The sequence below is a fragment of the Nocardiopsis coralliicola genome, from assembly GCF_054779695.1.
In genome coordinates this window covers 1-113,259 of sequence record NZ_BAAGXT010000012.1, presented here as the reverse complement: position 1 = coordinate 113,259, position 113,259 = coordinate 1, and the positions used below count along the sequence as shown (strand labels likewise).

The 113,259-nt window shown below is 73.4% G+C and carries 100 protein-coding genes, 5 tRNA genes, 1 pseudogene and 1 riboswitch (1 of these 107 only partly in view); of the genes and pseudogenes, 64 read left to right on the top strand and 42 right to left on the bottom strand.

The features are described from left to right. Positions 1-964, bottom strand: partial view of a PH domain-containing protein gene (locus ACYVGT_RS11720; protein WP_460857070.1) — the 5' portion only. The gene continues 734 nt to the left of window position 1, outside the view; only the first 964 of its 1,698 coding nucleotides appear in the window; the start codon lies at positions 962-964; its stop codon lies beyond the left edge, outside the window. A gap of 14 nt (positions 965-978) precedes the next feature. Further along, a complete protein-coding gene (locus ACYVGT_RS11715) occupies positions 979-1,437 on the bottom strand; it encodes a PH domain-containing protein (protein WP_460857183.1) in 459 nt (152 codons plus the stop codon). A gap of 282 nt (positions 1,438-1,719) precedes the next feature. On the opposite strand from ACYVGT_RS11715, the gene ACYVGT_RS11710 reads away from it, so the two are divergent. Genes ACYVGT_RS11710 through ACYVGT_RS11700 form a run of 3 tightly spaced genes read left to right on the top strand, consistent with a single transcriptional unit; the run spans position 1,720 to position 3,894 of the window. After that, positions 1,720-2,652, top strand: coding sequence for an SPFH domain-containing protein (locus tag ACYVGT_RS11710; RefSeq protein WP_460857068.1), 933 nt, complete (start codon positions 1,720-1,722; stop codon positions 2,650-2,652). A 31-nt stretch (positions 2,653-2,683) separates the two neighbouring features. Beyond that, positions 2,684-3,022, top strand: a complete 339-nt coding sequence (locus ACYVGT_RS11705) for a type II toxin-antitoxin system antitoxin (RefSeq protein ID WP_460857066.1) — start codon at positions 2,684-2,686, stop codon at positions 3,020-3,022. Next, positions 3,019-3,894: a class I SAM-dependent methyltransferase gene (locus ACYVGT_RS11700; RefSeq protein ID WP_460857064.1), complete on the top strand. Its 876-nt coding sequence runs from the start codon at positions 3,019-3,021 to the stop codon at positions 3,892-3,894. Before ACYVGT_RS11705 ends, ACYVGT_RS11700 begins: the two co-directional genes overlap by 4 nt. A gap of 122 nt (positions 3,895-4,016) precedes the next feature. Here ACYVGT_RS11700 and ACYVGT_RS11695 read toward each other — a convergent pair whose 3' ends face one another. From ACYVGT_RS11695 to ACYVGT_RS11675, 5 genes are all read right to left on the bottom strand, one after another. Continuing rightward, the gene (locus tag ACYVGT_RS11695; RefSeq protein WP_460857061.1) at positions 4,017-4,469 is read right to left on the bottom strand and encodes a hypothetical protein; all 453 of its coding nucleotides are present in this window, start codon (positions 4,467-4,469) and stop codon (positions 4,017-4,019) included. Positions 4,470-4,641: 172 nt separating this feature from the next. Continuing rightward, positions 4,642-5,394, bottom strand: coding sequence for a putative protein N(5)-glutamine methyltransferase (locus ACYVGT_RS11690; RefSeq protein ID WP_460857181.1), 753 nt, complete (start codon positions 5,392-5,394; stop codon positions 4,642-4,644). A gap of 912 nt (positions 5,395-6,306) precedes the next feature. Then, the gene (gene ku / locus ACYVGT_RS11685) at positions 6,307-7,263 is read right to left on the bottom strand and encodes a non-homologous end joining protein Ku (RefSeq protein WP_460857059.1); all 957 of its coding nucleotides are present in this window, start codon (positions 7,261-7,263) and stop codon (positions 6,307-6,309) included. Positions 7,264-7,365: 102 nt separating this feature from the next. After that, on the bottom strand, positions 7,366-7,737 hold the full coding sequence (locus tag ACYVGT_RS11680) for a copper chaperone PCu(A)C (protein ID WP_460857057.1): 372 nt from the start codon (positions 7,735-7,737) through the stop codon (positions 7,366-7,368). Positions 7,738-7,789: 52 nt separating this feature from the next. Then, complete coding sequence (locus ACYVGT_RS11675; protein ID WP_460857055.1) at positions 7,790-8,293, bottom strand: hypothetical protein; 504 nt, start codon at positions 8,291-8,293, stop codon at positions 7,790-7,792. A gap of 169 nt (positions 8,294-8,462) precedes the next feature. Here ACYVGT_RS11675 and ACYVGT_RS11670 point away from each other — a divergent pair, with 169 nt between their 5' ends. Together ACYVGT_RS11670 and ACYVGT_RS11665 are read left to right on the top strand one after the other, a co-directional pair. Beyond that, a complete protein-coding gene (locus tag ACYVGT_RS11670) occupies positions 8,463-9,938 on the top strand; it encodes an amidohydrolase (RefSeq protein ID WP_460857053.1) in 1,476 nt (491 codons plus the stop codon). Between the two features lie 164 nt (positions 9,939-10,102). After that, complete coding sequence (locus tag ACYVGT_RS11665; protein WP_460857178.1) at positions 10,103-10,483, top strand: VOC family protein; 381 nt, start codon at positions 10,103-10,105, stop codon at positions 10,481-10,483. Between the two features lie 73 nt (positions 10,484-10,556). Here the strand turns inward: ACYVGT_RS11665 and ACYVGT_RS11660 are convergent, their stop codons facing one another. Then, positions 10,557-11,471, bottom strand: a complete 915-nt coding sequence (locus ACYVGT_RS11660; protein ID WP_460857051.1) for a TetR/AcrR family transcriptional regulator — start codon at positions 11,469-11,471, stop codon at positions 10,557-10,559. Positions 11,472-11,678: 207 nt separating this feature from the next. Between ACYVGT_RS11660 and ACYVGT_RS11655 the strand changes: the two genes are divergently transcribed. From ACYVGT_RS11655 to ACYVGT_RS11630, 6 genes are all read left to right on the top strand, one after another. Beyond that, entirely contained in the window at positions 11,679-12,122 is a 444-nt protein-coding gene (locus tag ACYVGT_RS11655) for a hypothetical protein (RefSeq protein WP_460857049.1), read from the top strand. 492 nt (positions 12,123-12,614) lie between these two features. Further along, positions 12,615-14,279: a sensor histidine kinase gene (locus ACYVGT_RS11650; protein WP_460857048.1), complete on the top strand. Its 1,665-nt coding sequence runs from the start codon at positions 12,615-12,617 to the stop codon at positions 14,277-14,279. 93 nt (positions 14,280-14,372) lie between these two features. After that, positions 14,373-14,795: a roadblock/LC7 domain-containing protein gene (locus tag ACYVGT_RS11645; RefSeq protein WP_460857046.1), complete on the top strand. Its 423-nt coding sequence runs from the start codon at positions 14,373-14,375 to the stop codon at positions 14,793-14,795. Next, a complete protein-coding gene (locus ACYVGT_RS11640) occupies positions 14,792-15,151 on the top strand; it encodes a DUF742 domain-containing protein (RefSeq protein ID WP_460857043.1) in 360 nt (119 codons plus the stop codon). The genes ACYVGT_RS11645 and ACYVGT_RS11640 overlap by 4 nt, the downstream gene beginning before the upstream one ends. Further along, on the top strand, positions 15,132-15,773 hold the full coding sequence (locus tag ACYVGT_RS11635; protein ID WP_460857040.1) for a GTP-binding protein: 642 nt from the start codon (positions 15,132-15,134) through the stop codon (positions 15,771-15,773). Before ACYVGT_RS11640 ends, ACYVGT_RS11635 begins: the two co-directional genes overlap by 20 nt. Further along, entirely contained in the window at positions 15,770-17,011 is a 1,242-nt protein-coding gene (locus tag ACYVGT_RS11630) for a cytochrome P450 (RefSeq protein ID WP_460857038.1), read from the top strand. The genes ACYVGT_RS11635 and ACYVGT_RS11630 overlap by 4 nt, the downstream gene beginning before the upstream one ends. A 212-nt stretch (positions 17,012-17,223) precedes the next feature. On the opposite strand, the gene ACYVGT_RS11625 is transcribed toward ACYVGT_RS11630, so the two are convergent. After that, positions 17,224-18,444: a cytochrome P450 gene (locus tag ACYVGT_RS11625; protein ID WP_460857036.1), complete on the bottom strand. Its 1,221-nt coding sequence runs from the start codon at positions 18,442-18,444 to the stop codon at positions 17,224-17,226. Positions 18,445-18,977: 533 nt separating this feature from the next. Here ACYVGT_RS11625 and ACYVGT_RS11620 point away from each other — a divergent pair. Next, positions 18,978-19,997 (top strand): SDR family NAD(P)-dependent oxidoreductase, encoded by a 1,020-nt coding sequence (locus ACYVGT_RS11620; protein WP_460857035.1) that lies wholly within the window; start codon positions 18,978-18,980, stop codon positions 19,995-19,997. Between the two features lie 128 nt (positions 19,998-20,125). Beyond that, entirely contained in the window at positions 20,126-20,656 is a 531-nt protein-coding gene (locus ACYVGT_RS11615) for a hypothetical protein (RefSeq protein ID WP_460857033.1), read from the top strand. 67 nt (positions 20,657-20,723) lie between these two features. Here ACYVGT_RS11615 and ACYVGT_RS11610 read toward each other — a convergent pair whose 3' ends face one another. The 5 genes from ACYVGT_RS11610 to ACYVGT_RS11590 form a co-directional block, all read right to left on the bottom strand. Then, entirely contained in the window at positions 20,724-21,353 is a 630-nt protein-coding gene (locus tag ACYVGT_RS11610; protein ID WP_460857031.1) for a response regulator, read from the bottom strand. Continuing rightward, a complete protein-coding gene (locus tag ACYVGT_RS11605) occupies positions 21,350-22,636 on the bottom strand; it encodes a sensor histidine kinase (RefSeq protein WP_460857029.1) in 1,287 nt (428 codons plus the stop codon). The genes ACYVGT_RS11610 and ACYVGT_RS11605 overlap by 4 nt, the downstream gene beginning before the upstream one ends. 152 nt (positions 22,637-22,788) lie before the next feature. Further along, positions 22,789-24,378: a TRAP transporter large permease gene (locus ACYVGT_RS11600; RefSeq protein ID WP_460857026.1), complete on the bottom strand. Its 1,590-nt coding sequence runs from the start codon at positions 24,376-24,378 to the stop codon at positions 22,789-22,791. Then, complete coding sequence (locus ACYVGT_RS11595) at positions 24,365-24,949, bottom strand: TRAP transporter small permease (protein ID WP_460857023.1); 585 nt, start codon at positions 24,947-24,949, stop codon at positions 24,365-24,367. Before ACYVGT_RS11595 ends, ACYVGT_RS11600 begins: the two co-directional genes overlap by 14 nt. A gap of 8 nt (positions 24,950-24,957) precedes the next feature. Beyond that, on the bottom strand, positions 24,958-26,274 hold the full coding sequence (locus tag ACYVGT_RS11590) for a type 2 periplasmic-binding domain-containing protein (protein WP_460857021.1): 1,317 nt from the start codon (positions 26,272-26,274) through the stop codon (positions 24,958-24,960). 258 nt (positions 26,275-26,532) lie between these two features. Between ACYVGT_RS11590 and ACYVGT_RS11585 the strand changes: the two genes are divergently transcribed. After that, positions 26,533-27,198, top strand: coding sequence for a TVP38/TMEM64 family protein (locus ACYVGT_RS11585; RefSeq protein ID WP_460857020.1), 666 nt, complete (start codon positions 26,533-26,535; stop codon positions 27,196-27,198). A gap of 74 nt (positions 27,199-27,272) precedes the next feature. Here ACYVGT_RS11585 and ACYVGT_RS11580 read toward each other — a convergent pair whose 3' ends face one another. Further along, on the bottom strand, positions 27,273-28,040 hold the full coding sequence (locus ACYVGT_RS11580) for a phosphatase PAP2 family protein (protein ID WP_460857018.1): 768 nt from the start codon (positions 28,038-28,040) through the stop codon (positions 27,273-27,275). 810 nt (positions 28,041-28,850) lie between these two features. After that, positions 28,851-29,837: an NAD(P)/FAD-dependent oxidoreductase gene (locus tag ACYVGT_RS11575; protein ID WP_460857016.1), complete on the bottom strand. Its 987-nt coding sequence runs from the start codon at positions 29,835-29,837 to the stop codon at positions 28,851-28,853. A 93-nt stretch (positions 29,838-29,930) separates the two neighbouring features. Between ACYVGT_RS11575 and ACYVGT_RS11570 the strand changes: the two genes are divergently transcribed. From ACYVGT_RS11570 to ACYVGT_RS11560, 3 genes are all read left to right on the top strand, one after another. Next, a complete protein-coding gene (locus tag ACYVGT_RS11570; RefSeq protein WP_460857014.1) occupies positions 29,931-30,512 on the top strand; it encodes a helix-turn-helix domain-containing protein in 582 nt (193 codons plus the stop codon). A 108-nt stretch (positions 30,513-30,620) separates the two neighbouring features. Next, positions 30,621-31,457, top strand: coding sequence for a class I SAM-dependent methyltransferase (locus tag ACYVGT_RS11565; protein WP_460857012.1), 837 nt, complete (start codon positions 30,621-30,623; stop codon positions 31,455-31,457). A 70-nt stretch (positions 31,458-31,527) separates the two neighbouring features. Beyond that, positions 31,528-32,292: a maleylpyruvate isomerase family mycothiol-dependent enzyme gene (locus ACYVGT_RS11560; protein ID WP_460857010.1), complete on the top strand. Its 765-nt coding sequence runs from the start codon at positions 31,528-31,530 to the stop codon at positions 32,290-32,292. Positions 32,293-32,419: 127 nt separating this feature from the next. Here the strand turns inward: ACYVGT_RS11560 and ACYVGT_RS11555 are convergent, their stop codons facing one another. The 3 genes from ACYVGT_RS11555 to ACYVGT_RS11545 all read right to left on the bottom strand — a co-directional run bounded on the left by ACYVGT_RS11555 (position 32,420) and on the right by ACYVGT_RS11545 (position 35,414). Continuing rightward, positions 32,420-33,289 carry a hypothetical protein gene (locus tag ACYVGT_RS11555; RefSeq protein ID WP_460857008.1) on the bottom strand — a complete coding sequence of 290 codons (870 nt, stop codon included), beginning with the start codon at positions 33,287-33,289 and terminating at the stop codon, positions 32,420-32,422. A gap of 179 nt (positions 33,290-33,468) precedes the next feature. Then, a complete protein-coding gene (locus tag ACYVGT_RS11550; RefSeq protein ID WP_460857005.1) occupies positions 33,469-33,996 on the bottom strand; it encodes a hypothetical protein in 528 nt (175 codons plus the stop codon). Between the two features lie 494 nt (positions 33,997-34,490). After that, on the bottom strand, positions 34,491-35,414 hold the full coding sequence (locus ACYVGT_RS11545) for an NmrA family NAD(P)-binding protein (protein ID WP_460857003.1): 924 nt from the start codon (positions 35,412-35,414) through the stop codon (positions 34,491-34,493). A gap of 115 nt (positions 35,415-35,529) precedes the next feature. Between ACYVGT_RS11545 and ACYVGT_RS11540 the strand changes: the two genes are divergently transcribed. The 6 genes from ACYVGT_RS11540 (at position 35,530) to ACYVGT_RS11515 (ending at position 42,269) form a co-directional block, all read left to right on the top strand. Next, complete coding sequence (locus ACYVGT_RS11540) at positions 35,530-36,096, top strand: TetR/AcrR family transcriptional regulator (protein WP_460857000.1); 567 nt, start codon at positions 35,530-35,532, stop codon at positions 36,094-36,096. A 158-nt stretch (positions 36,097-36,254) separates the two neighbouring features. Beyond that, on the top strand, positions 36,255-36,398 hold the full coding sequence (locus ACYVGT_RS11535; protein ID WP_460856998.1) for a hypothetical protein: 144 nt from the start codon (positions 36,255-36,257) through the stop codon (positions 36,396-36,398). 371 nt (positions 36,399-36,769) lie between these two features. Next, entirely contained in the window at positions 36,770-37,066 is a 297-nt protein-coding gene (locus ACYVGT_RS11530) for a hypothetical protein (RefSeq protein WP_460856996.1), read from the top strand. A gap of 693 nt (positions 37,067-37,759) precedes the next feature. After that, the gene (locus ACYVGT_RS11525) at positions 37,760-38,425 is read left to right on the top strand and encodes a TetR/AcrR family transcriptional regulator (RefSeq protein WP_460856994.1); all 666 of its coding nucleotides are present in this window, start codon (positions 37,760-37,762) and stop codon (positions 38,423-38,425) included. 618 nt (positions 38,426-39,043) lie between these two features. Further along, positions 39,044-40,459 (top strand): OmpA family protein, encoded by a 1,416-nt coding sequence (locus ACYVGT_RS11520; protein WP_460856993.1) that lies wholly within the window; start codon positions 39,044-39,046, stop codon positions 40,457-40,459. A 436-nt stretch (positions 40,460-40,895) separates the two neighbouring features. Beyond that, on the top strand, positions 40,896-42,269 hold the full coding sequence (locus tag ACYVGT_RS11515) for an OmpA family protein (protein ID WP_460856991.1): 1,374 nt from the start codon (positions 40,896-40,898) through the stop codon (positions 42,267-42,269). A gap of 200 nt (positions 42,270-42,469) precedes the next feature. On the opposite strand, the gene ACYVGT_RS11510 is transcribed toward ACYVGT_RS11515, so the two are convergent. Next, a tRNA-Lys gene (locus ACYVGT_RS11510) sits at positions 42,470-42,542 on the bottom strand. Between the two features lie 73 nt (positions 42,543-42,615). Next, positions 42,616-43,335 carry a DedA family protein gene (locus ACYVGT_RS11505; protein WP_460856989.1) on the bottom strand — a complete coding sequence of 240 codons (720 nt, stop codon included), beginning with the start codon at positions 43,333-43,335 and terminating at the stop codon, positions 42,616-42,618. 310 nt (positions 43,336-43,645) lie between these two features. Between ACYVGT_RS11505 and ACYVGT_RS11500 the strand changes: the two genes are divergently transcribed. Next, positions 43,646-43,906, top strand: coding sequence for a PspC domain-containing protein (locus ACYVGT_RS11500; protein ID WP_460856987.1), 261 nt, complete (start codon positions 43,646-43,648; stop codon positions 43,904-43,906). Between the two features lie 96 nt (positions 43,907-44,002). Here ACYVGT_RS11500 and ACYVGT_RS11495 read toward each other — a convergent pair whose 3' ends face one another. Together ACYVGT_RS11495 and ACYVGT_RS11490 are read right to left on the bottom strand one after the other, a co-directional pair. Continuing rightward, positions 44,003-45,385 (bottom strand): MFS transporter, encoded by a 1,383-nt coding sequence (locus ACYVGT_RS11495; protein ID WP_460856986.1) that lies wholly within the window; start codon positions 45,383-45,385, stop codon positions 44,003-44,005. A 334-nt stretch (positions 45,386-45,719) separates the two neighbouring features. Further along, a complete protein-coding gene (locus ACYVGT_RS11490; RefSeq protein WP_460856983.1) occupies positions 45,720-46,064 on the bottom strand; it encodes a metallopeptidase family protein in 345 nt (114 codons plus the stop codon). Positions 46,065-46,284: 220 nt separating this feature from the next. On the opposite strand from ACYVGT_RS11490, the gene ACYVGT_RS11485 reads away from it, so the two are divergent. The 4 genes from ACYVGT_RS11485 to ACYVGT_RS11470 all read left to right on the top strand — a co-directional run bounded on the left by ACYVGT_RS11485 (position 46,285) and on the right by ACYVGT_RS11470 (position 48,290). Beyond that, entirely contained in the window at positions 46,285-47,856 is a 1,572-nt protein-coding gene (locus ACYVGT_RS11485; protein ID WP_460857176.1) for a metallophosphoesterase family protein, read from the top strand. Between the two features lie 109 nt (positions 47,857-47,965). Next, positions 47,966-48,038 (top strand) — tRNA-Glu (locus tag ACYVGT_RS11480). A gap of 83 nt (positions 48,039-48,121) precedes the next feature. Further along, a tRNA-Asp gene (locus ACYVGT_RS11475) sits at positions 48,122-48,196 on the top strand. 20 nt (positions 48,197-48,216) lie between these two features. Beyond that, positions 48,217-48,290, top strand: a tRNA-Phe gene (locus ACYVGT_RS11470). 84 nt (positions 48,291-48,374) lie between these two features. Here ACYVGT_RS11470 and ACYVGT_RS11465 read toward each other — a convergent pair. Continuing rightward, entirely contained in the window at positions 48,375-49,220 is an 846-nt protein-coding gene (locus ACYVGT_RS11465) for an NmrA family NAD(P)-binding protein (RefSeq protein ID WP_460856981.1), read from the bottom strand. 115 nt (positions 49,221-49,335) lie between these two features. After that, on the bottom strand, positions 49,336-50,244 hold the full coding sequence (locus ACYVGT_RS11460; protein WP_460856978.1) for an SDR family NAD(P)-dependent oxidoreductase: 909 nt from the start codon (positions 50,242-50,244) through the stop codon (positions 49,336-49,338). A gap of 74 nt (positions 50,245-50,318) precedes the next feature. Here ACYVGT_RS11460 and ACYVGT_RS11455 point away from each other — a divergent pair, with 74 nt between their 5' ends. From ACYVGT_RS11455 to ACYVGT_RS11445, 3 genes are all read left to right on the top strand, one after another. Further along, positions 50,319-50,753 (top strand): winged helix-turn-helix transcriptional regulator, encoded by a 435-nt coding sequence (locus ACYVGT_RS11455; RefSeq protein WP_460856976.1) that lies wholly within the window; start codon positions 50,319-50,321, stop codon positions 50,751-50,753. A 39-nt stretch (positions 50,754-50,792) separates the two neighbouring features. Further along, positions 50,793-51,584, top strand: coding sequence for an LLM class flavin-dependent oxidoreductase (locus tag ACYVGT_RS11450; RefSeq protein WP_460856974.1), 792 nt, complete (start codon positions 50,793-50,795; stop codon positions 51,582-51,584). Between the two features lie 96 nt (positions 51,585-51,680). Next, positions 51,681-52,031 (top strand): DoxX family protein, encoded by a 351-nt coding sequence (locus ACYVGT_RS11445; protein ID WP_460856971.1) that lies wholly within the window; start codon positions 51,681-51,683, stop codon positions 52,029-52,031. A 523-nt stretch (positions 52,032-52,554) separates the two neighbouring features. Here ACYVGT_RS11445 and ACYVGT_RS11440 read toward each other — a convergent pair. Continuing rightward, positions 52,555-53,292, bottom strand: a complete 738-nt coding sequence (locus tag ACYVGT_RS11440; protein ID WP_460856969.1) for a (2Fe-2S)-binding protein — start codon at positions 53,290-53,292, stop codon at positions 52,555-52,557. A 186-nt stretch (positions 53,293-53,478) separates the two neighbouring features. Continuing rightward, positions 53,479-53,649: riboswitch (cobalamin riboswitch) on the bottom strand. Positions 53,650-53,855: 206 nt separating this feature from the next. On the opposite strand from ACYVGT_RS11440, the gene ACYVGT_RS11435 reads away from it, so the two are divergent. Beyond that, positions 53,856-54,815 carry a TIGR03557 family F420-dependent LLM class oxidoreductase gene (locus ACYVGT_RS11435; protein WP_460856967.1) on the top strand — a complete coding sequence of 320 codons (960 nt, stop codon included), beginning with the start codon at positions 53,856-53,858 and terminating at the stop codon, positions 54,813-54,815. A gap of 205 nt (positions 54,816-55,020) precedes the next feature. Here ACYVGT_RS11435 and ACYVGT_RS11430 read toward each other — a convergent pair whose 3' ends face one another. Further along, positions 55,021-55,737 carry an exonuclease domain-containing protein gene (locus ACYVGT_RS11430; protein WP_460856965.1) on the bottom strand — a complete coding sequence of 239 codons (717 nt, stop codon included), beginning with the start codon at positions 55,735-55,737 and terminating at the stop codon, positions 55,021-55,023. 165 nt (positions 55,738-55,902) lie between these two features. Here ACYVGT_RS11430 and ACYVGT_RS11425 point away from each other — a divergent pair, with 165 nt between their 5' ends. Continuing rightward, the gene (locus ACYVGT_RS11425; protein WP_460856962.1) at positions 55,903-58,047 is read left to right on the top strand and encodes a phosphodiester glycosidase family protein; all 2,145 of its coding nucleotides are present in this window, start codon (positions 55,903-55,905) and stop codon (positions 58,045-58,047) included. A gap of 222 nt (positions 58,048-58,269) precedes the next feature. On the opposite strand, the gene ACYVGT_RS11420 is transcribed toward ACYVGT_RS11425, so the two are convergent. After that, positions 58,270-59,778 (bottom strand): hypothetical protein, encoded by a 1,509-nt coding sequence (locus tag ACYVGT_RS11420; protein ID WP_460856960.1) that lies wholly within the window; start codon positions 59,776-59,778, stop codon positions 58,270-58,272. A gap of 366 nt (positions 59,779-60,144) precedes the next feature. On the opposite strand from ACYVGT_RS11420, the gene ACYVGT_RS11415 reads away from it, so the two are divergent. Both ACYVGT_RS11415 and hemC read left to right on the top strand, forming a co-directional pair. Continuing rightward, positions 60,145-61,092 (top strand): SDR family oxidoreductase, encoded by a 948-nt coding sequence (locus ACYVGT_RS11415; RefSeq protein WP_460856957.1) that lies wholly within the window; start codon positions 60,145-60,147, stop codon positions 61,090-61,092. Positions 61,093-61,305: 213 nt separating this feature from the next. Continuing rightward, entirely contained in the window at positions 61,306-62,217 is a 912-nt protein-coding gene (gene hemC, locus ACYVGT_RS11410; RefSeq protein ID WP_460856955.1) for a hydroxymethylbilane synthase, read from the top strand. A gap of 268 nt (positions 62,218-62,485) precedes the next feature. Here the strand turns inward: hemC and ACYVGT_RS11405 are convergent, their stop codons facing one another. Next, positions 62,486-63,550 carry a GlxA family transcriptional regulator gene (locus ACYVGT_RS11405; RefSeq protein ID WP_460856953.1) on the bottom strand — a complete coding sequence of 355 codons (1,065 nt, stop codon included), beginning with the start codon at positions 63,548-63,550 and terminating at the stop codon, positions 62,486-62,488. Positions 63,551-63,663: 113 nt separating this feature from the next. Here ACYVGT_RS11405 and ACYVGT_RS11400 point away from each other — a divergent pair, with 113 nt between their 5' ends. Further along, positions 63,664-64,605 (top strand): NAD(P)H-dependent oxidoreductase, encoded by a 942-nt coding sequence (locus ACYVGT_RS11400; protein ID WP_460856951.1) that lies wholly within the window; start codon positions 63,664-63,666, stop codon positions 64,603-64,605. A 180-nt stretch (positions 64,606-64,785) separates the two neighbouring features. Beyond that, positions 64,786-65,934, top strand: coding sequence for an epoxide hydrolase family protein (locus ACYVGT_RS11395; RefSeq protein WP_460856948.1), 1,149 nt, complete (start codon positions 64,786-64,788; stop codon positions 65,932-65,934). 31 nt (positions 65,935-65,965) lie between these two features. On the opposite strand, the gene ACYVGT_RS11390 is transcribed toward ACYVGT_RS11395, so the two are convergent. The 6 genes from ACYVGT_RS11390 to ACYVGT_RS11365 form a co-directional block, all read right to left on the bottom strand. Continuing rightward, complete coding sequence (locus ACYVGT_RS11390; RefSeq protein ID WP_460856946.1) at positions 65,966-66,397, bottom strand: RNA-binding S4 domain-containing protein; 432 nt, start codon at positions 66,395-66,397, stop codon at positions 65,966-65,968. A gap of 100 nt (positions 66,398-66,497) precedes the next feature. Next, on the bottom strand, positions 66,498-66,800 hold the full coding sequence (locus ACYVGT_RS11385) for a putative quinol monooxygenase (protein WP_460856944.1): 303 nt from the start codon (positions 66,798-66,800) through the stop codon (positions 66,498-66,500). A 127-nt stretch (positions 66,801-66,927) separates the two neighbouring features. Further along, a complete protein-coding gene (locus ACYVGT_RS11380) occupies positions 66,928-67,704 on the bottom strand; it encodes an rRNA methyltransferase (protein ID WP_460856942.1) in 777 nt (258 codons plus the stop codon). A gap of 96 nt (positions 67,705-67,800) precedes the next feature. Beyond that, a tRNA-Asp gene (locus ACYVGT_RS11375) sits at positions 67,801-67,875 on the bottom strand. A 76-nt stretch (positions 67,876-67,951) separates the two neighbouring features. Then, positions 67,952-69,595, bottom strand: coding sequence for an ABC-F family ATP-binding cassette domain-containing protein (locus tag ACYVGT_RS11370; protein ID WP_460856939.1), 1,644 nt, complete (start codon positions 69,593-69,595; stop codon positions 67,952-67,954). A 76-nt stretch (positions 69,596-69,671) separates the two neighbouring features. After that, entirely contained in the window at positions 69,672-70,880 is a 1,209-nt protein-coding gene (locus ACYVGT_RS11365; RefSeq protein WP_460856937.1) for an MFS transporter, read from the bottom strand. A 218-nt stretch (positions 70,881-71,098) separates the two neighbouring features. Between ACYVGT_RS11365 and ACYVGT_RS11360 the strand changes: the two genes are divergently transcribed. From ACYVGT_RS11360 to ACYVGT_RS11325, 8 genes are all read left to right on the top strand, one after another. Beyond that, entirely contained in the window at positions 71,099-74,791 is a 3,693-nt protein-coding gene (locus tag ACYVGT_RS11360) for a nitrate reductase subunit alpha (RefSeq protein WP_460856935.1), read from the top strand. Beyond that, positions 74,791-76,542, top strand: coding sequence for a nitrate reductase subunit beta (narH, locus tag ACYVGT_RS11355; protein WP_460856933.1), 1,752 nt, complete (start codon positions 74,791-74,793; stop codon positions 76,540-76,542). Before ACYVGT_RS11360 ends, narH begins: the two co-directional genes overlap by 1 nt. Beyond that, a complete protein-coding gene (gene narJ, locus ACYVGT_RS11350) occupies positions 76,539-77,357 on the top strand; it encodes a nitrate reductase molybdenum cofactor assembly chaperone (protein WP_460856930.1) in 819 nt (272 codons plus the stop codon). Before narH ends, narJ begins: the two co-directional genes overlap by 4 nt. Then, positions 77,354-78,091, top strand: a complete 738-nt coding sequence (gene narI / locus ACYVGT_RS11345) for a respiratory nitrate reductase subunit gamma (protein WP_460856929.1) — start codon at positions 77,354-77,356, stop codon at positions 78,089-78,091. The genes narJ and narI overlap by 4 nt, the downstream gene beginning before the upstream one ends. A 137-nt stretch (positions 78,092-78,228) precedes the next feature. Further along, positions 78,229-79,182: a DUF5996 family protein gene (locus ACYVGT_RS11340; RefSeq protein ID WP_460856925.1), complete on the top strand. Its 954-nt coding sequence runs from the start codon at positions 78,229-78,231 to the stop codon at positions 79,180-79,182. Continuing rightward, positions 79,170-79,490, top strand: a complete 321-nt coding sequence (locus ACYVGT_RS11335; RefSeq protein ID WP_460856923.1) for a GNAT family N-acetyltransferase — start codon at positions 79,170-79,172, stop codon at positions 79,488-79,490. Before ACYVGT_RS11340 ends, ACYVGT_RS11335 begins: the two co-directional genes overlap by 13 nt. Before the next feature lie 283 nt (positions 79,491-79,773). Further along, positions 79,774-81,249, top strand: a complete 1,476-nt coding sequence (locus tag ACYVGT_RS11330; RefSeq protein WP_460856921.1) for an alanine/glycine:cation symporter family protein — start codon at positions 79,774-79,776, stop codon at positions 81,247-81,249. 212 nt (positions 81,250-81,461) lie between these two features. Further along, complete coding sequence (locus ACYVGT_RS11325; RefSeq protein ID WP_460856920.1) at positions 81,462-82,061, top strand: GNAT family N-acetyltransferase; 600 nt, start codon at positions 81,462-81,464, stop codon at positions 82,059-82,061. 40 nt (positions 82,062-82,101) lie between these two features. On the opposite strand, the gene ACYVGT_RS11320 is transcribed toward ACYVGT_RS11325, so the two are convergent. The 3 genes from ACYVGT_RS11320 to ACYVGT_RS11310 all read right to left on the bottom strand — a co-directional run bounded on the left by ACYVGT_RS11320 (position 82,102) and on the right by ACYVGT_RS11310 (position 84,658). Beyond that, on the bottom strand, positions 82,102-82,335 hold the full coding sequence (locus ACYVGT_RS11320) for a hypothetical protein (protein WP_460856917.1): 234 nt from the start codon (positions 82,333-82,335) through the stop codon (positions 82,102-82,104). Between the two features lie 357 nt (positions 82,336-82,692). Continuing rightward, positions 82,693-84,000 carry a sensor histidine kinase gene (locus tag ACYVGT_RS11315; RefSeq protein WP_460856915.1) on the bottom strand — a complete coding sequence of 436 codons (1,308 nt, stop codon included), beginning with the start codon at positions 83,998-84,000 and terminating at the stop codon, positions 82,693-82,695. Position 84,001: 1 nt separating this feature from the next. Beyond that, positions 84,002-84,658, bottom strand: coding sequence for a response regulator transcription factor (locus ACYVGT_RS11310; protein ID WP_460856912.1), 657 nt, complete (start codon positions 84,656-84,658; stop codon positions 84,002-84,004). 163 nt (positions 84,659-84,821) lie between these two features. On the opposite strand from ACYVGT_RS11310, the gene ACYVGT_RS11305 reads away from it, so the two are divergent. Genes ACYVGT_RS11305 through ACYVGT_RS11290 form a run of 4 tightly spaced genes read left to right on the top strand, consistent with a single transcriptional unit; the run spans position 84,822 to position 88,295 of the window. Continuing rightward, positions 84,822-85,310 carry a hypothetical protein gene (locus tag ACYVGT_RS11305; protein WP_460856910.1) on the top strand — a complete coding sequence of 163 codons (489 nt, stop codon included), beginning with the start codon at positions 84,822-84,824 and terminating at the stop codon, positions 85,308-85,310. Continuing rightward, positions 85,307-86,398, top strand: a complete 1,092-nt coding sequence (locus ACYVGT_RS11300) for a peptidoglycan-binding protein (RefSeq protein ID WP_460856907.1) — start codon at positions 85,307-85,309, stop codon at positions 86,396-86,398. The genes ACYVGT_RS11305 and ACYVGT_RS11300 overlap by 4 nt, the downstream gene beginning before the upstream one ends. Beyond that, positions 86,395-87,102 carry an ABC transporter ATP-binding protein gene (locus ACYVGT_RS11295; RefSeq protein ID WP_460856905.1) on the top strand — a complete coding sequence of 236 codons (708 nt, stop codon included), beginning with the start codon at positions 86,395-86,397 and terminating at the stop codon, positions 87,100-87,102. Before ACYVGT_RS11300 ends, ACYVGT_RS11295 begins: the two co-directional genes overlap by 4 nt. After that, entirely contained in the window at positions 87,099-88,295 is a 1,197-nt protein-coding gene (locus tag ACYVGT_RS11290) for an ABC transporter permease (RefSeq protein WP_460856903.1), read from the top strand. Before ACYVGT_RS11295 ends, ACYVGT_RS11290 begins: the two co-directional genes overlap by 4 nt. Before the next feature lie 424 nt (positions 88,296-88,719). Here ACYVGT_RS11290 and ACYVGT_RS11285 read toward each other — a convergent pair whose 3' ends face one another. Continuing rightward, entirely contained in the window at positions 88,720-89,364 is a 645-nt protein-coding gene (locus ACYVGT_RS11285; RefSeq protein WP_460856900.1) for an AAA family ATPase, read from the bottom strand. After that, positions 89,361-89,705: a TFIIB-type zinc ribbon-containing protein gene (locus ACYVGT_RS11280; protein ID WP_460856896.1), complete on the bottom strand. Its 345-nt coding sequence runs from the start codon at positions 89,703-89,705 to the stop codon at positions 89,361-89,363. Before ACYVGT_RS11280 ends, ACYVGT_RS11285 begins: the two co-directional genes overlap by 4 nt. A 143-nt stretch (positions 89,706-89,848) precedes the next feature. Between ACYVGT_RS11280 and ACYVGT_RS11275 the strand changes: the two genes are divergently transcribed. The 6 genes from ACYVGT_RS11275 (at position 89,849) to ACYVGT_RS11250 (ending at position 97,880) form a co-directional block, all read left to right on the top strand. Further along, on the top strand, positions 89,849-91,492 hold the full coding sequence (locus ACYVGT_RS11275) for a serine/threonine-protein kinase (RefSeq protein WP_460856894.1): 1,644 nt from the start codon (positions 89,849-89,851) through the stop codon (positions 91,490-91,492). Positions 91,493-91,904: 412 nt separating this feature from the next. Continuing rightward, positions 91,905-93,713: a hypothetical protein gene (locus tag ACYVGT_RS11270; RefSeq protein WP_460856892.1), complete on the top strand. Its 1,809-nt coding sequence runs from the start codon at positions 91,905-91,907 to the stop codon at positions 93,711-93,713. Positions 93,714-94,015: 302 nt separating this feature from the next. Beyond that, complete coding sequence (locus tag ACYVGT_RS11265) at positions 94,016-94,843, top strand: hypothetical protein (protein ID WP_460856890.1); 828 nt, start codon at positions 94,016-94,018, stop codon at positions 94,841-94,843. A 52-nt stretch (positions 94,844-94,895) separates the two neighbouring features. Next, positions 94,896-95,279, top strand: coding sequence for a hypothetical protein (locus tag ACYVGT_RS11260; RefSeq protein WP_460856888.1), 384 nt, complete (start codon positions 94,896-94,898; stop codon positions 95,277-95,279). Positions 95,280-95,371: 92 nt separating this feature from the next. Further along, entirely contained in the window at positions 95,372-96,550 is a 1,179-nt protein-coding gene (locus ACYVGT_RS11255) for an FUSC family protein (protein WP_460856886.1), read from the top strand. 520 nt (positions 96,551-97,070) lie between these two features. Next, a complete protein-coding gene (locus ACYVGT_RS11250) occupies positions 97,071-97,880 on the top strand; it encodes a hypothetical protein (protein WP_460856883.1) in 810 nt (269 codons plus the stop codon). A 489-nt stretch (positions 97,881-98,369) separates the two neighbouring features. Here ACYVGT_RS11250 and ACYVGT_RS11245 read toward each other — a convergent pair whose 3' ends face one another. Together ACYVGT_RS11245 and ACYVGT_RS11240 are read right to left on the bottom strand one after the other, a co-directional pair. Next, complete coding sequence (locus tag ACYVGT_RS11245; RefSeq protein WP_460856880.1) at positions 98,370-99,200, bottom strand: hypothetical protein; 831 nt, start codon at positions 99,198-99,200, stop codon at positions 98,370-98,372. Positions 99,201-99,715: 515 nt separating this feature from the next. After that, positions 99,716-100,867, bottom strand: coding sequence for an acyl-CoA dehydrogenase family protein (locus ACYVGT_RS11240; RefSeq protein WP_460856876.1), 1,152 nt, complete (start codon positions 100,865-100,867; stop codon positions 99,716-99,718). Positions 100,868-100,976: 109 nt separating this feature from the next. Between ACYVGT_RS11240 and ACYVGT_RS11235 the strand changes: the two genes are divergently transcribed. The 9 genes and pseudogenes from ACYVGT_RS11235 to ACYVGT_RS11195 all read left to right on the top strand — a co-directional run. Continuing rightward, on the top strand, positions 100,977-101,753 hold the full coding sequence (locus ACYVGT_RS11235) for a TetR/AcrR family transcriptional regulator (RefSeq protein ID WP_460856873.1): 777 nt from the start codon (positions 100,977-100,979) through the stop codon (positions 101,751-101,753). Positions 101,754-101,973: 220 nt separating this feature from the next. Beyond that, entirely contained in the window at positions 101,974-103,605 is a 1,632-nt protein-coding gene (locus tag ACYVGT_RS11230) for a peptide chain release factor 3 (RefSeq protein WP_460857174.1), read from the top strand. A 499-nt stretch (positions 103,606-104,104) separates the two neighbouring features. Continuing rightward, on the top strand, positions 104,105-105,403 hold the full coding sequence (locus tag ACYVGT_RS11225) for a citrate synthase (RefSeq protein WP_460856870.1): 1,299 nt from the start codon (positions 104,105-104,107) through the stop codon (positions 105,401-105,403). Between the two features lie 188 nt (positions 105,404-105,591). Then, entirely contained in the window at positions 105,592-106,158 is a 567-nt protein-coding gene (locus tag ACYVGT_RS11220; RefSeq protein WP_460856868.1) for an HdeD family acid-resistance protein, read from the top strand. A 333-nt stretch (positions 106,159-106,491) separates the two neighbouring features. Beyond that, positions 106,492-107,754 (top strand): hypothetical protein, encoded by a 1,263-nt coding sequence (locus tag ACYVGT_RS11215; protein WP_460856865.1) that lies wholly within the window; start codon positions 106,492-106,494, stop codon positions 107,752-107,754. A 317-nt stretch (positions 107,755-108,071) separates the two neighbouring features. After that, entirely contained in the window at positions 108,072-110,240 is a 2,169-nt protein-coding gene (locus tag ACYVGT_RS11210) for a serine/threonine-protein kinase (RefSeq protein WP_460856862.1), read from the top strand. A 112-nt stretch (positions 110,241-110,352) separates the two neighbouring features. Beyond that, positions 110,353-111,501: a PP2C family protein-serine/threonine phosphatase gene (locus ACYVGT_RS11205; RefSeq protein WP_460856859.1), complete on the top strand. Its 1,149-nt coding sequence runs from the start codon at positions 110,353-110,355 to the stop codon at positions 111,499-111,501. A gap of 1 nt (position 111,502) precedes the next feature. Then, positions 111,503-112,825 carry a vWA domain-containing protein gene (locus tag ACYVGT_RS11200; RefSeq protein WP_460856857.1) on the top strand — a complete coding sequence of 441 codons (1,323 nt, stop codon included), beginning with the start codon at positions 111,503-111,505 and terminating at the stop codon, positions 112,823-112,825. Positions 112,826-112,838: 13 nt separating this feature from the next. Beyond that, a pseudogene (locus ACYVGT_RS11195) lies at positions 112,839-113,259 on the top strand (hypothetical protein); the annotation flags it as partial.

Below are 113,259 nucleotides of genomic sequence, written 5' to 3'. Positions count from 1 at the left end.
GAGTGCCGTCGGGCTCGCGGGTGAGCCGGTAGTCCCACCACGCCTCGGTGTGCAGGGCGAGCGCGCCGAGCACGCCCAGCGCGAGCGCGCCCAGCACGGCCGCGGCGATGGCGGGGACGGCCCGGGCGGTCAGCGAGCCGACGGCGCCGACGGCCTGCTGGGTGAACCCCTCGAAGGCGACCTGGGCGGCGACGCCGAGCACGGCGAGGAGGATCGCGTATCCGGCGGCCAGGGACGCGGGCGAGAGCGCACCGTAGGCTAGCCACGGCTTGTGCAGCGAGGCGAGGACGGGCGCCTCCGCCGAGGTGCCCCCCTGCTCCGCCGCGCCGGGGTCCGCGGCCGCGTGCCCGGCAGAGCTGGTGCGCTGGAGCAGGGTGCGGCGCAGGCGCTCGGACTCGTCGGCGGTGACCAGCTCCAGCACGGCCTCGTCGCCGTCGCCGGCGTCCTGGCCGGTGCCGACCGTGACCTTGCGCAGCCCGAACGGGCGCGCCCAGAGCGGTGCGGCGGCGTCGACGCTGCGCACCCGGTCGCGGCGGAGCGAGCGGTGGGTGCGGGCCAGGACGCCCGACTCCATCTCGACCCGGTCCGGTGTGACCCGGTAGCGGGTGAGCCGGTGGCGCACTGCTGCGTCGCCGATCAGGACGCCGGCGAGCAGCGTCCCGGCCAGGAATGTGAGCGCGCCCCACGGCCAGAGCAGGCCGAAGAACCCGAGCACGGCGGTGCCGGCCACCGCCGGAACGGCCACGACCAGCACCACCACGGCGGCGCTGGCGGCCACGGTGAGCGGGCTGAGCCGGAGCCAGCCGCCGTCCGGGCTGTCTGCGCCGGGCGGTGCGGAGCCGGGCGCAGAGCGGGCGGATACCGCTCGGGCGGGCGCCGGGCCCGCCGTGCCCGCCGGGGCCGCGCCGGCGCGCCCGCCGCCTGCGGTTCCGGGTGCGGTTCGGGGTGCAGTGGTGTCGCGCATGCTCGTCACGTCCTTCAGGTGGCATCGCCGGGGACGGCCCCGGCGGAGTCGGACAGGCGGTGCGCCAGGTCGGCGGCGTGCCGGGCGTCGAGCCCGGAGACCCGGAGCGGCCCGGCTGCCGACGCCGTGGTCACGGTGAGCGTGGCCAGTCCGAAGAGGCGCTGCAGCGGCCCGCGGTCGGTGTCGACGGTCTGGATGCGGCTGAGCGGGGCGATGCGCCACTCCTGCCACAGCCAGCCGGTCGCCGTGTAGACCGCGCCGCCGGTGGCCTCCCACCGGTGCACGCGGAAGCGCCAGAGCGGCATGACCGCGGTGGTGAGCAGGCCTGCCGCGCCGATCGCGGCGGCGGCAAGCCAGAGCCACGGAGCGGCCGCCGGGAGGATGCCGAAGCCCTCGGCGGCCGCGGCGAGCCCAGCGGGCAGGGCCGCCGCCGGCACCGCGATCGCGGCGGAGACCGCAGCCCAGTGGGCCATGGCGCGCCGCTCCACCCGGTGCCGCGGCGGACGGAGCCGTACGTCGTCCCGGAGCGCCGGAGCGGCGGCGCCCACCGCCGCTTCCGCTGCGCCCGGGGCGCCTTCCGGCGCTGCCCGGCGCGGTTCCGGACGGGCGTCCTGGGTGCCGCCGGTTCGGGTGTCGGTGCGCTGCCCGGCCATGGCTCCTCCTCGTGCTGGTCGATCAGGCGTTCTTTTAAAGTGATATCACAAAGCTATGCTAGAGTCATCATGTAATTCACGCCGGACGCCGGGAGGGACCCCATGACAGCGCCGCAGCCCCAGCCGCACCCCGACACCGCCCCTCCAGTGGAGATGCCGGCCCCGCAGTACCGCGAGCGGACCGCGTTCGGCACCGCCGGCGTGCCGGTCGCCCTGGTCTGCATCGTCGGCCTGCTCGCCGGAGCGGCGCTGATCATCGCCGGGATCCCGGGGCCCGGCTTCCTGCTGCTGGCGGCCGGTGTCGTGCTCGTGCTGGCCGCCTCCGTGGTCGCGATCGGGCTCACACCTGTCGCGCCGAACGAGGCGCGCGTCGTGCAGTTCCTCGGCCGCTACACCGGCACCGTCCGCCAGGACGGTCTGCGCTGGGTCAACCCGCTGTCGACCCGTACGGCCGTTTCCACCCGGATCCGCAACCACGAGACGTCGGTGATGAAGGTCAACGACGCTGACGGCAGCCCGATCGACATCGCCGCCGTCGTCGTGTGGCAGGTGGAGGACACCGCCCGGGCCGCGTTCGAGGTCGACGACTTCGTCCAGTTCGTCTCCACCCAGACCGAGGCGGGCGTCCGGCACATCGCCGGCCGCTACCCCTACGACGCGCACGACGGCCGCGCCCTCTCGCTGCGCGACAACGCCGAGGAGATCACCGAGCAGCTCTCCCGCGAACTCACCGAGCGCGTCGAGTCCGCCGGCGTGCGTATCGTGGAAGCGCGCTTCACCCACCTCGCCTACGCCCAGGAGATCGCGCAGGCCATGCTGCAGCGGCAGCAGGCGGGGGCGGTCGTGGCAGCGCGGCGCCAGATCGTCGAGGGCGCCGTCGGCATGGTCGACGAGGCCCTGCAGAAGCTCTCCGAGCAGGAGGTCGTGGAGCTCGACGAGGAGCGCAAGGCCACCATGGTCAGCAACCTGCTCGTGGTGCTGTGCTCGGACCGGCCGGCGAACCCCGTCGTCAACACGGGGTCGCTCTACCAGTAGCCGCCAACGATCGGAGGAGCGGCGCACCACCGTGGCTGAGCGGAAGAAGATCCTGCTGCGACTGGACCCGGCCGTGCACGACGCACTGGCCCGCTGGGCCGGCGACGAGCTGCGCAGCACCAACGCCCAGATCGAGTTCGTGCTCCGCCGCGCCCTGAACGACTCCGGGCGGATGCCCCGCGGCGCCGGCGCGATCCCGCGCCGCGGCCGGCCGCGCAAGACCGCCGAAGAGGCTGCGGACACGGCTGACACCGCGGCCGCGGACCGCGGCGAGCCCGGTTCCGCCCCCAGCGGCGGCGCGGAAGGCGCCGGGCCCGGCACGAGCGGCAGCGGAGGCACGGCGCGCGGCGGCGGGGCGGAGGAGCAGTGACCGGCGGCCGGCACAGCGCGGCCCCCGGTGAGCGCGCCGGGGGCCGCGGCTCAGCAGAGCCCGACCCCGCAGCGCGCTTCACCGGACTCGCCAGCGGCTACGCCCGCTACCGGCCCGACTACCCGGCCGAGGCAATGGAGCGCCTGCGTGCCGCGGTGGCGGACGGGGGCGGCGGTAGGGCAGCCCCCCTGCTGGTCGACGTGGGATGCGGCACCGGTGTCTCGACCCGCGCACTGCGCGCCGCCTTCGGCCCCGAGCCGCGCATCGCCGGCGTCGAACCGAACGCCGATATGCGCGCGCAGGGCCTCGCCTCGGCGGCTGAACCGGGGGCCCGGCCCGGCGAGGGCGTCAGGTACGTGGCCGGCCGGGCGGAGCAGCTGCCCTTCGGCGCCGGTACCGCGTCGCTGGTGCTCGCGGCGCAGGCGCTGCACTGGTTCGACAGGCCCGTGTTCTACCGGGAGGCGGTGCGGGTGCTCGCTCCGGGCGGCGTCGCGGCAGTGCTGTCCAACGACCGGCAGCTGCACGAATCGGCGCTCCTCGACGCCTACGAGTCCTTCCTTGAGGCCTATGCGGAGGGCTACCGGCGCGACTTCCGCTCGTACGACGCCGCCGGCGAGCTTGGCGCTGTGCCGGGGGTCGGCGCCGTGGCCGAGTTCCGCGTCCCGTGGACCCGGCACCTGGACCGGGACGGCTTCCTCGGCCTCGCTTTCTCTTCCTCGCGCACCGCTGACGCGGTCCGCGCGATCGGGCGCGAAGCCGTCCGATCCGGGATCGCCGCCCTCCTCAACTGCCACCACCCGGACGGCCGCGTGCCCATGCCCATGGCCACGCGCCTGGTGATCGCCCGCAAAGAGGGCGGCGCGAAGGATTGACCGGGGGGCGCGTACCCGGTGGCAGTGCGGCGCTTCCCAGACCGGTCACCAGCAATCCTGCACGCGCAGCAGCGCCGGGCAGAGCCGTGATTCCCGAAGGGGAGCGATTCGGCGTGCGGGTGTCAGCTGCCGGTGGGGGCGCGGGCCGGGAGGGCACGGACGAGGAGCCAGGCGACCGCGGCGCAGACCGCGCCGACGAGGAGGCCCGTGGCGATACTGCTGATCAGCGCGGCCGAGCGCAGTACCAGCTCCTCCGCGCCCGCGGAGAGCGTCCCCGCGAGCGCGCCGCCGAGCGACGGCGCGCCGGCCGCGAAGACCGTGCTCCACAGCAGCTGGTGAACGGCGCCCAGCAGCACTCCGTACGCGGCGCCCACCAGCAGCAGCGACGCGACCGGCCGCGCGGGCCGGAGCGCGGCGACGACGGCCACCCAGACCACCGGCGGCAGAAAGACCAGTACGGCGTTGACGGCCGGGCCGACGAGTTCGAGGTCGTGCGCGACTACGCGCGGCACCCCCAGCAGGGCCAGCCCGATAACGCCCCACCACGGCAGCAGCCGCATCCCCTGTGCCTTCATGCCGCTCCCTCGGTGCTGCGGATCAGTTCGGCGCTCACCGTAGGCGGCCGCTCCGGGGAAGCGCGTCCCCCAGGGGGCGGCTCTTCTCGTGCTCCGCCGGGAGTAGCCGGGCACGGGTTCTCCGCCGGAAGGAGGGGCGGGCTGCCGGCCGCCGCACGTGTGCGGGCGCCGGTCAGCCTCGCTGGCGGCCCGCAGCGACGACCGCGCCGTACTCCTCCGAGGCCAGCGTGTGCGCGGCGAGCCCGGCCTCCGACATCGCCCGGGAGACCGCCGGCGCCTGGCCTCCGGCCACTTCGGCGAGGAGGGTGCCGCCGGGCGCGAGCCAGTCCGGCGCGGCGGCGATGATGCGCCGGTGGACGTCGAGGCCGTCCGGCCCGCCGTCGAGCGCGTGCGGCGGCTCGTGGTCGCGCGCCTCGGCGGGAAGCGTCGGCAGTGAGCGCGTCGGGACGTAGGGCGCGTTGGCCACGAGCACGTCGATCCGCCCGCGCAGCGTGGCAGGCAGCGCATCGAACAGGTCGCCCGTGTACACCGCGCCCGCACCGGAGAGGGTGGCGCCGGCCAGGGCGGTCGCGGCAGGGTCGATGTCGGAGGCGTGCAGTTCGATGCCGGGCACCGCCGCCGCGAGCGAGGCGGCCAGGTTGCCCGCGCCGCAGCACAGATCGGCGGCAACGGATCCGGGGCGGCAGCGGGCGATCGCCTGCGCGGCGAGGAACTCGGTGCGGCGCCGCGGCACGAAGACACCGGGACCGACGGCGATCCGCAGGTCGCAGAACGCGGCCCAACCGAGTACGTGCTCCAGCGGTTCACCCGCCGCGCGGCGGGCGGCCAGCGCGGTGCGCCCGGCGGTATCGGGCGCAGCGGCGGAGATGAGCCGCGCCTCGTCCTCGGCGAAGACGCAGCCGGCGGCGCGCAGCAGCGCGGTCAGCTGGTCGGGGGCGGCGCCGGCCGGAGCGTCCGGACCGGGCCGGGAAGCGGCCGCAGACGCTGCGCGGGTCGGGGCATCCGAATGGGGGAGAGCGGAGTGGGGAGATGGCACGGAGACCTCCGGGTCGTCCGGGCGCTTGGCGCGCACCCGCTACCGGGCCGGCGGCGCGCGATGCTGAAGGAGCGCCGGTTCTGTCGGGACGGGAACGGGACTCACCTCCTCGGTCGCAGTCGGGCGTGCAGCCTATCCCAGCGCCGCAGCGCCGAGGGGAGGCGCGGCGGTGGCTCTGCGGCCGGCGCGCGCCGTCCGCCGCGCGCCTCCACCAGGACCCTTTGCGGTCCCGTGGCGGCCTCTCCAGACAACGTCCGGAACTGCTCTCCCGGAGGAGGTCCACTCGCCGGTCCGGGACCCGTCCCCGACCGCCCCGCACGCACCACCGGCCCCAGCGCCCACGGCGCGTCGGCAGGCCGGAGACGCCCGGCGCGGTCGCGAGCCGCCCCGCCCGCGCCATCGGCCGGTTCCGGCTGGTGCGCCCAGCCGCCCGGCTTCAGCGTCCGGCTCCAGCGGGCGCTGCGGCAGAGCCGCCGATGCGGTGCCGGCAGGGCGCGGCGTCGCTGCCGCCGGATGACCCGGGGCCTTCTGCCCCTCCGCGCAGCGCGGTCGCGGACCGACGGCCGATGCCCGGCTCCAGGGGCCTCCGGCGGCGCGCGGGCAAGGCGCTCCGGCCCTGCGCAGCGGTACCGGTCCGGCGGGTACGCCGTGCGCACCGCCGCTGTCCGGCGGGCCCTGTGCTCGCCCGCTGGGACGAGAGCACCCGCCGCGCTGCCCGCCGGTCCGGAGGCGGGAGCGGCAGCGCGGCCGCCTAGCCGCACCCGGGCATGGGCGGTGCCCCCGCCGGCAGCCGGTTCCGCTTCAGGACGCCTCGCGGGCCTCGGAGACGGCGGCGGCGAGCTCGTCGCGGGTCATCGAGGAGCGGCCGCGGACGCCCAGTTCGGCGGCCTCCGCCTGGAGCTCCTTCTTGGTGCGGTGGCCGCTGCCCTCCGGGGACCGGCGCGGGGACGGCGCTCCCTTCCCGCTGCCCTTGCCGCGCTTGGCGCGCCGCTTCTGCAGGCTCTCCCGCAGCGCGTCGCTCAACTCCACGACCGTGCCCTTCGGCGCGGGCTTCTCCGCGCGGTAGTGCACGGTCCGGCCCTTCGCCTTGGCGTCGATGAGCTCCTCAAGCCGCTCCTCGTAGGTGTCGGAGTAGTCCTCCGGGCGGAAGTCGACCGCCATCGCCTCGATCAGCTGCGCGGCCAGGTCCAGTTCCGCCTTCTTCGCCTGGCCCTCGGCCGGCGGGTCGAGCACCGCCGACGGCGGGCGCACCTCGTCGTGCCACCACAGTGTCGACGCCGACAGCACCCCCTGCTGCGGCCCGACCAGCACCAGGTGCTCGCGGTCGCGCATCACCACCGTGGCGATGCCGAGGCGGCCGGTCTGCTCCAGCGCAGAGCAGAGCAGCCGGTAGGGCTTTGCCGCTCCCTCGTCGGCGCCCACGTAGTAGGTGTTGGAGTACCAGAGCGGGTCGACGGAGCCGGCCGGCACGAAGCCGGTGATCTCCATCGCCTTGGACCGCTCCGGCATGATGTCCTTCAGTTCCGGCTTCTCCAGCAGCACGTAGTCGCCGCCGCCGGTCTTGGCGCCGCGCACGATGTCGTCCGCGTCCACCGTCTTGCCGGTCCGCTCGTTCACCCGCTGGTAGCGGATGCGGTCGGAAGTGCCGCGTTCGAACTGGTGCATCGTCGGCCCGTGCCGCTCGCGGGCCGCAAACAGCTTCACCGCCAGGGAGACCATCCCGAAGGACAGCGTTCCCGTCCACACCGGATTGGGCATTTCGGACACCCCCCTGCGTCCATGATGGGCGCGGGCGGGCAAAGGCCGGGTCGATGGCGGCCCAGTGAATCCCGTGGCGGCCGGCTTCCGGGCGGGCGCTCCTCAGGTGCTCGCGCGCAGCGGCACCGTCACCGTGGAGCCGTCCGAGAAGTGCAGGTCGATGCTGATCTCGTCGCCGGGCCGGATCGTGCGGGTGGGGATGTCGAGCTGGAGGCGGTCGTCGCCCGGCCGCAGCTCGATGGAGGACTGCGGCGGGATGGTGATCCGGTCCAGTCCGGCCTTGACGTGCTCGCCCTCCTCGTCGGCGGTCGTCACGAGGTTGACCTGCTCGTAGTCGGGACTGGTCGCTCCGGTCAGCGCGACGTCGGAGTCCCCGGTGTTCTCCAGCTGGAGGTAGGCATCGGACGTGCGCTGGGACGGGATCCAGAGCAGGCGGCCGGTTCCCGGGGTGACCCGCACGGACGGCGTGGGCATGGCGTCTCCACTCGATAGCAGTCGAATCGCGGTTCTGGTCGGCGGATCCCGGTCAGCCGGGCCGCCGGCCGGGACGCTGGGCGCGGCACGGGACTGCCGCGTCCAGCCGCTCGTAGACGAGGCTGGTGGCCGCGGCATAGATGGTGTGGTGCAGCAGGTCCAGGGCGATCTCCTTGGTGCCCCACTGCCACCCCGGCGGCGCCGCTCCGGTCGCGGGGAGCATCACCTGCTCGCCGCCCCAGACGGCGGCCAGGTGCGCTGCCGCGGCCGGGGCGCCGCGGAGCCCGGTGGCGCCGAGCACGCCGCGCACCGCGCCCCACCCGGTGCCGTATCCCCAGTGCACGAGAGTGCCGAACCGGCCGCCGTCGCCCTCGTCGGCCGGGCGCACGCCGAGCACCCGGCCGGCCGCGGTCGCCGGTGCGGCGCTCGCGGGGCGGCCGCGCAGCCGCATCTCGACTGTGCTGGAGACCGTCATGGCCGCCGTACCCGCCAGTCCGGCGAGCAGCCCGCGGCCGACCGCCGAGGAATACCGGGCGAGCAGCGCAGTCGTCGTCATGCCTTCAGGATCGCGCGGTGGGGCCGCAGCGGGCGGATCCCACGCCGAAGACCCGCGCTGCCCGGTGCGGCACTGCGCTGCGCCGCGCGGCGCGGATGGCGCACAATGCCGACCAGGGTGGTGCCGCTGCGACGCCAGTGGCCTCTGAGCAGACGCGGAAGGAGCACGGGTGGATCGGGCGATGCTGCTGCGCAATGTGCGCTGGGGGCCGGGCGGGCCGGTACGGGACGTGCGGGTGCGGGATGGGCGCGTCGCCGCGATCGGGGAGCCGGGGGCGCGGGCCGACGGCGAACCGGTGGCCGACGGCCGGGGCGGAACGCTGCTGCCGGGCCTCGTCGATGCCCACGCCCACCTGGGCCAGTGGGCCGAGCACCGCAGGCGGGTGCCACTGGAGGCGGCGGACTCCGCGGCTGCCGCGGCGGCGCTGATGGCGGCGGCGGAACGCCGGCCGGAGCTGCTCCTGGGCGCGGGCTTCCGCGACGCGCTCTGGCCGGACGCACCGCACAAGGACCTGCTCGAAGCTGCCGCGCCCGGCGTGCCGATGGCGCTGCTCTCCAACGACCTGCACACCGTCTGGCTCAGCCCCGCCGCGCTGCGCCTGCTCGGCCGCGACCATGCGACCGGCGTCTTCACCGAGGCGGAGTGCTTTGCCGTGACGGCCGGGCTGCCCTCCGCCGGCGAAGCGGAGCGCGACGCCTGGGTCCTCGAGGCAGTGCAGGCGGCCGCCGAGCGCGGCGTCACCCGCATCGCCGACTACGAGATGGCCGATACGGCCGCCGAGTGGCTGCGGCGCAGCGGGGACCGGCGCCCGCCAACCCGGATCAGCTGCATCGTGGCCCGGCACCTGCTGGACAGGGTGATCGGCCGCGGCCACCGCACCGGCACCGTGCTGGACGACGGCGGGCTGCTCACCGTCGGGCCGCTCAAGCTGTTCGCCGACGGCTCGCTGAATACCCGCACCGCCGCCTGCGACGATCCCTACCCCGGCTCCTGCGGCGCCGGCGCGCACGGCCTGCTGGAGCTGCCGTTCGACGAGCTCGTGCCGCTGATGGAGCGGGCGGCCGAGCACGGCCTGGCGCCGGCGGTGCACGCGATCGGCGACCGCGCCAACCGGGTGGCGCTGGATGCGTTCGCCAAAGTCGGCTGCCGGGGCCGGATCGAGCACGCGCAGCTGCTGGCCCCCGGCGAGGCCGAGCGGTTCGCCCGGCTCGGCGTGGTGGCCGGGGTGCAGCCGGCCCACGCCCCGGACGACCGCGACGTCGCCGAGCAGCTGTGGTCCGGCCGTACCGGGCGCGCCTTCCCCTACGCCGACCTGCTCGCGGCCGGCGCGCGGCTGGAGTTCGGCTCGGACGCGCCGGTCGCGCCGCTGGACCCGTGGGACGGGATCGCGGCCGCGGTCGCCCGGACCGACGACGAGCGTCCGCCGTGGCACCCGGAGCAGGCGGTCAGCCTCGGCGCCGCACTGGCCGCCTCAGCGGACGGCCGCACCGCCGTCCGCGAGGGCGATGCGGCCGACTTCACCGTCACCGCCGATGACCCCGCCGTCCTCGCCCCAGCCGACCTCCGCGCCGTCCCGGTCCTCCTCACCGCGGTGGACGGCCGGCCCACCGCGGGGCCGCTGTCGGCCGCCCTCTGCGGCGGCTGATGACGCGCGGGCTGCGGCGGCCAGGGCCGGACGGCTGCCCCGAGCGGGTTATCCACAGGCTGGGGGCAGGCGCTCTTCCCCGCGGACTCGGCACCGGCTAGGGTCGCGGTCGTTGCTCCGGGCCGTCGGCTCCGGAGGGAAGCCCGATGGAGAGCAGGTGGCGCATGGCGTGCCGGATCAGCGAGCTCGTGCTCGGCTGCCGCGACCCGCAGAAGCTGGCGCGGTTCTGGTGCGAGGTCCTGGACTTCGTCGTTCTCGACGAGGAGGACGACGGCACCCTCGAAATCGGGCCGCGGAGCGGGTTCGGCGGCGCGCAGCCGACGATCATCCTGAGCCGCCGGGACGAGCCCGAGCCCGGCAAGCCCCGGCTGCACATCGACGTCAACGCCACCGACCGCGACCACGAAGCCGAGCTCGAGCGCCTTCTCGCCCTCGGCGCGCGCCCTGCCGACGTCGGCCAGACGGGCGACGAGCCCTGGCACGTCCTGGCCGACCCCGAGGGCAACGAGTTCTGCCTGCTGCGCGCGCGGATCGCCCAGATCTGAGCGGCCGGCCGGGCGCCGCCGAGCCCCGCCGGACGGGCCGCTGCCGCAGGTGGCCGCTGACGGTCCCGGTGCTTCAGCTGCGGCCGTCCCCGTTCCGGGCGCGGCCGGACGGTGCCGCCGGCGGAGCCGCAGCCGGGAGTACCGTGCCGTCCCAGCCGGCTTCGATGGTGCGGCGGACACCAGCGAGGCGCGCGTCGTCGAAGACCGCGCCGGAGTCGGGCTCCAGGTAGGCGGTGAGCAGGGCGGCCAAGCCCAGGGCGGGGGTGGTCCAGTCGGCGTCCCCGGGAGCCCCGAGGGGGTTGGCGCGGACCGTGTCGGCGGTCAGGCCCGGGTGTGTGGGCACCGCCGCGACCAGCCCGCGCATCAGCGCATTGGCCAGGTCGGCCAGAGCGCGGAAGGACGCGCCGGGGCGCAGCCGCAGCCCGAGCAGGCCGGCCGTGGCCGCGTAGCTGCCGGCCAGCCGGTCGCCCAGCGCCGCCTCGGACGCGGTCAGCGCCTCCTGCACCTCCGACCGGAACGCGCCGTCGGCCAGGCTGAGGAACGTGGCGTGCAGCGCGAAGTAGGTCCGCCATTCCGGCGAGGAGTGGAAGCCAGCGACCTCCCGCGGCGCGCCCTGCCGCAGGATCTCGCCGACCAGGGCGAGCCGCAGCTGCGGGGTGCGGAGCCAGTCGAGGCGCTCCAGGATGATCCGGTGCATCCGCGCGACCGCGTCCGCGTCGAACCCGCCCACCACCGGGCCGTCGCCGCGGGCGAGCTCCCGCAGCAGGTCGCTGAAGAACAGGTCCTTGTAGGGCCAGCGCCGGTAGACCGCGCTGCGCGACACACCGGCCGCGCGGATCACGTCCTCGAACGCCAGGTGGTCCAGGCTCACCGTGAGGCCCTCGGCGTTCACCGCCTCCTTGGCGGTGTCCAGCATCCGGCGCTCGGTCTCCGCGTCGGAGAGCCTGCGCCGCCGCCGTGTCGCGCCGGTCGCTGCGGGCGGCTCCATCGGACCTCCTGGCACGCTCGGGTCCTTGCGGCGTCCGGAGAGCGGCGTGCGCCGCTGACCGCATCGGGCTGCGGAAAACACGGAACCCCAAGTCCCGCAGGCCCGCCGATTCTACGCGGAGCCGCCCTCCTGGGCGGCACGCCCGCGGCCGGTACCGGCCCCGGAATCGGCGCTGCTGAGAGACTGTCAAACCCTAGAGTGGCGGCCATGCGGTTCCCCGTCCCCCTCGTCTGCGCGGCCGTGTCGGCGCTCGCCTTCCTCGGCATGTTCGCCCTGCTGAACAGCGAGAGCACGGTCTCCTACGGGGAGCCGGGCGAAGAGGCGGCCAGCGGGCCGCTGGGGACCGACACGGCGGACGTCGACGAGCCCTTCGTCATCGAGTGCGACTCCGTACTGCACGGCTGGGCGCGATCCTGGAACGACGACGTCCGAAGCCTGGACGACGCCCTTCCGCCGCACAGCGGATACAGCATCGAATCGGACTCCATGCCGTCCTCGGCGGGGCCCGAGGTCGTGAACCACTGCGGGCAGATCCGCACCGGCACGGCGGGGGCCGCTGCGCTGCTCGCCGTGCCGGCTGCGGTGGCCGGCGCCGCCGCCGTCGCGCTGCGGAGGCCGGGCCGGCTGCCGGAGCCCCCGGCCCCCGGGTAAATGCGCGCCACCCATTCCCGCGCGGAGTGTGGCCCATCTGATACGGAAAGCCAGATGGCAGAGCGCGCGGGGCGGTTTGCCGTCATATGGGGGATTTCGGGACCAAAGTCCTAATCCGTTCATTATTTGTCATTGCCGACCAATGGGGTGGAGCGCTGCCCCGATTGATTTTCGCGTGCGGCGGATCTTTGTTGCTTTCGGGTATTCGGTCCGGGTTGAAAGCCCTAGGATGTGAACGCCGCCACTGGCGATATTGCACCGATGAATACCGGCGTGCGCTGGAATCGTGTGCGGGATCCGCACGCAACCGAAGATCCGGCCGCACGGGTGCGCTGCGCGGTCCGCACGGACCCACCCTCTCCGCTGCCGCCGCCCGCTCCGCGGCGCTCTGGCCGCGCCGTCCGATCGCCGGCGATGCAGCTGCCAGCGAGAAGGTGCAGCCCCAGCGTCCGGATTCCGCCCTGCCGCGAAAGGGACACGAGGTACATTCGCATGTCGGAAGCCCTACCCGCCCCGCGCCGCGCCCCGATGGGCCGCGCCGTCCTGGCTGCGTCGGCCGCCCTTCTGGTCGGCGGCGGCATCTGGACGTGGGTCACGCTCTCCCTCGGCAGTGGCCAGGTCGTTGTCGGCCTCGCCGCCGCCATCAGCGTCATCCTGTCCGTCCTGGCCGTCTTCGCCGCCGTCCTGCGGTCCGGTGAAGCCTCCGCCATCGAGCGCGACTACACCTCCGCCTGCGCCGAACTGCGCACGGTCCGCGCCGCCGCCGAGCGGTCTGCGGCCGAACTCTCCGCACTCGTCGACACCACCGCCCCCGCCGCCGTCGCCCGGCTGCGTGAGGGCGCCGCAGCCGACACGGTGCTCACCGAGGCCGACCGCCCCGACGACGAGCTCCACCGCCGCCTGCTCGAACTGCTGGTCCGCGAGATCGCGGTCGGCGAGCGCCGCCGCGCCGCCGCGACCGCCACCACTGCGAACGCGGCCGGCCGCGTGCAGGCGCTAGCCACCCGCACCCTCGCCGACCTGCGCGACATGGAGGAGCACGCCTCCGGCGACCTGCTCGGCGAGCTGCTCAAGGTGGACCACGCCATCGCCCAGACCGGCCGCGTCGCGGACAGCATCGCGGTCCTCTCCGGTGCGCGCTCCGGCCGCCGGTGGACCAAGCCGATCCGGATGGAGTCGATCCTCCGCGGTGCCATGGGCCGGATCAGCGCCTACCGCCGGATCCGCGTGCACTCCAGCAGCCGGGCCGCGGTCGCGGGCTACGCCGCCGAGGACGTCATGCACGCGGTGGCCGAGCTGATGGACAACGGCACCCGGTTCTCGCCGCCCTCGGAAGAGGTCCACGTCTACGTCGAGGACTCCACCAACGGTGCCGTCATCAGTGTCGAGGACGGCGGCCTCGGGATGAAGCCGCAGGCGCTGGAGCGCGCCGAGCAGACCGTGTCCCGGGACGCGCCGCTCGACATCGCCAAGCTCTCCGGCTCGCGCCTGGGCCTGGCCGTCGTCGGCCGCCTGGTCCGCAAGCACCGGCTCAACGTGTTCTTCCGGCCGTCGTCGCGCGGCGGGATCGGAGTCGTCCTGCGGATCCCGAACCACCTGATCACCCAGCTCTCCGACGACGACCTGCTCTCCTCGCCGTCCCGCGGGCGCCGCCGGGCCGCCTCGACCGCGGTCCCCACCAGCACCGGCCCCGTCCTGTCCACCGCGCAGCCGACCGCCCCTTCTGCTATGTCCTCTTCGTTCTCCGGCCCCGCCCCGTCCGCCTCCCCGCCGGCTGCGGTGCCCCCGGTTGCGCCGCCGCCCGCCGCGCCGGCCGCTCCCGCCGCGGAGCCTGCCGCCGCCCCGGCCCGGGAGTCCGGGCCGGCCGTCGCGACCCCGCAGCCGCCGCCTGCCGCCCCCGCCGCTCACTCCGCTGACGACGCCGCGCCGCCCGGTGGTGCCGGAGAGCGCCGCACGCTGCCCCGCCGCCCCCGCGGCCGCAGCCTCGACGACGTCCCCGCCGCCGCCCCGCCCCCGGAGCAGCAGGCGCGGCGCAAGACGGACCTGGGTGCCCGCTTCGGTGCCTTCCAGGCGAGTCGGAACCCGTCGAAGGACCGGTCGGCCGCTGCGCCCGACCGGCCCGAGGCCGGCCCGTCGGAGGCGGACGGCGAAGCCTGATCCGCCCCCCGCGTCGAATCGCACCGATCAGATTGGAGCTGGGGGCCCACGCGCCGGCGGGACGGCGCTCGCCCCACCACGCTTATGGACGCCATGGACACGACCAACGCGAACCTCGACTGGCTGCTGGAGAACCTCGTCGCCGATACACCCGGCGCGCGGCACGCGCTGGTGCTCTCCCGCGACGGGCTCAAGCTCTGCCACACCCCCTCCCTCGGCATTGACCAGGCCGACCAGCTCGCCGCGATCGCGGCCGGAGTGCAGGCGCTGGCCGGCGGCGCCTCGGCCGAATTCGGCGACGGGAGCGGCGGCGTCCGCAACTCGATGACCGAGTTCCACGGCGGCATCCTCTTCATCGTCGAGGCGGGCGCGGGGGCGCACCTCGCCCTCATCGCCGAGGAGGCCGCCGACGTCGGCCTGATCGGGCACAGCATGGACGAGCTCGTCGAGCAGATCGGCGCATTCCTTACCGCTGCGCCCCGGCAGGGTGCGGCGGCCGCGGGCGGGCCCCGGTGACGCCCCGCGCCCTCGACGGGGAAGACCCCGACCGCCTGTACACGGTGACCGGCGGACGCAGCCGCACCGATTCGATCGACCTCGACCTCGTCACCCTCATCGTGAGCGAGTCGGATCCCGCACCGGGGCTGCAGTCGGAGCACGTGCGGATCCTGCGCACCTGCCGGACCCCCACCTCGGTCGTCGAGCTCTCGGCTGACCTGGGCATGCCGGTCAGCGTCGTGAAGATCCTCATCGCCGACCTGCTGGACACCGGCAAGGTCTCGGCGCGGCGCCCGTCTCGCGCCGCGGCGGGGACCCGGCTGCCCGACCCCGCGTTCTTGAAGAAGGTGCTCGTTGGCCTCAGCAATCTCTGACACCTCACCCTCGACCGCAGCCGGACCGGACGCCGGCGAGGAACGCGCACCGCTGCGCTCCACCGCTGCGGACGGCGTCAAGATCGTCGTCGTGGGCGGCTTCGGCGTCGGAAAGACCACCCTGGTCCGCGCCGTCAGCGAGATCCGGCCGCTCAGCACCGAGGAGGTGATGACGCAGGCCGGCGCCGACATCGACGACACCTCCGGCGTACAGGGCAAGAACTCCACCACGGTCGCCTTCGACTTCGGCCGGATCAGCCTGGACGAGGAGCTCGTCCTCTACCTGTTCGGCGCGCCTGGCCAGAAACGCTTCTGGTTCCTGTGGGACCAGCTCTTCGCCGGCGCGCTCGGTGTCGTCGTGCTGCTGGACACCCGGCGGATCGAGGACTCCTGGTACTCGATCGACCGGCTCGAGGCGCACGGCGTCCCGTTCATCGTCGCCTGCAACCGGTTCGGCGGGGAGGGCCACAGCGTCGACGAGGTGCGCGACGCCCTGGAGCTGCCCGCAACCGTTCCGGTCATCGACTGCGACGCGCGCGACCGCGAGTCGGCGCGCGAGGTTCTGATCACGCTCGTCCACCACCTCCACACGCTGTCCGCCGCCCAGGAGGATCCGCAGTGACCGATTTCCGCACCCCGCCCGGTCCCCACGAGGCCCGGGTCCCCTTCTACGGAGCCGAGTTCAACGGCGACCCGGCCACCGTCTACCGGGAGATGCGCCGGGCGCACGGCCCGGTCGTCCCGGTCCTGCTCGACGGCGACGTGCCGGCCTGGCTGGTCATCGGCTACCGGGAGATCCACCAGGTCACCGAGGACGACGACCTGTTCGCCCGGGACACCCGGCGGTGGAACCAGCTGAAGAACATCCCCGACGACTGGCCGCTCGCGCCGTACGTCGCCTACAACCCGTCGATCATGTTCACCGAGGGGAACGAGCACCGCCGCCGCGCCGGCGCCATCGGCGGCGCACTGTCCTCGGTGGACCAGTTCGACCTCCGCATGCACTGCGAGTACGTGGCCGACCGGCTGATCGACGCCTTCGCCGGCCGCGGTGAGGCCGACCTGTTCGCCGAGTTCGCCCAGCAGATGCCGCTGCTCGCGGTCGCGAAGATGTTCGGCATGCCCGACTCGGAGGCTCCGCAGCTGGTCCGCGACGTCGCCATGTCGCTCGATGTCGGTCCCGAGGCGATGCCCGCCTACCTCCGGGTGCAGGACACGATGACCGCGCTGGTGGCCCGCAAGCACGAGGACCCGGGGTCCGACGTGCCCTCCCGGATGATCGCGGACCAGGCCGGGCTGACCGACGCCGAGATCATCCAGGACCTGGTGACCGTGCTGGCCGCGGCTCAGCAGCCGACCGCCAACTGGATCGCCAACGGGCTCCGGCTGATGCTCACCGACCAGCGGTTCGAGATGACCATGGCGGGCGGGCGCGGCAGCGTCGGGCAGGCGCTGAACGAGGTGCTCTGGCACGACACGCCCACGCAGAACTTCATCGGCCGGTATGCGTCCCGCGACACCACGCTCGCCGGGCGCCGGATCGCCGCCGGCGACATGATCGTGCTCGGCCTGGCCGCCGCCAACGCCGACCCGCACGGCACCCTCGAGGCCGACAGCGACCTGCAGACCAACCGGGCCCACATGTCGTTCGGGCACGGCGAGCACGGCTGCCCCTACCCGGCGCCGGAGGTGGCCGAGGTCATCGCGCGCGCCGCGGTCGAAGTGCTGCTCGACCGGCTGCCCGACGTGGATCTGAAGGTGCCCGACTCGGCGCTGGTGTGGCGCCCGTCGGTGTGGATGCGCGGGCTGGAGAGCCTGCCGGTGGTCTTCTCGCCGACCTACACCTCCGGCTCGCTGTAGCGGTCCGGGCGGGCCGGCCGCCTCCGGGGGCGGGCCCGCAGCCGGGAAGCAGATGTGGCCGGGGCGCCGCGGAGACCCGCGGCGCCCCGGCCACATCTGCACTGCGCCCCTGCCGCCCGCTGCCCGGAGGGCGGCGGGCAGGTGCATCCCCGGCGCAGGGGGCACCGCTCGGAACGAGGGTCCGTGCGGCGCCCCGTGCACCCGGGAGCCGGTCAGCCGGCGGAGGGCGTGAAGCGCACCTTCAGCGTCTTCGGGCCGCGGGTGAACAGGCCCTCCTCGGCGCCGTCCTCCTCCGGGTCGAGCTCCAGGTCGGGCATCGCGTCGAGGAGCATGTCGATGCCGATCTCCATCTCGGCCTTGGCCAGCAGCGCGCCGACGCAGAAGTGCCGTCCGAGGGCGAACGCGAGGTGGTCGGCCGCGGCGGAGAACGACGTCTTGGTGGGCAGGTCGGCGCGGTGGATGTCGAACCGGTCCGGGTCGGCGAACCGCCGCGGGTCCCGGTTGGCCGCACCGATCAGGCAGGTGGCGGTGGCCCCTTCCGGGACCGTGCCGGTGGACAGCACCACGTCCTCTTCCGGCTGGCGCATGATCATCTGCACCGGCGGCGTGTAGCGGAGCGTCTCGGCGAAGGCCGGGGTGATCAGATTGCGGTCTGCGCGGACTGCCGCAAGCTGCTCCGGGTGCGCGATGAGGTTCTTGAACAGCAGCGCGACGGCCTTGTCCGTGGTCTCGCCGCCGGCCGCCAGCAGCAGGCTGACGAACGCCTTGATGTCCTCGTCGCTCAGCTGCTCGCCGTCGACCTCGGCCGCGCACAGCTCCGACAGCAGGTCGTCGCCGGGGGACTGGCGCCGCTCCCGGATGATCGGGAGCATGTACTCAGCCAGCTCATCGTGGGTGCGCAGGCCGGCTGCCGTCACCTCGGGGTCCTGGGAGAGGTTGCCGAGGAAGCCGATGATGTCGGTGTACCACTTCTGGAACCGCTCGTGGTCGGACTTGTCGAGGCCGAGCATGTCGACGATGACGTTGATGGGGAAGCGCCGCGCGAAGTCGTTCACCAGGTCGGCGCGGCCTTCGGCGCGGAACGTGTCGATGAGTTCGCGCGCATTGCGCTCGATTACCGGGCGGAACTTCTCCTCCAGCTCCTTCCCGCGGAACGCCGGCGCGACCAGGGCGCGCTTGACCGCGTGCTCCCGGCCGCTCATCTGCAGGATGGTGCGCCCGTGGACCGGCTCCAGCTGCCACGCGTAGTTCTGCGTGGTGAACGTGCCGTCCTTGAAGGCGCGCTCGACGTCCTCGTAGCGGGAGACGATGTAGGCCTGCGTCCCTTCGTGCCAGAAGAGCGGCGCCTCCTCGAGCATGGTGCGGTAGGCCGCGTAGGGGTCGGCCGCGAACTCGGGGGAGAGGAGGTCGGGGAAGCCTTGGGTGGTGGGCATGCGGCACCTCGTCAATAGATCGATCACCGATTCGCCCATTTTGTCAGCCATGTGGGCGGTGTCGAGTGGGCCGGGGCGACAGATCGTTCAAATGGGATCGCTGTTCGGATTTCGGTCTCCTAACCTTTTCTTTCCGGCAGGTCACATTTCGGTGAAACCGCACATCGTCCCTTGTTGTACCGCCTTTTTCGCCCCGCTCGGGAACTCTCTCAGCGCTGAATCAGAACCCGGCGCACCGGACCCCCGCAAGGGCGGGTCTGACTTCTCCGAAAAAGAGGTTCCGGGCGTTCACCGTGTGTGCCCGGGACGCGTGTCTCCGGGACGCACGGAGCCGCAACCGGGCGGCCGCCAGGGGTGAGCCGCGCCGGTCCCGGGCCCGTGCGGAGCCATCGAACCGCAGGCCGGCGCGGGGCGGCCCGCAACGGGTGCGGCGCCGTAGGGACGCGCGGCCGGGGGAGTAGCGTGCGGGCGGACCCGGCCGGACCGGCGTCCCCGAACGACCGCGACCGGGCCCTGCCCGGGGAGGAGATCCCATGACCCAGGAATCCGCGCCGCTCACCGCAGCCAGCACCGTAGGCGAGTGGTTGGACGACCCCCGCGGCGCGCGGGCGCTGCAGGGGCTGCTGGAGCAGGCCGGAGTGGGCGCCGACAGCCTCGCCCCGGTCCGCAGCCTGCCGCTCGCGCAGCTCGCGGAGATGAGCGGCGGGGCCCTCGGCCAGGAGACGCTGGACGACCTGGTCCGGCAGGTCAACGGCGGTGTGCTCCCGGAGGCGGAGGCGGTAGCCGGATGGCGGGAGCGGATCGTCCCGGAGCGCTTCGCCGGCCGCACCGTGATCGTGACCGGCGCCGCCTCCGGCATCGGTCGCGCCACGGCGTCGCGCGTCGCCCGGGAGGGCGGCCGCGTCATCGCCGTCGACGTCGCCGGCGAGGGCCTGGACCGGTTCGCCGCCGACCACGCGGACGGCGACGTCGTTCCGGTGCGCGCCGACCTGACCCGGGCCGACGACATCGCTGCCGTCACCGGCGCCGCCGGAGGCCGCATCGACGGGCTGGCCAACGTCGCCGGCATCAGCGACGATTTCGCGCCGCTGCACGAGGTCGCCGACGACGCCTGGGAGCGCGTGTTCGCGATCAACGTGGACGGCCTGTTCCGGCTCACCCGCGCCGTCCTGCCAGCGATGCTGGAGGCGAAGCGCGGCTCGGTGGTGAACGTCGCCTCAGAGGCGGGGATCAAGGGGTCGACGGCGGGGACCGCCTACACCGCGTCCAAGCACGCGGTCGTCGGAATCACGCGCAGCGCGTCCTTCATGTACGGGGCCTCCGGCATCCGGGTCAACGCCGTCGCACCCGGTGGCGTGGCCACCGGAATCTCGCCCGGCGGCGGCACGCTGAACGACTTCGGCCGCGGCCGCACCGGGCCGATCCTCGGCACCATCCCGCCGATCGCGCTGCCCGAGCACCTCGCCGCCTCGATCACCTTCCTCCTCAGCGACGACGGGATCAACGTCAACGGCGCCATCCTGCCCTCCGACGGCGGCTGGTCGGTGCAGTAGGCGCCGCCGGGCCCGGCGGACGGCTCCGGCCGCAGGGGGAGCGGGCACCACCCCTGGTCGGGGGCTCCGCGCCCGTGCGCGCGGGGCCGCTGCGCGCGAGGCTCGGTGGTGCACCGAGAGGAGCGCCGATGCTGAACGAGCAGCGCACACCGGCCGCGGCGCCGGCACCCGCAGCGGAAGACCGCGGCAGCCCCCGCCCCGTCCAGGGCAGCGGCAGCCGTCCCCGTCCCCGGGCGGTGCTGGTGGCCGCCGCCCTCTGGGCCGCCGCGCTCGGCGCCGGGGCTCTGGAGACCGCCCTGGGTGCGGTACAGGAGCTCACGGCACCGACCGGTATGCCCGCACCGGCCCTCGCTGCGGCCATCGCCCTGCGCGCCGCCGTCACCGCCGCGTTCGGAGCAGTCGCCGTGCTGCTGTGGCGCGGGCGCCGGTGGGCGCGCCCCGTGCTGGCCCTCTCGCTCGGGGTGGTCGGGCTCGCCACGCTGGTGGGCGCTCCGCTCGCGGAGATCGTGTCCGGGGCGGGGCCGGCCCAGGCGTTCGGGGTCGGGGAGACGCCGCCGGGGTTCCTCGCTGTGCGGGTGATCCACATCGCCGCCGTCCTCGGAGCGACCGGGGCGATGTATGCCCCCTCGGCCGGCCGCTATCTCGCACAGCGCCGGTGAACCGGCCGGCCCTCCGCGCAGTCCGCCGCCCCGCCCCCCTGCGGTGGGCGGCACGGCGCGGCCCGGGTCAGCCCGGGGTCCCGAGGTCGCCGCGGGAGATGGCGGCCGCGACGGCGGCGGCGCGGTCGCTGACGCCGAGCTTGGCGTAGGAGTGGGCCAGGTGCGTCTTCACGGTGGCCTCGCTGATGAAGAGGCGGCGCGCGGCCTCCCTGTTGGTCGCACCCTGCGCGATCAGGCCCAGCACTTCCCGCTCGCGGGGAGACAGCGGCTCCGGTGCGGGCTCCCGCGCGCGGTCCACGAGCCGCGCCGCGACGCTCGGCGACAGCACCGGCCGGCCCTCCGCTGTGGCCTCGACCGCGGCGAACAGCTCCTCTTTCGGAGCGTCCTTCAGCAGGTAGCCGGTGGCTCCCGCCGCCACCGCCGGCAGCACGTCCGCGTCGGTGCCGTACGTCGTCAGCACCAGCACCCGCGCTCGGGCGCCGCGCCGCGCCAGGTCCCGGATGGCGGCGGCGCCGCCGGCGCCGGGCATCCGCAGGTCCATCAGGACCACGTCCGGGTCGAGCTGCACGGCGGCCGCCACTGCCGACTCGCCGTCCGCCGCCTCCCCGACCACCGCGAACCGCGGGTCCGCGCTGAACATGGCGCGCAGGCCGTCCCGTACGACCGGGTGGTCGTCCGCGATGAGCAGGGCGATCACCGCGCGCCTCCGGCGGGCGCAGCCGGGACGGAGACCGACAGCGCCGTCCCGCTGCCGGCCTCCGACTCGACTGCGAGCAGGCCGCCGAGCCGCTCGATCCGCTGCCGCATCCCGGCCAGCCCGAACCCGCTGCCCGAGAGCGGTTCCGGCACGCTCCCGGGATCGAAGCCCACGCCGTCGTCGCGGACGTCCAGCGCCACCCCGTCCTCCAGGTAGGTCAGGGTCACGCCCACCCGGCCGGCCCGCGCGTGCTTGGCGACATTGGCCAGTGCCTCCTGTGCGGCCCGCAGCAGTGCCGCTTCGGTTTCGGCGGGGAGCGGGCACGGGTCGCCGGCGACGTCGGCGGCCGCGGCGATGCCGTGCGCCTCCCGCCAGCGGCGGACGACGCCGCCGACCGCATCCGGCAGCCCCGCCGCGTCGGCCAGCGGCGCCGGCGCGACCGCCCGCACGGTCCGGCGGGCCTCCGCCAGGTTCTCGCGCGCCAGCGCCATCGCGGTCGCGACCCGGCGGCGGGAGTCCGGTGCCGCAAGATCGGCTTCGGCCGCCTGCAGCTGGGTGAGGATCCCCGCGAGGCCCTGCGCCAGCGTGTCGTGGATCTCCCGCGCGATCCGCTGCCGCTCGTCCAGCACCCCGGCCGCGCGCGCCTGGGTGAGCAGCTGCGCGTGCAGGTCCGCGTTCTCCTCCAGGGCGGACTCCAGCGTGGTGTTGGCCTTGTGCAGGCCGGCGAGTGCCTCCTGCTGCTGCAGTGCATAGCGCTCGATGGTGTCCATGGCGGCGAAGCAGGCGGCCGCCATCGCGGTGCTGGCCAGGTAGATGATGCCTGCCAGCCACCAGTCGCCCGAGTCGGTCCGGGCCAGGCCGCCCAGGTAGGTGACGACCATGGGGAGCGACGTCGCGGCGGCACCGGCGTAGCGCAGGCGCCCGCGGAGGAAGGTGTAGGCGTGCGGATAGCCGGCGAAGGCGTACAGCCCGTACCACGGGGCGACCGCGACCAGGGCTGCCGCGAACAGCATCATGCCCGCGTAGTAGACCTGCATAAGGCGGGGCTGCGCCTGCCGGGCCGGGCGGAGGGTGAGGAACCACGCGGTCCAGGCGGCCGCCGCCGCGGAGAGCCCCAGCGCCAGCGGCAGGTCCACCGGTGCCGGCGCGGACAGCGTGATGAGTGTCGCCGCGGTCAGCAGGGCGTAGGGCGCATGCGCGACGGCCACCGTCGCGCGGCGGTCCCACCGGTCGAACTCGCGGCGCAGGTCGGCTCCTGGGCCGGTTCCCGTGCTGCGCTGCACCGTGCTCCGGTGCACTGCTGGTGCTGTCTGCTCGACGTCCCGATCCACCCTGCCGCCCGCCTGCCGCCTCCGTGTGCGCTCCCATCGTCGGCCCCCGGGGACGGCGGCGGAATCCTCCGATCGGCTGATACCGGCTACCGGGCGGCACCGCCTCACATGCGGTCGGGGAGGAACGTGGCGATGCCGGGGACCAGGATCAGCAGGATGCACAGCGCAGCGACGGTGGGCAGGAACAGGGCGATGCCGCGGAAGGTGTCCCCCAGGCCGATGTCCTGGCCGAGGCCGACCTCGGGTTCGCGGACGATGTCGGCGACGATGAACGCCAGCACGCCCACCGGCGGGGTGATGATGGCGGTCTCGGCCAGGATCACCGCGAAGACGCCGAACCACAGCGGGGAGACCCCCATGTCGCCGAGCACCGGCACCAGCAGCGGCACCGTCAGCAGCATGATCGACAGGGGATCCATGAACATCCCCATCACCAGGTAGGCGGCCAGCACGATCAGCAGGAACTCGACCCGGGACAGGCCCAGGCCGGTGATCCACTCGGCGAACCCGGGCCCGATACCCGACACCGCGAGCACCGCTGAGAGCGCCATGGCGCCGATGAAGAGGAAGAAGATCGAGCCCATGCTCTTCAGCGCCTCGGCCGACGCGGCGGCCACGGTGGCGAGCGGCCGGTCGCCGCGCCGGTACCAGAGCGTCAGCAGCACCGCGCCTGCCGCGCCAACCGCGCCGGCCTCGGTCACCGTGACCGCGCCGGTGTACATCCCGCCCAGCACGGCGACGGCCAGCAGCCCCAGCGGCCACAGGTGCATCCGCTGCTCCGGGACCACCGGAGCGGCCTGCGTGTCGGGGGCGGCTCCGACTTCCTTGCTCTGCGGTGCGAGCGCGTTCTCCGCTTCGGCGACCCGCGCGGCCCGCCCGCCCAGGGCGGGCCGGAGCGTGCACAGCAGGATCACCGTGCCCGCCATGCACAGCACGAGCAGCACCCCCGGGGCGATGCCCGCGATCAGCTGCGGCCCCACCGGCGTCTGCGCCAGGCCCGCGTAGATCACCAGGAAGATGCTGGGCGGGATGATCTGCCCGGGCAGGCTCGCCGCAACGACGGCTCCGACGGCGAGCCGCTTGTCGTAGCCCGCCCGCAGCATCTCCGGGATGCCGATCCGTGCGAGCGCGTGCACGGTGCCGACGGTCGAACCGCTCACGGCCGCCAGGCCGGCGCCCGCGCCGTTGGTCACCACGGCCAGGCCGCCCGGGACCCGGCTGATGCGGCGGCGCAGCATCGCGTAGAGCTGCTCGGTCACGCCGGCCTTCCAGAGCAGCAGCCCCATGAAGACGAACATGGGGATGACGCTGTACTCCCAGCTCGCGACCGTCTCATAGGGCAGATGGCCGAAGAGGTTCTCCGCTGCGGCGAACCCGTACAGGCCGAACAGCCCAAGGACGCCCGGCGCTGCCAGCGCGATGCCGATCGGCACCTTCAGCAGGATCAGCACCAGCATCATGGCGATGGCCGCACCGCCCACCGTTCCCGGTGTGAAGGGGCCGATCACCAGCACCGTGCAGGCCGCCAGGGTGAGCGCGATGCCGGCGCGCAGCGCCCAGCGCACGGCGGGACGTCCAGTGGGTGCGGCGTGGTCGCCGTCACCGCGCGGGGGACGCCCGCCTGCAGCGCCCGCGCCGGGGATCGGACGGGCGCCGCCGGCGGTGCCGCCGCGGACAGACTCACGCTCCAGCATCGGGCCGCTCCCTGTCGTCTCCATGGATCCGCCGCGCTCGGGCGCGCAGCACGACCGACGCCGCCTCCGCCAGCATCTGCAGGGTGAGCACGGCATAGGTCGCCGCCACCAGGTAGAGCACCGGCCACATCGTCACCTGCATGACGCCGCCGGCCAGGCCGAGCCGGTGCCCGTGCACTGCCTCAGCCAGGCCGAAGCCGCCGAACCCCGCGCACATCGCGGCCGCGAGCAGCAGGCCGCCGACCCGCACCTCCAGCCGCGTCGCGCGCGGCATCCGGTCGAACAGCAGGCGGGCTTCGGTGTGCGTGCCGTCGCGCTGGGCCACCACGAACCCGATCAGCGCCACCAGCGGCATGTACCAGTAGGTCACCATCTCGTTGGTGCCGGTCAGCGGGGCGCCGAGCACCGCGCGGGCCACCGCGTTGGCCGCCGTGTGCAGCATCATCGCGACGATGCCGACGGCACCGGCCGCGATCAGCGCCCGGTTGGCGCCGTCGAGGGCGCGCTGCAGCGCGGAGGCAGGGGGCGCGCCCCGCTCGGAGGTTCCGCTGTCCGCGGGAGATGGGTCCACGATGCGCCTCATTCCGGGCGGTGGGGGTCGAGGATGTCGGTGCGGATCCGGTCGATGAACGGGTCGGCGTCCACCGCAGAGTGGTCGGCGTACCACTCCGCGAACTCCGCGTCGGAGATCTCCGGGTAGTCCAGCTCGCCGACTGCCACCGCATGCCAGGCGGCCGTCGACTCCTCCAGTTCGGCGGCGAGGGCGGAGCCGTCGACCGGGCTGTCGCCGGCGGCCGCCGCCTCCGACGATTCCGCCAGCAGGCGCTCGTTGGCCTGCTCCAGCGCGGCCACCGCGTCGTCGTCCAGGTCGGTGATGACCGCACCGCCGTCCTGTTCGGTGGCGAGTGCCATGCCGCCCCAGACCGCCTGCTCGAACATCTCGCCGATGTAGATGTCCAGCCGGTCGTGGATCAGCTGCTGCGCCACCAGCGGCAGCCCGTCCCACCGCTCCTGGCCGAACCCGAGGCCGTAGTGCATCCGGGCGAAGCCGGCGTCCGGGTCGATCGTGTAGTTCGGCGCCAGCGGGATGGTGCCGATTGACGCGGCCGCCCAGCGCCCCTGCAGGACGCAGTCGAGCGTGCCCCGCTGGAGCCCCTGGTAGATCTCCGAATAGGGCATGGAGAGCGGCGTCATCCCCAGTGCCTCCGCCTGGGTGACGAAAGCGGAGCCGCCCACCCGGACCTGCGCGCCCTCCAGGTCGGCGAGGCTGTCCAGCGGCTCGGCGCACATCAGGCCGATGCTGCTCTGCGGGGCCCAGGGCAGCAGCAGCTTGAACCCCTCGGCCTCGGTCTCCGCCATGATCTCGGGGGTGTCGTAGAGGACGTCGAGGTAGCCGGCGGCCGAGCTGAGGCTGCCCGCGACGGGGTCGTGCGCGCCGAGATGGCTCGCGTTGGCCAGCGCGCCGCCGTTGGCGGGGAAGCGCGACGGATCGTAGATCGGGTAGACCATGTCGAAGTCGAGCCGGCCGTCTTCGAGGGCCTGCGGCACCTGGTCCGGCTCCGCGATCGCGTTCCCGTAGGCGACGTCCATGATGATGGTGCCGCCGGACCACTCGTACAGGGCGTCGACGTAGGACTCCAGGTGGAGCGTGTTCAGGTCGCCCGGGCTGGACGGGATCTGGGTGGTCAGGTGGATCGGCGGGATGTCGGCGAACGCCTCGATGTACTCCGCCTTGCTCGCGCCCGCGGGCAGCCCTGCCCCGCGCGGGAGCGGTCCTGCGCCGGCCTGGTCAGCTAGGCAGGCGGACGACCCCAGGAGCGCGGCGGCGGCGAGGACGGCGGTGGCCGCGGTGCTGCGGCGCCGCCGCGGAAGCACCGCCGGGTCCGGGTGCGGCATTGCGGGTCTCCCTCCGAGCCGGGGCGGGGCGTCCGCCCGACCGTGCGTTCACCTAACGTTTGTTAGGTAGTGATCGATGGTGACCGGGCATCTGGGACCCGTCAATCAGGCGTCCCACCGGCCGGGACTGCGGGCGGCTCCATGGGGTGTGCGCTGGGATTTTGCGGTGCCGTGCGTCTGCAATGCTGGGGGCCGGCCGGCGCGCCGCCGGGGAACCGGGGGCTGCAGCAGGACGACGGAGAGCGCAGGGGGTGCCGGGTGCGGGCAGGGGTGCGCGTCGCGCTGTTCGCCCTGGCGCTCGTCGGCCTCTCCCTGGCCGGCAGGGCTGCTCCCGGTCTGGGCCAGCTGCGGGAGTATGTCGCGGCAGCGGGGCCGGCCGGGCTCGCGGTCTACATCGCCGGGTACGTGGTCCTGTCCCTGGTCTTCGTGCCGCGGCCGCTGATCAGTGCGACCGGCGGAGCCGCTTTCGGCCCGGTGGCGGGCATCGCGGCGGCCGTCGCCGGCAGTGTCGCCGCGGCCTGGGTGCAGTTCGCCGTCGGCCGCTTCCTGGCCCGGGACGCCGTTGCGGCGCGGCTGCCCGCCGGCGTGCTCGCACGCCTGGACCGGTTGACCGAGCGGCACGGGCTGCTGGCCGTTATCCAGCTCCGGCTGGTGCCGGTGATCCCGTTCGCCGCCGTCAACTACGGGTTCGGCCTGACCGGTCTGCGCGCGGTGCCCTTCGTCGTCGGGACCGCCCTGGGATCGGTGCCCGGGACAACCGCCGTGGTCCTGCTCGGCGATTCGCTGACCGACCCGGGATCGCCCGCGTTCCTCGCGTCGATCGCCCTGTTCCTGGTGCTGCTGCTGGTGAGCGTCTTCTGGGGGCGCGGTTCGCTGCGCGCCGCCGGGGGCGGGCCGGAAGACCGCGGGGAGGCGGAGGCGTAGGGCTCAGCGGGCCAGCGGCGAAGCCCGGAGCGGTGGAGACGCGCGGCTGCGGAGCCGGCAGAGGGGCCGGCGCTCTACCGCTCCGACGATGCGTAGGTGGAGACGGCGTCCGACGGTTCCTGGCCGCTTGCTCCGTCCGCAGCGGAGGCGTCCGCCGCCGCAGCCGGCTCCGACGCAGCGGTGCGGGGCGCGCTTGCGGCAGCGCCGGGGTGCGGTTCCGCAGCCTGCGGCATCGCGCCCGGGCCGGCCTCGGTGCCGCGTTCCCGGGCGAGCACGGGGATCCGGGAGACCACCGCGGTGGCCGGCACGGCGGCGATCGCCAGGGCGAGAGCGGCGACCGCTGCGCCGAGCAGCAGCCCGGCCGCGACATCGTGCGGGAAGTGGGCGCCCAGCAGCACCCGGGACCCCGCTTCGAGCAGTGCGAGCAGTACGGCCGCTGCAGCGAGCCGGCGCCACGCGACGATGAGCGCGACCGCGGCGGCGCCGGCGATCGCGGCGTGGTTGCTCGGGAAGGACCAGTCGCCCAGCGGGTCGCAGGGGGCGATGGTGGAGAGTTCGGTCATCACCTGGCACGGGCGGTACTGCCCGATGGCGTCCTTGGTCGTCTTGCTCACCGCATACGCCACGACGACGGCCGCCGGTCCGCACAGGGCCAGGGCCATTGCGCGGGGCCCGCGGCCCCACGCGCGCCAGAGCGCGGCCGCGAACAGCAGGGCGAAGACCAGGAGGATCCCGTCGCTGGCCAGACTCAGCGTGGAGCGGACCCACGGGTCGAGCCCTTCGCCGAACTCGATCGCCGACCGCGACCACTGGCTGCTGACAGAGGGGATCTCGGCGTCCACGCACACTCCATGCCCGGTTGCCCGCCCGATGGCGGAAAGAAGTCGGTATACCCACCATGGCATGAAGGCCGAGTGAAAATCCCGCGAACACGGCGATGCGGTCCCGTTCCGCCCGAAAAAGCACATCCGCACCAGGGCTGGCGGACGGCACCGCGGTGCGCGCGCGGCGGGAGGGGACCGAGCGGCGGGCGGTCGCAGGCGCACGCGGCAGTGGTGCTGCTCTTCGCGCGGCCGGGTCTGTTCGCGGCGCCGCCCCCGGGCCCCGGTAGCCGACGGCCATTGCGACGGACCGGTGGAAAGCAGGAGCACAGGACGCGGCCGGGCTTCCGGCTGGGCGGCCGGTGGCCGTGCTGACGGCGGCCGGATCGGCTCCGCCTGCCGGCCGGGGGCTAGGGCGTGTTGGGTGGGCACCTGTCCTGCTGCGCGACGAACGCCATCCACCCAACACGCCCTGGGGTCGGCGGGCGGAGTGCGGGGGATGTGCGCCAGCCGGCGCGGCCAGGGCAACGCCCCCGCGGCGCAGTGCCTCACCGGGACCAGTGCGGTGCGGACCGATCTGCCAGGGCTGCTGCGCCAGGGCTGCGCCCGCGGTGGCGGCCGGCATCAGCCGGCCTCCTGCGGACACCGCTTCGCCCCTTGCGAGGAGAGGCACTCCACGGGCGGGTCCGACGGTGCGTCCAGGCAATCGGCGAGCGTTCGCTGAACGGTGGCGCTGCCGACGCGGTGATCTGCGACCCCCGCGTGGCCAGCGTTGCGGTGGGGCGCTCGGCCAGACGGGCCGGACCCGGCTGGCCAAACCGTCCGGTGCTGTCAGGCAGCGCCCGCGGCGCGGAGGGCCGCGTCGGTGTCGGCGGTAGCCAGGTCGGCGTTGATGTGCGCGCCGGCCAGTGCTCCGGCGGCGCCCGAAGCGCCGACCTGCGCCATCGGGTCGGCGGCGTTGCCCGCGGCCCACACGCCCGGCACGCCGGTGGCGCCGGCCGGACCGGCCGCGATACGGCTCCCCATCCCGCCCGGCAGCTCTTCCAGCGGCAGGTCGAGGCCGCCGAGGCCCGCCAAGCGGGGCGCCACCGACGTGGCAGTGGCGAGCACGCGGCGCGCAACCGCCTCTCCGCCGGCGAGCCGCACCCCGGTGATCGCGTCGCCGTCGGACTCGACCGCCTCCACCGGGCCGTCCACGACGCGGATGCCGCGCGCGGCGAACCGCTCCCGGGTCTGCGCGTCCAGCTCCGTGCCGCGGGTGAAGAAGACGAGGTCGTCGGTGAGCTGGCGGAACAGCAGCGCCTGGTGCACCGAGGCCGGGCCCACCGCGAGGACGCCGATCGGCTCGTCGCGCACCTCCCAGCCGTGGCAGTACGGGCAGTGCACGGTGCCGCGGCCCCAGTGCTCGGCCAACCCCGGCACATCGGGCAGCGTGTCGCGCACCCCGGTGGCCACCAGGAGGCGCCGGGCGTGCAGGGAGCGGCCGTCGGCGAGCTCCACGGTGAAGCCGCCGGCGTCCCCCGGGTCGGGTGAGGCCGCGGACACCTCGCCGGAGACCACCTGCCCGCCGTAGCCGCGCACCTCCTCCCTGCCGCGGCGCAGCAGCTCTGCCGGCGCGACGCCGTCCAGCGCCAGCAGCCCGTGCACTCCCGCGGCCGGGGCGTTGCGCGGCGTGCCGGAGTCGACCACGACGACCGAGCGGCGCGAGCGGCCGAGCATCAGGGCGGCGTTGAGGCCGGCCGCACCGCCGCCGATGACGACGGCATCGACGGTGCCGGCGGGCAGGGAGTCGGAGGTGGGGGTGGGATCGCTGTGCATGGGAGAACCGCTTTCGCCGCTGGTCGGAGTCCGTGGAGGACGTTCGGTTGCGACGCTAGGCACTGTTTGCAGCGAAGGCATAGTGTCTTGCCTATGGAGCAAGACGATGCCGGACTGGACGGCCTGGTGCGCAAGCGGGTCCGCGCCCTGCGGGTGGCGCAGGGCTGGTCGCTGGACGACCTGGCCGCCCGCGCGCGGATGAGCCCGTCCACCCTGAGCAGGATCGAGAACGGGCGGCGCCGGCTCGCGCTGGACCAGCTCGTGGTCTTGGCCCGCGCCCTGGATACCTCGCTAGACCAGCTGGTGGAGACCGAGGCGGACGACGTCGTCAGCAATCCGGTGCACGACGCGCCGCACCGCATGATGCGCTGGGCGGTCCGTGCCGACCCGGGTCTGAGCGTCGTCCGACAGCGCCTCCTCGACCCGCCGCCGGACAACCCCGCCCGGATGCGGGCCCACCCGGGGCGTGAGTGGCTCGTGGTGCTCTCCGGTACGGCCCTGCTGCACCTCGGCAACCGCCGCTTCCGGGTCGAGACCAACCAGGCCGCCGAGTTCCCCACCATGCTCCCGCACGCCATCGGCGCCGCCGCCGGCCCCTGCGAGATCCTCGGCATCTTCGACCGCGACGCCCGCAAGGGCCACCAGGACCAGGGGCCGGTGAAGGGGCGGCACTGACCTGCGGGGCGCCGGAGGGTTGCGCCGGCGGCACCGTCCTCGGCCGGTGCCTTGCTTCGTCGGCAAGAGGGCGTGCGATTGGGGCACGCGGTGCCTACCGTGGCAGTCATGGCACACCAGGCGCACTCCTACGCAGCGCACGGGCACGGGCCCGTGGACGACGCAGACCAGGCTGAGATCCTCGACCTCGACGCGGAGGTGCTCGGCGGGCACCTCGCCGAGATCACCGGCTGGCTTCCGGTGGCGGAGCCGCCGCAGCGGATCGTCGACCTCGGGGCCGGCACGGGGGCGGGCACGCTCGCCCTCGCGGAGCGGTTCCCGCGGGCCCGGATCCTGGCCGTGGACTCGTCAAGCGCGCATCTGCGGCGGCTGGAGGAGAAGGCGGCCGAGTCGGGCGCCGCCGCCCGGGTCCGCACCGTCGTCGCCGACCTCGACGCCGCCTGGCCCGACCTGGGCGCGCCCGACCTGGTCTGGGCGTCGGCATCGATGCACCACATGGCCGACCCGGACCGGGCGCTGCGGGCCGTGCACGCGCTGCTGCCGCAGGGCGGCCTGTTCGCGGTCGTCGAACTCGCCGGCTTCCCGCGGTTCCTTCCGGACACCGAGCCCGCCGAGAGCCCCGGCCTGGAGGAGCGCCTGCACGAGGCGCTCGACCTCCAGTTCGCCGAGCACGTCCCGCACCGCGGCGCCGACTGGGGCCCGCTGCTCACCTCGGCCGGCTTCGCCATCGAAGCCGAGCACGCAGCGTCGGTCCGCCTCACCCGCACCGACTCCGACGCCATCCCCCGCTACGCCCACCGCAGCCTGACCCGGATGCGCACCGCGGCCGCCGGCCTCCTCGACCCGGCCGACCTGGCCGCCCTCGACCGCCTGCTCCCCGCCCTCGCCAGCCACCCGGCCCTGGAACTCCGCACCACCCGCACCACCTGGGCGGCGCGTACGTGACCCGGGCCGCGCCACGGCGCCCCGGCCGTCCCGCCGCCACCGGAGGGCGGGAGCTGATAGGACTCGCGGCATGGACGATGCTCCGGAGGCCGGGCGCGCCGATGGCGCGCATCCGTATGAGATCGACCCCAGCCCGCGGAACCTCCGCGGACTGAGCGAGGCGACCGAGCGCCTCTGGGATACGTGCGCGGGGTTCAGCGACGCGGACGTCGCAGCGCCGAGCGGGCTGCCCGGCTGGACGCGGGGGCACGTGCTCAGCCACCTGGCCCGCCAGGCGCCGGCGTTGGAGCGGTTGCTGGACTGGGCCGCGACCGGGGTCGAGAACCCCCAGTACGCGAGCAGGGAGGCGCGGAACGCGGAGATCGAGGAAGGGGCGCACCGGAGCGCGGCCGATTTGGTTGGCGAGGCCCGGCACACCGCCGATCGCCTGCAGCGGGCGGTGGCGGCGCTTCCAGACGCAGCCTGGGACACCCCCATCCGGCCGATCACCGGAGAGACCTGCACGGCGCGGCGGGTGCTCGTCATCCGCCTGCGCGAAATCGAGGTCCACCACGTCGACCTGGCCGCCGGGTACGCGTTTGCCGACATCCCGGCAGAAGCCGCCGGCGTCATCCTCAACGACGTCTCCGCCTACCTGGACGGCCTCGGCACCGCACCGCCGGTCGAACTGCGGGACCCGGACGGCGCCGTGACCGCCCGCTTCGGCGAGCCCGCGCGGGAACGCCGCACCGTGGCCGGGACCACCGCCGCCGCCCTCGGCTGGCTGACCGGCCGCACCCGGGGCCAGGGCCTCGCTGCCGCAGGCGGGCTGCCCGAACTCCCCGGATGGATCTGACCGCGGATCGCGGCGTCGGCGGCGGCCGATTGGTACTGACGGGCCGATCCCCGGGCGGTGTGCCCGCAGCAGAGCTGCGTTCCGGTGGCGCCGTTCGGGCCCGCCGAAGGGCACCGCGCTGGTGCGGTCATCGGAGCGCACCGCGCTCCGTGCCGGGAAGGCGGCCGGGGCGGGCGCGGAGCCGCCGCAGTACGACGTGTCTTCTGCGGGGTGCGCGCCGCGGAATTCTGCTGACGTCAATGGTGATGTGCGGACCCGGGTTCGACCAGAAACCCCGGGCTGCGGCCTCGCGGCGCTCTCGGGAGTTCTGCAATGCCTGCTGCAATGACTTCGTCAGGCGACGGGGGATCCTGGTCAGGGCCAGGGGGCTCGATTCTGCGCGGGGTCCGCCTGCCGTCGGGTCGGGCGGCGCGCTGCTGCGCAAAGCACCGTCCCAGCTCTGCTGCAGCATGGCCTCTCGGGCATCGCGGACTGCGATCCGGAGCTTCATCCGCACGATCATCCCGCGGATCGGGTTGGCCGGTCGCCCGGCGTCCGATGCGTCGGGATGGTCTGGCCCCTCTTCCTTCCCTCGGACCCGGTAGCCGGCGTCCCTGAGCGTGTTGATCTCTTCCCGTTTCAGCTTTTCCGGGGCGATGATGACCCCACCGGCCAGTACGCCGTGCGATTCGAGAGCCTGGATCAGGGCCTCGTATTCAGGTTCGTCCCTTTCCAGCTTACTGTTCGTTTCGTCAATCGACCGCCGGGTCTCCCAGTTCTCCAACTCCAGAGACGCTATCTTCAGGAAGGTGTCCGGCGCCTCGACGCTCGACCGCTCTTCGCTCTGCTGCTCCTTCTCCTCAATCTGGCGCCCGGTCCGGTCGAGCTTGTTCACTATGTTCTTGAGGCTGTTTCTCAGACTCTCGCGCGACAATTGGATCTGGGTGAAGGTGGACCAGACGGCGAGGGCGAGAAGGAAGAGGAGGAGTGCGACGAATCCGATGGCGATGTACAGCATGGCGAGGGCGGCCCCGGTCCTGGTTAGGGAAATTCTGGGCGGCGGAAGGCTTTGAAGGGGTTGGCTTGGGATCCGCAGCGCGAAGATTCGGATGTCTGCCCCTGGGAAGAGCTCCTGGTCCGCCGCTGCGGGGACGCTGAACTCCGAACCTCAATCAAGGCGGATGGCGAAAGGGAAGCTCAGCCCGAGCTCGGTTTTCCCGACCGTCGAGGAGGCCCGACCGGCTTGTTGAGGAGTACGGCGGACCTGTCCTCACTGTTGCCCCTCCGGCGGCGGGGGGAGAGTGCGGACCTGCTGATCGGTGGATCGGGAGTGCGGGGCGGGTTCGGAGGGTCCGCTGTGGTGGTTTCTTTGGATATCCGATCCACGGCTTCCGTGAGTGTGGTGAGGATCGAATCGGATTTCTCTGCGCACGACTGGTACATCGCTGCATCCGAGCTGCCGCGCTCTTTTTCGATCGTCAACTGCTCCAGCTGGAGCCGGTAGGTGCGGAGCTCGTTGCTCTCCCTGTTTCCCTGCTTTCTCTTCTCGTTCAGTTTGTCCTGCAGTGCGAGGTGCCCGCGGTTTTCCCGCGTTATTCTCCTCTGCAGCTGCGATGTGAAACCACGGGCGCTGTTCGGTGCCCCCCGCATGACGAGGGTGGCGACCACGAAGAGAAGTCCGATGTAGAAGGAGCCCTGGCCCAGTTGCATGAGGATCTCGCCCATGGTCCCCAATCGATTCCGCAACGCGCATTGGGTGCAATATTATGGTCGGGTGATGTCTCATTGCGATCGCAGTTGTGGCGCGCAATGTTCAGGGCAAGGCTAGGCTTTCCCTCTTTTCCGGGTCAATGTCTCATGCGTCTCAAAAGGTTGGGGCCCGCTGGAGATTCGCATGGCACACCACCCCGAAGCATCCTGTGGCCACACCCCGGAGGCGTTTTCATTGTCGAATCGGCCGTCTGCCCGGGAGGGGGGCCGCCCAGTGGACCTGACTGGCGGACGGGGGCCGCGAAGCTCCGACGGGCCGCATATCCGGCCGGTGGCGGCTGCCGGTCGACCGAGTGCGCCGGTGTCTGCCTCGATCGAGGCGGCCAGGTTCGGGGCGTTGCGCGCCTTCCCTGAAGGCAGAGGCGTGCAGCGCGGGGGAACGCGAAGGCCCGGGGCCGCGCGCTGGAGCGGTGCGCGGCCCCGGGCTCGGGTGCGGAGCGGAGGCGGTGTCAGGCGTCGGCCCGCATGTGCTTCCGGGCCCAGTCTTCGAAGGAGGTGACCGGGACGCCGAGGGCCGTGGCGTACTCCGGGCGGCCGGGCTGGCCGGCCGCGTTCAGGAACTTGTGCGAGGCGCCCATCGGCGGCATTCCGGCGGCGACCGCCTCCTCCTCGGTCATGTCGGGCGCGGTGAGCGGCGTGTCCAGGACGCGGGAGAGGACCGCGGCGATCTCGGTCATCGACAGGTGCTCGCCCGCCAGCTCCAGCTCCACGCGGTCGAACCGCTCCGGGGCCGCGACGGCCGCCGCGGCGGCCGCGCCGATGTCGGCGACCGCGATCAGGGACAGCCGGGTCTCCGGCCGGAGGAGTGTGACCAGGCCCCCCTCGATGCCGCGGGGGAACAGGTACGCCATCGAGGGGAGGAAGTTCTCCATGAAGGTGCCCGGCTTGAGCAGCGTCCAGTGCGGGAAGCCGGCTGAGCGGACCCGGTCCTGGACCGCGGCCTTGGCGCCCATGGTGGGCTCCATCCCCGACCAGCGCCCCTCGGCCCAGCCGGGAGTCTCGGTGTGCTGGCCGGCGCCGGCGACCGACGAGTGCACGAACTGCGGCACCCCGGCGGCCAGGGCGGCCTCCACCAGGTTGGCGCCCTGGCGCGCCTCGCCCGCGAAGTCGAACCCCTCCTCGCTGGCGGTCGGCATCTGCACCGAGAAGACGGCGCGGGCCCCCTTCGCGGCCTGAACCAGGGAGTCGCGGTCCTCCAGGTCCCCGGTGACTAGTTCGGCGCCGAGTGCTTCGACGGCTTCGGCCTTGGCGGCGGACGGGTCGCGCACCAGGGCGCGGACCGGAACGCCCGCCGCCAGCAAGGCGCGGGCCGTGGCCCCGCCCTGCTTTCCGGTGGCTCCGGTGACGAGGACGGGTGCGGAATCTGCAGACATGGTGCTCCTCGGTCGTGGCTGGAACGGCGACCCGCAAAAGTGGCGGGCCCCGCCGTTTTGCTCTGGCGCTAAGATATGGCGGGCCCCGCCACTTAGCAAACCTGGAGACCACGCCATGCCCGAGCGCCTGCGCTCCGACGCCCGCCGCAACTACGCGCGCATCCTCGCCGTGGCCGAGGAAGAGGTCGCGGCCCAGGGCGCCGACGCCTCGCTGGAGCAGATCGCCCGCACCGCGGGCGTCGGCTCGGCGACCGTGCGCCGCCACTTCCCCACCCGCCGCGCCCTGCTGGAGGCGGTCTCCAAGAAGCGGATCGACGTCCTGTCCGCCCGTGCCCTGGAGCTTGCCGACGCGGCCGACAGCCGGGCCGCCCTGCTGGACTGGCTGGGAGATCTGGTCGAGTACTGCGTCTCGGCCCGCGGCCTGGCCGCCGCCCTCGCCTACGGTGGCGCCGGCCCCGAATCGGTGCAGGAGAACGCCTGCTCGGTCGCGCTGGAACAGTCCGCCGCGCCCCTCCTCCGCCGCGCCGCCGCCGACGGCGCCGTCGCACCCGATGTCACGGTCACCGACCTCACCACCCTGGCCGTCGGCCTCGCGCTCGCCACCGAGCACCACCCCGACCCCGCGCCGCAAGCCGCCCGCCTCTTCCACCTGTCCATGGAAGGGCTGGTTCCGGGGCGCTAGGGTCGGCCGGCTCCGGGGACGGGCTCGTCCGACCGGTTCCGCCCTCTTCCCCGGTTCCCGCCGGTGCCGGGCTGCGGAGCGGAGCGGACCGCGTGGCACTCTGGCCCCGGTGCAGATGGGCGCAGGGGAGACGGGTGCGCCCGGGGATGCGGGGGAGCGTGGCCGCGGTTCTTATCGTCGGTGCGGTCGGGCTTCTGGTGGTCGTCGCCGCAGCGGGAATCCCGCTGTTCTTCGCGCTGCGCTCGCGAAAGGCGAACCGGGTTGATCCGCAGCAGTTGGACCGGATTCCGAACTGGCGATAGCCGGCGTGCTCGGACCGCGTGTCGGGACTGCGGGGCGGCGCATCCGCCTTCCGCGGCCGCCGGATTGCGCGGCGGCTACCGGCGCGGGCAGCCGGACTGGAAGCACGCTGGCGGGTTGTCCCGATCCGATGCGCTCTGTATTCTGCAAGGCTGCCCATTTCCAGCGGTCCGCTGATGTGGGCGGCACGGACGGCGGATTCCGGTGTATCCGTTCTTCCGTCTTCCGTACGTGATTGCGCAGAGCCCCTGCGCGGCGCCTCCAGCTCTGGAGGCGCGAACGGGTGAAAGGAGCGTGGCGCCGTGGCGCGGAGAATCTAGCCGCCCGCCCGGAGGGTCCGGGGCATCGGGCGGCGGGTTCCGAGAGGAACGAGATGTCGCGCACCGACAAGACCAAGCCCTGGCGTGTGCGCCGCGCCGAGCATGACCATGAGCCGATCCACAACCACGGCTACGGCCCCTGCGATCTGCCAGACGGCCCCCTCGACCCGGACACCGACAGCCGCTGCTACTGGGCGTTCACCGGCCTGTGGCGCGGCTGCTGCTCCGGCCAGACGACCAACGCCGGCCGCCGAGAGTGGACCGCCATGAAGCGGACCGCCAACCGCAGGGAGCGCCACGCCGCCCGTGTTGAGCTCCGCCGCCTGATCACCGGCGCCCTGGACGACTGACGCGCACCCGATAGCAGCCGCCGGCCTGCTCCGCAGGGCGCGGGGCAGGCCGTGGCGCTCCATGGCCTGCCGTGCCGGGGTACGCGTCAGACCCTCAGCGCAGCTCTGCACTCATCCTGAAGAGAGCGGGCAGGGCTGCGCACAGAGCAGAGGCTGCGGTGAGCGGGAGGGTCATCTGCAAACGCCGCGCGGGTGGACATGGCGCACCGCAGTGACCACCCGGCAGGAGGGGGCGCGCCATGGTCACCATTGAGCGGATAGACGCCTATGACGGGATGTCCGCACCGGAGTGACCGACGCGATCCTTGACGGGTACTTCGCGGACCTGTCCGCCTTCACCAAGGACCGCCGCAGATCCGCCATCGCCCCGCCTCCGCGCGGACCTGTTCTACTGCGCCGGACTCGATGGCCGGATCGTCGGAGTGCTGGCCTGATCCGACAGCAGCGGCCGGGCGCTCATCGCGGACCGGCCTCCCTCCGGCGCGGCCTGGGCAGCCTGCGGGGATCCGTCGCGGCACCCTTCGCGGAGCTTTCGCGTGCCTGCGCGGGCTGGGTCCGACCGGCTCTCCCCGCACTTCCGGGAACTGGACTCACGCGTCTTCCGGCCCCTCGGCGGCGGCTCCAGCCCCACCCGTGGGCGCCGGGGCGGCACGGCGTGTGATTGCCGCGGGAGCGCTGGCTACTGTGTGGTGCATGAACTCCGCCAAACCCGCCCTGGCGCAGCGCAGGGCCGGTCGCCGCTCCGTTCTGACCAAAGGAGACCGGACGGAGGGCGCCCTGCTCGACAGCGTCGAAGAGCTGCTGGCCGAGGCCCCTCTGACCGACCTCACATTGGCGCAGATCGCCGCGCGGGCGGGCTTGTCGCGATCCTCGGTCTACTTCTACTTCGACAGTAAGAACGCTGTCGTCGAGGCCGCTGCCCTCCGCCTCCTCGAACGGCTGCTGGACGATTTCGCCAGCCACGCGGCGTCCGCCGAGGAGCCGATCGCGACGTCGGTGGACAGGTACCTCGCCAGCTTGTCCACGCTGTGGCGCAGCAGCACTCCGCTGCTGAGCGCCGCTATCGATCTCCTCGGACAGCGCCCGGCTCTGCGCGCGGCCTGGGAACGTGCTCTGGAGCGCTCTGCCGACAGCTTCGCTGCGGTCATCGACCAGAAGCGTACGCAGGGCGTTCTGCCCGACATCGGCGATTCGCGCGCCGCAGCGCTCGCTGTGTGCTGGATGTGCGAGCGCACTCACTACATTCTCTACACACGGGAGCACACGGCCGAGGAAGAGGAGCGGCTGCCCGCCACCCTGAGGCCGCTCATCCTGCGCTCCATCGGGGCCGACCCGGCGGACGCCTCCTCCCCCCGGTAGCCGATCGGGCCGCTGCCGGCCCGGCCCGCCTCTCCTGCGGGGCCGGTCAGCGGCCCGCGCTTCCACGAGCTCTCCGGCGGAAGCACCACATGCGGAGGGCGGACCGGGCGGGACTCCGCCCGCCGCAGCGGCGGTTCCGCCGGCGCCGTCCCGGCCCAGCAGGTCCATCCGCTGTGGATCGCCGTGAGTCGCGAAAGCAGCGGCCGCTTTTTCGACACAGTGTTGACTTTTCTCCGCGCCTGGTCGAAACTCATGCTCGCGACACGTAGCACTGACAGAACTCAGGGTCGCCGTCCCCTCCGACGGGCGGCTGCCGGCCGAAGTGTTCGCGGACGCAGCGGGCGTCAGCCGCGTAGCGCGAATCGCCCTCCCGAAGGCGCCTGACCTGACAAGCCCCCGCCGCTCTCCCCTCGGCCCAGTGCCACGGCATCCGGACCGGCTCTGCCCCGAGGCCGCGCGGATGAAGGAGTTGCTGTGCGTCACCTGTCCACGCGCGCTGCGATGACGGCCGGAGGCGCGGCCGTGCTGCTTGCTGCTTCCGGCTGCGGCCTGCTACCTGGCCAGGACGACCCGGGCAGCGGGGGCGGAGAAGGCCCGTCCGCGGGTGAGAACGGAGCGGTGGCAGAACGCCCGCTGCTCACCGCCACCGAGGACGAACCCGGCGGCAAGGCCGCGCTGACCCTCAACCGCCTGGGCGAAGAGCACATGGTCGCCGAAGTCGAGTTCACCGCCGAATCCGAGGGGCCCTGGGAGAACTCGGTGTGGGGCTTCACCTCGCTGCCCACACCGGGCGCGGAGTATCCGCTCGAAGACCTCAGCGGCCTGTACTGGATCGGCGACCAGGGCCGGTCCGCCTACATGGGCTACTTCGGCGAGGACCGCTCCTGCGCATGCTCCAGCGGAGATCCCGAGTTCTGGGACATCACCGCCGACGAGCCGGTGCGGGCCGCCGCCGTGCTGCCCGCGCCGCCCGAGGACACCGAGCAGGTGACGGTGGCCTCCCCCTTCAGCCTGCCCTTCACCGACGTGCCGATCGGCTCCGAAGAGGTGGACCTGGATTCCTACGGCATCACACCGCCCGGCTCCGGCGCCGAGGCAGAGGTGTGGCCGCTGGTGGGGGAGTCCGCGGCGGCCGACGGATCTGAGGAGACCCGGGAGAAGCCCGACTACACCGATGTCGAGCTCTCCGCCGACGTGCTCTTCGACCTGAACGAATCCACCCTGACCGAGGACGCGGAGAAGGTGCTCGACGGTGCGGCCGAGCGCATCCAGGCATCCGGCGCCGAGGAGATCCGGGTCGCCGGCCACACCGACGACAGCGGCGATGACGCGATCAACGGCCCGCTCTCAGAAGAGCGCGCCGAAACCGTCGCCACGGCTCTGGGCGAGCGAACCGGAACCGGCGTGGACTACGGCACCGAGGGGCACGGGTCCGCCGAACCCATCGCCGACAACTCCACCGAGGAGGGCGCTCAGCGCAACCGGCGGGTGACCGTCACCATCCCCGCCGGCAAGAGTCCCCCGGCGGAGCAGTCCGGAGACCGGTCCGCACCGGAGGAGGACGCCCCCGAGGAAGGCCAGCCCTTCACCGAGTTCTCCGCCAGCCTGACCGACCCCGACGACGACACGTACCAGGCCGAACTGGCAGGAGCCGGCCTGCAGCGGGTCGCGCCCGATACCGTCCTGCTCTCCTACGAGATGGCCAACACCTCCGACGGCGGCGAAGCCCTCAGCCCCTTCTGGGCCCCCAGCGGATCCACGGCGCTGGCCAGTCTGGACGGCACCGAGGCCACCGATCCCGCCACTGGGCGCACCTATCGCTCCATGGTCCTCGACCAGAGCGCCGAAGCCGCTGAAGGCGCCTACAGCACGTTCTGCGCCTGCACCGTTACCTCGGCCGGCTCCTCGGCTTTCGTCGGCGCGGGCCAGTCCACGACCCTGTTCACCCTGCTGCCGATCCCCGACGAGGTCTCGGTGATCGACGTGAACCTCGGTGAAGCAGCCAACTTCAAGGGCGCCGCAGTGGAGGACTGAGAAACCTTCCCACCCGATGATTCCGCGGTGGAGCGCTCAATCAGGCCGCATCAACCACCGTGCGGATGCGACCGGGAGGTGCCGCTGGCCCGAACGGCGCTCCCCTGAGTGCGCGGGGACGGCAGGCGTTCCGCACGACATTCGCCCGGTCCCACCGGGCGATCGAAGCGAGAACAGCATCGGACCAATCGGGAGTAACGAAAGAATGCGCCCCCCTGCATTTCATCTGGCGGCTGTCACCGTCGCCCTCGCGCTCGCACTCAACGCCTGCTCCCTGGCAGGCGGTTCGGGAGGAGGGGGCTCCGACGCCGGCGGGGGCACTCCTCCGGACGGGTGGGTGCAGCAGGGCCGGCTTGGTCAGCTGGGCCCGGGTACGGAGTCTTTCCGCGCAGAGGTGGAGGTCGATTCGGTGCAACGCTGGAGCGACCGAACCACTGTGGAGCTCACTATCCGCAGCCTTGAGGACGAGCCGGTCGAGATGCGCTCCCCGCAAGGCGTGTTCGGCGGCTCGGCCGAACTCGATCCCCAATCCAACGACCTCCACCTGATCGACCCCCTCCGCGGGCACCTGTACTCGCAGCTCGTCGAGGACGGCATCGCCCCGTTGGGCAGCGTCATCCCGGTCGACCACGTGTGGGAACCCGGCATCGAGTACAAAGCTGCCTACTTCTATCCCGAACTTCCGGAAACGACCGATATCGTAACCCTGGCCCTCCCGGGCAGTATCGGGGAGTTCGCGGGCCTGCCGGTCACCGACGGTGAGGCAACGGCCTTTCCCGACGAGAGCGCAGCGGGCGAGGGCGATTCCGTCTGGCTCCCCGTAACCGACCTCTCCAGCAAGGACGCCGAGCCGGCGGCCTCCCGCACCGACCTGTACGGCATCACCGAGGAAGTGGTGCAGGGCCGCGATCAGGACGACGGACGCGAGACCGTGGCCCTGCGCACCGATGTCCTCTTCGGCTTCGACGACGCCGCACTTGACGCCGCCGCCGAGTCCGTCTTGGACGACGTGATCGCCGAGACCGAGGAACGCGCGGATCCGGAGAAGCCGCCGATCACCATCACCGGCCACACGGACGGAGTCGGCGAGGACGACTACAACCAGGAACTCTCCGAAGAGCGCGCCGACGCGGTGCGCGACGTCGTGGAAGAGTCCCTGGGCGCGGGCTATGAGTACGAAGTCGCAGGCGAAGGCGCCGCCCACCCCGTAGAGGAGGAAGGGGGCGACGACGACGCCTGGGCCCGTGCGCAGAACCGCCGGGTTGAGATCTCCTACGCCTACAACCAGGCCGCGGACCCCGGCCCCGCTTCAACGCCGAGCGCGGAGGCGGAGACGAGCCGGCCTGAGCCGGGGACGGCTCCCGGCTCGTTCCATGGCAGAGCCGGCCTCGAACCGGTCGCCTCGGGCCAGGGCCGGATGGCCGAGGACTACCCGGTCGACATCGAGGTCTACCCGTTCTACCGGGACGGCGCATTCCTGGTCGCGCGATTCGCCATGACACACCGGGGTCCGCGGATCGGCGAGCTCGCCTCTGCGGATCCCGAGGAGATCCTCAAGGGCGGTCTGAGCGGCTTCGAAGAGTTCTCGGTCGTCGACCCCGCCACGGGCACCGCCTACCGTGAGGCGCGCATGTTCGCGGGCGACAAGGACCTGCTCCAGGGGGTGAGCAGCCGCGGATGGCCCGCCACGGGTGTGCCCGGGACGGCACACCACGCCTACATGTACGTGGCCGCACCTCCCGAGGACGTGACGTCGGTGACGTTCAACGCCGGCCCGCTCGGCACATTCACCGACATCCCGATCGATTGAGAGGGCGCGAACGCTAGTGCCCTGGATCGGGCGGTGCTGTGGGCTGCGCGCAGTTCCAGGCCTGCCGCATCGGGCGCTGCGCTCTTCCGGTACGGGTAGGGGCGGCGAGGGATCTGAGCCGCTGTGAACTGCTGTCCGGATTGCAGCCCGCACGACGAAGGCGCCCCACCCCGAAGAGCGAAGCGCCTGGTCGAATGGGGTGGGCCCTCAGGGGATCGAACCCTGAACCCACGGATTAAAAGTCCGTTGCTCTGCCGATTGAGCTAAGGGCCCCGGTGGCGGGGTAGACGCCACCGGGGAAAGACTACCGAAGGGGCAGGGGTGGTGCACGCCCGTTGATGGCGGGTCAGGAGCGGCGGGTGGGGTGCTCGTCGAGGGGGTTCGGGGCCTCGGCCTTCTTGCGGGCGATGCGGCGGAGGCGGACGATGACGAACCAGAGGCACAGCAGGGCGATGATGCCCAGCGCGGCGTAGCTCAGGATGCCGCTGAACTCCTCCAGGATCGGCTTGATGGCCGGGCCGAACAGGTAGCCCAGGCCGATCCAGATGCTGTTCCAGATCAGGCTGCCGGCCATGGTGTAGGCGCTGAACCGGACCAGGCCCATCCGCTCGATGCCCGCGGGGATCGAGATGAAGCTGCGGACGATCGGCACGCACCGGCCGAGGAGCACGGCGAGGCCGCCCCAGCGCTGGAAGAAGCGCTCGGCCTTGGTGAAGTCCTCGACCTCCAGCAGCGGCGTCTTCGACACGATCCACATGGTGCGCTCGCGGCCGAACGCCGCGCCCACCGCGTACCAGCCCCAGGCGCCGACCAGCGCGCCGAGCGACGCGGCCAGGATCGCCAGCCACACGTTCATCTGGCCGTCGTAGGCCAGGAAGCCGGCGCCGGGCAGAACCGCCTCGCTCGGCATCGGCGGGAAGAAGGTCTCGATGAGCAGGGCGAGGCCGACGCCGACCTCGCCGAGTGAGGTCATGAGGTTGAGGACCCAGCCGATGAAGCCCTCGTAGTCGGCCGCAGGGTCGAGCCCCGTCTGGGCAGGCACGGCCAAGACGTTCGCTAGTGTCATCGCAGCTTCATTCTGTTCTCGACGGGCAGGGGCGGGCGACGGTCGGGGGATCAGGCCGTCCTGGACGCCGCACTGCTTCGGACCGCGGAGCAGAAGGAACGGTTCGGCTGGCCCGGGGGGAAATGGCGCTCAGGGCGCCGCCGCGGAGGCGTCCGGAAGCCACCACGATAGCCGCATCCCGTACCGCCGGGGGCTTTCCGTCCACAGGCGGCACCGGGACCGCGCTCCAGGCGGCATCAGGGATGCGTCAGGGGGCGGCCAGGGGGTTGCCCGATGGGCGCGGGGCCTCTCCACCGGGCACAGTGGAGACATGAACGAGAACTTTGGACAGAAGAAGCTCCAGCGGAGCCGCGAGCACCGCATCCTGACCGGCGTGGCCGGCGGCATCGGCCAGTTCTTCGGCGTCGACGCCAACCTGGTCCGGGTCGCCTTCGCCGTACTGGCCCTGTTCGGCTTCAGCGGCGTGCTGATCTACATCGTCGCCTGGGTGGTCATGCCGGAGGAGGGCGGCCAGGGCTCCGTGCTGGAGCACGTCGTCAAGAACTTCCAGGGAAAGAAGTCCGACTACTGATGGGCCGGCCGGCGGACGCTGCCGCACCGCCTCCGGCACCGGGTCCCGGCACGAGGCGCCGGGGCCGAGGGGGTGCGCAGCCCTGACCGCGCCGGCTCACGCGCCGCTGGACGCCTGCATCCGCTCCAGCACGCCCGGCACGAGGCGGGCCCACGGGAAGGCGAGCAGGAGCGCCGCTGCGACGCCGAGGACGCCGGCGCCGGCCACCACGGTCTCCAGCGGCACCACCTCGACCGCGAGCGCCGCGGCCGCGATCCCGACGCCCTGCGCCGCCTGGAGCCCGCCCGCAACCAGGCCGAACGCCTGCCCGCGCCCGCTTTCCGGCGCGCACAGCACGAACGCCGCATTCGCCACGAGCTGGTAGGAGCACAGCGCCCCGGACACGGCCAGCAGGGCCACCATGGCCCACAGCGGCGGGTGCAGCACCCACAGCGTGAGCGGCACGGATCCGGCGACGGCGAGCGGTCCGAGCAGGTGCATGCGGAGCGTCGGGCCGATGATCCGGGTGAGCGTGTATCCGCCGACGAGCGCGCCCATCGCCGGCGCCGCCATGATCAGGCTCGCGCCGACCGAGCCGCCGCCCACCGCCGACGACAGCGGACCGGCCAGCCCGAACGGCACCATGTAGAACACCGCAAGCCAGGCCATCAGCGCCAGCGTCCGCAGCCGCGGATCCCCGGCGACCACCCGGGTGCCGTCGCGGGCGATCGCGGCCAGCGACGGCCGGCCCCGGTCCTGCGCCGCGGGTGCGGGGCGTTCGCCCACGCCCCACCGGATGATCACGGCCGACACCAGGAACGCCGCGGACGTGACGCCCAGAGCGCCGACCGGTCCGAGCACCGCGAACGCCCAGCCGCCCGCGAGGAGTCCGGCCAGCGTGCCGACGTGGCTGGTCAGGTTGATGATGGCCGAGGAGGCGACGAACCGCTCGCCCTCCAGCATCTGCGCCATCAGCGCCGCGCGCGCCGCGCCGAACGGAATCATGGGCAGGATCGTGCAGAACAGCAGCGGCCAGATCAGCCACACCGGCAGCCCCGGAAGCGCGATGGCGGCGACGAGCAGCGCGCGCAGCACGTCGCAGGCGATCATCACCTTCCGCCGGGGCACGATGTCGCTCAGCCCGCTCAGCAGCGGACCGGCCAGCACGTGCGGGAGGAACGTCAGCGTGATGGTGATGCCGGCCGCCAGCGGCGACTGCGTCTCCCGGTAGACGAGCATCGACACCGACAGGCTGAGCAGGTGGCTGCCGGCCATGGTGATCGCGTGCGACGCCCAGAGGGCGCGGAACTCGCTGATCCGCGCCACGTCGGCGTAGGCCCGCTTCCAATCGGGGGTGGCCGCCCCGGTGCCGTCCGGTGCTGCGGCGGACGTCCGGGTGCTGCCCGGCTCCGGACCCCCCGGGTCCTCCGGGTCCTCCGGGCGGTCCGGCCGCGGTGCCGCGGCCGGACCCGTCGCACCGTCCGTGCGCGGACTCTCCACCGGCGGCCCCCTCTCGGCTCGTCCTCAGCCCGTGTCCCGGATGGGCCGGGGCGCACACCCGGAGTTTCACTCCAAGTTGCCGGACAGTGACTTACAGTCTCTAATCGGGTCACGCTGCGCAACCGGTTCTCGCGGATCCGTCGCGCGTTCGTTGCCTGCGCGCCCGTTCTGGGGGCATGCGCCGGAATGGCCGCGGGGTTTCGGGCGCCGAGCACGCCTCCATCGGCCTGTCCTTAGCGGAGGCGCGTGAGCGCGGGGCGCCGCCGGACGGGCGCTGAGGGATGGCGCCCCGCCCCGCAGGCAGGGGGCCGGGGGCACGCCGCCGTCAGCCGGCTCAGCCCCAGCCGAGTTCGTGCAGGCGGTCGTCGTCGATCCCGAAGTGGTGGGCGACCTCGTGGATGACGGTGATGCGCACCTCTTCCACTACATCCTCCGGCGTCGCGCAGACGGCGCAGATCTCCCGCCAGTAGATGAAGATCTGGTCGGGCAGGACGCCGGCGTAGCCCTCGCCGCGCTCGGTCAGCGGCACCCCCTCGTACAGGCCGAGGAGCCCCGGCTCGGGCGGGTTCTCGGCCACCGTCACCACGACGTTGTCCATCGCCTGTGCGAGCGGTTGCGGGATGCTGTCCAGAGCGTCTGCGACGAGCTCTTCGAATTCCAGGCGGTTGAGTTCGACCACACTCGTATTGTCGGCCACGTCGCGGGCGCTGTCGCGTGCCGCGTGCCGCCGGACTGCCCGCGGGCCGCGTGCCCTGGGGGTCCGCCGCGGCAGGCGCCGGAGCGCCCGCGGCGCTGCGCAGCGGCCGCTCCGCGCCGTAGCGGAGCGCGGTTTCCACGCGTCGGCGCTGGGGCGTTGCCGGGTGCGGGTGCGTGGGCATGATGGTGTCGTGTTTTCGCGCGTGAGATCGGCGCTGTCCGCCGTGCGGACCTGGGCGGACGCCCGGCGCGAGGCGCTGCTGCGCGGCGCCCGGGTGGCCGGGGTGGTCGCCGCGGGCCTGCTCGGCGGGTGGCTCGGCCTGGCCGTCGGCGGCCAGGTGCTGACGCCGATCGGCCCCGCCGACGTCACCCTCTCCGTCGCCCCGAGCTGGGACGGGGAGACCGTCGTCGACGTCGCCCCGCTCGGCACGCTGCAGTTCGACACCCACTCCGCTCCGCTCCGCTTCACCGCCGAGATCACCGAGATCCGCCTGGCCGCCGCCGAGGAGATGTTCAACGACCCCGGGGCGATCGACCGGATGGCGCAGAGCATCGGCACCGAGCTGCGCAACGGCGTGATCCACCTGTTCGTCCAGGCCGCCGTTGCGGCCGCGCTGGGCGCCGCGCTCGCCGGAGCGCTCCTCTTCCGCACGTGGCGCAAGACGGCCTGGAGCGCCGGCACGTCGGTCGCCGTGTTCGCCGCCTCCGGCGGCCTCGCGGCGCTCACCTTCAACCCCTCGGCCATCGCCGAGCCCCGCTACTCCGGGCTGCTGGCCGGCGCGCCGCAGGTGGTCGGCAGTGCCGAGCAGGTCGTGAGCCGGTTCGAGCAGTACCGCCAGCAGCTGGCCGGACTGGTCGGCAACGTCTCCCAGCTCTATGAAGTCACCTCCGACCTGCCCGTCTACGAGGGCGACGAAGGCACCATCCGCGTCCTGCACGTCTCCGACATCCACCTGAACCCCGCAGCGTGGAACGTCGTCTCGTCGATCCAGCGCCAGTTCCAGGTCGACATGATCGTCGACTCGGGTGACCTGACCGACCGCGGCAGCGCTGCAGAGGACGCCTTCGCCGACAAGATCGCCGACCTCGACGTGCCCTACGTGTGGGTGCGCGGCAACCACGACTCGATGGGGACGCAGCGCGCGGTGGAGGCGCAGCCCAACGCGGTCGTGCTGGACGACGGTGTGGAGGAGGTCGGCGGCCTCGTCTTCTACGGCGCCGGCGACCCCCGCTTCGAGCCGGACAAGACGGCCGACAACCCCGACGCCGACGAGGTGGCCGCGATCGGCCGGCAGCAGGCCGAGCAGCTGGACGGCGCGGATCCGCCGATCGACGTCGCCGTGCTGCACGACCCCGTGCAGGCCGACGCCTTCAACGGCCGCACCCCGCTGATCCTCGCCGGCCACGGCCACCGCCGGTGGAGCGAGCTCACTGACGAGGGCACGCGGTTCGCGGTGCAGGGCTCGACGGGCGGTGCCGGCCTGCGCGGGCTGGAGAGCGGCATCGACCAGCCGAAGCCGTACGAGGCGTCGGTCCTCTACTTCGACGCCGACACCAAGCGGCTGCAGGCCTGGGACGACGTCACACTCGGCGGGCTCGGGCTGACGTCGGCCCAGATCGAGCGGCATATCGAAGAGGACCCCGAACGCGACGTCGAGCCGCCCGAGCCCTCCGGGGAACCCGCCGAAGACCCGTCGGACAGCCCCGCAGGGGACCCCTCGGAAACCCCCTCCGACGCGCCGGAGGGCCCATCCCCACCTGCAGCGACACCGTAATCGTGCGGTGGGCGGGAATCGCTTTGGCACAGGGCGCCCCTCTCCCCTATGCTTAGTCCGTCCCGGCGAACGGGCGGATCGGGCAGCCGACGGCCTCGTTCGTCGCTGAGCCCCCTTCGTCTAGTGGCCTAGGACGCTGCCCTTTCAAGGCGGTAACGCCGGTTCGAATCCGGTAGGGGGTACGGCTCCGTCCGAAGGAGTGCCGAGGCTCTGGCACAATAGAGGACACGGAGCGCCGTCCCTGCGCGGGCGGACAACCACATAAGGTCCTGTGGAGCAGTTAGGAGTGCTCGCCACCCTGTCAAGGTGGAGGCCGCGGGTTCAAATCCCGTCAGGACCGCTCGCCACACACGTGGCTGCGGCTAGGTAGCTCAGTTGGTACGAGCGTCCGCCTGAAAAGCGGAAGGTCGGCGGTTCGACCCCGTCCCTAGCCACTTGTCGCAGGGGTGCGAGAACCCCCGCGGACTGGGAATCCAGGTCGCGGGGGTTCTTTTGTGTGCGGGTGGGGCGGCCCCTCGTCAGCGGAAGTCGTCGATGTGGTCCAGGGCCCACTGGCGGTAGGTGCGCGGCGGGGTGCCGGTGACGGCGGTGGACGGGGTGAGCTTCTCCGTGTAGCCGGGGTGGGAGAAGGATTCGTGGGCGACCATGATGGCGTCGACGTACTCGTCCGGGAGCCCGGAGGCAGCCAGTTCCGCGCGGGCCTCCTCGTGCGGCTGCGTTTCGAGGCGGAGGGGCCGGCCGATGACCTCGCCGATGATGGCGACGCGGTCCTCGGTGCTGAGCATCTCGGGGCCGGTCACCGTGTAGGTCGCGCCCTCGTGGCCCGGCTCCGACAGTGCGGTGACACCGACCTCGGCCAGGTCGGCTTCGTGCACCATGGAGCGGCGCGCTCGGGGGAACGGGTCCCGGACGGTGCCGCTCGCGCGGATGCCTTCCGCCCACGCCAGGTCGTTGCTGGCGAAGCCGCCGCCCCGGACCGTGGTGGTCCGCAGGCCGCGTGCTGAGAGCAGGCGTTCGATCGCGGCGTGCATCCCGTTGATCGGGTCCGCCTGCTCCTCGCTGGCGTCGTCGACGCCGTCGGACGACAGGTGGACCACCCGGCGCGCACTGCCGGCGATCACGTCGATCACCGGTCGGGGGTCGAGGCCCACCGCGCCCCACACCAGGAAGACGTCGTCCACATCGCGCAGGGCGGACCGCAGCGACTCCGGATCACCGAGGTCGCCCTGCGCCACCTCGACGCCCTCGGGGAACCGCACCCCTGCGGGATCGCGGACGAACGCCCGAACCGGACGGCCCCGGTCCGAGAGCTGCCGGACTGCTGCGCCGCCGACCTTGCCGGACGCGCCGATTACCAGAGTCATGCCATGCCTCCTCGCGAGTACCTCCTCGCCGGAGGGGTCCGGTGAGGTGCGTTCCATCCCAGTACCTCTACTTAACGTGAAGTCAAGCCGCCGGCTGGGCGGACGGCGGCGGGCGTCAGCTCTGGCTGCCGTCCGCCGGGGGCGGCTCCGCCGCGCTGGACAGCATCTGCGCGGTGGCGCCGGCGAGGCGGCGGGCTGCGCCCGGGTCGAGGGTGGGGAGGTCGAGGGGGAGCGGCCTGCTGCGGGCGAGTGCGGTCAACCGGGCGGCCGGTGGTGCGTCGAGGACTTCGTGGACGGGCGCGACGGCCCGCTCGATCGGTTTCGCGGCAATCGCGGCCAGTGCCTTGATGAGGGCGCGGGTGGACGGCCGGAGCTGTTCCATTGCGGCGTCGCCGCTCTTCGTGAACCCCGGATTGAAGAGGACGTAGGGGACGCGGTCGCCGTACTCCTCGGCCATCGCCACCCCCAGCAGGTCATTGGCCCGGCCCGCCTGGATCTGGGCCGCCACCGTCCGGTAGCCGCGCCGGAGCTGCGGATCGCTCCAGCGGATGCGGCCGGCGGTGATTCCGGTACCGGCGATATTGACGATCACCGGGCGCACACCCGAGCTCAGCGCCGTGACGAGTCCGCGGCTGAGAATCGCCCGGCTGAGGTAGTACAGCGCGAAGGTCGCCTCGAACCCGTCGGCCGTCTCGACCCGGCGCGGAAACTGGCGGTTGGCGCCCAGGACGAGGCCGTCGATGCGCCCGTACCGGGCCGCGACCCGGTCGATGACCGACTGGCTGCCCGCGACGGTGCTGAGGTCGGCCGCGAGGAAGTCGATCCGCCCCGCAACCCCGGCTTCCTCCGCCTCCGCGAGGAGCCGGGTGCCCTTGGCGGAACTGCTGCCGACCGCGAGGACCCGGTCGCCCCGCGCCGCTCGGCCGAGGGCCAGCGCGCGGCCCATACCGTCGCTCCCGCCGGTGATCACGAAGGTCCGCGCCGTCGGGTCCGCCTGTGCAGAGCCGGGATCCTGGCCATTCATCGCGCCCTCCGGTTACTTTTCGTCAGTACCCCCATCCTGGGTAAGCGGGCAGCTGAGCGAAAGAAGGCAGTTCCATGTCAGCAGCGAACACCGATGTGCCCGCCCCGCTGGACACCGTGCTGCCGGCACCGGTTCCCGCCGGCGAGCACGTGGAATGCCCCGTGAGTGACGTCTTGCGCAGGATCGGGGATAAGTGGACCGTGCTGGTCGTGGTGCTGCTCGGCCAGCGCCCCTACCGGTTCAACGAGCTGCATCGCGGGATCGAGGCGATCAGCCAGCGCATGCTGACGCGCACGCTGCGCGTTCTGGAAGCCGACGGGCTGGTGCACCGGGAGGTCTTCGCGACGGTTCCGCCGAGCGTGGAGTACAGCCTGACGCCCCTGGGGCGCTCGCTGCTGGAACCCTTGTCCGCCCTCGCCGCGTGGGCGGTCGAGAACCAGGCCGCCATCGCCGCGAGCCGCCGCGGAAGCGCGGCCGCCGAGGAGCATCGGGCGGAGCGGCGCAGTTGACCAGCGGGACGGCGGTCCCGGACGAGGAGTGGAGGCGCAATGCGGACCGGACTGTATCTGCCGCCGTTCGGGGAGCTCGCCGACCCGGGTGCCGTGGCCGGAGTCGCGGCGCGGGCGGAGGCGGCGGGCTTCGACGGCGTGTTCCTGTGGGACCACGTCGCGCGGCCCCGGTCTCCCGGGCTGGCCGTCGGCGATGCGTGGATCGCGCTGGCCGCCGCGGCCGCGGCGACACGGCGCATCGTGCTGGGCACCCGGGTGACGCCGCTGCCGCGCCGCCGGCCGCACGATGTCGCGCGGCAGGCCGTCGCGCTCGACCAGCTCAGCGGCGGCCGCTTTGTTCTCGGCGCCGGGATCGGCAGCGACCGGAGCGGCGAGCTGTCCCGCCTGGGTGAGGAGACCGCGGCGCGCACCCGCGCGGCGATGCTGGACGAAGGGCTCGACCTCATCGACCGGCTCTGGACCGGTGCGGACGTGCACCACGTCGGCGGCCACTACACGGTCGACGGCCTGCGGTTCCTGCCCCGGCCCGTGCAGCGTCCGCGCATCCCGGTCTGGATCGGGGCGCAGTCGGTGAACCCCGGACCGCTGCGGCGCGCCGCCCGGTTCGATTGCATCTGCCCAGAGACCGACCCCGATGGGCTGCGCGCCATGCTCGCCGCCGTCGCTGAGCAGCGCGGCGGACTCGACGGCTACGCAGTGGCCGTCGGCGGCCCGCCCGGCGCTGACCCCGAGCCCTTCCGCGCGGCCGGCGCGACCTGGTGGCTGGAGCAGTTCCCGGAGGTGACCAGCGTTGCCGAGGTCGACGCGGTGATCGCCGCACGAGCGCTCTAGCGCAGGCGGACGTCCGGTGCCCGCTGTCACAGAACCCTTCCCCGCGGTGTCTCCAGGACTGAAGGAGAGCGCACGAGTGAGGAAGGGTGACCCGCAATGATCGAACCGTGGTGGCCGCTCGCAGTCCTGGCGGCGATCCAGCTTGCGGATGCGGTGCTCTGCATCAAGCCGGCGGCCTTCATCCAGGCGTGCCTGGAATCGGTCCGGTTCCCGCAGCGGCTCGCGTGGGTGTTCCCGCCGATCAAGTTCGCCGCTGCTGCGGGCCTGGTCGCCGGCGTCTGGTTTCCGCCGCTGGCGGTGCTGACGGCGGGCGCGCTCACCGTCTACTTCGTGCTTGCGGCGGGCGCGCACATCCGGGTCCGGGACTTCGGCCGCAACTTCACCGCCAGTCTCGGGATGCTGGCGATCTGCGCCGCCGTCTTCGCGTTCACCCTCGCGGTGGTCTGACCCGGACGCGCTGGCACCGGCCGGCCCGGCACGGACCGCCGACCGGCCGGGGCCGGCACCATGGCCCGCGTCGCACCGCAACCTGGGGTCAGCCGAATGACGAAGACGACGAGGGCCTGACGCGGACCGGGAAGGGCGGCCGCTGCCGGCGCGGCAGCGGCCGGGGTTGTGCTGGTCGCGGGGCAGGCCCACGGCGTTAAAGGCAAGGGCGGCTTCGCCGGCCGCTGTTGCGCTTGTCCGACGCACTGACCAGCTGCCACCCGGGCCACCTGGGCGCGGGAGCCTGCGCTCCGAGCCGTCCCGTCCGCTCCAGCCCGCGAACAGTGGAAACTCTGGCCGCGCAGCGGCCGGGAGCGGCGGGACAGAGCGGAAAGACCGCCGACGAAGCCGCCCGCTGCCTTGGTGCTCTACGCCGAACCCGCGGTCGCCTGGCTCCCGCCGACCACCCCGAGGGTTCGGCCATCCTCGCGCCGCCAGCCACGGGTAGAGCGCCGGAGCAGCGCGGGCCCGCGGCGGCAGCGCGTCACCGCAGCACGCAGTCTCCACAGGTGCCCATGCCCGGCAGCCGGTAGTAGAGGCAGCAGCTGCGCCGCTGGTAGGGGGTCGGAGGGGAGGCGCTGAGCGGTGCGTGCCAGTCGATCGCGTCGGCAAGGTCGGCGTCCGCGAGGACGGCCCGTGCGACCGCTTCCGCGGCTCCGGCGGCCTCGGGGCGCTGCCGGGCCACCATCTCGGCTGCCGCGGCGACCGAGGAGGCCGCGTTGCCGCGCAGCACGGTCGGCGAGACGGGGGCTGCGGCGCGGAAGGCCGTCGACGCCGGCGCCAGCAGCCCCGCCACGTAGAACCGCGCCACCGCCGCGCCGACCGCGCGGGGCCCGCGGCCGTGCGCGACATCGCCGGGGCCGCCGGCCACCAGGAGCTGCAGCGGGCCGCCCGCGGGATCCGCCCACCGCAGCGCGGCGGGGTCCGGGACGGCGCCGTGCAGTGCCGCCGTCGCCACCGCCGGGCTGAGCAGGCGCGCGGCGACACTCTGGAACAGCACGGACGCCGCGACCCGCGGCTCCACCCTCGCCACCCCCACCCCGGCGCGTTCGGCGAACGCCCGCCGGGTGGCGGCGATCCGCGGGACCAGTTCGGCGCGGCTCCACAGCGCCTCGACCGGCCGGCCCGTCCCCGCTTCTGCGGGGACGGCTGAGAAGAAGCCGCCGAGCGACGCGGCATCGGTGAGTGCTGCTGCTGCGGAGCCGCCGCGTGACCGGCCCATCAGGTCCTGGTGCGGGCGGGGCCCTGGGGTCCGGGCCGGTGCCTTCCGGGGCGGCGCTGTGTACGGCATGGGGCGGCAGGTCCTTCCGTGTCGCCTCGGCCCGGCCGGCGGCCGGACGCGGAGCAGACCGGTGGCCTCATCCGTGCGTCCATGCGTGCCATCCTCTCGCGGGGAGATCCGCCCCGGGTGTCGAGGACGACGGCGGTGAGTCTCCTGGCTCGCGGGTCATCGCGCGGTCCCTGCCTTCCCGCCCGGCGGCGGTGGCGTCTGCGGGGACCGGCTCTCCGACTCACAGTGGCGGGACCGCGCCGGATTCGCACCGGCTTCCTCGTCTCCGCCGTCGTTGCTGTTCGGTACTGCACCTCTCGGTGCACGGTGTGTGCTGCCCGGCCACGTCCGGCCGCGCAGCCACATGATCGCACGGTCAGTATTTCCCCAACCCTGCGCCTCCCCGTGTTAGCCGCGGGGCGCACCGGTTACGGCCACCCCGAGGCCGCCCGCCGCATGCCGGGAGCCGTCCCGGCGTGCGCGGGCACAGACGCAGCGAGCACGGAGGTGGCACGGTGCAGTTCGGACTCAAGCTCATGGCGGAGCAGTACGGGCCCCGGGAACTCGTCCGGCAGGCAGTGCGGGCCGAGGAGGCGGGCCTGGACTTCGTGGAGATCAGCGACCACTTCCATCCCTGGCTCGACAGCCAGGGCCACTCGCCGTTCGCCTGGTCGGTGCTGGCGGCGATCGCCGAGCGGACCGAGCGCATCCGGCTCGGCACGGGTGTCACCTGCCCGACCCTCCGCTACCACCCGGCGCTGGTGGCGCAGGCGTCGGCGACGGTCGCGCTGCTCGCCCAAGGACGGCACTTCCTCGGGGTCGGCGCGGGGGAGCGGCTGAACGAGCACGTCGTGGGGCTGGGGTGGCCGCCCGTCCACATCCGCCACCGGATGCTGGAGGAGGCGCTGCACGTCATCCGGCTGCTCTGGTCCGGCGGCTACCACTCCTTCGACGGCGAGCACATCACGCTGGAGGACGCGCGGGTCTTCGATCTGCCGGACACGCCGCCGGAGATCGTGGTCGCGGCGGGCGGCCCGCGTGCCGCCGAGCTCGCCGCCGAACACGGGGACGCACTCTTCGCCAACGAGCCGCGCTCCGACATCGCCGAGGTGTATGCCCGTGCGGGCGGGGGCGGCGCCCGCTACAACGAGGTGCCCCTGGCCGTGGGGCCGGACCGGGACGAGGCGCTGCGAAGGGCGCGCGAGATGATCCGGTTCGCGGCCGGCGGGTGGAAGGTGATGGCGGAGCTTCCGAACCCGGTGAACTTCGACGCCGCATCGGCGGCGGTGACGGTGGACGACGTCGCAGGCATGGTCTCCGCGGGGCCCGACGCCGCGGAGCACGTCGCCCAGGTGTCCCGGTTCGCGGAGGCCGGCTACGACCGCCTCGCACTGCTCAACGCAGGCGGCGACGTCGACGCCTTCCTGGACTTCTACACCGCTGAACTCGCTGAGCCGCTCCGCGCGCTGGCCTGAGGAGGGCCGGTCGGGGAGCGCCCCGGCGGACGGCGCCCGCTCTGCCCGTCCGGCCGGCGGCACGGCAGCAGCGCAGCGCTGAGCACCTGCCGCGCCCTCCGGGCCCCGGTCGAGAGCGTGTCCCGCCCCCTGGAGGGGATTCCGTCAGCGGGGCGCACCGGCGCCCGTGTGCCGTGGCGCCGCTCCGTCCACAGGGTGGGGAAACTCAGTCGGCGGCGGGGCGGGGGACCAGGGGCCAGGCCCGTTCGATGACGGCGCCTGGGTCCTTCGAGCGGCGCAGGTACGCCTCGAAGGAGGCGGCCTGCTCCGAACGCCAGAGCCGCTGCGCCTGGTGCAGGTCGTCGGCGGTCATCGCGGCGAGCTCGGGGCGGGTGGACCCCAGCCGCCAAGCCAGTCGCGCCGCGGCGAGCGCGTCCGCCTCGCAGCCGTGCGCCTCGCCCGGAGCCAGCCGGATCTCGTAGTGCGCGCAGACGTCGACCAGTGTCCGCGAGCCGCGCCGGTACCGGTCGACCTGGCGGTCCAGCACCATCGGGTCGACCACCCGCATGCGCCCGCCGAAGTCGGTGGAGTCGCCGTGCCGCGCCATCTCGCGGTCGATGAGGGTGAGGTCGAAGGCCGCGTTGAACGCGACGATCGGGATCTCCTTGTCGGTCAGCTCGGCGAGTTCCGCGCCGATCTCGCGCACCACCTCGTCCGCGGGCCGCCCCTCGGCGCGCGCCTGCTCGGTGGAGATGCCGTGCACCGCGGTCGCCTCGGCGGGGATCTCCACGCCCGGATCGGCCAGCCAGGTGCGCGTGCGGGTGTCGCCGGTGGCGGGGTCGATGCGGATGACCGCTGCGGTGACCACGCGGTCGGTCTCCACGTCCACGCCGGTCGTCTCGAGGTCGAATGCGGCCATCGGCTTCAGATGCCAGTCGCTCACGTCAACCCTCTCCAGCAGGGGGCTCCCATTGAACCGCACGCTGGAGACGTTCCGTCACGTCCACGTCCCCTCGCGTTACCGGACCGGTCGCGCGTGGGGGGAGGTCCGGTAGCGGTCCGCGGTGATTGAATAACGCTCCGTTCCACAGCCAACGGAGGCCCCGCTGTGCGCCTGCTCCCTCCCCCGTCCAAGCGCCTGACCGCCGTGGCCTCGGCCACCGCCGCTGCCCTCCTCCTCGCCCTCGCCTCCCCCGGCGCGGCCAGCGCAGCCGGCCGCGCCGTCCCCGTCGCCCCCGGAGCCGGCCTGGCCCGCCCCGAAGGCACCGGCGATCCGATGATCAACCTGCTCAGCGTGTCCAGCGCCGAAGGCGCAGCATTCACCTACGCCGACTCCGGGGCGGTCTCCGAGCCCGCGGCGGTCTCCGACCTCGCCGAGCAGACCGACCCCGGGGCGGGCCGGACCGTCGCTGCCGCCGCCAACGGCGGCTACTTCGACCTGGGCGGCACCGAGGCGCCGCTCGGCGCGGCCGTGCGCAACGGCGACCCGCTCGTCTCCCCTTCCGAGGGGTACGAGCACGCCGTCGTCATCGGCGCAGACGGGCGCGGCACCGTCGAGCAGACCGCGCTTGAGGGCACCGCGGAGCTGCCCGGGGCCGCCGTCGAGCTCGACGCGCTCAACGCGCCGTTGGTGCCCGACGGCGGCCTGGGCGTCTACACCGGCGACTGGGGCGAAGCCCCGCGCAGCGGTGCAGTGGAGGGCGCCGGCCGGGTCGCCGAGGCCGTCATCGAGGACGGCCGGGTGAGCGCGGTGTCGGACCGGGCCGGCGGCGCAGTCGAGGACGGCAGCCGGGTGCTGCTCGGCTCGGGCGCCGCGGCCGAGCAGCTGGCGGCCCTGGAGAAGGGCGACCCGGTCGGCATCGACTACCGGATCACCGCAGGCGGCGCCGAACCGCACACCGTGCTCGGCGGCCGCGAGGTGCTGCTCCGCGACGGCGAACCGGTCGGCGCCCCCGACGAGGCCCGCCATCCGCGCACCGCCATCGGCTTCTCCGCGGACGGAACGCAGACGTTCGCGGCCACCTCGGACGGCCGTGTACCCGGGCTGCGCGGGGCGACGCTGGGCGAGATGGCCGAGGCGCTGCGCGCCGCCGGCGCCCATGACGCGATCGAGCTCGACGGCGGCGGGTCCTCGACGCTGCTCGCGCGCAATCCGGGCGGGCTCGAACCGCTCCGCCGCAATCGGACTGGTGGTGAGGAGCGGGCCGTGCCCAACGCCCTGGTGATGACCGTTCCCGAGGGGGACGGGGCGCCGGCCGGGGTGTGGGTGCGGCCCGGGCTCGCCGACACCGCCACCGCGGGCGACCCGCACCGGGTCTTCACCGGCATGCGCCGCGGCCTCGCCGCCACCGTCTACGACCGCGCGTACGGGCCGGCCGAGAACGCCGGGACGCCGGAGCTGGCTGCAGAGCGCGGCACCGTCGACGGCACCGTCTTCACCGCCGGACCCGCCGGGCAGGACACCGTCACCGGGACGGCCGGCGGCGTCCGCGGGGAGCTTGCGGTCGAGGTACTCGCCGCTCCGGAGTCGATAGCCGCCACCCCGGGCGGGATCGCTTTCGCCGACGCCGGCGCCGGCCCCGTGGAGCTCACCGTCTCCGGTGCAGCGCCGGACGGCGGTCAGGTGCCGATCGACCCCGCCGACGTCGAGGTCGCGGCCGACCCCGGGCTGGCCGCGATCGAGCGGACCGGCGACGCGTTCACCGTGGCGCCCGCGGGGGCCGGCGGTGCCGGGACCATCACGGTGCGGGCCGGCGGGGCGGAGACGGCGGTTCCGGTCTCGGTCGGCGGGGACACCGCCGTGCTCGCCGACTTCGCGGACGCGGCCGAATGGACGGCGAACGGCGTGCGCGCCGAGGCGGGTATCCGCGCGGTGCCCGGCCGCACGGGCACGGCGGCCGCCCTCTCTTACGACTTCACCCAGTCGGGCCGGACACGCTCGGCCGAGGCCCGGCCGCCGCATCCGATTGAGGTGGACGGCCGGGCGGCCGCCTTCGGTGTGGCGATCCGCGGCGACGGCGGCGGCGCGCAGGCGGTCCTCGGCGTCGTCGACGCGGAAGGGCAGAGCCACTCGCTGTACGGCCCCTCGGTCGAACCGGGCGGCTGGACCGACGCCGTCTTCGACGTCCCCGCCGGAATCGCCCAGCCCCTCACCGTGGAGCGCGTCTACCTCGTCGAAACCGACCCCGCCCGCTCCTACACCGGCGACGTCGCGTTCGACGACCTGACCGCCGAGATCGCTCCGGAGCCTTAGGGCGGTGCCGCGGCGGCTACCGCGCGGGGCGGGGAGCCGCAGTCGGTCCGCTGGCCTTCGGCAGCCCCGGCGGCCGCGGCGGTTCCGGCGGGATGGGCAGGGGCACGCCGAGTGGGCGGTGCGGGACGGGGCGCGGGCGCCTGCCAGCGGGCAGCGGCGGTATCCGCTGGGCCGGGCCTTCGGAGTGCGGTGGTGGACCGAGGGCCGTCTCCCCCCGACCCGTCAGGCCGGAGGGTCGGCCGTGGGGTCGCCGCTGGGGCCGGGATCGCCGGTCGGGTCCGGGTCGCCGGTGGGATCGGGGTCGCCGGTCGGGTCGGGGCCGCCGGTGGGGTCCGGGTCGCCCGTCGGCGTCTCGGTGGGGGTCGGGGAGGGTGTGGGCGACGGCTCCGGGGTGGGGGTCGGCTCGGGAGCGGGCTCTTCGGATGCCTCCACCCGGAGGAGGGCCTGCGCCGACGGGTCCGCCTGCGGGCTGCGCGGGGCCGGGCCGGACGGGTCGGCTGCAGCGGAGGATGCCGGGGCAGGGGCGGACCTGGGCGGGGGCTCCCCGGAACCGGCCCATACGGCCGCGGCGGCGAGTGCGGCCAGCGATGCGCCCGCGACCCCCAGCAGCGCCCGGCGCCGCCGCTGGGCACCGGCCGGTGCGGCCGCCTGCTGAGCGGCCGGTCCCGCAGCTGCCGCGCCATCGGCGTCGGGCGGGGGCACGGGCTCTCCCCGCCGGCGATCGCCGGCGGCCCGGTCGGGCCCGGTCTCTCCCCCGACCGCGCCCATCGCTGCGGTGGCCTGGCCGGCGCGGCCCCACGCGGCGGTGTCCGCGCCGGCGCTCGGCATCGCCCCGGCCGGCGCCCCGGCACCGGGCTCGGATGCCGAGCCGGCAGCGGCGGCGGACCCCCGGCCCGCGACGACACGCCGTGCTGCCCCGCCGTGCTGCGGGATGACCGGTGGCGGGGGTGCGGTCGGCGGCGTATCCGTGTCGCGTACCTCGACATAGGGGTCCGCGGCCAGCGCGGGGAGGGCGGCCGTGGGCAGCGGTGCGGGGACGAGCCGCGTCGTGGGATCGGCGGCGGCTGCGGCGCCCCGCTCCAGCAGCTCGGCGATCCCGGTCCGGGGTTCGGCGCCCAGGAGCGCTGCCAGGACGGCGGAGGAAGCGGGGACCCGCGCCGGGTCGGCCGAGCGGCAGGCGTCGACCAGTGGTCGGAACCGGTCGAGGCGCGCGGAGCCCTCGTCGGTGGAGCCGTCCCGGGCGCCGCCGGCGGCGAAGGCGACCGTGGTCCCCCAGGCGCGCAGGTCAGCGGCCTGCGCCTCGGCGAGCGGAACGCCGAGGAGGTCGGTGCGCGCCGGCGCGCCGGTGATGAGCGGGCTGCCCGGCCCCAGCAGGATCCGGCCGGAGCCGAACCGCCCGTGGGCGCGCCCGTCCGCATGCAGGGACGCGAGGGCGGTCGCGGCAGCGACGGCAACCCGGTCGAGCTCGGTGCCCAGGAGCGGGCCGCCGTCCCGGACCGCGGAGTCCAGGTCGGGCCCGGGGATGTATTCCACAGCGGTGAAGCCGCCGGGCAGGCCGGTGGCGAGGACGGCCGGCGTGCAGTGCGCGGGCGGCGGAGGCGGCCCCGGAACGAGGACCGCGCGGGAACCGTCGGGAGCGGTACCCGCCAGCGCCCGGCCGGCACCGAGCCGGCCGGCGACGCGGTAGGCGCCGACGGAGTCGGGGCCGTCCGGTCCGATCGGGCCTGCCATCGCGTCCTCCGCTCCGCCGTGGTCCGCAGCTTCTCCGGCGCGGTCGGCGCTGCGCCCGCCGGGCCTTACCCATGGGACGCGCGTCTCCGGCCCCGGCCATGTGGCTGGGGCGGCAGTGTTGCCTGGCTGCCACGCCACCGGCAGCTGTCCCCCGGGACATACGCCGAACCCCGTCCCGGAGGCCTCCCCGCGGCCGCCGGGGAACCCCCAGGCCAGCGCCGGTCAGGCGGCCGGTGCCCAGTCCGCAGCAGCGCTCTCTCCGCTACCGCCGCTGCAGAGCGGGCGCGGCCTCAATCGGTCACGTCCGGGTGGCGGAATGATGGGCGCAGGCCTACCTGACAGAACATGGCAGGAGTGCGGGCGAGGATGGCGGCAGTCGACGGGGAGGAGGCGCCGATGGGGGCGCTGGACGGAAAGGTTGCCCTGGTCGCCGGGGCGACCCGGGGAGCAGGGCGGGCGATCGCCGTGGAGCTCGGGCGCGCCGGAGCAGCGGTGTATGCCACCGGCAGGACCACGCGCACGCAGGTCTCGGAATCGGGTCGCCCGGAGACGATCGAAGGCACGCAGGAGCGGATCGAGGAAGCGGGTGGTATGGGCATAGCGGTCCAGGTCGACCACCTGGATCCGGCGCAGGTCGAAGCGCTCGTGCAGCGCATCGGCGCCGAGCAGGGCCGGCTGGATATCCTGGTCAACGACATCTGGGGCGGCGACGTCTACCTGGAGGCCTTCGGGCAGCGCATCTGGGAGCACGACCTGCAGAGCGGACTGCGGATGCTGCGGCTCGGCATCGACACGCACGCGATCACCTCGCACTATGCGCTGCCGCTGCTGAACCGGCGGCCCGGCGGGCTCGTCGTGGAGATGACCGATGGAACCGACGCCTACAACGCCGCCTACCGCGCCGACGTCGGCCTCTTCTACGACCTGGTGAAGTCCGCCGTGCAGCGGATGGCGCGGGCCCAGGCGCACGAGTTGCGCGACCTGGGCGGGGCGGCCGTGGCGGTCACCCCCGGTTGGCTCCGATCGGAGGCCATGCTGGAGCACTACGGAGTGACCGAGGAGAACTGGCGCGACGCCTTCGACCAGGTCCCGCACTTCTGCATCTCGGAGTCACCGGTGCTGGTCGGCCGCGGCGTCGCCGCCCTGGCAGCCGACTCCCAGCGCGCACGCTGGAGCGGCCAGACCCTCTCCAGCGGCCACCTCGCCAAGGTCTACGGCCTCACTGACGCCGACGGCAGCCGCCCCGATGCCTGGCGCTACATCACCGAGGTCGAACAGCCCGGGCGCGCTGCCGACGCGACGGGCTATCGCTGAGGACGCCCGCGGGGGCCGAGCCGATGCCCGCGGGCACGCCGCCGCAGCGGCAACGCCGGCCGGCCTCCGCGGAGGGCCGGGAAGCCGGGCGCGGAGGCCGGCCCCGGCTGCCGGGCGGCGCGTGGGCGGAGCGCGGTCATCCGTGCCTCCGGCAGCGGGCCGGGTTTCGGTGAACCGCCGGCTCCCGGTGGTCCCGCGGTCTACGTTGGCCGCATGACGTCATTGCGCCTCGGGGCACGGCCGTCCGAACTCGCGCAGGCCCAGGTGCGCCTGGTGGCCGAGCGGCTGGGGGTGCCGAGCGAGGCCGTCGCGGTCACCACCGACGGCGACGTCCACCGCGGGCGGCTCGACGAGATCGGCGGCAAGGGCGTGTTCGTCGCGAAGGTCGACGCAGCGCTGGCCGAGGGCAGCGTCGACGCCGCCGTGCACTCGCTCAAAGACGTCCCCGGCGACCAGCCGCCTCCGCCGGGGACCGTGGTCGCCGCCTACCTGCCGCGCGCCGACCCGCGGGACGCTGTGCTGTTCGCGCCGTCCGGCGGTCCGGCGCTGGCCTCGCTGCCGCCGGGATCGGTGGTCGGAACCGGTTCGGTGCGGCGCGCCGCCCAGGTGCTCAGCGCCCGGCCGGATCTGCGAGTCGAGCACCTGCGCGGCAACGTGGACACCCGGATCGCCGCCCTGCGCGACCCGCAGCGCGGCCTCGACGCGATCGTGCTCTCCCTCGCCGGCCTCTCCCGGCTCGGCCTTGCCGCACAGGCCGGCGAAGTCCTGTCCACGGACACCGTGTGCCCACCGGTGGGTGCGGGCATCGTCGCGGTGCGCTGCCGCGCCGGAGACGCCGCGAGCGTCGCGGCGGTCGCCGCCGCCGACGACCCGGTGGCCAGGGTGGCCGCAACGGCGGAGCGGGCCCTCCTGCGCGGCCTCGCCGGCACCTGCGGATCGCCCATCGCCGGCCACGCCCGGCTCATCGGCCCGGACCGGATCCACCTCCGCGCGGTGGTCTACGACCCGTCCGGCACCCGCGCCCTTGCCACCGCCGCCGAAGCGCCCGCCGCCGACGCGGCGGCACTGGGCGCGACGGCGGCGCGGGACCTCCTCGATGGCGGAGCACGCGACCTCATCGGGTGAAGCGCCTCACGCCGCGGAATATGCGGAGGGAGGCCGGGGGAGCGGCACCGAGGGGGTGTCGCCAGGCGTTCACGCCCCTTACCCGCGCCTGGCCTGCCGGCCGCCGGCCCTGCAACCCCCTCTACTCGCAGCAGTCACACCAGCACCACCCGGCCCGGCCCCCTTGCACCCGCGATCAGCCGCCGCCCGGCTGCCGAGGCGCGGGGCCTCCGGCCTTTCCCGCCCCTGCAGGAACAGCAGCCCTGCCACCAGTGGGCGCTCGACCGCCTCATGCCGCGGCGGCCGGGGAGGCTGTGCCGCGGAAAGTGCGGCGGTAGGCCGAGGGGGTGACGCCGAGGGCGGCGTGCAGGTGCGTCCGGAGCGAAGTGGCGGTTCCCAGGCCCGCGCGGACGGCGACGCTGTCGACGGGGAGATCGGTGGTTTCGAGGAGTTCGCGGGCGCGGTCGAGGCGGCGGTCGAGGATCCAGCGGGCGGGGGAGACTCCGGCCTCCTCGCGGAAGCGGCGGGTGAACGAGCGGACGCTGAGGCCCGCCTGCTCTGCCAGCAGCGCCAGCGGCAGCGGGCCGTCCAGGCGGGCGAGCGCCCACTCCCGGGCCCGCCCGGTCGCCGATCCGGCCGGGCCGGAGGTGCGCGGAACCGGGGTGCGCACGAACTGGGCCTGGCCGCCGTCGCGGTGCGGCGCGACCACCGTCGACCGCGCCACCGCGTTCGCCACGGCCAGCCCGTGGTCGGAGCGCACCATGTGCAGGCACAGGTCGATGCCCGAGGCGACACCCGCCGCCGTCAGCACCCCGCGGTCGTCGGTGTAGAGCACGCCGCAGTCCACCTGAACCGACGGGTACAGCGCCGTGAGAGCCTCCGCCGACCTCCAGTGCGTCGTCGCCCGGCGCCCATCCAGCAGGCCCGCCGCTGCGAGAACGAACGCTCCGGAGCAGATCGACGCGATGCGCGCGCCCGGGCGGATCCGGCGGATCGCGTCCGCGAGCGGGCCGGCCAGCGGCCCGCCGGAGGGCTCGTAGTCCGCGTCGGATGCGGGGATCACCACGGTGTCCGCCTCGGCGAGCACGTCGAGGCCCCGGGTGACGTTGATCGTGAAGTCGGTATCGGTGCGCACCTCGCCGGGGTTCGGCGTGCAGGTCACCACGGAGTACAGCGGCGCACCGCCGTCCTCCGCCCGCGCCGTGCCGAAGATGCGGTGCACGATGCCCGCCTCGATCGGCAGGAGCCCGTCGCGGACCAGCAGCGCGACGAGGTGCCGCCTGTCCGCGCGCGAGGGTGCCGGAGCGGCGGCGCCCTGCGCCGGTGCCGGGGAGGAGGACGTGTCGATCACCATCCCCCCATCGTCGTCGCCTGCCCCGTGCTCCGCCAGAGAGTTGGCCGGATTCTTGTGGCCGATGTCCTTCAGGCCACTCGTTCCGCGTCCGCCCCGGCCGGAGACTCGAGGACATGGACACCACGATCAGCGCGGCTCCGCATCCCGACCGCGCCATGGCGGCACCCGACCCCGGCGACCGCGGCGCAGGCCCCGTGGGCGGCGACGGATCGGACGCCGGCGGCAGCGGCGGCACGGGCAGCGGCACGCAGCGCGTCCTCTGGCTCTTCGCCCACCCGGAGGCCCGGTCCCTGAACGGCAGCCTGCGCGACGCGGGCGCCGCGGCCCTGCGCGCAGCGGGGCACAGCGTCCGCGAGTCCGACCTGTACGCGATGGAGTGGGACCCGGTGGTCCGGCCCGGAGCCAACGGTCACGATCCCGCGGAGCGGTTCATCGTCGGCGACGCCGCCGAGCACGCCTTCACCGGCGGCACACTCGACCCCGAAGTCCGCGCCGAGCAGGAGAAGCTCGCCTGGGCCGACACGGTCGTCGTCCAGTTCCCGCTCTGGTGGTACGGCATGCCGGCGATCCTCAAGGGCTGGTTCGACCGCGTCTTCACCAAGGGGTTCGCCTACGGTGTCGCCGACCCCGCGACCGGCCGCCCGGTCCGCTACGGCGAGGGGCCGCTGGCGGGCAAGCGGGCGCTGCCGGTGGTGACCGTCGGCGCACGGCCGAAGTCGGTCGGGCCCCGCGGCGTCAGCGGCCCGCTCGACGAAGTGCTGTACCCGCTCACCCACGGCAGTTTCTGGTACGCGGGCATGTCCGTCCTCCCGACCTTCACCGTCTACGGCGCGGACCGCGCCACACCCGCCGATGCCGCCCGCGAGGCCGCCGCCCTGTCCGCCCGCCTCCTCGCCGCCCGCACCGAACCCCCGATCCCGTTCCGCCGGCAGAACGGCGGCGACTACGACGACGACCTGGTCCTCCGCCCCCACGTCGCCCCCGGGCAGACCGGCCTCTCCGCGCACATCGACGAATCCGCCCGGGCGCAGCGCTCTGCGCAGCAGGTGGGCTGATGGACGGCAGGACCCGAGAGGACGGGTTCCGCCGTCTGCCGGCCGGCCGCGGGGGGGCCTTCGCGGCCGGCCGGACCACTGCCCGCGCACCGGCCCCCGGGCCGCCGCGTCCCGTCCTGCTTCTCGGGACACGGGCCAATGCGGACAGCAAGTGTCCGGGTCGGTGCCTAGGTTGCCGTCATGGACAGCGACATCACGCAGACGCAGACCTCCGTCGGCCAAGGGGAGCTGGACGACCTCAACCGGCGGATCGACGCCTTCCGCTGGCCGGTCGAGCTGGCCGGGGCGGGGTGGGAGTACGGCGTGGAGCAGGGGTATCTGCGCCGGTTGGCGGCGTACTGGCGGGACGGGTTCGACTGGCGCGAGCAGGAGCGGCGGCTCAACGCCGTGCCGCAGTACACCACCGTGATCGACGGGCATCCGGTGCACTTCCTGCACGCGCGCTCGGCCGATCCGGAGGCTGTGCCGCTCATCCTCACCCACGGGTGGCCCAGCACGGTGGCCGACTTCCTGGACGTGGTCGGGCCGCTCACCGACCCGGCGGGGCACGGTGCCCGCGGAGCGCCCGCCTTCCACGTGGTGGCGCCGTCGATCCCCGGCTTCCCGTTCTCCGGGCCGCCGCGGGACCGGGGGTGGGATTCGCCGCGGGTGGCGCGGACCTGGGCCGAGCTCATGTCCCGGCTCGGCTACGAGCGCTACCTGGCCCAGGGCGGGGACGCCGGAGCGATCATCTCGCCCGAGCTGGCCCGCGCGTTCCCGGACCGGGTGCTCGGGGTGCACGTGAACGCGCTGGTCGGCGCGATGCCGGACTGGGAGAGCGAGAACCCGCTGGAGGGGCTGACCGAGGAGCAGGCCGCCCGGGTGTACGCGCAGGGAGCGGAGTGGGAGCAGCGATCGGGGTACGCGGTCGTCAACTCGACCCGGCCGCACACCGTCGGCTACGCGCTCAACGACTCGCCGGTGGGCCTGCTGGCCTGGAACATGGAGTGGTTCGTCGACTACGACCCCGGCCGCGGCGTGCAGACATCCGTCTCCGACGACGCGCTGCTCACCAACGTCACCGCGTTCTGGCTGACCGGCACCGCCCCGTCGGCGGCCCGGCTCTACAAGGAGTCCGGCGACGAGTTCTTCGGCGGCCCGGTCTCCGGCGTGCCGACGGCGGTGGCCGTCTTTCCCGGCGACGGAGCGCTGCGCCCGTTCGCGGAGCGGTCCAACCGGGTCGTCCGCTGGACCGAGTTCGACCGCGGCGGGCACTTCGCCGCGCTGCAGGCCCCGGACCTGCTCGTCGGGGACATCCGCGCGTTCGCCGCGGAGCTCGCCGGGGCCTGAGGCCCCGGCGAGCCCGCGGAGCAGGCCCGGTTCAGCCGAGCCCTTCGTTGCGGAGGCGCTCCATCAGGCGGCGGTCGCGCTTGGTGGGGCGCCCGGCGCCGCGGTCGCGGCGGGGGACGGCGCCGAACGCCTGCGGCGGCGCCGCAGGGTCGGGGGCAGGCGTCTTGTCGACATAGCAGCGCTGCGCGATCGGCGCGCCCACCCGCTTCTCGAGGACGTGGGCGACCTCGACGATGCGGGTGGTGCCGTGCAGCCGCACCCGCACCTCGTCGCCCGGCGCGACCGCCGTCGCCGGCTTCGCGGGCTTGTCCGCAACCCGGATATGGCCGCCCTTGCACGCCTGCGCCGCATCAGCCCGGGTCTTCACCAGGCGGACCGCCCACAGCCACTTGTCGACCCGCGTGCTCGGCGGCCCGGGCGGCAGCGGCGGCTGCGGTGCGGGGGTGCTGCTGTCGTCGGCCACGGGGCTCCTCTCACTGGTGCCTGCCTGCAGCGTAGACGCCGGCGGGGGCCGGTTCCGAGCCGGCCGCGGCCGACCGGGCCCCGGGCTCCGGAACCGCCGACTACGGGAACGGCGGCCCGGATTCGGCGATGGCGAACCGCACCACGTGGTCCTCCTCGATCGGGATGTCGACCTCGGGAACGGGCGCGACCGCGCGCCACTCCTCCAGCGCTTCGACCGAGTCCCAGTGTTCGAGGAGGTTCACCCGCCGCGCGTCGAGCGGGTCGGCGGAGACGGCCAGTCCCCTGCAGCCCGCGAACCCCCGCGCCGCCGCGACCAGGGGGAGGTGCGCCGCGACGAAGCGCTCGCGCTCCTCGGCGGCGACGAACACCGGACCAGCGATGACGATCTCTGTGCTTCCCAACGAGTGCTCCTGTCTCTCGGCCCGTCCAGCGGCGGCGACCGCGGAATCAGCGGCGCCGCCGCAGTACCGACCCCGCCGCGGAGCCGGATTCATCGCCGAGCGGAGCGGCCGGCCCCGGGAACCGGCCTCAGCGCAGGTCGCCGGCTCGGACGAGTACGGCGGCGCGCTGGCCGACGCGGAGGCGCTCCACGGCGCGGACGCCGGACGGCAGCGCCACCTTGCGCGCGCGGGCGGACACCGCGATCACGGCATGGTCGGGCAGGACCGGTGCGAGCGCGCTGATCAGCGCGGCCGGCAGCTCTTCCGGCCCGGTGCCCGGCACGGCGCCCCGCCACGCGCTCAGGCCGCCGTAGGGGACGTCGGTGATGACGGCGTCCACTTCGATCGGTGCGGGCCCTGCAGCCCACTCCCACACCTGCGGCGGCTCCGGCAGGAACGCGTCGGCGGTGCGGACCGCCCACGGCAGGGGGCCGCCGCGTTCGGCGAGGCCGGCGGCGAGGCGGCCCGCGGCGTCCGCGCGCTCGGCGAGCGGTGAGCGGCCCGTCTCGGCCGCGGCGGCGCGCAGCTCCGCCTCCCGCTGCGCCAGTCCGCCGGACGAGAGGAGCGCCAGGTTGCGCTCGGCGATACCGGCCGCGTCCGGGTCGGCATCCGAGGCTGCGACGGTGGAGAGCCGGCTGCGGTGGAGCAGCCCGAGTACGGCGGCGAGGTGCCCCGTTCCGCAGCACGGGTCCCACAGCGCGGCGCCCTTGGCGCGCACCGGCTCCGGCAGGTGCGCCAGGACCCGGAGCAGGAGCTCCTCGGCGAGCCGGGCGGGGAAGCCCGGCCGGCCCGGCGCGGACCGCAGCACGGTGCCGGAGGCGAGGTCGGAGTAGTCGGGGCGCTCGGTCGCGAAGCGGTAGGCCACGGGCGGCTCCCGGACTCGGCGCGGACGGGGGTGAGTGGTCGTACGGCCCCGGAAACGACTTCGGCCCGGAACCGGGGGGGTTCCGGGCCGGCAATGCGGTCCTGACGGGATTTGAACCCGCGGCCTCCACCTTGACAGGGTGGCGAGCACTCCTAACTGCTCCACAGGACCTCGTGGGCTGCCTGACCACTCTACCGCCCCCGGGAGGGTGGTCTGTCCCGCCCGGGGGCGCGCGGCCGTTCCGGCGTCAGGGCCGCACGCGGCGGACCCGCGACTCGTCCCACACCGCCGAGTCCGATGCGTAGACGCCGCCGTCCTCGCCGAAGACGAGGAAGCGGTCGAAGGAGCGGGCGAACCACCGGTCGTGGGTGACGGCCAGTACCGTCCCTTCGAAGCCCTCCAGCGCCGCCTCCAGCGCCTCGGACGATTCCACGTCGAGGTTGTCGGTGGGCTCGTCCAGCAGCAGCATCGTCGCGCCCGAGGTCTCCAGCAGCAGGACCTGGAAGCGCGCCTGCTGCCCGCCGGACAGGGCGTCGAAGCGGGTGTCCTTGCGGTGCACCAGCTCGTACCGCTGCAGCGCGGGCGCCGCCAGGTCGAGCGGCATCGCGTGGTCGGACTCCAGGATCTCGGCGAGCGTGCGCCCCGCCCATTCCGGATGCTCATGGGTCTGCGCGAAGTGGCCGGGCACGACGCGCGCCCCGAGCCGCGCCGTACCGGTGTGCGCCACCGACCCCTGGTCGGCGAGCAGCCGCAGGAAGTGCGACTTGCCGGACCCGTTCGAGCCGAGCACGCCGATCCGCTCGCCGAAGAACACCTCGGCGTCGAACGGCTTCATCAGGCCGCTCAGTTCCAGGGCGGTGCAGGTGAGCGCCCGAACACCGGTGCGCCCGCCGCGCAGCCGCATCCGGATGTCCTGGGCGCGCGGCGGCTCCGGCGGCGGACCGGCCTCCTCGAACCGGCGCAGCCGGGTGAGCGCGGCGCGGTACCGGCTGGCCATGTCGTCGTTGTTGGCCGCCTTCTGGCGCAGCGCGCGGACCACGTCGGAGAGCTGGCTGTGCTTCTCGTCCCAGCGCCGCCGCAGCTCCGCGAAGCGCGCGTGCCGGTCCTCGCGGGCCCGGTGGTAGCTCTCGAACCCGCCGCCGTGCACCCACGCCGAGGCGCCGAGCCCCTTGGCGCCCTCCAGCGTGATGATGTGCGTCGCGGTGGCGGCGAGCAGCTCCCGGTCGTGGCTGATGAACAGCACGGTCTTCGGCGTCGCCTGCAGCCGCTCCTCCAGCCAGCGCTTGCCGGGCACATCGAGGTAGTTGTCCGGCTCGTCCAGCAGCAGCACCTCGTCGGGGCCGCGGAGCAGGGCCTCCAGCACGAGCCGCTTCTGCTCGCCGCCGGAGAGCGTCGACAGCTCGCGGTGGTGCGCGCGGGCGTAGGGCACGCCGAGCGCCTCGGTGGTGCAGACGTCCCAGAGGACCTCGGCGTCGTAGCCTCCGGCGTCGCCCCAGTCGGCGATCGCCTGGGCGTAGCGGAGCTGCACGGCTTCGGTGTCCTCGGCCATCATCGCCAGCTCGGCGCCGTCCAGTTCGGCGCCTGCGGCCGCGAGCCCGGGCGGGGACACCGACAGCAGCAGGTCCCGCACCGACGCGTCGGGAGGCAGCGCCCCCGCGGACTGCGACCCGATGAACTGGCGCATCACGCCGATGCGGCCGCTGCGGGTGAGGGCCCCCTCGTCCGGTGCGGCGTCCCCCGCGATGATCCGCAGCAGAGTGGTCTTCCCGCTGCCGTTCGCGCCGACGAGGACGGCCTTCATGCCCTCCCCGACGCGGAACGACACGTCGTCGAGCAGCGGGATGCCGTCCGGGAGGCGCAGCCCCACCCCGGACACGTCGATATGGCCCATGGGCCCCATGCTGCCGCCGCGGCGGCGCCCGGGTCCAATGGTTATGCAGCGGCGGGTCCCAGGCCCCGCCGCGGCCTCAGCGGCCGGCGGCCTTGAACGCCCGCGCCGTGTAGAGCGCCACGGCCAGGGACACCGCCGCAAGCAGCACGAACCCGATCGTGTAGGCGCCCGTCGCCTGGTAGACCGCGCCCATCACCAGCGGCGGGAAGTACCCGCCCAGCCCGCCGGCGGCGCCGACCAGGCCGGTGACGGTGCCCACCCGCGACGGCTCCACCAACTTGGCGACCAGCGCGAACACGCCTCCGGTGCCCAGCCCCAGGGTGAAGGCGATCAGTACGAAACTGGCCCCGGCCGGGAACTCCGCCGGCGGGTGCAGCGCCAGTACCACGGCGAACAGGGCGGTGCCGAAGAACGACACCAGGCAGATCTTCACCGGGCCGATCCGGTCGGAGAGGGTCCCGCCGATCGGCCGGGCGATGACCGCGACGAGCGCGAAGCCCGCCGTGCGCAGTCCGGCATCGGTCTGCGCGTAGGCGTAGGCCGTGGTGAGCAGCGTCGGCAGGTAGGTGGAGAAGGCGACGAAGCCGCCGAATGCGACCGCGTACAGCAGCGACATCTGCCAGGTGGCCGGGATCTTCAGCGCCTCGCGCATGCGCGGCAGCGCCGGCTGCGTGCTCGGCACCCACGCCGGCGCGTTGCGGCTGAAGAACCACATCACCGCACCCATCGCCACCAGGGCCGCACACATCGCCAGGTGCGTCGCGAAAAGGCCGAAAGACTCCGCGATCCGGGGCGTCAGGAAAGCAGAAAGGGCCGTTCCGCCCATTCCCATTCCGAAGACGCCGGTGGCGAAACCGCGGCGCGCCGGAGGATGCCAAGCATTGACGAAAGGAATACCAACGGCAAACGAAGTGCCCGCGATCCCGAGGAAAAAGCCCCACAGCAGCAGGGCGCCGAACGATCCGCCTGAAATGCCGACCAGGAAGGTTGGGATGATGCTGATGAAGCAGATCACGGTGAACATGGCCCGGCCGCCGTAGCGGTCGGTGAGCACGCCTACGGGGATGCGCCCCAGTGATCCGACAAGGACCGGAAAAGCGACCAGCAGCGACGTTTGGGAGGGCGAAAGTCCCAGTTGCCCGCTGTAGGTCTTGGAGAGCGGGCCGATCAGGTTCCACGCCCAGAAGGTCAGCGCGAAGGCCGCTGTGGCCAGCGCGAGGTTGGCGCCCGCACCCGGCGCTGTCTGCGCCGCTGGGCGGGTCCCGCTTGGGTTTGCGGTGTTCATCGGTCATCTCCTCGGCCGTTATTCGGCGGCACTGCCGCGGCACTCACCCGGGTGCAATCCGATTTCGCTCAAGGCTAGTCGGAAGAACTGCGATGGGGAGGTGTGTCGCATCGCATAGCGTGTCGCCTTGGAATTGGCCCATGCGGGAGACAATGATTCGTTCCGTGGCGGATGCGCGCGTCCTTCCGCCGTCGATGTGGCAAAGGCGAGTGATAATCATGGCCGAAGATTCCCCTGCGGCTGCCGGAGGAGCCGGTGCCGCACTCCTGAAACTCGGTACCTATCTGACGCGCACCCCCGCGACGCCCGATCTGCGCGCGGAGTTCAAGCAGGGCGGCCGCGAGGGCGACGTCTTCTACCGCGACCGGTGGAGCCACGACAAGGTCGTCCGCTCCACCCACGGCGTGAACTGCACCGGCTCCTGCTCGTGGCAGGTCTACGTCAAGGACGGCATCATCACCTGGGAGACCCAGGCCACCGACTACCCGTCCGTGGGCCCGGACCGGCCCGAGTACGAGCCGCGCGGCTGCCCGCGCGGCGCCGCCTTCTCCTGGTACACCTACTCGCCGACGCGGGTCCGCTACCCCTACGGCCGCGGCGTGCTCATCGAGATGTACCGGGAGGCCCGCGAGCGGCTGGGCGACCCGGTCGCCGCCTGGGCGGAGATCACCACCGACCCGGAGAAGCGCCGCCGCTACCAGTCGGCCCGCGGCAAGGGCGGGCTGGTCCGCATCACCTGGGACGAGGCGCTGGAGATCGCGGCTGCGGCGCACGTGCACACCATCGCCGCCTACGGTCCCGACCGCATCGCCGGATTCTCGCCGATCCCCGCGATGTCGCAGGTGTCGCACGGTGTCGGCGCCCGCTTCATCAACCTGCTCGGCGGCTCCATGCTGTCGTTCTACGACTGGTACGCCGACCTGCCGGTCGCCTCGCCGCAGGTGTTCGGCGACCAGACCGACGTGCCCGAGTCCGGGGACTGGTGGGACGCCGCCTACCTCGTGCTGTGGGGCTCCAACGTCCCGGTCACCCGCACGCCGGACGCGCACTGGATGGCGGAGGCCCGCTACCGGGGCCAGAAGGTCGTCGTGGTCGCCCCCGACTACAACGACGCCACCAAGTTCGCCGACGAGTGGGTGGCGCCGCATCCCGGCACCGACGCCGCGCTCGCCATGGCGATGGGCCACGTCGTCCTGAAGGAGCACTTCGTCGACGGCACGCCCACGCCCGCCTTCGACGACTACGTCCGCCGCTACACCGACCTCCCGTTCCTGGTGCGGCTGGACGAGGGCGACGGTGCCGCGGTGCCGGGCAAGTTCCTCACCGCCGCCGATACCGCCGAGTTCGCCGGCGAGGAGCACGCCGCGTGGAAGCCGCTCTTCGTCGACGAGGCTTCCGGCGCCGCCGCGGTGCCCAACGGCACGCTCGGGCACCGCTGGGGCGAGGCGGGCGCCGGCAAGTGGAACCTCGACCTGGGCGGCCGCATGCCGCAGCTCACCTTCCACGGGCCCGGCGCGCAGACGGCCGAGGTCGCCCTGCCCCGGTTCGACGGCGACGGCGGCACCGCGGGCGTGCTGCGCCGCGGAGTCCCGGTGCGCCGTATCGGCGGGCACACCGTCACCACGGTCTTCGACCTGATCCTGGCGCACTACGGCGTCGAGCGGCCGGGGCTGCCCGGCACCTGGCCGGCCGGCTACGACGACGCCTCCCAGCCCTACACGCCGGCCTGGCAAGAGGAGCTCACCTCGGTGCCCGCCGCGACGGCGGTCCGGCTGGCCCGCGAGTTCGCCGCGACCGCGCGGGACAGCGGCGGCCGCGCCATGATCATCCTCGGTGCCGGCACCAACCAGTGGTTCCACGGCGACACCATGTACCGGGCGTTCTTCACGCTGCTGCTGCTCACCGGATGCCAGGGCGTGAACGGCGGCGGCTGGGCGCACTACGTCGGCCAGGAGAAGTGCCGCACCAACACCGGGTGGGCGGCCTTCGCCTCCGCGATGGACTGGAGCCGCCCGCCGCGCTTCATGGCCGGTACCGCCTACTGGTACGTGCACACCGGCCAGTGGCGCTTCGACACCTACCGCGCCGACGCGCTCACCTCGCCGCTCGGGCCCGGAAAGGTGGCCGGCCGGCACACCGCCGACCTGGTCGCCGACTCGGCGCGGATGGGCTGGATGCCGTCCTATCCGACGTTCAACCGCAACCCGCTGCGCATCGTCCGCCAAGCCGAGGAGGCCGGCCGGGAGCCGGCCGACTACATCGCCGACGAGCTGCACGCGGGCCGGCTCAGATTCGCCACCGAGGACCCCGACGCGCCGGAGAACTGGCCGCGCGTGCTCACCGTGTGGCGGTCCAACCTGCTCGGCTCGTCGGCCAAGGGCAACGAGTACTTCTCCCGCTACCTGCTCGGCACCGACTCCGCCGTGCAGGGCGAGGAGGCCGGGCCCGGGCACCGGCCCGATGAGGTCGTCTGGCACGAGGACGCCCCCAAGGGGAAGCTCGACCTCCTGCTCTCCCTCGACTTCCGGATGACCAGCACCACGCTGATGTCCGACATCGTGCTGCCCGCCGCCACCTGGTACGAGAAGTACGACCTCTCGACCACCGACATGCACCCGTTCGTGCACGCCTTCACCCCCGCCATCGACCCGCCCTGGCAGGCGCGCAGCGACTTCGACGCGTTCCACGCCCTGGCCCGCGCGTTCAGCAGCATGGCAGCGGTGCGGCTCGGCCGGGCCAAGGACGTGGTGGCGGCGCCGCACGGCCACGACACCCCCGGTGAACTGGCGCAGGAGCGCGGCGTGCCGCACGACTGGAAGGCGGCCGGCGAGCGGCCGGTCCCCGGGAAGTCGATGCCGAACCTGGTGGTGGTGGAGCGCGACTACGGCGCGCTGGCCGACCGGATGGCCGCGGTCGGGCCGCTGGCCGAAGGCGCCGGCCTGCCGGTGAAGGGCGTCTCCTTCACCCCCGACGTGGAGATGGACTGGCTGCGCGAGCGCAACGGCACGGTGAGCGGCGGGGCCGGCCACGGCCGGCCCGCCATCGACACCGACGTCAAAGCCTGCGAGATGATCCTCGCCCTGTCCGGCACCAGCAACGGCCGCCTCGCCGCGCAGGGCTTCACCCGGCTCGCCGAGCGCACCGGCACCGACTTCAGCGAACTCATCGAGCAGAGCCGCGAGCGCCGGGTCGTCTTCAGCGACACCCGCGACCGGCCCACGCTGGTCGGCGCGAGCCCTGAGTGGTCCGGCAAGGAGGCGCCGGACCGCCGCTACTCGCCGTTCACCATCAACGTCGAGAACTCCAAGCCCTGGCACACCCTGACCGGCCGGATGCACTTCTACCTCGACCACGACTGGATGGCGGAGTTCGGCGAGCAGCTGCCGGTGTACCGGCCCCCGCTGGACATGCACCGGCTGTTCGGCGAACCGCGGTTCGGGCCGCGCGGCGAGCGGGAGATCACCGTCCGCTACCTGACGCCGCACTCCAAGTGGTCGATCCACTCCGAGTACCAGGACAACCTGCTCATGCTGACGCTCTCCCGCGGCGGGCCCGCCCTGTGGATGAGCCCCTCGGACGCGGAGGCGATCGGCGCCGCCGACAACGACTGGGTGGAGGCGGTCAACCGCAACGGCGCCATCGCGGCCCGCCTGGTCGTCTCGCACCGCATGCCCGCCGGGACCGTGTACATCTACCACGCCCAGGAGCGGGTGGTGGACATGCCGAAGACCGAGACCACCGGCAAGCGCGGCGGCATCCACAACTCGCTGACCCGGCTGCTGGTGAAGCCCACCCACCTCATCGGCGGCTACGCCCAGTTCAGCTACGCCTTCAACTACATCGGGCCGACCGGCAACCAGCGCGACGAGGTCACGGTCGTCCGCAAGCGCACCAGTGAGGTGGAGTACTGATGGCCCCGGCACCGGGACGGGTCATGGCGCAGGTCGCCATGGTCATGAACCTCGACAAGTGCATCGGCTGCCACACCTGCTCGGTCACCTGCAAGCAGGCCTGGACCAACCGCAGCGGCGTCGAATACGCCTGGTTCAACAACGTGGAGACCCGACCCGGGCAGGGGTACCCCCGCCGGTGGGAGGATCAGGAGCGGTGGCGCGGCGGCTGGGAGCGCACCCGGAACGGCCGGCTGAAGCTGCGGGCCGGCGGCCGGCTGAAGAAGCTCGCCACCCTCTTCGCCAACCCGGTGATGCCCGCCATCCAGGACTACTACGAGCCCTGGACCTACGACTACGAGCACCTCATCACCGCTCCGCTGGGCGACGACATCCCGGTCGCCCGGCCGCGCTCGCTGCTCACCGGCGAGCCGATGAAGGTGTCCTGGAGCGCGAACTGGGACGACGACCTCGCCGGCGGGCCCGAGCTGGCGTCGCAGGACCCGGTCGTGCAGGCCGTCGGCGACAAGGTGCGGCTCGAGTTCGAGCAGACCTTCATGTTCTACCTGCCACGGATCTGCGAGCACTGCCTCAACCCGTCCTGCGTGGCGAGCTGCCCCAGCGGCGCCATGTACAAGCGCAGCGAGGACGGCATCGTCCTGGTCGACCAGGACCGCTGCCGCGGCTGGCGGATGTGCGTCACCGGCTGCCCGTACAAGAAGGTCTACTTCAACCACAAGACCGGCAAGGCCGAGAAGTGCACGTTCTGCTATCCCCGGGTGGAGGTGGGGATGCCCACCGTCTGCTCGGAGACGTGCGTGGGCCGGCTCCGCTACCTCGGCGTCATCCTCTACGACGCCGACCGGGTGGGCGCCGCGGCGGCCGTCGAGGACGAGCACGACCTCTACGAGGCGCAGCTCGACCTGTTCCTCGACCCCGACGACCCGGACGTGCAGGAGGCGGCCCGCCGCGACGGCATCCCCGAGCGCTGGCTGGAGGCGGCCCGCCGCTCGCCGGTCTACGCGCTCGCCAAGACCCACCGGGTCGCGCTGCCGCTGCACCCGGAGTACCGCACCATGCCGATGGTCTGGTATGTGCCGCCGCTCTCGCCGGTGGTGGAGGCCGTCTCCGGCTCCGGGCACGACGGCGAGGACGCCGGCAACCTGTTCGGCGCCATCGACACGCTCCGCATCCCGCTGGAGTACCTGGCCGAGCTGTTCACCGCGGGCGACATCGGGCCGGTCGCCGCATCCCTGCGCCGGCTCGCCGCGATGCGCGCGCACATGCGCAGCGTCAACCTCGGGCAGGAGCCCGACCCGGCGATCGCGGCCTCGATCGGTACCGACGCCGAGGGCATCGACCGCATGTACCGGCTGCTCGCCATCGCCAAGTACGACGAGCGCTACGTCATCCCCACCGCTTTCGGCGTGGACGACGCCGACCGCGGCGTGATCGACGAGATCGGCTGCAGCCTCGACTTCGAGGGCGGCCCCGGGATGGGCGGCATGGGCGCCGCGCACGGGCGCACCTCCGGCCCGCCGCTCGGTGAGGCGTCCGGCCGCCCCGACCCGGCCGGCGTGGAGACCTTCCACGCCCTGAAGACGCGCCAGACCAGCGACGGGCGCGCCGACCCGGACGACCTCCGCGGCCGGGTCAACCTGCTCAACTGGGACGGCAACGGGCGCCCCGAAGGGCTCTTCCCGGGTGAGCGCAGCGGCGAGCGCGGATCGGGGGGGCTCGGCTCCGGCGGGCCCGGGGAGGGGGAGCGATGAGGTTCGACCGGAAGCGCGCGGTCAGCCCCTCCGACGCCGCGGTCGTGCACCGCGCGGCGGCCCTCCTGCTCGACTATCCCGGCCCGGCCTTCTACGAGCGGCTGCCTGCGGTGCGCGCCGCGGTGCTGGAGCTGCCGTCGGGCGCCCCCCGCACGCTGCTCGACGCGTTCTGCGCGTTCGCGGCGGAGACCCCCGAGCTGGAGTTGGCCGAGCACTACGTCATGACGTTCGACCTGCGCCGCCGCAGGGCGCTGCACATGACCTACTACACCGACGGCGACACGCGCCGCCGCGGGCACGCCCTGGCCCGGATCAAGGAGATCTACACCGGCTGCGGCTGGCGGCCCGGGCCGGAGGAGCTGCCCGACCACCTCTGCGTGCTGCTGGAGTTCGCCGCGCGCGGCGACGCCGAGTGGGGGCGCCGCCTCCTGGTCCGCTTCCTGCCCGGCCTGGAGCTGCTGCGGGCCGCGCTGCGCGACTGCCGGTCCCCCTACGCGGACGTGGTGGACGCGGTCGCGGCGACGCTGCCGCCGCCGGCCCGCGCCCAGCGGGAGGAGGCGCACCGCCTCGCCGAGCAGGGGCCGCCGGCCGAGGACGTCGGTATGGAGCCCTACGCGGCTCCGGGCGCCGCGCGCGGCAGCGTCGACCTCGGCATGCCCGCGATGGGCGCACCGCCCTCGGCCGGCGCCGGCCGGACCGCGCCGGAGCAGCGGGCGGCGCCGGAGCGGATGGCGGCACTCGGCGGACCGGTGCGCCGCGGGGGTCCCCGCGCCGGCGGTGCCGGCGGAGCGAACGGACCGGAGGGGAGCCGATGACGGCCGGCGCCATGATGCTCTGGGGCGTGCTGCCCTACGTCGTGCTCGTGCTCTTCGCGGGCGGCCTGGTGTGGCGCTACCGCTACGACCAGTTCGGCTGGACGACGCGCTCCTCGGAGCTGTACGAGCGCCGGCTGCTGCGCATCGCCAGCCCGCTCTTCCACTTCGGTCTGCTCGCCGTCATCGCCGGCCACGTCATCGGCCTGGTGATCCCGGAGAGCTGGACCTCCGCGGTCGGCATCACCAACGCTGCCTACCACCTCACCGCCCTCTCCCTGGGCATCGTGGCGGGCGTGTGCACGCTGGCCGGTGTGGCCCTGCTGATCTACCGCCGGCGCACGGCCGGACCGGTCTTCAGCGCCACCACCCTCAACGACAAGTTCATGTACGTCGTGCTGGTCCTCGCCATCCTCGCCGGGCTGGCGACCACCCTCTTCTCCACCCTCGGCGAGTTCACCGGCTACCACGAGCCCGACTACCGGACCACCGTCTCGGTCTGGTGGCGGAGCATCTGGGTGCTCCAGCCCGACGTCGGGGCGATGGCCGCGGCCGGGCTCTCCTTCCAGGTGCACGCCCTGGTCGGGATGGCGCTGTTCGCGATCTTCCCCTTCACCCGGCTCGTGCACGCCTTCAGTGCGCCCTGGTTCTACCTGTTCCGCCCCTACATCGTGTACCGCTCGCGCGACGACCGCGCGAGCCGGGCCACCAGGACCGCCCCGCGGGGGTGGTCCTAGGGCGTGTCGGGTGGATGGCGTTTGTCGCGAGCGGCAGGACAGCGGCCCACCCGACGCGCTGACGCGGCCGGCCGCGCGCGTGCGCAGCCGGAAGAAGGCGGATACGTCAGATCCGAGAGCAGCAAGGAGGGGGCGGCATGCAGCTCTTCCCGTCGATCCCGCTGGAGGAGTGGGAGCGGACCAAGGAGACCCTGCACCGGTTTGAGCAGGTCGTGGGCAAGATCCGGCTCGCGTCCAGCCCGCGGCGCAACCACTGGTGGCACGTGCCGTTCCGGCTGACCGGCACCGGCATCACCACGCGCCCGATGGGCATCGTGGACGGCAACACGCTGTTCACCATCGACTTCGACTTCGTGCGCCACCTCCTCGTCGCGCGCACCATCGAGGGGAGGGAGGCGTCGTTCCCGCTCGCCGGGCACAGCGTCGCCTCGTTCTACCGGGAGGTGCTCAGCACCCTGGACGGGCTGGGCGTGCACGCCGAGATCGCCCACCCCTACCCGTACGACCTGCCGGACTCCGGCCGGCCGTTCAGCGAGGACACCGAGCACGCCATCTACCACCCGGCTTGGGCGACCCGGTACTGGCAGGTGCTCGCGCAGGTCAGCGAGGTGCTGGAGGAGTTCGCTGCGGGCTACTCCGGCAAGACCAGCCCGGTGCACCACTTCTGGCACACCTTCGACATCGCCGTCACCCGCTTCGGGGAGCGCAAGGTGGAGCAGCCGCGCGACGCGGGACCGCTGGTCCGCGAGGCCTACTCCGAAGAGGCCGTGAGCTTCGGGTTCTGGTTCGGCGACGACAACGTCCGCGAGCCCTGCTTCTACTCCTACACCGCGCCGGAGCCCGACGGCATCGCGGAGACGCGGCTGCCGGAGGGCGCCGAGTGGTCGCCCAGCGGGCACGGACACCTGGCCCTGCTGCGGTACGGTGCCGCGCGGGAGGCCCCGGACCCGCGCGCCGCGGTGCTGGAGTTCTATGAGGCCGCCTACGAGGCCGGAGCCGCGCTGCTCAGTTGGGACGCGGCGGCGATGGCCTGCCCGGACGGCGTCACCGACCCTTACGACAAGCTCAGGAGCAACTGGTGGCAGAAGTGAGCCTGGAGGTGGACGACGTCCCGTCGCGCCACCGCTTCGAGGCGCGCGACACGGGGGCCGACCAGGTCGCCGGGTTCGCCGAGTACATGCTGGCGGGGAACATGGTCGTCTTCACCCACACCGAAGTCGACTCGGCCTACGAGGGCAAGGGCGTCGGCAGCGCCCTGGTGCGCGCATCGCTGGACAGCGTCCGCGCGCGCGGCATGCTCGTGCTCCCGCTGTGCCCCTTCTACAAGGGGTGGATCCAGCGGCACGCCGACTACCAGGACCTCGTCTACCAGCAGAAGCCCAGCAGCGTGTCGGACTGAGCCGAGCGGCCCGGGCGCACGCCGCCCCCGGTACGGGACCCCTGTGCCGGGGGCTTCGGCGTGCCCTCTTCCGGTATCCGGCAGGGGCCGGGGGCGCTGCGGCGCCGTGGCCGAGGTGCGCGGCCGGGGGCGATCGGGGGTGCGGAGGGCACACCCCCGCATAACGGAACGATCTTCATCGGGCAACGGCTGCTCCGCTGCCGGTTGCTGGGCAGGGGCGGGGGTAGTGACGCCTTCCGGGCCCCCACCCGACCGACCCCCGACGGCCAAAGGACACCCACTCGTGGAAAGCCTCAACGAGTCGATCGTCGCGTTCACCGACGGCTTCTGGCTCTTTCTGCTCATCCCCCTGCTCGTGCTGATCAGCCTCTACTTCACCGTCCGCCTCGGGCTGGTGCAGATCCTCCGCATCCCGGAGATGTTCCGCCAGTTCAAAGGCTCCGACGAAGTAGCGGAGGACGGCAAGCGCCCCGTCTCGCCGTTCGGCGCGTTCTCGATCTCCGCGGCGGCGCGCATCGGTACCGGCAACGTGGTCGGCGTGGCCGGTGCGATCGCCATCGGCGGGCCCGGTGCCGTGTTCTGGATGTGGATCATGGCCCTGCTCGTGGGGGCCGCGAGCTTCGTCGAGTCGACGCTGGCCCAGCTGTACAAGGTGCGCAACGCCAAGGGCTTCCACGGCGGTCCGGCCTACTACATGGAGCGCGGCCTGAACGCCCGCTGGGCCGGCGTCATCTTCGCGATCCTGATCACGGTCACCTTCGGGTTCGTCTTCAACGCGGTGCAGTCCAACACCATCTCCGGGGCGGTGCAGACCTCGGTGACCGCGGTTTCCGGCGGCGTTCCCGGCTGGCTGCCCGTTGTCATCGGTGCGGGCCTCGTCGCCCTCACCGCCTGGATCGTGATCGGCGGGGCGCGCCGCATCGCGCACGTCGCCCAGCTGCTGGTGCCGTTCATGGCGCTGGCATACCTGCTGCTCGGCATCGCCGTGGTGGCGCTCAACGCCGAGCAGATCGTGCCGGTGCTGTCGCTCATCGTCACGGACGCCTTCGGCATCACCCAGGTCACCGGCGCCGCGCTGGGCACCGTCATCGTGCAGGGCGTGCGCCGCGGCATGTTCTCCAACGAGGCCGGCCTCGGCTCGGCGCCCAACGCGGCAGCGACCGCGGCGGTCAGCCACCCGGCCAAGCAGGGCCTGCTGCAGACGCTCGGCGTCTACATCGACACCCTGATCGTCTGCTCCATCACCGCGTTCATCATCCTGGTCTCCGACCCGGTCTACGGCGAGCAGCGCGGCCCGCTCCTCACCCAGGAGGCCCTGCAGAGCAGTCTCGGCGCGTGGTCGCTGCACGCCCTGACCGTCATCCTCCTGCTGCTGGCGTTCACCTCGGTGCTGGGGAACTACTACTACGGCGAGGCCAACGTGCGGTTCCTCAGCCGCAACCCGGCGGTCTTCCGCGGGTTCCAGGGCGTCTTCCTCGCCGCGACGTTCCTCGGCGCCATCGGCTCGGTGGACATTGTGTGGAGCCTCGCCGATACCACGATGGGCTTCATGGCGCTGGTGAACCTGCTCGCGCTGGTGCCGCTCGGCGGGATCGCGGCGCTGCTGCTCAAGGACTACATGATGCAGCGCTCCCAGGGGCTGGACCCGGTGTTCACCCGGGACCGCATCCCCGGGCTGCGCAACGTCGAGTGCTGGGAGCCCGCCGGTGGGCAGCCCGCAGCGGCGGCGACTGGCGCGGGGCCCGACGGCAGGGACTGAGCCCCTGTCCGGCCGCGTGGAGACCTCTGCAGAGAGCTGACGGCCCCGGTTGCCCAGTGTGGCGGCCGGGGCCGCTTGCTGACCAGGAGTAATCCTGACAAAAGCCTGATCATGTCCAGTACCGGTGCATAGCGGACGCGAAGGCGTGTCCTCGGGCGGCCGACTCGCTAGTGTGCTACCTCACATCGCCGCGCCGCGCCGAGGGGGACTTGATGCCCATCGTCTCGATCGAGCCCGCAACGCCTGACCGATGGAACGACCTGGAGCGCATGTTCGGCCCCACGGGGGCCTACGGCCACTGCTGGTGCGCCTTCTTCCGGCGGCGCGCCAAGGATTTCAGCGCCAGCACCGCCTGTCCGCCGCCGGAGCGCGGCACCGACAACCGGGAGGCGCTGCGCAGGATCACGCTGGACGGCCGGGTGCCGGGGCTCATCGCCTATGAGGAGCAGGAGCCCTGCGGCTGGGTGGCAGTCGGACCGCGCACCGAGTTCGTCCGGCTGACCCGCTCCCGCGGGCTGCGCCCGGTCGACCCCGACGAGCCGGATGTCTGGTCGGTGGTCTGCTTCTGGCTGCCGCCGCGGCGCCGCCGGCACGGGGTCGGAACCCGGCTGCTCGACGCGGCGGTCGAGTACGCGCGGGCCCAGGGCGGCCGCGTGCTTGAGGCGTACCCGGTGGACACCGCGGGCGGCCGCGCGCCCAGTGCCGAGGTCTATACCGGGACCGTGCGGATGTTCCGGAAGGCCGGCTTCAGCTGCGCTCCGCACCCGGTGAGCGAGCGGCCGATAGCCCGGCTGCGGCTCAAGGAGGCGTGAGCCGCAGCCGGGCCCGCTCAGCGGGGGATCAGTGGCGAGGTCAGCGGGTCGACACGCCCACGGTCTGCTGCTCCGCCGAGACGTCGTGGTCCACGGTGTGGCCCAGGGCGAACCCGGCCGGAGCGTAGGCGGCGCCGAAGGCCTCGGAGTACTCGGAGGAGAATTCGGCGTCGTTCACGAACACGTCGGTGTCCGCGGCGGCGGTCCCGGAAAGGGCGAAGCAGGCGGGAATGGCGATCGCGGAGCCGATGAGCACGCGCTTGATGTGGTTCATGTCCATCCTCTGCATTTGCTGGTCTGAGGGAGATGTCCGCCGTGGCCGCGAATCCCGATCCGCAGATCCGGTCCGCGCCCCCGATGGCTCGTGTGCGGGCCCTGCACGGTCACAGATGTCGCCGTCCTGCGCCGATGCGAACCCATGAAGGTCGAGTGATCCAGATCACGTGCAATGCATTCATGGTCGAACCGGGAAATAACGGAGGCGCGCCGGGCTGCGCGTAGCGGCGTATTCCCGGGCAAGGGACCGCGTTCTTCCGAGGGGGAGAACGCGCGCCCCCCCACTTCCCGTCCGTGTTTTACCGGAGTTCTTCCCGGTCCATTTCCTTCCGGCGGCCCGCGGAATTCCGGCCGGTCAGCGCTGCAGCGGAGCGGCCGCGGAGGTTCCGGCGCCGGCGCCTGCTCCGGCGGCCTGCGCCGGCGCTCCGGCGCTCAGCGGCAGGCGCACCGCCACCGCGAGTCCGCCGCCGTCCCGCGGAGCCGCCGACGCACTCCCGCCGTGGGCGGCGGCGATGGAGGCGACGATGGACAGCCCCAGACCGCTGCCGCCCTCCGCCCCGGGCTCCCGGGACCGCGTCCCGCGCCGGAAGGGCTCGAAGAGCCGCTCGGCCTCGTCCACGGCGGGCCCGGTGTTGTCCACCCGGACCACCGCTGAGCCGTCCTCGGCCGCGACGCTGATCCCGATCCGGCCGCCCGCGGTGTTGTACCGCACCGCGTTCTCCACCAGGTTGCGCACCAGATGGTCCACCAGCACCCGGTCCCCGTCGACCACCGCGCTGCCGAGCTCCTCAGTGAGCACCAGACCGCGCTCGGCGGCCGCCACGCGGTGCGCCGCGGCGATGCGGCGGGCGGAGTCGGCCAGGTCCACCGGAGCGGTCGTCTCCAGCCCGCGGTCCGAGCGGGCCAGCAGCAGCAGTCCGGCGACCAGCCGCTCGCTCTCCTCGGCCGACTCCAGCACCCGGCGGAGGTTGGGCTCCAGCTCGGCCGGAACCCGGCCCTGCGCCAGCGGGATCTCCACGGCTGCCCGCTGCACCGCCAGCGGCGTACGCAGCTCGTGCGAGGCGTTGGCGACGAACCGGCGCTGGCTCTCGAAGGCGTGCTGCAGCCGCGCCAGCATGCCGTCGAAGGTGTCGCCGAGCTCGCGGAACTCGTCGGCCGGTCCGGTCAGCGCCAGACGGCGGTCCAGGTCGTGCTCAGAGAGGCGGCGCGCCGTGTCGGTCACCCGGTGCAGCCGGCGCAGTACCCGCCCGGCCACCAGCCAGCCCGCGAACGCGGCCAGCACGGTCACCGCGACGAGCCCGGCCCCGGAGCGGACCAGCAGGTCGCGCAGGACCGCCGCGCGGTAGTCGTCCACGGACGAGGCGAGCTGCAGGGCGACCCCCTCATCTGCCCCCGGGGACTGGTCCGTCCGGGCGAAGTCCCTCGTCTCCTGCGGTGCGGTGGGTCCCGAGACGCCCGCGTCGGGCGGCGCACCGGTGTCGTCGAGCGGAGTTGCCGTGATCACCGCGCTGTGGTCGACCAGGCCGGCCGAGACGATCGCGTAGTTGAGTCCCAGCAGCAGCACCCCCGCGGCGAGGAAGACCCCCGCATACACCAGGGCGAGCCGGGTCCGGACGGTCAGCGCGGCGCCGCTCAGCAGGGCGCGGAAGCGGGGGGCGGGCATGTCAGATCCGGTACCCGTGCCCGATCACGGTGGTGATCATCGGCGGGTCGCCGAGTTTGCGGCGGAGCCCGTGCACGACCACCTTCAGCACCCCGCTCGCCATGTCCAGGTTGGCGTCCCACACCTTCTCGGTGAGCTGCACCGGCGAGACGGGGGCCCCGTCGGCCAGCAGCAGCTCCTCCAGAACACCGAGCTCCTTGGGGCTGAGGTCGAGCGGCTGCCCGTCCCGCGCCGCGGTGCGCCGGTGCGGGTCGAGCTCCAGGCCGGCCCGGCGCAGGACCGGCGGCGGCGCCGGCCGGGACCGGCGCGCCAGTGCGCGCACCCGCGCGACCAGCTCCGGGTAGGCGAACGGCTTGGGGAGGTAGTCGTCGGCGCCCAGGCCGAACCCCTCGACGCGGTCCTCCACCGCGCCGGACGCGGTGAGCATCAGAATGCGCGCCTCGACCGCCGGGTCGGCGTTCAGCAGTGCGCACACCTCGTCGCCGTGCCGGCGCGGCAGATCGCGGTCGAGCACGACGACGTCGTAGCCGTGCACCATCGCCATCTCCAGGCCGGTGTCGCCGTCGTAGGCGACGTCCACCGCCATCCCCTCGCCGCGCAGCCCGTCGGCCAGCATGTCCGCCAGCGCCGCGGTGTCCTCCACGATCAGGATCCTCACCCGAGCGTCCCCAGTCCTCTCGACATCCCTGCGTTTCTACTCCCCCCGGGTTAGCCCGCGGTTAAGTCGGTCCGCGGTCGCGCGGTAACCGCGGGCTAACCCCGCTGCCGGTGGCATGGCGGAGCCCGGCCGGGCGGCCGGGGCGCGACGAGGAGGAGGCGCGATGAACGCGACGACGGGTGCGGCACTCCGCAGGGGCGCCGGAGTGCTGCTGGCCCTCGGGCTGCTCTCCGGGTGCGGTGCCGGCGGCGGTGCAGACCAGGCTGGCGGCGGGGCGACCGAGGAGGAGCGCATCGAAGCGGCCCAGCTGGAGTTCTCCCAGTGCATGCGGGACAACGGCGTCGATATGGCCGACCCCGGCAAGGAGGAGACGGCCGAACTGCAACTGGACGACACCACCGAGAAGGCAATGGAGGTGTGCGAGAAGGAGGTCCCGATGGACGAGTTCGCCCCCTCCGAGGAGGAGGCCGCCGAGATGCACGAGCGCGATCTGGAACTGGCGGACTGCCTGCGCGGGGAGGGGATCGATGTCGAGGACCCGAAGAAGGACGAGGGCCTGACGCTGCCCGCCGATGCCGACGGCATCGAGGAGGCCATGGAGGAGTGCGGGGGCCAGAGCATGGGACGCACCGGTGCCGGAGGCGGGCAGTGAGGAGCCTCCTGCAGCGTGTCCGCCGGCCCGGCCGCCGCACGGCGGCCGTGCTGGCCGGCGCGGCACTTCTCGCCGCGGGCGGCGCGGTCGCCCTCGCCGACCGGGCCGGATCCGGTGCCGGGGAGGAGTCCGCCGCCGGTACCGGGGCGAGCGCGGAGGTCGCGCGCACCACCCTCAGCGAACACGCCACCCTGGACGGGACCTTCGGCCACCGCGGCGCCGGCGACGTGCTCGCCGGCGGCGACGGGGTGGTGACCGAGCTGCCGAAGACGGGCAGCACGGTCGACCCCGGCGAGGTCCTCTACGAGGTGGACGACCGCCCCGTGGTGCTGCTCCGCGGAGACACGCCCGCGCACCGCGCGCTCGCCCCCGGGGACCGGGGCGAGGACGTGCGCCGCTTCGAGCAGGCCCTGGCCGAGCTCGGCTACACCGGCTTCACCCCCGACCAGCACTACACCTGGGCGACTGCGGCTGCCGTCGAGCGCTGGCAGCGCGACACCGGCGCCGAACCCACCGGAGAGGCCGACCCGGCCGGGATCTGGTTCGCCCCCGGTCCGCTGCTGGTCTCCGGGCGCGAAGCGCAGAAGGGGCAGCGGCTCGGCGGGTCGGAACCGGTGCTGGAGGCCGCGGCCACCGACCCGGTCGTGCGGGCGGAGGTCGACGTGGCCGACCGCGGACTCGTGGAGGTCGGCGGCGAGGTCGAACTGGTGCTCCCGGACGGCGAGCGCGTCGCCGGAAGCGTCACCGCGGTCGGCACCGTCGCCGAGCAGCCGGACGGCGGCGAGGGCGAGGGCGGCGATTCCGATCCGGTGCTGCCGGTCGAGGTGGAGCCGGAGGAGGACCTCGGCGAGGCGTTCGTGGACCAGGCGCCGGTGGACGTGGAGGTCCGCACGGACACCCGGGAGGACGTACTCGCGGTGCCGGTCGGTGCGCTGATCGCGCTGCCCGGCGGCGGCTACGGGGTCTCGGTGCTGGGCCCCGGCGGCGAGGTGGCCGACGTCGCGGTGGAGACCGGCATGTTCGCCGGCGGACTGGTGGAGATCGAGGGAGACGTGGAAGAAGGAGCAGATGTGGTGGTGCCGGAGTGAGCGGCGCGGCGGAGGTGCCTGCGGCCGAACTGGAAGGGGCCGCCCGGCACTACCCCGGCGGTGTGCGGGCGCTGGACGGGGTGGATCTGCGGATCGGCCGCGGCGAGCTGCTCGCCATCGTCGGCCCCTCGGGCTCGGGCAAGTCCACCCTGCTCCACCTGCTCGGCATGCTCGACGTGCCGACCGCGGGCACCGTGCGGGTGGACGGCCACGACGCGGGTGCGCTGGGCGACGACGCGAGGTCGGCCCTGCGCGCCCGGTCGCTGGGCTTCGTCTTCCAGCAGTTCCACCTGGACCCCGGCGCCAGCGCCCGGGACAACGTGGCTGACGGGCTGCTCTATGCCGGAGTGCCGGCGCGCATCCGGCGCCGGCGCGCGGCAGAGGCGCTGGACCGGGTGGGTCTCGGTGACCGCCTCACCCACCGGCCCGGCGCGCTCTCCGGCGGCCAGCGGCAGCGGGTGGCCGTGGCGCGGGCGCTGGTGGGCGAGCCGGCGCTGCTCCTCGCCGACGAGCCCACCGGAGCGCTGGACACCGCCAGCGGGGCCGCGGTGGTGGAGCTGCTGCGCGAACTCAACGCGGCGGGCACCGCGGTGGTCGTCATCACCCACGACACCGAGCTCGCGGCCGCGCTGCCCCGCCGGGTGCGGGTGCGCGACGGCGTGGTCACCGCGGACGAGCGCTCCCCCGGGGAGGTGCGCGGATGAGCCCTCCGCCCCGCCCGTCCGGGCTGGCGCCGCGCGATCTGGCGGGCACCGCGCTGGCGGGACTCCGCGCCCGGCCGCTGCGGGTGGTGCTCTCCGCGCTCGGCATCGCGATCGGGATCGCGGCGATGGTCGCCGTCGTCGGGATCTCCGCCTCGGGCCGCGCGGGTCTGGAGGAGCGCCTGGAGCGGCTGGGCACCAACCTGGTCACCGCCGAACCGGGCGAGACGCTCTTCGGCGAGGAGGCGCGGCTGCCGCCCGAGGCGGCCGACCGCGCCGCCAGGATCCCGGGGGTCCTGGATGTCGGCCAGACGGGGGAGGTGAAGGACGCGTCGGTCTACCGCTCCGACCTGATCCCCGAGGAGGAGTCCGGGGGCCTCACCGTCTACGCCGCCGGCACCGGCCTGTCCGACGTGCTGCGCGCCCGCACCAGTGCGGGGGCGTGGCTCAACAGCGGGACCGCGCAGTACCCCGCGACCGTCCTCGGCGCCACTGCGGCGGAACGGCTCGGCATCACCCGGGTCACCCCCCAGACGCGCGTGCTGATCGGGGGCGAGTACTTCAGCGTGGTGGGCATCCTCGACCGGGTGGAACTGGCCCCGGAGCTGGACACCGCGGCCCTGGTCGGGTGGGAGGCGGCAGAGCGGGAGCTGGGCTTCTCCGGCCACCCCACCCGGGTCTACCTGCGGGCCGACCCCGAGCGGCTGCAGTCCGTCCGGGAGGTGCTCCCGGGGACCGCCCACCCCGAGCAGCCGCGCGACGTGGCGGTATCCCGGCCCTCCGACGCGCTCGCCGCGCAGCAGGAGGCCGACCGGACGCTCTCCGGGCTGCTGCTGGGCCTGGGCGGAGTGGCGCTCCTGGTGGGCGGGGTCGGGGTCGCCAACACCATGGTGATCTCCGTCCTCGAGCGGAGGGGCGAGATCGGGCTGCGCCGCGCCCTCGGTGCCACGCGGCAGCAGATCCGGGCGCAGTTCCTCGTCGAGGCGGTGGCGCTGTCCGCCCTGGGCGGCGCGGCCGGCACCCTCCTGGGAGCCGCCGTCACGGCCGGATACGCGCTGGCCCAGGGCTGGACGGTTGCCGTGCCCCCGTGGGCGCTGGCCGGCGGGGTCGCCGCCACCGTGCTGATCGGTGCGCTGGCCGGGCTGCTGCCCGCAGTCCGCGCGGCCCGGCTCCCGCCGACCGAAGCCCTCGGCTGACCCGGCACGGCCCTTCCCCCTCTCCGACGGGGGAGGGGCCGTGCCGCGGGGGCCGCTCCCCGCCGCCCATGGCCCCGCGAGGGGCGGGACAGCCCGGCAGGAGACGGACCGGGGCGGTGTGAGCGGAACCGGCCGCTCGCGCGGGCGGAGCGCATCCGGGCGTCCCGGGATATCCGGGAGGCGCAGCACGGCACGCGGCGCAGCGGCGGTCCGACGGGGGAGCCGCGGGTACGCCCTGCGCCTCTGCGCGTCCGGCGCGGTACCGGCCGTGGCCGCTGCGGCGGCTCTGGGGGCCGGCTGCCCCATCGGCCCGATGCCCGGCGATGGCGGTGCCGGCGTTCCGCCGGCGGCACGGAAGCGGTGCACGGCGGCGGCGTGCAGGGCGGGGCCAGGGGCGCAGAGCCGGCTCCGAGCGGCCTGCAGGTCAGGCGGCGCCGGCCGGTTCGCCGGCTGCGGCGGTCCGCTCCACCCAGGAGCGGACGGCCTCCGCGGTTTCCGCGGGGGCGGCCGAGGTGGTGTCGAGGAGGGTGACCGGCGGATCCAGTTCCGCGGCGCACTCGTCCAGCCAGGCGGCGTAGTCCAGCATCTCGGCGATGCGCGCCTCGTCCCACTGCCGCCATTCCGGGCGGGCGCGCAGCCGCGGTGCGAGGACCTCCGGGTCGCAGCGCAGGGCCAGGTAGTGGATCGAGGAGAAGAGGGCGCGCTCGGGCAGCGGCTCGAACTCGGGCGGCACCACGGTGCCGCAGAGCACCACCGGACGGCCGCTCTGCTGGATCATCGCGGCGGTGCGCAGCCACGTCGAGCGGAACGCCCGCTGGTCTCCCGAGGGATCGCGGAGCGCGCCGACCCACAGCACGTCCTGTTCCAGCACGACGAACCGGTCGGACAGCGCCTCCAGCAGCACCCGGCCCACGGTGGACTTGCCGGTGCCGCTGGGCCCGGTGACGCAATAGAGCGGAGCCCGCCGGTACGGGCGGTCGCGGCCGCAGTGGCGGCAGTGCAGACCGACCGGCACGCGGACGGGCTCCGGGTCGTACTCACCGCACGACCCGCAGATCAGCGGGTTCAATCGAAGAGGTTCTCCAGGAAGCTCTTCTTGCGGCGGCGCTGGCCGTAGGGCCGGGGCGAGTCGGAGTAGCCGTGGCCGCCGTAGGGGCGCGGCGAGTCCGAGTACCCGCCGCGGTAGCCCCGCGGCGAGTCGGCGTAGCCGTGGCCGCCGTGCGGGGCAGCGTGCGGGCCACCCGGGGCGTACGGCGGTGCGCCGCCCCCGTAGTGGCGCTTTTCGGCGGCGATGATCTGCTCAAGCTCACCGCGATCGAGGAAGATCCCCTGGCAGCCCTGGCACTGCTCGAGGTGAATCCCCTGGCGCTGGACTGTCTGCAGGAATCCTTGGCATTTCGGGCATGTCACGAGCGCCAGCGTAGAGCAGGCCGTGTAGGGAATCGGTAAGCGGCGGCCGCCGTCGTCTATCCACGCGTTGGTGGGGATTTAGACTCGCCTTGGTAACGCTCCGATCGCGTCCCATCCCCCGCCGACCCGAGGAATCCCCACCAATGAGTACAGAGCACATCGGTCCCGGACACCTCCTGTCCGGGCGCTACCGCCTCACCGAGCTCATCGGTGCCGGTGGAATGGGCCGCGTCTGGAAGGGGCAGGACGAACTCCTCGACCGTCCGGTGGCGGTCAAGGAGCTCCTCATCTCACCGCAGCTGCCGGAGCAGGAAGTGGAGGTCCTCCGCACCCGCATGCTGCGGGAGGCCCGCAGCGCGGCGCGGCTCGGCCACCCGTCCATCATCACCGTCTACGACGTGGTGGAGAGCGACGACCGGCCGTGGATCGTGATGGAGCTCGTCAACGGGCGCTCGCTCGGCGACGTCATCAAGGAGGACGGGCCGCTCGCGCCGGCGCGGGCCGCCAAGATCGGCGTGCAGATGGCGACGGCCCTCTCGATCGCGCACGGCAAGGGGATCGTGCACCGCGACATCAAGCCGGGCAACGTCCTCATCGCCGCCGGCGACCGGGCGGTCCTCACCGACTTCGGCATCGCGCGGCTGGAGGGCACCAGCAACCTCACCCGGACCGGCCTCCTCGTCGGCTCCCCCGGCTACCTCGCGCCCGAGCAGGCGCACGGCCGGCCGGTCACCCCGGCGGCCGACGTGTGGTCGCTCGGCGTCACCCTGTACCAGGCGGTGGAAGGCGCGGTGCCGTTCAGCAGGGAGAGCGCGGTCGCCACGCTGACCGCGATCGTCAGCGAGGACGTGCCGCCCCCCGCATCGGCCGGAGCGCTCACCGAGCCGCTGCAGGCGCTGCTGACCAAGGACCCGCAGGCCCGCCCGGACATCGCCGAGGCGCACCGCCTGCTGCGGGAGGCGTCGGCCCAGGCAGAAGCGGCGCAGGCGCGCGCCGACCGCGACGCGATGCAGAAGGGCGCAGCCACCGCGGTCGCCGCGGCCGGCGGAGCGGATGGCGGTGCGGGCGGCGGGCGCCCGATCTACCAGCCGCCGGGACCGGCAGCGGCCGCCGAGGCGCCCCGCTCCGGCCGCGGAAAGGCGGCCCTGCTGGTGCTCGCGGGATGCCTGGCGCTGGTACTGGCCGTCGGCCTCGCCTTCTGGTTCGGCGCGAACGGCGGCACGGGCGACGAGGCCGGCCCGGCGGCTGGCGGCGAGAGCGCCGCGTCCTCGCCGCCCGCCGACGAGGAGGACGCCTCCGGCGGCGGAGCCGGCGACGAGTCCGACGACGCCCCGGAGGACGAGGAGACCGAGCCCGCCGAACCGGTCGAGCGCTACGAGGACCCCACCGGCTTCTCCGCGGAGCTCCCGGAGGGCTGGGAGTACGACCGCCAGGAGGGCACCAGCGTCTTCTTCGACCTCCCGGGCGGCGGCTACCTGCAGATCGACCAGACCGACTCCCCGGGCGACGACGCGCTGCGCGACTGGGAGCAGCAGGAAGGCGCGATCTCGCAGAACTTCTCCGGCTACAGCAAGAAGGACATCTCCGCGGTCGACGCCGACTGGGCCGACTCCTACGTCAGCGCCGCCGACTGGGAGTTCACCTTCGACGACCGCCACGCCGTCAACCGCGCCTTCCACACCGAAGACAAGGGCTACGCCCTCTTCCTCGTCTCCCCCGAAGACACCTGGGACGCCAACCGCGCCCACCTGGACACCATCGCAGAATCCTTCGAACCGGCGTCCTGACGCTCCGCCGGAGCTGCGGCTCCGCGAGCCAGGCAGGAGTGCGTGGCCCTGCGCCCGCAACCAGTCGGCACAGCAGGGTGCTGCCGCGGCAGGGTGATGTCCCGCCACTCGTCGATGGCGCACGGCGACACTTCTCAATTCTGCCCCCGGTTGGCACTATTGGGAAACCGATTGTGAGATCCAGCCGAATCGCCCCTTCGCTCGGAAGTGCGTTTCGGATTTCTGATCGGAATGGTCTCTCCCTTGATTGCGGGTGCCTGGATTGCATTTCGATGAAATTGACTTGGAGCGGATGGGGATCAGTCTGGTTGGTCCAGAGTGCCGGAATGAATGGTCTGGATTAACGCTTGAGCAGCGCAATCAAGCGGTAGATGCCGTGCAATCCATAGTGCACAACAGGGATTCGCACGGGGTGATCAGGTTCCGCAAGGGTCGCTGGTACGAGCTAAGACGGGTAGCAGGGGATGCCTTCCGGTATCAGCAGGTCCCGGAGAATCCCGGGCTCTACGTAGTTGCCGCTGTGCGGGCGGATAGCCGGGTCGACGTTTTCGGGATAGCCCGGTCTGCGGAAGTGATCCAAAATTCATCCAGGGTCCCGAGTGTACGGACAAGGATTGCAAGGAACCCCGTGGCGTGGGGGCTTCCTCCTGATACTCCAGCCCGGTTGATCAGCAAGAGGCTGTTCTGGTCGGACAGCGGCGAGGAGAGCGATTTTCCCTATTCCCAGCTGGAACGCCCGCATGAGGTGCTTCCGTCCGAAAGGGAGCGCATCGAAAGGGAAATCGAGCTGGGGAAGGAGGGGGAGGAGCATGTCCAGGAGTTGAGGGATGCCATCGATTGCGCTTCGCTACTGGCCGGATTCCTGCCGAAGAGTGAAGTCCGGGAAATCTATATGAAGTTGGAGGCTATTGTAGAGAGCACCTATGGGCGGTATTCAGGCACTGTTGCCAATGATCGTTTCCTTGAATTAGAAGCCGACTTCTTCGTTGACCGGGAAGTGGTATCGCGTTGGATTGTCGGCCTTCCGAAGCCGACTGGGGGGTGGCGGTGCTACAGCGGGAACATAGAAGGCTGGTTTGACCGGACTGAAACCTGGAAGAGGATCAGGAAGCGGTCAGGGCGCAGGGGTAGGGAATTATCCAGGCGTCGAAGTGAAATCCTAGGCGCCAAGGAGAGAATCGGTTCGAGTGGCGCGTCGCGCCTGCTGGAGAGAGTGAAGTCGCTTTTCTCCAAGTTCTTTCCAGGGAACGGTTCTGGACAGGAACTGGGCGTAGACGAGGCCTCGCTGATTTCGGCCCTGGGCGACCTCGGCTATGGCCCCAGATCTCCATTTCGGCCGAGTTTCTATCGCTGGGTACTCATCCCGCAACTAAAGAACCTTGGGTCCATCTCTTACGAAGACAAAGGGAAGTATGCCAACCTTCCCGACTACATGGTGGACCGTAGGATTATCCCTCCCGTTTCATTGCGCAGGCGAATCCGGATCCCCGCTGGGATGATCCGAATAAGGCGAGTCAGGAATTTTGCCGTGGTCTCGGTCCAATTGAACGAACGGATTCATGGAGACTCCTTTTCGCGGGACTCCCGACACTACCGGTCGATCGTCCTTGGAATTAGTCCAGCTGGCTCTCACGGTGACAATGCTCGGCTTCCGGGAAAGTATCTGGACCAAGTGGAGAAAATTCTTCTGGACGATGCCCGACGGCAGAATATCTCGACAACCGAGATTCTCCATCCTGAGAACTGTCCATTTGTAATCAATCATTCCGTTGACCCTGAAACCGGAATTGCTTGGGATCGGAGTTCTAGGGAGCTGAAAGAAGAAACGATTACGGAAATAGAATTGGAGGCGTTTCGAGCGGGTAGAATCCAGATGGACTCGGGGGGCGCCCCGGAACTGAGTGATGTCGCGGAGTGGGTGGACCGTGTCTCGGAGGTGAGGCTTCGCATGGAGGGGCGAGATAACCATGCCTCCCCTGAAATCCCGGGAGTGGAATCTGCCCTTCCGCGAGGTGGGGCTGAGGCGCCCGGGCTGGAGGCCGCTGCGGAGCCGGCTGCCGCGTCAGGGGGCGTGGCGGGTCTCGGTTCGGCCATGCCGGTCGGTGAAGCAGTGGAGCGGCGCTCCGGCGCTGAGGCGGGTAAACGGGCCGGCGGTGCGGACGTGCCCCGTCGGCCGTCGCTCGGCGAACAGCGCGGCACAGATTTCAGAGGCCGGGGATGACAGACGGTGGCGTTGCCCCGCCGTCCGCGGTGATCTGGAGAAGACGCCTCCGTGGCCTGTTCCGTGAGGGAAGAGAACCCGAAAGTGGCGCCCTGGCGGCCTGCGCGGGAATGGAAAAAATGGGCGCAGGTGAAGCGCTGCGGGAGCGTATGTTGTGATCGCTCAACCGGGGGTGGCGGCGGGCGACAATGTAGAATGAAATCGCGGGGAATCGCGGGTAACGGAATCCGCCATCGGGCGGTGCGGCAAATAGCCTTCCAGGAAAGTTCGAATTCTGGGAGTCGAGAGCCGTGGTGGATGATATGCAGGCCGCCGATGACGCGATTGCGCGAATGGACCTTTACCAAGAGGACATCGTATTCGGGGCGCGCGGACGCGCGCGCGATGGTCTGGGGTGGTCGGCCCTGGCGCTGGTCGGTGCGGCGGGGTCCGCGTGGCTCGCCGTCGGCGGGAGCGGGGTGTGGCAGGCCGCGGGCCTGGGGGCGGCCTCGCTCGCGGGGGCTGCGGCTACGGGGCTTCTGGCACGAGCGCTGCAAGGAGTGTCGGAAGCACGGTCGGCACAGGCCATGCGCGCGTACCTGGAGGAGTTCCGGGAGCGGAAGCCGGTGGCTCCGGAGAGTTTTGCCCGAAGCCTCAGAGAGTACGAGGTGGCGTACACGGCTTCGCGCACTTCGCGGGCCGAGGCACGCACGCACGCCGCCGTCTCCGGCGCCTTCGGCCTGGCCGCGCTCGCAGCGGTGGCCGGGGCAGCCCTGGGCGTCGGAGGGCCGATCGGGCTCGTCATTCTCGGGGCGGGCGCACTGTACTCGGCGTTCCGATCCTTCGAGGCCGCCCGCGACATGCGCAGCGAACGCGCCGAGGCACGCGCCTCCGCCAACGCGGAGCGGTTCCTGCGCCGAGAGGCGGAGCTGTTCGGGCGGGGCGCCACACCGAGCCCGGCCGCCCCGAAGGAGCCGGCTGCGCGCGGCGCAGCGCTGCCTGCCTCGGCAGCGGCCGGCCGGCAGCCGGATTCGGCGCGGACCGCCGCCGACGGAATCGCCGGGCGGCGGAGGACCGGGTCCCGGCGGGTCTCCCGAACCGGGGGATCCCTCAGCTGGTTGCGCGGCCGAGGCGGCCGGATTCAGCGGTGATCCAGCGCGCCGTGCATGTATGGGAGCCGCTGCTGCGGTGAGGATGGGTTGTATGAGTACTCACGGGGATGACCGGCGCGGGGACCCGGTGAATCCGGATGCGCGCGACTGGGAGGAGGCCGGGCTGCCGGCCCAGGAGGACGCGACCGAGGACCAGCCGCTGCCCGATCCGGACCGGGAGCAGCCCACCCGGATGGACGAGGTGGGGTCCACCGGCACCGAGCGGGAGGCGGGGGAGCCCCTGGACCAGGCGCTCGCCCGGGGCGAGCCCGATACCCCCGGGGCGGTCGGGGCTGCGGCGCCGGACGGGCCGCCGGAGACGCTGATTGACGGGGAGGACCTTCCCGAGGAGCGGGGCGTCGGCGGGACACCGCGCACGGCCGATGACCCCGCGGCGGCTCCGGAGGAGAACGCGCTGCGCGAGGAAGACGGGTAACCGCGCTCTGCGGTGAGCACGGAAGCCTCCGCCGGTCCGTCCATTGGGCGGGCGGCGGGGCTGCAGGCCGGACGAGCGCACCGGGGGCGGGCATGCTGCGCAATCGCCTGAGAGCGGCACGGGAGTGGTTCTCCCGTGCCTGGGGCAGCGACGGCTACGAGCGGCGGACGCTGCTGCTGATCGCGAAGAGCACACTGGCGGCGTCGATCTCGTGGTTCGCCGCGAACAGCCTGATCGGAGCGCAGTCAGCGGCGTTCGCTCCGTTCACCGCGATCCTGATCATGCAGGTCACCGTGTACAGCTCGGTGGTCCAGTCGCTGCGCTACGTGGGCGCCGTCGTGCTGGGGATCGGGGTCCAGGCCTTCCTGTCCTTCACCATCGGACCCACCGTCCTCACCTTCGCGGTGGTCGCCCTCATCGCTCTGAGCCTGGGGCGGTTGAGGTTCCTCGGTGCGCAGGCGAACCAGGTGGCAACGGCGGCCATCTTCGCCTTCTCCAGCTTCCTCACCGCGGGCGGCTTCAGCGGCCGGCTCGAAGCCCTCGGCGAGATCCTGCTGCTCGTGCTGATGGGGTGCGCCGTCGGGATCGCCGTCAACGTCGTGGTCTTTCCACCGCTGCGCTACCGCAGCGCCGAGAAGGGCGTCAACGAGCTGGCGCACTCGGTGTGCGACCTGCTGGGAGACATCGGGCGCTCACTGGGCGAGGGAGCCGTGGAGGAGGACACCGCGCAGCGGTGGTGGAACCGCTCCGAGCAGATCGAGTCCACCGTGGCGCAGGCGCGCTCCTCGGTGGAGACGGCCCGGGAGAGCGGGCTGTACAACCCGGCCCGGCTCTGGACGCGGCACCGGATGCAGGCGTCCTTCGACGGCTACGAGCAGCTGATCGACGGCCTCGGGCGGGCCGTCCGGCAACTGGGCTCACTCGCGCGGGCGCTCTACCTGTGGTCCGACGGGGAGGGCGCCTCGACCCACACGGGCTTCCTCCGTTCCTACGGCGACTTCCTGGAGGCGCTCGGCGGAGTCGCCGACACCTTCAGCCGGATCGACGAGGACCGCCTGGAGGAGCAGGCCACCGAGTTGGGCGAGCGCTGCGAACAGGCCCAGCAGCGGTGCTCCGAACTGACCGACTACCGCGGCCGGCAGGGCGCCCCCGACTTCGAGGACCTCACCCTCCCCTACGGCGTTCTCCTCATCGAATCCCAGCGCCTCATGGGCGAGTTCCAGTACTGCTGCGACATCTTCCGCTATTACGCGTCGGACCACCGCGCTTAAGATGCCGAATCACTTACCCCATTTCGCGGCGCCAGCACGGCGGCCGTCGGAAATCGGCGCTGCCAGACCCGGCGGAGTTCGTAGGGTGCGCTCTCGTTCGCCAGTGGCAGCCCGTGCAGAAAGGGTGCTGATCTCGTCCTTGCAAACAGGATGGCAGTAAGGGCCGTGGAGGCTCCGTCTGGGAGCGCGGCCCAGTTGGCGTGTCCCAGAGGGAACGTGTGGTAGATCAGGGAGTGGCGAGGGTGGGAAGGCCCGGTAAATGTCCGGTGTTCCGCGCGGCCACCGGCGAGTGGTGATCCGTACTCATTCCGAAGAACCATCCGAGGTAATCGCGGGCGGGATTACGGAGAGCAGTCCGGTGACGTAGTATTCCGTTCGCCAGGCTGATGGGTCCGGGCTGCTGCCCGCCCGAACAGGGGTGAACGGATGCCGGAGAACGCCCCCCGGGAGCGCCGGATTCCAGGTCTGGAGTAGGGCTGCTGAATGGGAACCGCTTCGCTTTTCGATCATGGAGGATGGAATGAGTGCTGAGCTCAGCGAATCGGAGGTGATATCCAGGGATTGGAGTAATGATTCCGCCGGGAACCGCCGCGTGCGCAACTGGTCAGGTGGGATTGCGGTCGTCGCCTTTGCGGCGATGGGAGGTTCTGCCGCGTACGGGGCCGGTGCGCCTGACGCGCTTCAGCAGTACGGCGGGGTGTGGCTGGCATCAGCCGCCGGTCTGGCCGGGACCGTGCTGGCGGCGTCGGCTGCCGCCGCGCAGCTGAGAGCGGCGTCCGGGAGGACTCTCGCCGAGGAACTCCGCTCGGACGAGGTGAAGCGGGCGCCGACCGCGAAGGTCCGGGACTACGTGCAGGCCCAGAGCGACTACATGCACGACCGCGCCCAGCGCCGCCGCACCGCCGTCCGGGGGGCCGGGGGCGCCGTGCTGGCCATCGGGCTGATCCTTGCTGCCGCAGCCGCTCCGGCGGCGGGCGGGCTCGCCATCGGAATTGCCACGCTGGGCGCCGGCCTCGGGATGGCCGTCTTCTCGATGGTGAACGCCGTGAACTCCGTGGTCCTGCATTCGATGCTCGCCCACGGGAGCCTGCTCAAGGTTGACCGTGCGCAGCACAGACTCAAAGAGCCCGGGGAGCGGAGCGCGGTGCAGGTCAAACCGGCCAAGAGTCCCTTCGCCCCGCGGGCGGGGCGAGGCGCGGAAGGGTCCGTCGTCGGCAATGACCAGGCGCCCCCGCTTTCCTCCGCGAACAGGCCGGCCGGGGGCCGAACGGAATCAGGCAGTCGGCCGCGCCGGCAGCCGGGCCCGCCGCGCCGCCCGCGGGCCAAGTAGCTCCGCGCACCGCTGCTCAGGGGCGACGGGGCAGCGGCGTGCAGTCCCCGCCTTCGGGCCATGCGGCCGCTTTGGCCGGAGGTGAGGGGGAGAAGGCGGGAGACGGCTGTCCGTTCCGCGGTTGACAGGGGAGATCGCGGCAGACACTGCCTCCTCAGCTCACCCAGATTCCCCCGCCCCCGCTGCCGCACCGCAGGGGCGGGGAGTATTCCTGCCCCTAGCGGGATTTCCCCTTCCTATCGAGGTTGTCCAACCTTCCGCGCAGCCCCCTGGCGGTTCGTTCGGCTCGCTCCCGATTGGTGGTCCGGTCTCCCTTCCCGAGCCCGGTAAAAGGGTTCTCTGGTCCGAGGATGAGGGCTTCGGTTCCCTGCTGCGCCGGCGGGACGGCCTCGGTCTTCGACCTGCTTCCGTCTTCCTTCATTGTCTCCGTCCAATCACTGGAATCCCCGATGGTGCTTCATGCCGGGAGGCGCGGCGGGAATCGGATCGTCAGCCGCGGCCCTTCCCCGTTCGGGGCGGGCGCGCGGCGCCCGGACGGCGGCGGGCCGTCAGGGCGGTTCCCGCAGCCCTGCTGCCTGCTCTCACCGCGGAGTATCGGCTGTTGGGAGTGGTGCGGAGGAGGTCGACCGCGATGTGTGCCCCGACGCGCAGGGCACGACCGGCCAGTGAGGGCGCTGGCCCGGGGTGCGGGTACTCTAAGGGGGCGGGCGCTTCGGCGGCGCTGCGCGCGCGGGCGTCCTCCGCGGTGCGCGCCGAGATCTCCGAGCACAGCAGCCCGACGTGCGCCCAGGTTTCGGCGTTCTGAGCGGATCGGCGCCGGGCACGGATTCCAGAGGCCAGGGAGAGCAGCGCCGAGCCGGCGCCCACCGCCCCGATCGCCAGCGCGGCTGCACCGAAGCCCACCAGGGCTCCGATTCCCGCCGCCATGGCCGCCAGAGCCGCTGCGGCGAGTCCGGCCATGGCCCGGTACGACCGCGCTTCGACGGCCTCGGAGGCGTTCCGGTCCGAATCCCTTAGCCGTAGGACCGCCCCGTTCTCCAGTTCGGTCGCGTCCCACGAGGAGAAGTACTCACGAACGGACTCCGGCAGCCGGCCAGCGGTGTGCTCCTGGTCGAGCAGGGCCCGCGCCTGCCGGGAATTCTCCGCCTGCTCCTCCCCGGCGCTCAGCTCCGACCGCGCCGAACGCCTGACGGCCAGCGAAGCCAGCACACCCGCGCCGCCGGCCATGACGGCGGTGTACGCGAGCAGGGCTGCGGCCGGGGCGAGCGCTGCCGCTGCCGCGCCCGCTCCGGCGAGGAGAAGGGATCCGGTTCCGGCCACACGTGCGCCATTGCGCCATCGCTGCGCGACCTGGGCCCTCCGCAGCCCTTGGTGTTCCGCATCCTGGAGCGCTCCGTGCAGCCTTTCGCTGCCCTGAGCTTCCTGTACCTCGGCCTCCATCGGCGCCCCTTTCGCGGGTCCGCGCGCGTGCGGAATGCGAGTGCCGCTCGGAAGGGAGCGGGCATCGCTGGAATACCGTCGCCACTCGGCCCATCGGCGGTCCGGAATACGCCGCCAACCCGGTTCCTGCCGGCACCGCGTATTCGGTTCAGGGATTCGCGTCCGGCAACGGCGGGCCCTTCTGGCGCCGTCGATTGCGAGAGAATACCCCCGGGACGACTTTCCTGGTGACCCCCTGAGCGGATCCTCTTCCGGAGCACCCGGAAAAATGTCGCCGGCCGACACCGGGGCGTGTGCCGGAAATCCACGGGGAATCGTTTCCGGACCCCGGAGACAGAGGCAGCCCCGGCCGCAAGCTCGTCGAAGAGCCTGCGGCCGGGGCTGCCGGCGCCGCGCTACTTCAGCAGCTGCCGAGCCATCACCATGCGCTGGATCTGGTTGGTGCCCTCGTAGATCTGGGTGATCTTCGCGTCGCGCATCATGCGCTCGACCGGGAAGTCCTTGACGTAGCCGGCGCCGCCGAGGAGTTGGACGGCGTCGGTGGTGATCTCCATGGCGGCGTCGGAGGCGTAGCACTTGGCGGCGGCGCCGAAGAAGGGGAGGTCGGCGTCGTTGCGTTCGGACTTCGCGGCCGCGGTGTAGACCATCTGGCGCGCGGTCTCGAGCTTCATGCCCATGTCGGCGAGCATGAACTGGAGCCCCTGGAACTCGGCAATGGACTTGCCGAACTGCTTGCGCTCCTTGACGTAGGCGACCGCGGCGTCGAGCGCGCCCTGGGCGATGCCGACAGCCTGGGCGCCGATGGTGACGCGGGTGTGGTCGAGGGTGCGCAGGGCGATCTTCAGGCCGGCGCCGACATCGCCCACCCGGCGGTCGTCGGGGATGCGGACCCCGTCGAAGAAGAGCTCGCGGGTGGGCGAGCCCTTGATGCCGAGCTTGCGCTCCGGTTCGCCCAGGGTGAAGCCGGCGTCGTCGGCGTGCAGCACGAACGCGGTGACGTTGCTGCCGCGCTTGCCGTCCGGGTCGGTCACCGCCATCACCGTGTAGTACTCGCTGACGCCGGCGTTGGTGATCCACGACTTCTGGCCGTTCAGCACCCAGGAGTCGCCGTCCCGCCGGGCCTGCGTGCGCATGCTCGCCGTGTCGGATCCGGCCTCCCGCTCGGACAGGCCGTAGGAGAACATCGCCTCGCCGCGCGCGACCGGCGCCAGGTAGCGCTGCTTGACCTCCTCGGAGGCACCGAGGATCAGCGGCATCGTGCCGAGCTTGTTCACCGCGGGGATGAGCGAGGACGATCCGCAGGCGCGCGCCACCTCCTCGATGATGATGCAGGTGGCGAGGGCGTCGGCGCCGACGCCCTCGTAGGCCTCGGGGATGTGTGCGGCGTGGAAGTCGGTGGCGCGCAGCGCGTCGTAGGCGTCCTGGGGGAAGGACGACGTCTCGTCGACCTCGGCCGCGTGCGGGGCGATCTTGTCGTCGGCGACGGCGCGCACCGCCGCCCGCAGCTCCTCGTGTTCTTCGGCCGTCGTGAACAGGTCGAAGCTCATGGCGTCTCCTCGCGTCCGTCGTCACCCCGTCGGCACTGCGTGCCGGATCCTGGCATTCAGTGACAGCATAGAGGACCGGTGCACGGTTCTACGGGAACGGGGGAAGCCGATGCCGGACAGCGCAGGGCCCAGGGCGGCGGAGGACGGTTCGCGGGCGGGGGAGGCGCCCGGTGGGGGCGATCCGGCGCGCCGGCCGGAGCGGCGCGAGGTCGTCGCGGCTGCGGTGCGCCTCTTCGAGCGGGCCGGCTATGAGGCCACGACGATGGGCGACATCGCCGAGGCGGCCGGACTCAGCCGGCGCAGCCTGTTCCGCCGCTTCGGCACCAAGGAGGACCTCCTCTTCAGCGAGCTCGACGACCTCGCCGACGTCGTCCGCCGCCACCTCGACGCGGCCCGCGGCGGCGACCCCGTCGCGGCCGTCGTCGGCGCGGCGCGGATGGTCTTCGGCGGCTACGTCGCCTCGCCCGTCGTGGCGGCGGCGCGGTTCCGGCTGGTCCGCGCCGTGCCGCGGCTGCGCGACCGGGAGATCGCGATGACCGCCCGCTACCAGGCCGCGTTCAGCCGCCATCTGGCCGGCGGGGAGAGCGACGGGGAGCGGGCGCTGGCCGCCGAAGCGGTGGCCGCCGCCGTCATCGCCGCACACAACCACGTGCTGCGCGGCTGGCTGCGGGCCCCCGCGGACCCGCCGCCGTGGGACCGCCTCGACGCGGCCATGGCGTTCGTCACCGGCCCGCTCGCCGACCGGTTGCGCAGCGGCGCCCCGGAGCCGGCGGCGCCGGGCGGTGTGGTGGTCGCCGTTTATCCCGCCGGTACCGGCACCGCGGAGGTTCTGCGCGGCGTCCGCACCGCGCTGGAGCAGAGCGAGCCGGACGCGCTCGGAGGGTAGCCGCCCTCCTCCGCCGGCACCCGGGTGCAGCGGCGGCCCTGTCCAGGCCCGCCGAGCCGATGCGCACGGCACCGCTCGCCGCGGACACCACCCAGCGGACACCTCCTGAGCGGTAGATTCGCGGGAGCGGCCCGCAGCCGGGCGGAGCACACTGCACAGCCCGGCGCCGCGCGGCCGGCGGGACGGGACCGAGGAGACAGAGGAGCAAGCAGCGGTGAGTGTGCGGACGGACGAAGACCGAGCCCCCTCCGAAGCGGCATCGGCCGTCGCGGATGAGGCGGCGCGGCGGCGCACCTTCGCCGTCATCTCCCACCCGGACGCGGGCAAGTCCACGCTGACCGAGGCGCTCGCCCTGCACGCGGCCGCGATCGCGTCGGCGGGTGCGGTGCACGGCAAGGGGGACCGCCGGGGGGTGACCTCGGACTGGCTGGAGATGGAGCAGGCACGCGGCATCTCGATCACGTCGGCGGCGCTGCGCATCGACTACGGCGACTGCGTCTTCAACCTGCTCGACACCCCGGGCCACGCGGACTTCTCCGAGGACACCTACCGGGTGCTCTCCGCCGTCGACTGCGCGATCATGCTGCTGGACTCGGCCAAGGGCCTCGAGCCGCAGACGCTCAAGCTGTTCGACGTGTGCCGGGCCCGCAGGATGCCGGTCATCACCTTCGTGAACAAGTGGGACCGGCCGGGCCGCGAGCCGCTGGAGCTCATGGACGAGATCGAGCAGCGCATCGGCCTGCGCCCCACCCCGCTGAACTGGCCGGTGGGCATCGCCGGCGACTTCCGCGGCCTGCTGGATGCCGGCACCGGGTCGGACTACGTGAAGTTCCACCGCACCCCGGGCGGTGCGTCCAAGGCGGAGGAAGAGCACCTCGGCGACGACCGCGCCGCCGAGGTCGAGGGCGCGGCCTGGACCCAGGCAGCCGAGGAGATCGAGCTGCTCGGCGAGATCGGCGCCGTCTTCGACGAGGAGTCGTTCCTGGCCGGCGAGTCCTCGCCGCTGCTGTTCGGGGCGGCGCTGCCCAACTTCGGCGTCGGTGCGCTGCTGGACACGCTGGTGCGCCTCGCACCGGCGCCGGCAGCGAAGGAGGACACCGCGGGAGCACCCCGCCCGGTCGCCGCGCCCTTCTCCGGCCAGGTCTTCAAGATGCAGGCCGGCATGGACAAGGCGCACCGCGACCGGATGGCGTTCGTGCGGGTCTCCTCGGGCCGGTTCGACCGCGGCATGGTGCTCACCCACGCCGAGACGGGGCGCCCGTTTGCCACCAAGTACACCCAGGCGGTGTTCGGGTCGGAGCGCTCCACCATCGACACCGCCTACCCGGGCGACGTGATCGCGCTGATCAACGCCCAGGCGCTGAGCGTCGGCGACACCCTCTACGACGGCCCCAAGGTGCTCTTCCCGCCGATCCCCAGTTTCGCGCCGGAGCACTTCGCGGTCGCCCGCGCCACCGACGCCGGCCGCTACAAGCAGTTCCAGCGCGGCATCGCCCAGCTCGACAGCGAGGGCGTCGTGCAGGTGCTCACCTCCGACGTGCGCGGCGAGCAGGCGCCGGTGCTGGCGGCGGTCGGTCCGCTCCAGTTCGACGTGGTCAAGCACCGGATGGAGAACGAGTTCCGGGCGCCGGTGGAGCTGCACACGATCGACTACACGATGGCGCGCCGGACCGATGCCGCCTCGGCGCCGGTGCTGCACGGCCTGTCCGGCGCCGAGGTGATGACCCGCCGCTCCGACGGCGCGCTGCTGATGCTGGTGCACAACAAGTGGCGGCTGCGGGTGATCGAGCGCGAGCACCCGGACCTGGTGATGGAGCCGCTGCTCGCCGGGGGCGTCGACCCGTCGGAGTAGGGGAAGGCCCCCGGCAGGGGTGCAGCGGCCGCGCCGGATGGCGCCGGGAGCGTGCTGTGCTGTGCCCGGGTGAAGAACCGGTCACGACGCGATGACGGTGGAATCGCCCTTCTGGCTGATCGCGTGTGTGAACGGCGACGAATTCCCTACGGATTCATCACGATCGGGGCCTTCGGGCAGGTGAACCGCCGATCGGTGGGAACTCTCACAGAGGCGCCGAGCTCTGGCCGGCGACCCGGATCGCGCGCCGTGCTTGCCGTCGAGTGACGGACGGATCATCGTGCGTATGTCAAAAGTTGCAGTTCTTGACGCTAGAGTGAAACAAGGCGGGTGTTTTGGTGTGTCTTACGTCACCTGTTCGTGAATGCGTGAGAATTGTATGATTTTACTTCACTGGAGTTTAATAAAAAGCACCAGTGTCAGACCCGAAAGCGTCGCGGGGGCACCCCTCCGCACGCCCCCGCACCCCGCCTGGAAGGCTTGAAAGGTTGGCTCGGGCATGAGTGAAGACGGCAAAGGCACGGTCGAGCTGCGCTACGACGGTGGGGAATCGACCTTCCCGCTGCTGACCGGGTCCGAGGGCGACCAGGCCATCGACGTCAAGACCCTGCTTTCGGGCGCCGCGATGACGACCCTGGACCCGGGCTTCGGGAACACCGCATCCTGCCAGTCCGACATCACCTACATCGACGGCGCCGCAGGCATCCTGCGCTACCGCGGGTATCCGATTCAGGACCTCGCGCAGCACAGCACGTTCCTTGAGGCCGCCTACCTCGTCATCCGCGGCGAGCTTCCGGAGCCCGATGCGCTCAAGGAGTTCGCCGAGCAGCTGCGCACGCACGCCGACATCCCCGACGAGATGCGCACCCTGCTCGACGCGATGCCGCGCAACGGGCACCCGATGACGCTGCTCTCCGCGGCGGTCAACACGCTGGCCGCGTACTACGAGGACAGCGCCGACCCCAAGGACGACGAGCAGGTCGAGACCGCCACGATCCGGCTGTTGGCCAAGCTGCCGACGATCGCGGCGCACATCTACCGCAACTCCATCGGCGCCGAGCCGATCGCCCCGGACCCGTCGCTGGACTACGTGGAGAACCTGCTCCACATGCTGTTCGGCGACGGCAGCGGCGATGCCGAGCTGGACGCCCTCTACAGCAAGGCGCTGGACCTGCTCCTGCTCCTGCACGTCGACCACGAGCTCAACTGCTCCACCGCCACGGTGCGCGTTGTCGGCTCGTCCGAGGCCGACGTCTACGGCAGCGTCGCCGCCGGCATCAACGCCCTGTTCGGCCCGCTGCACGGCGGCGCCAACCAGGCGGTCCTGGAGATGCTCGAGGACATCCGCGACCAGGGCGGCGACATCGACGCCTACCTGGCCAAGGTCAAGGACAAGGAGTCCAAGACCCGCCTGATGGGCTTCGGCCACCGGGTCTACAAGAACTTCGACCCGCGCAGCCGCGAGATCAAGGGCCTGGCCGCCGACATCCTGGACCGCCAGGAGCAGCCGGACGAGCTGTTCGCGCTCGCGCTGGAGCTCGAGGGCAAGGCGCTCGCCGACGACTACTTCACCTCGCGCAAGCTCTACCCGAACGTCGACTTCTACAGCGGCGTCATCTACCGGGCGATGGGCTTCCCGACCAACATGTTCACCGTCCTGTTCGCCATCGGCCGGCTGCCCGGCTGGCTGGCGCACTGGCGGGAGCAGCGGCTGGACCCGGCGACGCGCATCGCGCGCCCGCGCCAGCTCTACACCGGCCCCACCGAGCGCCGGCACCCGGGCGCCGCTGACGCCTGATCCGCTCCTGCGCCCCGCACGGCGCACCCGAGCATCCCTCGGCGGCCCGCACTCCCGAGTGCGGGCCGCCGTGCTGTGTGCGCGGCCGGCCGGACCGGCGGGCGGACACCGGCCGCGGTCGTTCACCTTGGGTGACTGTTGTCCGACGTTTGGTGATGATTTCGGGCGTTTCCGGGCATCTGCCGACCATGATCGAATACATGAGCCGGTACTGGTGGGTCGTCACCGTCCGCGGCGTGATCGCCGTGCTGTTCGGTCTGATCGCCGTCTTCTGGCCCGGGGTGACCGCCGTGGCGCTCGCGGTCCTGTTCGGCGCCTGGGCCCTGGTCGACGGGATCTTCGCCGCCGTCCAGGCGTTCCGGTCCGGTACCGGCGAGCGCACCTCCCTCATCGTGCACGCCGCCGTCGGCGTGGTGCTCGGCCTTGCCGCACTGCTCTGGCCCGTGGCCACCGTGCTCGTGCTGACCTTCATCATCGGCGCCTGGGCGCTGGTGACCGGTGTCCTGGAGATCGTCGGCGCCGTGCGCCTGCGCAAGGAGATCACCGGCGAGTGGCTGTACATCCTCGGCGGCGTGCTCTCCGTCTGCTTCGGTCTGCTGGTGTTCCTCTGGCCCATCGAAGGCGCCGTGGTCATCGCCCTGATCATCGGTGTCTACGCCATCGTGTTCGGTGCGGTGCTGATCGCGCTCAGCCTGCGGCTCCGCAAGGCCGGCGGCGGCAGCGCCCAGAGCGACGAGACGCCGCGCGTCGTGTAGGCGACCGCGGCCCCGCGGCCGCCGCCTGCTCCGGCGGTCCGCGATCGGCGGCGGCCGTCCACCTCGGGGGGACGGCCGCCCCGCGTGTGTCCGCCTGCGGGCGGAGTATCTGCAGCTCAGCGGGGTTGCACTGCCGCTGATCGGCCCGCCGCCAGATCCCGTTCACCGCCGTCCGGTTCGCCCACTGGCCAGAGGCGGCCGAACACCGGACCGCCCTTGTCCAGTGCCGAAGCCCTGCCGGAGACTCGAGAGGACTCGGCGCCCGGGCGGCGCACGCGGCCACCCGGTCGCGGGGCCCGGGCGGTGCGCGGTGCGAGGGGGTGGCCGGAGGCGGTGGGCGAAGCGGGCGGGACCGGCCGCGCGGTGCGCGTCCGCGAGCGGCTTGGTGCGGCCCTCGGCGAGTTCGAGAACGGAGTGACCGCCCGGCTGCTCGCCGGAACCCCGCTGACCGGCGCCACTCGCGAGGAGTGGGCGGCCTCCCGCGCATCCGTCTCCACCCTGTGGCGGCTGCTGGCCGCCGTCGGGAGCCCCGGCGCCGCTGCGAACGGACCGTCCGCGGCCCCCGTCGAGGTTCCTCCCGCCAGCGGCGCACCCTTCGCCCGGCCGGAGCGGATCCCGCTGGCGGAGGCGCTCGACCGGATCCAGCGCGAGCACGACGCGGTGGCTGGCTTCCTCGCCCGCGTCGAACAGGCGTGGAACGCCGGATTCCCGGCGATGCAGGCCGCCGCGCGGGCAGCGGACCGCGCCGACGCGATCGCCGAGCGCGAGCTGGGCGGCGCCGACCTCGGCCGGACCGCGTTCCGCGCGGAGTACGAGCGCACCGCCGGCCTGCTGCGCAGCGACCCGCTCGCGGCCGCCGCCCTGGACCCGCCCTCGGATCCGGACCCCGCGGCAGCACCGCCGGAGGCGGCCGCCGCGGCGCCCGGGGACGGGCCGATCGCGGCGCTCGGCCGCTCCGCCGAGGCGCTGGCCGACCGGGTCCGCGAGGCCGCCGAACTCCGGCTGCGGTTCGCCGAGCGGCGCACGCAGCTGGCAGATGCGTCCGCGGCGGCCCGGAAGGCGGTGGTCCGCGCCGAAGGGGTCCGGGCGGCCACTGCCGAGCGCATCGCCTCCGGGGTGCCGCCTCAGCTCACCGTGCCCGCACCGCTCACGCAGCGGTCCGCCGGTCCGCTCGACGCCGTCGACGCGGTCCACCGGGACGGCGACTGGGAGTCCCTCCCCGCCGCCGTAGCCGATGCAGAGGACGCCTACCGCGGCATTGCAGCCCAGGCTGAGCAGCTGGAGCGCGACTGCTCTGCGCTCCTCGCGCGCCGCGACGAGCTGCGCGGCCGGCTGGATGCCTACACCGCCCGCGCTGCCCGCGTCGGCCGGGCCGAACAGCCGCACATCGACCGCCTCCAGCAGGAGGCCGGCGCCCTGCTGTGGATTGCGCCGTGCGACCTGGCCGCCGCCGCGGCCGCCGTGGAGCGCTTCCGCCGGGCACTCGCCGTTCCGGCCGGGGCCGGGCAGCCGCCGCCTTCCTCTGCCAGCCCCGGCCAGGGCAGCAGCGGCGGGAACAGCGCGTACGGAACGCACGGAAAGGAGGCCGGCGGGTGAGCGTCTGCACCGATCCCGAGTGTCGCGGCGCAGTAGAGGACGGCTTCTGCACCGTCTGCGGACTGGCGCCCGCGGCGGAGCCCGCCGCGCCCGCCGTGCCCCGGCAGGGGCGGCCCCAGAGCGGCCCTGCCGGGCCGAGCACCCCCGTCTCCGGACCGGCGCCGGGGACGGGGGAAGGCAGAGCGGGCCCCTCGGCGGGCCCGCTGTCCGGCCCCCGGGCCGGGAGCGTCCCCGGCGGGGGGTCGGGCGCGGTCTCCGGGCCGTCCGGGCGGATGTCCGGCCGCTCCGGAACCTCGGGCGCGGGCACCGGCCGCGGCATGCTCGGGATCGGACTGGTGCGGATTCCGCCGGTTCCCGCCCGCGACCCCGCCTCCGCCGTCCTCGCCGACCCGGTGGTCGCCGAGAAGAACCGCTTCTGCGGCCACTGCCAGGAGCCGGTGGGGCGCACCAGGGACGGGCGGCCGGGCCGCACCGAGGGCTACTGCCGGCACTGCGGCACCGAGTTCTCCTTCGTGCCCAAGCTGAACCCCGGGGACATCGTCGCCGGCCAGTACGAGGTGCTCGGCTGCCTCGCGCACGGCGGCCTCGGCTGGATCTACCTCGCCCGCGACCACAACGTCAGCGATCGATGGGTGGTACTGAAGGGCCTGCTGAACAGCGGCGATGCAGAGGCGCACCGCACCGCTGCGGCCGAGCGCGCCTTCCTCGCCGAGGTCGAGCACCCCAACATCGTCTCGATCTTCAACTTCGTGCAGCACCCCGATCCGCGCACCCGCATCCGCGCCGGCCACATCGTGATGGAGTACGTCGGCGGCAAGTCGCTGCGCGACCTCATCGTCGACCTGCGCGCCCAGGACGAGGGCGCCTGCCTGCCCGTCCCCCAGGTCCTCGCCTACGCGCTGGAGGTGCTGCGCGCGCTCGGCTACCTGCACTCCAAGGGGCTGCTCTACTGCGATTTCAAGCCGGACAACGTGATCCAGAGCGAAGAGCAGATCAAGCTCATCGACCTGGGCGGCGTGCGGCGGATGAGCGACGGCGACACTCCGGTGTTCACGACGCCCGGCTACCGGGTGCCTGAGGAGGAGCTGCGCACACTCGGCCCCACGGTCGGTTCGGACCTGTACACGGTCGGGCGCACCATGGCGGTGCTGAGCATGCGGTTCAGCTTCACCCGCGAGCACCCGCACACGCTGCCCGACCCGCAGCGGGAACCGCTGCTCGACCGCCACCCCTCCTTCGCCCGCCTGCTTCAGCGCGCCACCCACGCCGATCCCGCCGCCCGGTTCGCCTCGGCTGGCGCGATGGCCGACCAGATCACCGGCGTACTGCGCGAGGTGCTGTCCGAGGAGTCCGGCACGCCGCACCCGGCTCCGTCGGAGCTGTTCGGCCCGGACCGCTTCCTCACCGGCGCGCCCGCGCCGCTGCGGTCCGGCGCCGACCCCGACACGCTGCTCGCCGTGCCCGCACCGGCCGACGCCGCCGCGGCGCTGCCGGTGCCGCTCGCCGACCCCGAGGACCCTGCGGCCGCGCTGCTCGCCGGGCTGGCCGCGGTCCGGCCGGAGGAGGCCGCCGCAACGCTTGAACCGGTCGCCGGATCCAGCGTCGAGGCGGAGTTCGCGCTCGCGCGGGCGCTGGTGCTGACCGGCGACACGGCCGGAGCGCGGCAGCGGATGGACCGGCTCGCCGCCCGCCAGGCAGCCGAGCGGCAGGCCCAGGCGGCGGCGGAGCCGGCCGACTGGCGGCCGCAGTGGTACCTGGCGCTTGCCGCCCTGGCCGAGGGCGCGTGGACCGAGGCGGCCCACCGGTTCGACGCGCTCTACGCCCACCTGCCCGGCGAGGCGGCCCCCAAGCTGGGGCTGGCAGCCGCGTGGGAGGGCCGGGGCCGGACCGAGGAGGCGGCCCGGCTGCTGGAGACGGTGTGGGCCACCGACCGCTCGGCGGTCGGTGCGGCGTTCGCCCTCGCCCGGATCCGCGTCGCGCAGGGGCGCCGCGGCGACGCCGTCGCCGCCCTGGACGCGGTGCCCGACACCGCGGCCCTGCACACCGCCGCGCAGTGCACGGCGGTGGCGGCCCTGCTGGCCGGCGATCCGTCCGGGCTCCCTGCCGCCGATGTGGCCGAGGCGGGCGCCCGGACCGAGCGCGCCGGCGCCGGCGGCGAACAGGAGGCGCGGCTGCGCGTCCGTGTCCTGGAGGCGGCCCTCGCCCGCGGGGCGGCCGCCGCCGCACCGAAGGGGCAATCGGCTCAATCCACGCTTTCCGCGCTATCTGCCCAGTCCACGCCGGCCGGGCCTCCCGCACCGCGGAACCCCGGCACCGCCGGCGCCGTCCAACCGGAGCCACTGCTGGGCGACTCCATGGACGAGGACGGCCTCCGGCGCAACCTTGAGGCGGTCTACCGGTCCCTGGCCCGCTCTGCGACCGACCCCGATGAACGGCTGGCGCTGGTGGACCGCGCCAACGCCCGCCGCCCGAGGACGTGGATATGACCGACCACAGCACGCCCCGCGCCACCGCGCACACGCGCACTGCGCTGGCAGATCCCGCCGGACCGTCGGGGCCCGCCGCCGCTCGGCCGAACGGGATGTCCGGGAGGCGCCCGTGAGCCGGGATGAGGCGGGCGTGGATACGCCCGAGCGGAACGGCGCCGCGCTGTGTCCCGGGTGCACCGAGCCGGTCAGCGGCAGCGACGGCTTCTGCGAGAACTGCGGACACCGGCTCGGCGCAGGACCGCCGGCAGCGGGCGTTCCGGAGTCCGCGGACGCGCCCGACGCCCGGCCCACCGCGGCCGTGCCCGCGCCGGCGCCCGGGCGGGACCACATCGAGCTGCCGATGGGGGCGATCGCCGGCGTCACCGACGTGGGGCTGCGCCACGCCCGCAACGAGGACGCCATGGCGGTGCGCACCCCCGGCCCGCGGTCGCCGGCCTTCGCCGGCGTGGTCTGCGACGGCGTCTCCTCGTCGCCGCGCCCGGACGACGCCTCCCAGACCGCCGTCGACACCGCTGCCGCGGCCCTGACCGAGGCGCTCGGGGCCGGGGTGGGGCACCGCGAAGCCGCCGGCATCGCCCTGACCCGGGCGGCCGGCGCGGTCGCGGCGCTCGCCGGCGAGGAGGGCGCCCCCGCCTGCACCTACGTCGCCGCGTCAATGGCCGAGCAGGGCGGCCCCGTGACCGTCGGCTGGGTCGGCGACAGCCGCGCCTACTGGCTGCCCGCGCCGGGGACGGCCGCGCCGCCCCGGCTGCTGACCCGGGACGACTCCTGGAGCGCGGCGATGGTCGACGCCGGCGTGCTCAGCGCGCAGGAAGCCGAGGCGTCGGCCTACGCGCACGCGATCACCGCCTGGCTCGGCGCCGATTCCGGCGAGATCGACGGCCACATCGTCACGGTCGCTCCGCCCGGGGCAGGCACCGTCGTGCTCTGCACCGACGGGCTGTGGAACTACGCGCCCGAGCCGGAGGACATCGCCGCCGTGCTCACCGGCGCCTACGACGACCCGATCGGCGCGGCGCGCGCGGGCGTGCAGTTCGCCCGCGATTCCGGCGGCCGCGACAACATCACCGTCGTCGTGCTCCGGGTGCCCGAGGCGTCGGCCGAGACCGGCCCGCAGGAGAGCGCCGCGGCCGGGGAGCCGCCCGCGGAACCGAGCGTGCCCACGGTCGCGAACCGCCCGGCGGCGCCCCGGGAGCACGCTCGGGAGCAGCAGGCACAGCAGCAGGCGCAGTACCCGCGGCAGGAGGAGGAGACGTGACGTGAGCGGATCGGCCGCGGCCCGGTTCCGGGTCGACGTGGACCAGAACCCCTACCTGCCCGTGGGCGGCACCGAGGTGCACGCCATCGTCGGCGTGACCGCGGAGGCCGATCCCGGCGGAGCGGTGCCGCACCACCGCGGCCAGGCTGCGGAGGTCGTCATCGTGGACGGCTCCGGTTCCATGTACGGCACGAAGATGGTCGCCGCCAAGCGGGCCGCGCGCGCGGCGGTGGACGCGCTGCGCGACGGTGTCCACTTCGCCGTCGTCCTCGGTACCTCGGTCGCCGCGACCGTCTACCCGACGGTCGGCGGCACCGTCCCTGCCGACGCCCGGACCAGGGCGGAGGCCAAGACCGCGATCGGCACCATGGACGCGGCCGGCGGCACCCGGATGAGCACCTGGCTCGCCGAGGCCGAGCGGCTCTTCGCCCCGTTCGGCGACGGCGCGCTCAAGCACGCCATCCTGCTCACCGACGGCCGCAACAACGAGCCCGAGTCCGGGTTCCTGCCGGCCCTGCAGCGGTGCTCGGGGATGTTCATCTGCGACTGCCGCGGTGTCGGCACCGACTGGCAGGTCGACGAGCTCCGCCGGATCGCCTCGGCGCTCCTCGGCGACGTCGGCTTCATCCGCGACCCGGAGGACATGCCCGCGGACTTCCGCGCCCTCGCCGAGCGCGCCATGGGCAAGGCGGTGGCCGACGTCGCCCTCCGCCTGTGGACGCCCAAGGGCGCCGCAGTCCGCTTCGTCAAGCAGGTGGCTCCGGACGTCGAGGACCTGACCGGCCGCGCCGCGCCTTCCGGACCGCAGAGCGCCGACTACCCGCTGGGCTCCTGGGGCGACGAGAGCCGCGACTACCACCTGTGCATCGAGGTGCCGGCCGGCCCCATGGGGCGGCAGCTGCGCGCGGGCTGGGTCAAAGTGGTCGTCCCCAGTGCCGGAGACGAGGTACTCGCCTCCGCCAACGTGCTCGCCGAATGGACCGGCGACGAGGCCGCATCCACCGAGATCAACGAGCGCGTCGCCCACTACACCGGCCAGGTCGAGCTGTCCCGCGCGATCCAGGAGGGGCTGCAGGCCCGCCGGGACGGCGACGGCGAGACGGCTACGGCGCGGCTCGGCAGAGCCGTCGCCCTGGCCCACGCGTCCGGCAACGAGGCCAGCGCGCGCCTGCTCGGGCAGGTCGTCGACGTCGTCGACCCGGCCACCGGAACGGTTCGCCTCAAGGCCGACGTGGACAAGGCCGACGAGATGAACCTCGACACCTACTCCACCAAGACCGTGCGTACGCGCGGTCCGGGTGATTCCGCCAGGGGGGAGCAGTAAGGAGGGGCCGCAGATGGGCCGATGCCCGGCTGGCCACGCGACGGAGGCGCAGGACTACTGCGACGTCTGCGGTGTGCGGATGGCGGCGCTGCCCAGTGCTGCCCGCGGTGCACCGCCGGGCGCGCAGCGCACCCAGCAGGAGGCGCCGCCTGCCGCCGCCGGCAGCGCGGCGGCGGTCCAGACCTGCCCCGTCTGCGAGACGCCCCGCACCGGCCGCTTCTGCGAGGAGTGCGGGCGGGACCTCTCCCTCGCCGACGAGACCCAGCCCGACGCCCCGCGTCCGGTGCCGCAGCAGGCGCAGTCCGCACCGCAGCAGGTCCAGCCGGCGCCGCAGTCCGGCCCGTCCCGGCAGAGCCCGCGGGGCAGCGCGCGGGCCGCTCCGAGCCCGGCACCGGGCGGGCGGCGGTCCGGCCCCGCCGCCCCGCCGCACGGGC

Excerpts from the sequence above, each read along its gene's own strand:
- ACYVGT_RS11715 (WP_460857183.1), bottom strand. The coding sequence starts at position 1,437 with ATGGCCCACTGGGCTGCGGTCTCCGCCGCGATCGCGGTGCCGGCGGCG.
- ACYVGT_RS11710 (WP_460857068.1), top strand. The coding sequence starts at position 1,720 with ATGACAGCGCCGCAGCCCCAGCCGCACCCCGACACCGCCCCTCCAGTG.
- ACYVGT_RS11695 (WP_460857061.1), bottom strand. The coding sequence starts at position 4,469 with ATGAAGGCACAGGGGATGCGGCTGCTGCCGTGGTGGGGCGTTATCGGG.
- ku (WP_460857059.1), bottom strand. The coding sequence starts at position 7,263 with ATGCCCAATCCGGTGTGGACGGGAACGCTGTCCTTCGGGATGGTCTCC.
- ACYVGT_RS11680 (WP_460857057.1), bottom strand. The coding sequence starts at position 7,737 with ATGCCCACGCCGTCCGTGCGGGTCACCCCGGGAACCGGCCGCCTGCTC.
- ACYVGT_RS11675 (WP_460857055.1), bottom strand. The coding sequence starts at position 8,293 with ATGACGACGACTGCGCTGCTCGCCCGGTATTCCTCGGCGGTCGGCCGC.
- ACYVGT_RS11665 (WP_460857178.1), top strand. The coding sequence starts at position 10,103 with ATGGCGTGCCGGATCAGCGAGCTCGTGCTCGGCTGCCGCGACCCGCAG.
- ACYVGT_RS11660 (WP_460857051.1), bottom strand. The coding sequence starts at position 11,471 with ATGGAGCCGCCCGCAGCGACCGGCGCGACACGGCGGCGGCGCAGGCTC.
- ACYVGT_RS11655 (WP_460857049.1), top strand. The coding sequence starts at position 11,679 with ATGCGGTTCCCCGTCCCCCTCGTCTGCGCGGCCGTGTCGGCGCTCGCC.
- ACYVGT_RS11650 (WP_460857048.1), top strand. The coding sequence starts at position 12,615 with ATGTCGGAAGCCCTACCCGCCCCGCGCCGCGCCCCGATGGGCCGCGCC.
- ACYVGT_RS11645 (WP_460857046.1), top strand. The coding sequence starts at position 14,373 with ATGGACACGACCAACGCGAACCTCGACTGGCTGCTGGAGAACCTCGTC.
- ACYVGT_RS11625 (WP_460857036.1), bottom strand. The coding sequence starts at position 18,444 with ATGCCCACCACCCAAGGCTTCCCCGACCTCCTCTCCCCCGAGTTCGCG.
- ACYVGT_RS11620 (WP_460857035.1), top strand. The coding sequence starts at position 18,978 with ATGACCCAGGAATCCGCGCCGCTCACCGCAGCCAGCACCGTAGGCGAG.
- ACYVGT_RS11615 (WP_460857033.1), top strand. The coding sequence starts at position 20,126 with ATGCTGAACGAGCAGCGCACACCGGCCGCGGCGCCGGCACCCGCAGCG.
- ACYVGT_RS11600 (WP_460857026.1), bottom strand. The coding sequence starts at position 24,378 with ATGCTGGAGCGTGAGTCTGTCCGCGGCGGCACCGCCGGCGGCGCCCGT.
- ACYVGT_RS11590 (WP_460857021.1), bottom strand. The coding sequence starts at position 26,274 with ATGCCGCACCCGGACCCGGCGGTGCTTCCGCGGCGGCGCCGCAGCACC.
- ACYVGT_RS11575 (WP_460857016.1), bottom strand. The coding sequence starts at position 29,837 with ATGCACAGCGATCCCACCCCCACCTCCGACTCCCTGCCCGCCGGCACC.
- ACYVGT_RS11570 (WP_460857014.1), top strand. The coding sequence starts at position 29,931 with ATGGAGCAAGACGATGCCGGACTGGACGGCCTGGTGCGCAAGCGGGTC.
- ACYVGT_RS11565 (WP_460857012.1), top strand. The coding sequence starts at position 30,621 with ATGGCACACCAGGCGCACTCCTACGCAGCGCACGGGCACGGGCCCGTG.
- ACYVGT_RS11560 (WP_460857010.1), top strand. The coding sequence starts at position 31,528 with ATGGACGATGCTCCGGAGGCCGGGCGCGCCGATGGCGCGCATCCGTAT.
- ACYVGT_RS11555 (WP_460857008.1), bottom strand. The coding sequence starts at position 33,289 with ATGCTGTACATCGCCATCGGATTCGTCGCACTCCTCCTCTTCCTTCTC.
- ACYVGT_RS11550 (WP_460857005.1), bottom strand. The coding sequence starts at position 33,996 with ATGGGCGAGATCCTCATGCAACTGGGCCAGGGCTCCTTCTACATCGGA.
- ACYVGT_RS11545 (WP_460857003.1), bottom strand. The coding sequence starts at position 35,414 with ATGTCTGCAGATTCCGCACCCGTCCTCGTCACCGGAGCCACCGGAAAG.
- ACYVGT_RS11540 (WP_460857000.1), top strand. The coding sequence starts at position 35,530 with ATGCCCGAGCGCCTGCGCTCCGACGCCCGCCGCAACTACGCGCGCATC.
- ACYVGT_RS11530 (WP_460856996.1), top strand. The coding sequence starts at position 36,770 with ATGTCGCGCACCGACAAGACCAAGCCCTGGCGTGTGCGCCGCGCCGAG.
- ACYVGT_RS11525 (WP_460856994.1), top strand. The coding sequence starts at position 37,760 with ATGAACTCCGCCAAACCCGCCCTGGCGCAGCGCAGGGCCGGTCGCCGC.
- ACYVGT_RS11505 (WP_460856989.1), bottom strand. The coding sequence starts at position 43,335 with ATGACACTAGCGAACGTCTTGGCCGTGCCTGCCCAGACGGGGCTCGAC.
- ACYVGT_RS11500 (WP_460856987.1), top strand. The coding sequence starts at position 43,646 with ATGAACGAGAACTTTGGACAGAAGAAGCTCCAGCGGAGCCGCGAGCAC.
- ACYVGT_RS11465 (WP_460856981.1), bottom strand. The coding sequence starts at position 49,220 with ATGACTCTGGTAATCGGCGCGTCCGGCAAGGTCGGCGGCGCAGCAGTC.
- ACYVGT_RS11460 (WP_460856978.1), bottom strand. The coding sequence starts at position 50,244 with ATGAATGGCCAGGATCCCGGCTCTGCACAGGCGGACCCGACGGCGCGG.
- ACYVGT_RS11455 (WP_460856976.1), top strand. The coding sequence starts at position 50,319 with ATGTCAGCAGCGAACACCGATGTGCCCGCCCCGCTGGACACCGTGCTG.
- ACYVGT_RS11450 (WP_460856974.1), top strand. The coding sequence starts at position 50,793 with ATGCGGACCGGACTGTATCTGCCGCCGTTCGGGGAGCTCGCCGACCCG.
- ACYVGT_RS11445 (WP_460856971.1), top strand. The coding sequence starts at position 51,681 with ATGATCGAACCGTGGTGGCCGCTCGCAGTCCTGGCGGCGATCCAGCTT.
- ACYVGT_RS11440 (WP_460856969.1), bottom strand. The coding sequence starts at position 53,292 with ATGGGCCGGTCACGCGGCGGCTCCGCAGCAGCAGCACTCACCGATGCC.
- ACYVGT_RS11420 (WP_460856960.1), bottom strand. The coding sequence starts at position 59,778 with ATGGCAGGCCCGATCGGACCGGACGGCCCCGACTCCGTCGGCGCCTAC.
- ACYVGT_RS11415 (WP_460856957.1), top strand. The coding sequence starts at position 60,145 with ATGGCGGCAGTCGACGGGGAGGAGGCGCCGATGGGGGCGCTGGACGGA.
- hemC (WP_460856955.1), top strand. The coding sequence starts at position 61,306 with ATGACGTCATTGCGCCTCGGGGCACGGCCGTCCGAACTCGCGCAGGCC.
- ACYVGT_RS11405 (WP_460856953.1), bottom strand. The coding sequence starts at position 63,550 with ATGGTGATCGACACGTCCTCCTCCCCGGCACCGGCGCAGGGCGCCGCC.
- ACYVGT_RS11400 (WP_460856951.1), top strand. The coding sequence starts at position 63,664 with ATGGACACCACGATCAGCGCGGCTCCGCATCCCGACCGCGCCATGGCG.
- ACYVGT_RS11395 (WP_460856948.1), top strand. The coding sequence starts at position 64,786 with ATGGACAGCGACATCACGCAGACGCAGACCTCCGTCGGCCAAGGGGAG.
- ACYVGT_RS11370 (WP_460856939.1), bottom strand. The coding sequence starts at position 69,595 with ATGGGCCATATCGACGTGTCCGGGGTGGGGCTGCGCCTCCCGGACGGC.
- ACYVGT_RS11365 (WP_460856937.1), bottom strand. The coding sequence starts at position 70,880 with ATGAACACCGCAAACCCAAGCGGGACCCGCCCAGCGGCGCAGACAGCG.
- ACYVGT_RS11360 (WP_460856935.1), top strand. The coding sequence starts at position 71,099 with ATGGCCGAAGATTCCCCTGCGGCTGCCGGAGGAGCCGGTGCCGCACTC.
- narH (WP_460856933.1), top strand. The coding sequence starts at position 74,791 with ATGGCCCCGGCACCGGGACGGGTCATGGCGCAGGTCGCCATGGTCATG.
- narJ (WP_460856930.1), top strand. The coding sequence starts at position 76,539 with ATGAGGTTCGACCGGAAGCGCGCGGTCAGCCCCTCCGACGCCGCGGTC.
- narI (WP_460856929.1), top strand. The coding sequence starts at position 77,354 with ATGACGGCCGGCGCCATGATGCTCTGGGGCGTGCTGCCCTACGTCGTG.
- ACYVGT_RS11340 (WP_460856925.1), top strand. The coding sequence starts at position 78,229 with ATGCAGCTCTTCCCGTCGATCCCGCTGGAGGAGTGGGAGCGGACCAAG.
- ACYVGT_RS11325 (WP_460856920.1), top strand. The coding sequence starts at position 81,462 with ATGCCCATCGTCTCGATCGAGCCCGCAACGCCTGACCGATGGAACGAC.
- ACYVGT_RS11320 (WP_460856917.1), bottom strand. The coding sequence starts at position 82,335 with ATGAACCACATCAAGCGCGTGCTCATCGGCTCCGCGATCGCCATTCCC.
- ACYVGT_RS11315 (WP_460856915.1), bottom strand. The coding sequence starts at position 84,000 with ATGCCCGCCCCCCGCTTCCGCGCCCTGCTGAGCGGCGCCGCGCTGACC.
- ACYVGT_RS11305 (WP_460856910.1), top strand. The coding sequence starts at position 84,822 with ATGAACGCGACGACGGGTGCGGCACTCCGCAGGGGCGCCGGAGTGCTG.
- ACYVGT_RS11290 (WP_460856903.1), top strand. The coding sequence starts at position 87,099 with ATGAGCCCTCCGCCCCGCCCGTCCGGGCTGGCGCCGCGCGATCTGGCG.
- ACYVGT_RS11275 (WP_460856894.1), top strand. The coding sequence starts at position 89,849 with ATGAGTACAGAGCACATCGGTCCCGGACACCTCCTGTCCGGGCGCTAC.
- ACYVGT_RS11265 (WP_460856890.1), top strand. The coding sequence starts at position 94,016 with ATGCAGGCCGCCGATGACGCGATTGCGCGAATGGACCTTTACCAAGAG.
- ACYVGT_RS11260 (WP_460856888.1), top strand. The coding sequence starts at position 94,896 with ATGAGTACTCACGGGGATGACCGGCGCGGGGACCCGGTGAATCCGGAT.
- ACYVGT_RS11255 (WP_460856886.1), top strand. The coding sequence starts at position 95,372 with ATGCTGCGCAATCGCCTGAGAGCGGCACGGGAGTGGTTCTCCCGTGCC.
- ACYVGT_RS11250 (WP_460856883.1), top strand. The coding sequence starts at position 97,071 with ATGAGTGCTGAGCTCAGCGAATCGGAGGTGATATCCAGGGATTGGAGT.
- ACYVGT_RS11240 (WP_460856876.1), bottom strand. The coding sequence starts at position 100,867 with ATGAGCTTCGACCTGTTCACGACGGCCGAAGAACACGAGGAGCTGCGG.
- ACYVGT_RS11235 (WP_460856873.1), top strand. The coding sequence starts at position 100,977 with ATGCCGGACAGCGCAGGGCCCAGGGCGGCGGAGGACGGTTCGCGGGCG.
- ACYVGT_RS11225 (WP_460856870.1), top strand. The coding sequence starts at position 104,105 with ATGAGTGAAGACGGCAAAGGCACGGTCGAGCTGCGCTACGACGGTGGG.
- ACYVGT_RS11220 (WP_460856868.1), top strand. The coding sequence starts at position 105,592 with ATGATCGAATACATGAGCCGGTACTGGTGGGTCGTCACCGTCCGCGGC.
- ACYVGT_RS11210 (WP_460856862.1), top strand. The coding sequence starts at position 108,072 with ATGCTCGGGATCGGACTGGTGCGGATTCCGCCGGTTCCCGCCCGCGAC.